General features: G+C 69.5%; 119 protein-coding genes, 4 tRNA genes, 1 pseudogene and 2 riboswitches (1 of these 126 only partly in view). Of the genes and pseudogenes, 64 read left to right on the top strand and 60 right to left on the bottom strand.

Annotated elements, in window-relative coordinates; all coding sequences use genetic code 11:
• Positions 1–433, top strand: the final stretch of a protein-coding gene (locus tag AB0L65_RS52990) for a LuxR C-terminal-related transcriptional regulator (RefSeq protein ID WP_364263310.1). Its footprint begins 2144 nt before the window's first position; only the last 433 of its 2577 coding nucleotides appear in the window; the start codon falls outside the window, past its left edge; it ends in the stop codon at positions 431–433.
• Here AB0L65_RS52990 and AB0L65_RS52985 read toward each other — a convergent pair.
• Positions 430–1149, bottom strand: a complete 720-nt coding sequence (locus AB0L65_RS52985; RefSeq protein ID WP_364263307.1) for a hypothetical protein — start codon at positions 1147–1149, stop codon at positions 430–432. The two genes, AB0L65_RS52990 and AB0L65_RS52985, sit on opposite strands and share 4 nt — an antisense overlap.
• Positions 1150–1160: 11 nt before the next feature.
• On the opposite strand from AB0L65_RS52985, the gene AB0L65_RS52980 reads away from it, so the two are divergent.
• Positions 1161–1583, top strand: a complete 423-nt coding sequence (locus tag AB0L65_RS52980) for a hypothetical protein (protein WP_364263304.1) — start codon at positions 1161–1163, stop codon at positions 1581–1583.
• A 75-nt stretch (positions 1584–1658) separates the two neighbouring features.
• Here AB0L65_RS52980 and AB0L65_RS52975 read toward each other — a convergent pair whose 3' ends face one another.
• On the bottom strand, positions 1659–2528 hold the full coding sequence (locus tag AB0L65_RS52975; RefSeq protein ID WP_364263302.1) for a hypothetical protein: 870 nt from the start codon (positions 2526–2528) through the stop codon (positions 1659–1661).
• A 196-nt stretch (positions 2529–2724) separates the two neighbouring features.
• On the opposite strand from AB0L65_RS52975, the gene AB0L65_RS52970 reads away from it, so the two are divergent.
• Both AB0L65_RS52970 and AB0L65_RS52965 read left to right on the top strand, forming a co-directional pair.
• Positions 2725–3309, top strand: coding sequence for a cadmium resistance transporter (locus tag AB0L65_RS52970; RefSeq protein WP_364263299.1), 585 nt, complete (start codon positions 2725–2727; stop codon positions 3307–3309).
• Positions 3310–3387: 78 nt separating this feature from the next.
• A complete protein-coding gene (locus AB0L65_RS52965; protein WP_363977534.1) occupies positions 3388–3822 on the top strand; it encodes a protein phosphatase in 435 nt (144 codons plus the stop codon).
• Here AB0L65_RS52965 and AB0L65_RS52960 read toward each other — a convergent pair.
• From AB0L65_RS52960 to AB0L65_RS52940, 5 genes are all read right to left on the bottom strand, one after another.
• Positions 3805–4071 carry a hypothetical protein gene (locus AB0L65_RS52960; protein WP_350732337.1) on the bottom strand — a complete coding sequence of 89 codons (267 nt, stop codon included), beginning with the start codon at positions 4069–4071 and terminating at the stop codon, positions 3805–3807. The genes AB0L65_RS52965 and AB0L65_RS52960 overlap by 18 nt on opposite strands.
• Positions 4071–4421 (bottom strand): winged helix-turn-helix domain-containing protein, encoded by a 351-nt coding sequence (locus tag AB0L65_RS52955; RefSeq protein ID WP_350732339.1) that lies wholly within the window; start codon positions 4419–4421, stop codon positions 4071–4073. Before AB0L65_RS52955 ends, AB0L65_RS52960 begins: the two co-directional genes overlap by 1 nt.
• A 46-nt stretch (positions 4422–4467) precedes the next feature.
• Positions 4468–5811: a hypothetical protein gene (locus AB0L65_RS52950; RefSeq protein ID WP_364263295.1), complete on the bottom strand. Its 1344-nt coding sequence runs from the start codon at positions 5809–5811 to the stop codon at positions 4468–4470.
• A 73-nt stretch (positions 5812–5884) separates the two neighbouring features.
• On the bottom strand, positions 5885–6280 hold the full coding sequence (locus AB0L65_RS52945) for a hypothetical protein (protein WP_350732342.1): 396 nt from the start codon (positions 6278–6280) through the stop codon (positions 5885–5887).
• Between the two features lie 2 nt (positions 6281–6282).
• On the bottom strand, positions 6283–6675 hold the full coding sequence (locus AB0L65_RS52940; RefSeq protein WP_355203230.1) for a hypothetical protein: 393 nt from the start codon (positions 6673–6675) through the stop codon (positions 6283–6285).
• Between the two features lie 83 nt (positions 6676–6758).
• On the opposite strand from AB0L65_RS52940, the gene AB0L65_RS52935 reads away from it, so the two are divergent.
• The 8 genes from AB0L65_RS52935 to AB0L65_RS52900 all read left to right on the top strand — a co-directional run bounded on the left by AB0L65_RS52935 (position 6759) and on the right by AB0L65_RS52900 (position 12567).
• Positions 6759–7526 carry an alpha/beta hydrolase gene (locus AB0L65_RS52935; protein ID WP_364263291.1) on the top strand — a complete coding sequence of 256 codons (768 nt, stop codon included), beginning with the start codon at positions 6759–6761 and terminating at the stop codon, positions 7524–7526.
• Positions 7527–7573: 47 nt separating this feature from the next.
• Positions 7574–8719, top strand: coding sequence for a histidine kinase (locus AB0L65_RS52930; RefSeq protein WP_364263288.1), 1146 nt, complete (start codon positions 7574–7576; stop codon positions 8717–8719).
• Positions 8710–9348 carry a response regulator transcription factor gene (locus AB0L65_RS52925; protein WP_364263285.1) on the top strand — a complete coding sequence of 213 codons (639 nt, stop codon included), beginning with the start codon at positions 8710–8712 and terminating at the stop codon, positions 9346–9348. The genes AB0L65_RS52930 and AB0L65_RS52925 overlap by 10 nt, the downstream gene beginning before the upstream one ends.
• Positions 9349–9375: 27 nt before the next feature.
• Positions 9376–10170 carry an MBL fold metallo-hydrolase gene (locus tag AB0L65_RS52920; protein WP_364263282.1) on the top strand — a complete coding sequence of 265 codons (795 nt, stop codon included), beginning with the start codon at positions 9376–9378 and terminating at the stop codon, positions 10168–10170.
• Between the two features lie 35 nt (positions 10171–10205).
• On the top strand, positions 10206–10778 hold the full coding sequence (locus tag AB0L65_RS52915; RefSeq protein ID WP_364263279.1) for a PadR family transcriptional regulator: 573 nt from the start codon (positions 10206–10208) through the stop codon (positions 10776–10778).
• Positions 10779–10890: 112 nt separating this feature from the next.
• Entirely contained in the window at positions 10891–11268 is a 378-nt protein-coding gene (locus AB0L65_RS52910; RefSeq protein ID WP_364263276.1) for an SgcJ/EcaC family oxidoreductase, read from the top strand.
• Positions 11265–11600: a hypothetical protein gene (locus AB0L65_RS52905; RefSeq protein WP_364263273.1), complete on the top strand. Its 336-nt coding sequence runs from the start codon at positions 11265–11267 to the stop codon at positions 11598–11600. Before AB0L65_RS52910 ends, AB0L65_RS52905 begins: the two co-directional genes overlap by 4 nt.
• 10 nt (positions 11601–11610) lie before the next feature.
• On the top strand, positions 11611–12567 hold the full coding sequence (locus AB0L65_RS52900; protein WP_364263270.1) for a GNAT family N-acetyltransferase: 957 nt from the start codon (positions 11611–11613) through the stop codon (positions 12565–12567).
• On the opposite strand, the gene AB0L65_RS52895 is transcribed toward AB0L65_RS52900, so the two are convergent.
• The 3 genes from AB0L65_RS52895 to AB0L65_RS52885 are packed head-to-tail and all read right to left on the bottom strand — an operon-like array spanning position 12554 to position 15034.
• A complete protein-coding gene (locus AB0L65_RS52895) occupies positions 12554–12937 on the bottom strand; it encodes a Rieske (2Fe-2S) protein (RefSeq protein ID WP_364263267.1) in 384 nt (127 codons plus the stop codon). The two genes, AB0L65_RS52900 and AB0L65_RS52895, sit on opposite strands and share 14 nt — an antisense overlap.
• A gap of 37 nt (positions 12938–12974) precedes the next feature.
• Positions 12975–14366, bottom strand: coding sequence for an ATP-binding protein (locus AB0L65_RS52890; RefSeq protein ID WP_364263264.1), 1392 nt, complete (start codon positions 14364–14366; stop codon positions 12975–12977).
• Entirely contained in the window at positions 14363–15034 is a 672-nt protein-coding gene (locus tag AB0L65_RS52885; protein WP_364263261.1) for a response regulator transcription factor, read from the bottom strand. Before AB0L65_RS52885 ends, AB0L65_RS52890 begins: the two co-directional genes overlap by 4 nt.
• Before the next feature lie 124 nt (positions 15035–15158).
• On the opposite strand from AB0L65_RS52885, the gene AB0L65_RS52880 reads away from it, so the two are divergent.
• On the top strand, positions 15159–15680 hold the full coding sequence (locus tag AB0L65_RS52880) for a hypothetical protein (protein ID WP_364263258.1): 522 nt from the start codon (positions 15159–15161) through the stop codon (positions 15678–15680).
• A 1-nt stretch (position 15681) separates the two neighbouring features.
• Here the strand turns inward: AB0L65_RS52880 and AB0L65_RS52875 are convergent, their stop codons facing one another.
• Positions 15682–16758 (bottom strand): hypothetical protein, encoded by a 1077-nt coding sequence (locus AB0L65_RS52875; protein ID WP_364263255.1) that lies wholly within the window; start codon positions 16756–16758, stop codon positions 15682–15684.
• A gap of 106 nt (positions 16759–16864) precedes the next feature.
• Complete coding sequence (locus AB0L65_RS52870) at positions 16865–17287, bottom strand: YtxH domain-containing protein (protein WP_364263252.1); 423 nt, start codon at positions 17285–17287, stop codon at positions 16865–16867.
• A gap of 235 nt (positions 17288–17522) precedes the next feature.
• Between AB0L65_RS52870 and AB0L65_RS52865 the strand changes: the two genes are divergently transcribed.
• Together AB0L65_RS52865 and AB0L65_RS52860 are read left to right on the top strand one after the other, a co-directional pair.
• Complete coding sequence (locus AB0L65_RS52865; protein ID WP_364263249.1) at positions 17523–18059, top strand: peptidylprolyl isomerase; 537 nt, start codon at positions 17523–17525, stop codon at positions 18057–18059.
• Positions 18060–18596: 537 nt separating this feature from the next.
• Positions 18597–19481, top strand: a complete 885-nt coding sequence (locus AB0L65_RS52860; RefSeq protein WP_364263246.1) for a rhomboid family intramembrane serine protease — start codon at positions 18597–18599, stop codon at positions 19479–19481.
• 34 nt (positions 19482–19515) lie between these two features.
• Here AB0L65_RS52860 and AB0L65_RS52855 read toward each other — a convergent pair whose 3' ends face one another.
• A complete protein-coding gene (locus AB0L65_RS52855) occupies positions 19516–19761 on the bottom strand; it encodes a cell division protein CrgA (RefSeq protein WP_080047363.1) in 246 nt (81 codons plus the stop codon).
• Positions 19762–19904: 143 nt separating this feature from the next.
• Between AB0L65_RS52855 and AB0L65_RS52850 the strand changes: the two genes are divergently transcribed.
• The 3 genes from AB0L65_RS52850 to AB0L65_RS52840 are packed head-to-tail and all read left to right on the top strand — an operon-like array spanning position 19905 to position 21236.
• On the top strand, positions 19905–20507 hold the full coding sequence (locus tag AB0L65_RS52850) for a class E sortase (RefSeq protein ID WP_364263243.1): 603 nt from the start codon (positions 19905–19907) through the stop codon (positions 20505–20507).
• A 1-nt stretch (position 20508) separates the two neighbouring features.
• Positions 20509–20667: a hypothetical protein gene (locus AB0L65_RS52845; RefSeq protein ID WP_364263240.1), complete on the top strand. Its 159-nt coding sequence runs from the start codon at positions 20509–20511 to the stop codon at positions 20665–20667.
• A complete protein-coding gene (locus AB0L65_RS52840) occupies positions 20664–21236 on the top strand; it encodes a gamma-glutamyl-gamma-aminobutyrate hydrolase family protein (protein WP_364263238.1) in 573 nt (190 codons plus the stop codon). Before AB0L65_RS52845 ends, AB0L65_RS52840 begins: the two co-directional genes overlap by 4 nt.
• A gap of 128 nt (positions 21237–21364) precedes the next feature.
• On the opposite strand, the gene pknB is transcribed toward AB0L65_RS52840, so the two are convergent.
• From pknB to AB0L65_RS52805, 7 genes are all read right to left on the bottom strand, one after another.
• Entirely contained in the window at positions 21365–23239 is a 1875-nt protein-coding gene (gene pknB, locus AB0L65_RS52835) for a Stk1 family PASTA domain-containing Ser/Thr kinase (protein ID WP_364263235.1), read from the bottom strand.
• An 83-nt stretch (positions 23240–23322) separates the two neighbouring features.
• Positions 23323–24672 (bottom strand): serine/threonine-protein kinase, encoded by a 1350-nt coding sequence (locus AB0L65_RS52830; RefSeq protein WP_364263232.1) that lies wholly within the window; start codon positions 24670–24672, stop codon positions 23323–23325.
• Positions 24673–24693: 21 nt separating this feature from the next.
• Entirely contained in the window at positions 24694–26154 is a 1461-nt protein-coding gene (locus AB0L65_RS52825) for a penicillin-binding protein 2 (RefSeq protein WP_364263229.1), read from the bottom strand.
• Positions 26151–27569, bottom strand: coding sequence for an FtsW/RodA/SpoVE family cell cycle protein (locus tag AB0L65_RS52820; protein WP_364263226.1), 1419 nt, complete (start codon positions 27567–27569; stop codon positions 26151–26153). The genes AB0L65_RS52825 and AB0L65_RS52820 overlap by 4 nt, the downstream gene beginning before the upstream one ends.
• Positions 27570–28868: a Stp1/IreP family PP2C-type Ser/Thr phosphatase gene (locus tag AB0L65_RS52815; protein ID WP_364263223.1), complete on the bottom strand. Its 1299-nt coding sequence runs from the start codon at positions 28866–28868 to the stop codon at positions 27570–27572. It lies immediately after the preceding gene.
• A complete protein-coding gene (locus tag AB0L65_RS52810) occupies positions 28865–29335 on the bottom strand; it encodes an FHA domain-containing protein (protein WP_364263220.1) in 471 nt (156 codons plus the stop codon). The genes AB0L65_RS52815 and AB0L65_RS52810 overlap by 4 nt, the downstream gene beginning before the upstream one ends.
• Before the next feature lie 17 nt (positions 29336–29352).
• A complete protein-coding gene (locus AB0L65_RS52805; protein WP_091081864.1) occupies positions 29353–30093 on the bottom strand; it encodes a DUF3662 and FHA domain-containing protein in 741 nt (246 codons plus the stop codon).
• 199 nt (positions 30094–30292) lie between these two features.
• Between AB0L65_RS52805 and AB0L65_RS52800 the strand changes: the two genes are divergently transcribed.
• A tRNA-Leu gene (locus AB0L65_RS52800) sits at positions 30293–30375 on the top strand.
• A gap of 327 nt (positions 30376–30702) precedes the next feature.
• Here AB0L65_RS52800 and AB0L65_RS52795 read toward each other — a convergent pair.
• Both AB0L65_RS52795 and AB0L65_RS52790 read right to left on the bottom strand, forming a co-directional pair.
• Entirely contained in the window at positions 30703–31725 is a 1023-nt protein-coding gene (locus AB0L65_RS52795; RefSeq protein ID WP_364263217.1) for a hemolysin family protein, read from the bottom strand.
• Positions 31722–33071, bottom strand: a complete 1350-nt coding sequence (locus tag AB0L65_RS52790; RefSeq protein ID WP_364263214.1) for a hemolysin family protein — start codon at positions 33069–33071, stop codon at positions 31722–31724. The genes AB0L65_RS52795 and AB0L65_RS52790 overlap by 4 nt, the downstream gene beginning before the upstream one ends.
• 241 nt (positions 33072–33312) lie before the next feature.
• Between AB0L65_RS52790 and AB0L65_RS52785 the strand changes: the two genes are divergently transcribed.
• Positions 33313–34605, top strand: coding sequence for an LCP family protein (locus AB0L65_RS52785; RefSeq protein WP_364263211.1), 1293 nt, complete (start codon positions 33313–33315; stop codon positions 34603–34605).
• A gap of 6 nt (positions 34606–34611) precedes the next feature.
• Here the strand turns inward: AB0L65_RS52785 and AB0L65_RS52780 are convergent, their stop codons facing one another.
• The gene (locus AB0L65_RS52780) at positions 34612–35268 is read right to left on the bottom strand and encodes a GPP34 family phosphoprotein (RefSeq protein ID WP_364263208.1); all 657 of its coding nucleotides are present in this window, start codon (positions 35266–35268) and stop codon (positions 34612–34614) included.
• 23 nt (positions 35269–35291) lie between these two features.
• Between AB0L65_RS52780 and AB0L65_RS52775 the strand changes: the two genes are divergently transcribed.
• From AB0L65_RS52775 to AB0L65_RS52755, 5 genes are all read left to right on the top strand, one after another.
• Positions 35292–35897: a TenA family protein gene (locus AB0L65_RS52775; protein ID WP_364263205.1), complete on the top strand. Its 606-nt coding sequence runs from the start codon at positions 35292–35294 to the stop codon at positions 35895–35897.
• Positions 35898–35943: 46 nt separating this feature from the next.
• On the top strand, positions 35944–36822 hold the full coding sequence (locus AB0L65_RS52770; RefSeq protein WP_364263202.1) for a DNA-formamidopyrimidine glycosylase family protein: 879 nt from the start codon (positions 35944–35946) through the stop codon (positions 36820–36822).
• 20 nt (positions 36823–36842) lie between these two features.
• Entirely contained in the window at positions 36843–37238 is a 396-nt protein-coding gene (locus AB0L65_RS52765; RefSeq protein WP_350732399.1) for a helix-turn-helix domain-containing protein, read from the top strand.
• Positions 37235–37558 carry a rhodanese-like domain-containing protein gene (locus AB0L65_RS52760; RefSeq protein WP_350732401.1) on the top strand — a complete coding sequence of 108 codons (324 nt, stop codon included), beginning with the start codon at positions 37235–37237 and terminating at the stop codon, positions 37556–37558. The genes AB0L65_RS52765 and AB0L65_RS52760 overlap by 4 nt, the downstream gene beginning before the upstream one ends.
• A 55-nt stretch (positions 37559–37613) precedes the next feature.
• A riboswitch (TPP riboswitch) is annotated at positions 37614–37729 on the top strand.
• Positions 37720–39051, top strand: coding sequence for a cytosine permease (locus tag AB0L65_RS52755; protein ID WP_364263199.1), 1332 nt, complete (start codon positions 37720–37722; stop codon positions 39049–39051). It overlaps the preceding riboswitch by 10 nt.
• On the opposite strand, the gene AB0L65_RS52750 is transcribed toward AB0L65_RS52755, so the two are convergent.
• Positions 39020–39589 (bottom strand): methylated-DNA--[protein]-cysteine S-methyltransferase, encoded by a 570-nt coding sequence (locus AB0L65_RS52750; protein ID WP_350732404.1) that lies wholly within the window; start codon positions 39587–39589, stop codon positions 39020–39022. The two genes, AB0L65_RS52755 and AB0L65_RS52750, sit on opposite strands and share 32 nt — an antisense overlap.
• A gap of 93 nt (positions 39590–39682) precedes the next feature.
• Here AB0L65_RS52750 and AB0L65_RS52745 point away from each other — a divergent pair, with 93 nt between their 5' ends.
• Together AB0L65_RS52745 and AB0L65_RS52740 are read left to right on the top strand one after the other, a co-directional pair.
• On the top strand, positions 39683–41527 hold the full coding sequence (locus AB0L65_RS52745) for a PAS domain-containing sensor histidine kinase (protein ID WP_364263196.1): 1845 nt from the start codon (positions 39683–39685) through the stop codon (positions 41525–41527).
• A 176-nt stretch (positions 41528–41703) separates the two neighbouring features.
• Entirely contained in the window at positions 41704–42135 is a 432-nt protein-coding gene (locus tag AB0L65_RS52740) for an ATP-binding protein (RefSeq protein ID WP_350732408.1), read from the top strand.
• Here the strand turns inward: AB0L65_RS52740 and yidC are convergent.
• The 3 genes from yidC to AB0L65_RS52725 form a co-directional block, all read right to left on the bottom strand.
• Positions 42119–42760, bottom strand: a complete 642-nt coding sequence (gene yidC / locus AB0L65_RS52735) for a membrane protein insertase YidC (protein WP_364263193.1) — start codon at positions 42758–42760, stop codon at positions 42119–42121. The genes AB0L65_RS52740 and yidC overlap by 17 nt on opposite strands.
• 77 nt (positions 42761–42837) lie before the next feature.
• Complete coding sequence (locus tag AB0L65_RS52730; RefSeq protein WP_350732412.1) at positions 42838–43038, bottom strand: DUF6412 domain-containing protein; 201 nt, start codon at positions 43036–43038, stop codon at positions 42838–42840.
• Positions 43035–43208, bottom strand: a complete 174-nt coding sequence (locus AB0L65_RS52725; protein ID WP_364263190.1) for a hypothetical protein — start codon at positions 43206–43208, stop codon at positions 43035–43037. The genes AB0L65_RS52730 and AB0L65_RS52725 overlap by 4 nt, the downstream gene beginning before the upstream one ends.
• 95 nt (positions 43209–43303) lie before the next feature.
• On the opposite strand from AB0L65_RS52725, the gene AB0L65_RS52720 reads away from it, so the two are divergent.
• Both AB0L65_RS52720 and AB0L65_RS52715 read left to right on the top strand, forming a co-directional pair.
• On the top strand, positions 43304–44002 hold the full coding sequence (locus AB0L65_RS52720) for a response regulator transcription factor (RefSeq protein ID WP_357751989.1): 699 nt from the start codon (positions 43304–43306) through the stop codon (positions 44000–44002).
• A complete protein-coding gene (locus AB0L65_RS52715; protein WP_364263187.1) occupies positions 44002–45105 on the top strand; it encodes a HAMP domain-containing sensor histidine kinase in 1104 nt (367 codons plus the stop codon). Before AB0L65_RS52720 ends, AB0L65_RS52715 begins: the two co-directional genes overlap by 1 nt.
• A 189-nt stretch (positions 45106–45294) precedes the next feature.
• Here the strand turns inward: AB0L65_RS52715 and AB0L65_RS52710 are convergent, their stop codons facing one another.
• On the bottom strand, positions 45295–45774 hold the full coding sequence (locus AB0L65_RS52710) for a hypothetical protein (RefSeq protein ID WP_364263184.1): 480 nt from the start codon (positions 45772–45774) through the stop codon (positions 45295–45297).
• A gap of 118 nt (positions 45775–45892) precedes the next feature.
• Here AB0L65_RS52710 and AB0L65_RS52705 point away from each other — a divergent pair, with 118 nt between their 5' ends.
• The 3 genes from AB0L65_RS52705 (at position 45893) to mptB (ending at position 50093) form a co-directional block, all read left to right on the top strand.
• Positions 45893–46240: an STAS domain-containing protein gene (locus tag AB0L65_RS52705; RefSeq protein WP_185069723.1), complete on the top strand. Its 348-nt coding sequence runs from the start codon at positions 45893–45895 to the stop codon at positions 46238–46240.
• A 769-nt stretch (positions 46241–47009) separates the two neighbouring features.
• Entirely contained in the window at positions 47010–47744 is a 735-nt protein-coding gene (locus AB0L65_RS52700) for a glycosyltransferase (RefSeq protein WP_364263181.1), read from the top strand.
• Between the two features lie 273 nt (positions 47745–48017).
• On the top strand, positions 48018–50093 hold the full coding sequence (gene mptB / locus AB0L65_RS52695; RefSeq protein ID WP_364263336.1) for a polyprenol phosphomannose-dependent alpha 1,6 mannosyltransferase MptB: 2076 nt from the start codon (positions 48018–48020) through the stop codon (positions 50091–50093).
• A 590-nt stretch (positions 50094–50683) separates the two neighbouring features.
• Here the strand turns inward: mptB and AB0L65_RS52690 are convergent.
• Entirely contained in the window at positions 50684–53392 is a 2709-nt protein-coding gene (locus AB0L65_RS52690; RefSeq protein WP_364263178.1) for a hypothetical protein, read from the bottom strand.
• Between the two features lie 57 nt (positions 53393–53449).
• Here AB0L65_RS52690 and AB0L65_RS52685 point away from each other — a divergent pair, with 57 nt between their 5' ends.
• From AB0L65_RS52685 to serS, 4 genes are all read left to right on the top strand, one after another.
• Positions 53450–54640 (top strand): glycosyltransferase 87 family protein, encoded by a 1191-nt coding sequence (locus AB0L65_RS52685; RefSeq protein WP_364263176.1) that lies wholly within the window; start codon positions 53450–53452, stop codon positions 54638–54640.
• 22 nt (positions 54641–54662) lie between these two features.
• Complete coding sequence (locus tag AB0L65_RS52680; protein ID WP_364263173.1) at positions 54663–55082, top strand: DUF4446 family protein; 420 nt, start codon at positions 54663–54665, stop codon at positions 55080–55082.
• 61 nt (positions 55083–55143) lie between these two features.
• Entirely contained in the window at positions 55144–56064 is a 921-nt protein-coding gene (pheA, locus tag AB0L65_RS52675; protein ID WP_350732429.1) for a prephenate dehydratase, read from the top strand.
• Between the two features lie 166 nt (positions 56065–56230).
• Entirely contained in the window at positions 56231–57493 is a 1263-nt protein-coding gene (serS, locus tag AB0L65_RS52670; RefSeq protein WP_364263170.1) for a serine--tRNA ligase, read from the top strand.
• Here serS and AB0L65_RS52665 read toward each other — a convergent pair.
• Together AB0L65_RS52665 and AB0L65_RS52660 are read right to left on the bottom strand one after the other, a co-directional pair.
• Positions 57457–58809, bottom strand: a complete 1353-nt coding sequence (locus tag AB0L65_RS52665) for a hypothetical protein (RefSeq protein WP_364263167.1) — start codon at positions 58807–58809, stop codon at positions 57457–57459. The two genes, serS and AB0L65_RS52665, sit on opposite strands and share 37 nt — an antisense overlap.
• A gap of 140 nt (positions 58810–58949) precedes the next feature.
• Positions 58950–59153, bottom strand: coding sequence for a cold-shock protein (locus AB0L65_RS52660; RefSeq protein ID WP_093173019.1), 204 nt, complete (start codon positions 59151–59153; stop codon positions 58950–58952).
• Positions 59154–59376: 223 nt separating this feature from the next.
• Here AB0L65_RS52660 and AB0L65_RS52655 point away from each other — a divergent pair, with 223 nt between their 5' ends.
• Positions 59377–60174: an HAD family hydrolase gene (locus AB0L65_RS52655; protein WP_364263164.1), complete on the top strand. Its 798-nt coding sequence runs from the start codon at positions 59377–59379 to the stop codon at positions 60172–60174.
• Positions 60175–60207: 33 nt separating this feature from the next.
• Here AB0L65_RS52655 and AB0L65_RS52650 read toward each other — a convergent pair whose 3' ends face one another.
• Together AB0L65_RS52650 and AB0L65_RS52645 are read right to left on the bottom strand one after the other, a co-directional pair.
• Complete coding sequence (locus AB0L65_RS52650) at positions 60208–60723, bottom strand: bacterial proteasome activator family protein (RefSeq protein WP_192789222.1); 516 nt, start codon at positions 60721–60723, stop codon at positions 60208–60210.
• Between the two features lie 5 nt (positions 60724–60728).
• On the bottom strand, positions 60729–61685 hold the full coding sequence (locus tag AB0L65_RS52645) for an NAD(P)H-quinone oxidoreductase (protein WP_355203109.1): 957 nt from the start codon (positions 61683–61685) through the stop codon (positions 60729–60731).
• A gap of 114 nt (positions 61686–61799) precedes the next feature.
• On the opposite strand from AB0L65_RS52645, the gene AB0L65_RS52640 reads away from it, so the two are divergent.
• Positions 61800–63935 (top strand): AAA family ATPase, encoded by a 2136-nt coding sequence (locus AB0L65_RS52640; protein ID WP_364263161.1) that lies wholly within the window; start codon positions 61800–61802, stop codon positions 63933–63935.
• 1 nt (position 63936) lies between these two features.
• Here the strand turns inward: AB0L65_RS52640 and AB0L65_RS52635 are convergent.
• A tRNA-Ser gene (locus AB0L65_RS52635) sits at positions 63937–64023 on the bottom strand.
• A gap of 51 nt (positions 64024–64074) precedes the next feature.
• On the opposite strand from AB0L65_RS52635, the gene AB0L65_RS52630 reads away from it, so the two are divergent.
• A complete protein-coding gene (locus AB0L65_RS52630) occupies positions 64075–64401 on the top strand; it encodes an STAS domain-containing protein (RefSeq protein WP_364263158.1) in 327 nt (108 codons plus the stop codon).
• A 22-nt stretch (positions 64402–64423) separates the two neighbouring features.
• On the opposite strand, the gene AB0L65_RS52625 is transcribed toward AB0L65_RS52630, so the two are convergent.
• The 6 genes from AB0L65_RS52625 to AB0L65_RS52600 are packed head-to-tail and all read right to left on the bottom strand — an operon-like array spanning position 64424 to position 68924.
• The gene (locus tag AB0L65_RS52625) at positions 64424–65269 is read right to left on the bottom strand and encodes an NUDIX domain-containing protein (protein ID WP_364263155.1); all 846 of its coding nucleotides are present in this window, start codon (positions 65267–65269) and stop codon (positions 64424–64426) included.
• 12 nt (positions 65270–65281) lie between these two features.
• Entirely contained in the window at positions 65282–66022 is a 741-nt protein-coding gene (locus tag AB0L65_RS52620; RefSeq protein ID WP_364263152.1) for a M15 family metallopeptidase, read from the bottom strand.
• Positions 66023–66051: 29 nt separating this feature from the next.
• The gene (locus AB0L65_RS52615) at positions 66052–66528 is read right to left on the bottom strand and encodes a universal stress protein (RefSeq protein ID WP_355203098.1); all 477 of its coding nucleotides are present in this window, start codon (positions 66526–66528) and stop codon (positions 66052–66054) included.
• A gap of 13 nt (positions 66529–66541) precedes the next feature.
• Complete coding sequence (locus tag AB0L65_RS52610; protein WP_364263149.1) at positions 66542–66778, bottom strand: hypothetical protein; 237 nt, start codon at positions 66776–66778, stop codon at positions 66542–66544.
• Entirely contained in the window at positions 66775–67188 is a 414-nt protein-coding gene (locus AB0L65_RS52605; protein WP_350732449.1) for a hypothetical protein, read from the bottom strand. The genes AB0L65_RS52610 and AB0L65_RS52605 overlap by 4 nt, the downstream gene beginning before the upstream one ends.
• Entirely contained in the window at positions 67185–68924 is a 1740-nt protein-coding gene (locus tag AB0L65_RS52600) for an MDR family MFS transporter (protein ID WP_364263146.1), read from the bottom strand. The genes AB0L65_RS52605 and AB0L65_RS52600 overlap by 4 nt, the downstream gene beginning before the upstream one ends.
• A gap of 179 nt (positions 68925–69103) precedes the next feature.
• Here AB0L65_RS52600 and AB0L65_RS52595 point away from each other — a divergent pair, with 179 nt between their 5' ends.
• The 3 genes from AB0L65_RS52595 to AB0L65_RS52585 all read left to right on the top strand — a co-directional run bounded on the left by AB0L65_RS52595 (position 69104) and on the right by AB0L65_RS52585 (position 72217).
• Positions 69104–69649: a TetR family transcriptional regulator gene (locus AB0L65_RS52595; protein ID WP_363977382.1), complete on the top strand. Its 546-nt coding sequence runs from the start codon at positions 69104–69106 to the stop codon at positions 69647–69649.
• Positions 69650–69788: 139 nt separating this feature from the next.
• Positions 69789–71129, top strand: a complete 1341-nt coding sequence (locus AB0L65_RS52590; RefSeq protein WP_364263143.1) for a glycoside hydrolase family 6 protein — start codon at positions 69789–69791, stop codon at positions 71127–71129.
• A 107-nt stretch (positions 71130–71236) separates the two neighbouring features.
• Positions 71237–72217 (top strand): LLM class flavin-dependent oxidoreductase, encoded by a 981-nt coding sequence (locus tag AB0L65_RS52585; protein WP_364263140.1) that lies wholly within the window; start codon positions 71237–71239, stop codon positions 72215–72217.
• Positions 72218–72308: 91 nt separating this feature from the next.
• Here AB0L65_RS52585 and AB0L65_RS52580 read toward each other — a convergent pair whose 3' ends face one another.
• Positions 72309–72710 (bottom strand): hypothetical protein, encoded by a 402-nt coding sequence (locus AB0L65_RS52580; RefSeq protein ID WP_350732458.1) that lies wholly within the window; start codon positions 72708–72710, stop codon positions 72309–72311.
• A 40-nt stretch (positions 72711–72750) separates the two neighbouring features.
• The gene (locus AB0L65_RS52575) at positions 72751–73494 is read right to left on the bottom strand and encodes a PAS domain S-box protein (protein WP_364263137.1); all 744 of its coding nucleotides are present in this window, start codon (positions 73492–73494) and stop codon (positions 72751–72753) included.
• A gap of 77 nt (positions 73495–73571) precedes the next feature.
• Between AB0L65_RS52575 and AB0L65_RS52570 the strand changes: the two genes are divergently transcribed.
• The gene (locus AB0L65_RS52570) at positions 73572–73850 is read left to right on the top strand and encodes a hypothetical protein (protein WP_364263134.1); all 279 of its coding nucleotides are present in this window, start codon (positions 73572–73574) and stop codon (positions 73848–73850) included.
• A 3-nt stretch (positions 73851–73853) separates the two neighbouring features.
• On the opposite strand, the gene AB0L65_RS52565 is transcribed toward AB0L65_RS52570, so the two are convergent.
• Together AB0L65_RS52565 and AB0L65_RS52560 are read right to left on the bottom strand one after the other, a co-directional pair.
• Complete coding sequence (locus AB0L65_RS52565) at positions 73854–76082, bottom strand: alpha/beta fold hydrolase (RefSeq protein ID WP_364263131.1); 2229 nt, start codon at positions 76080–76082, stop codon at positions 73854–73856.
• Positions 76079–76984, bottom strand: a complete 906-nt coding sequence (locus AB0L65_RS52560; protein ID WP_364263128.1) for an ATP-binding cassette domain-containing protein — start codon at positions 76982–76984, stop codon at positions 76079–76081. The genes AB0L65_RS52565 and AB0L65_RS52560 overlap by 4 nt, the downstream gene beginning before the upstream one ends.
• A gap of 134 nt (positions 76985–77118) precedes the next feature.
• On the opposite strand from AB0L65_RS52560, the gene AB0L65_RS52555 reads away from it, so the two are divergent.
• The 4 genes from AB0L65_RS52555 (at position 77119) to AB0L65_RS52540 (ending at position 80848) form a co-directional block, all read left to right on the top strand.
• A complete protein-coding gene (locus AB0L65_RS52555; RefSeq protein ID WP_364263125.1) occupies positions 77119–78252 on the top strand; it encodes a histidine kinase in 1134 nt (377 codons plus the stop codon).
• Positions 78237–78887, top strand: a complete 651-nt coding sequence (locus AB0L65_RS52550; protein WP_364263122.1) for a response regulator transcription factor — start codon at positions 78237–78239, stop codon at positions 78885–78887. The genes AB0L65_RS52555 and AB0L65_RS52550 overlap by 16 nt, the downstream gene beginning before the upstream one ends.
• A 92-nt stretch (positions 78888–78979) precedes the next feature.
• Positions 78980–80011, top strand: a complete 1032-nt coding sequence (locus AB0L65_RS52545) for an aldo/keto reductase (RefSeq protein WP_364263119.1) — start codon at positions 78980–78982, stop codon at positions 80009–80011.
• A gap of 51 nt (positions 80012–80062) precedes the next feature.
• Complete coding sequence (locus AB0L65_RS52540) at positions 80063–80848, top strand: MerR family transcriptional regulator (RefSeq protein ID WP_364263116.1); 786 nt, start codon at positions 80063–80065, stop codon at positions 80846–80848.
• A 13-nt stretch (positions 80849–80861) separates the two neighbouring features.
• Here AB0L65_RS52540 and AB0L65_RS52535 read toward each other — a convergent pair whose 3' ends face one another.
• Entirely contained in the window at positions 80862–81533 is a 672-nt protein-coding gene (locus AB0L65_RS52535) for a macro domain-containing protein (RefSeq protein ID WP_364263113.1), read from the bottom strand.
• 205 nt (positions 81534–81738) lie between these two features.
• Between AB0L65_RS52535 and AB0L65_RS52530 the strand changes: the two genes are divergently transcribed.
• Positions 81739–83379 (top strand): ADP-ribosyltransferase domain-containing protein, encoded by a 1641-nt coding sequence (locus tag AB0L65_RS52530; RefSeq protein ID WP_364263111.1) that lies wholly within the window; start codon positions 81739–81741, stop codon positions 83377–83379.
• 93 nt (positions 83380–83472) lie between these two features.
• Here AB0L65_RS52530 and AB0L65_RS52525 read toward each other — a convergent pair whose 3' ends face one another.
• The 3 genes from AB0L65_RS52525 to AB0L65_RS52515 all read right to left on the bottom strand — a co-directional run bounded on the left by AB0L65_RS52525 (position 83473) and on the right by AB0L65_RS52515 (position 86140).
• Positions 83473–83865 carry a hypothetical protein gene (locus AB0L65_RS52525; RefSeq protein ID WP_364263108.1) on the bottom strand — a complete coding sequence of 131 codons (393 nt, stop codon included), beginning with the start codon at positions 83863–83865 and terminating at the stop codon, positions 83473–83475.
• A 151-nt stretch (positions 83866–84016) separates the two neighbouring features.
• Positions 84017–84736, bottom strand: coding sequence for a helix-turn-helix domain-containing protein (locus tag AB0L65_RS52520; protein WP_364263105.1), 720 nt, complete (start codon positions 84734–84736; stop codon positions 84017–84019).
• Positions 84737–85234: 498 nt separating this feature from the next.
• Entirely contained in the window at positions 85235–86140 is a 906-nt protein-coding gene (locus tag AB0L65_RS52515) for an aminoglycoside phosphotransferase family protein (protein ID WP_364263333.1), read from the bottom strand.
• A gap of 206 nt (positions 86141–86346) precedes the next feature.
• On the opposite strand from AB0L65_RS52515, the gene AB0L65_RS52510 reads away from it, so the two are divergent.
• The gene (locus AB0L65_RS52510; RefSeq protein ID WP_364263102.1) at positions 86347–87285 is read left to right on the top strand and encodes an ATP-binding cassette domain-containing protein; all 939 of its coding nucleotides are present in this window, start codon (positions 86347–86349) and stop codon (positions 87283–87285) included.
• Complete coding sequence (locus tag AB0L65_RS52505) at positions 87282–88031, top strand: ABC transporter permease (protein WP_364263099.1); 750 nt, start codon at positions 87282–87284, stop codon at positions 88029–88031. Before AB0L65_RS52510 ends, AB0L65_RS52505 begins: the two co-directional genes overlap by 4 nt.
• Here the strand turns inward: AB0L65_RS52505 and AB0L65_RS52500 are convergent.
• Entirely contained in the window at positions 88015–91155 is a 3141-nt protein-coding gene (locus tag AB0L65_RS52500; RefSeq protein WP_364263096.1) for a BTAD domain-containing putative transcriptional regulator, read from the bottom strand. The genes AB0L65_RS52505 and AB0L65_RS52500 overlap by 17 nt on opposite strands.
• A 208-nt stretch (positions 91156–91363) precedes the next feature.
• Entirely contained in the window at positions 91364–91528 is a 165-nt protein-coding gene (locus tag AB0L65_RS52495; protein ID WP_364263093.1) for a hypothetical protein, read from the bottom strand.
• An 84-nt stretch (positions 91529–91612) separates the two neighbouring features.
• On the opposite strand from AB0L65_RS52495, the gene AB0L65_RS52490 reads away from it, so the two are divergent.
• Positions 91613–92629 (top strand): LysR family transcriptional regulator, encoded by a 1017-nt coding sequence (locus AB0L65_RS52490; RefSeq protein ID WP_364263090.1) that lies wholly within the window; start codon positions 91613–91615, stop codon positions 92627–92629.
• Between the two features lie 120 nt (positions 92630–92749).
• On the opposite strand, the gene AB0L65_RS52485 is transcribed toward AB0L65_RS52490, so the two are convergent.
• Positions 92750–92822 (bottom strand) — tRNA-Arg (locus tag AB0L65_RS52485).
• 229 nt (positions 92823–93051) lie between these two features.
• Here AB0L65_RS52485 and AB0L65_RS52480 point away from each other — a divergent pair.
• The 5 genes from AB0L65_RS52480 to AB0L65_RS52460 all read left to right on the top strand — a co-directional run bounded on the left by AB0L65_RS52480 (position 93052) and on the right by AB0L65_RS52460 (position 97703).
• Complete coding sequence (locus AB0L65_RS52480; RefSeq protein WP_364263087.1) at positions 93052–94215, top strand: histidine kinase; 1164 nt, start codon at positions 93052–93054, stop codon at positions 94213–94215.
• Entirely contained in the window at positions 94212–94844 is a 633-nt protein-coding gene (locus AB0L65_RS52475; RefSeq protein WP_364263084.1) for a response regulator transcription factor, read from the top strand. Before AB0L65_RS52480 ends, AB0L65_RS52475 begins: the two co-directional genes overlap by 4 nt.
• A gap of 279 nt (positions 94845–95123) precedes the next feature.
• Positions 95124–95417, top strand: coding sequence for a hypothetical protein (locus tag AB0L65_RS52470; RefSeq protein WP_350732493.1), 294 nt, complete (start codon positions 95124–95126; stop codon positions 95415–95417).
• A 1-nt stretch (position 95418) separates the two neighbouring features.
• Positions 95419–96150 carry a prolipoprotein diacylglyceryl transferase family protein gene (locus AB0L65_RS52465; RefSeq protein ID WP_364263081.1) on the top strand — a complete coding sequence of 244 codons (732 nt, stop codon included), beginning with the start codon at positions 95419–95421 and terminating at the stop codon, positions 96148–96150.
• Positions 96147–97703 (top strand): radical SAM protein, encoded by a 1557-nt coding sequence (locus tag AB0L65_RS52460; protein ID WP_364263078.1) that lies wholly within the window; start codon positions 96147–96149, stop codon positions 97701–97703. Before AB0L65_RS52465 ends, AB0L65_RS52460 begins: the two co-directional genes overlap by 4 nt.
• Before the next feature lie 257 nt (positions 97704–97960).
• Here AB0L65_RS52460 and AB0L65_RS52455 read toward each other — a convergent pair.
• Positions 97961–98062, bottom strand: a pseudogene (locus tag AB0L65_RS52455) (sigma factor); the annotation flags it as partial.
• Positions 98063–98161: 99 nt separating this feature from the next.
• On the bottom strand, positions 98162–98620 hold the full coding sequence (locus tag AB0L65_RS52450; protein WP_350732503.1) for a MaoC family dehydratase: 459 nt from the start codon (positions 98618–98620) through the stop codon (positions 98162–98164).
• 263 nt (positions 98621–98883) lie between these two features.
• Between AB0L65_RS52450 and AB0L65_RS52445 the strand changes: the two genes are divergently transcribed.
• Positions 98884–100065, top strand: coding sequence for an ATP-binding protein (locus AB0L65_RS52445; protein ID WP_350732505.1), 1182 nt, complete (start codon positions 98884–98886; stop codon positions 100063–100065).
• A 103-nt stretch (positions 100066–100168) separates the two neighbouring features.
• Here AB0L65_RS52445 and AB0L65_RS52440 read toward each other — a convergent pair whose 3' ends face one another.
• Both AB0L65_RS52440 and AB0L65_RS52435 read right to left on the bottom strand, forming a co-directional pair.
• Entirely contained in the window at positions 100169–100960 is a 792-nt protein-coding gene (locus AB0L65_RS52440; protein WP_364263075.1) for a MauE/DoxX family redox-associated membrane protein, read from the bottom strand.
• Positions 100961–100967: 7 nt separating this feature from the next.
• On the bottom strand, positions 100968–101912 hold the full coding sequence (locus AB0L65_RS52435; RefSeq protein WP_364263072.1) for a hypothetical protein: 945 nt from the start codon (positions 101910–101912) through the stop codon (positions 100968–100970).
• Between the two features lie 216 nt (positions 101913–102128).
• Between AB0L65_RS52435 and AB0L65_RS52430 the strand changes: the two genes are divergently transcribed.
• Positions 102129–102638 carry a SigE family RNA polymerase sigma factor gene (locus tag AB0L65_RS52430; RefSeq protein WP_350732510.1) on the top strand — a complete coding sequence of 170 codons (510 nt, stop codon included), beginning with the start codon at positions 102129–102131 and terminating at the stop codon, positions 102636–102638.
• Positions 102639–102660: 22 nt separating this feature from the next.
• Here the strand turns inward: AB0L65_RS52430 and AB0L65_RS52425 are convergent, their stop codons facing one another.
• Entirely contained in the window at positions 102661–103224 is a 564-nt protein-coding gene (locus tag AB0L65_RS52425) for a MarR family transcriptional regulator (protein ID WP_364263330.1), read from the bottom strand.
• Positions 103225–103333: 109 nt separating this feature from the next.
• Between AB0L65_RS52425 and AB0L65_RS52420 the strand changes: the two genes are divergently transcribed.
• Together AB0L65_RS52420 and AB0L65_RS52415 are read left to right on the top strand one after the other, a co-directional pair.
• Positions 103334–103900, top strand: coding sequence for a YceI family protein (locus AB0L65_RS52420; RefSeq protein WP_363977288.1), 567 nt, complete (start codon positions 103334–103336; stop codon positions 103898–103900).
• 162 nt (positions 103901–104062) lie between these two features.
• Positions 104063–104152, top strand: a tRNA-Ser gene (locus AB0L65_RS52415).
• A 199-nt stretch (positions 104153–104351) separates the two neighbouring features.
• On the opposite strand, the gene AB0L65_RS52410 is transcribed toward AB0L65_RS52415, so the two are convergent.
• Both AB0L65_RS52410 and AB0L65_RS52405 read right to left on the bottom strand, forming a co-directional pair.
• The gene (locus AB0L65_RS52410; protein WP_364263069.1) at positions 104352–104699 is read right to left on the bottom strand and encodes a hypothetical protein; all 348 of its coding nucleotides are present in this window, start codon (positions 104697–104699) and stop codon (positions 104352–104354) included.
• Between the two features lie 24 nt (positions 104700–104723).
• The gene (locus AB0L65_RS52405) at positions 104724–104888 is read right to left on the bottom strand and encodes a hypothetical protein (RefSeq protein WP_364263066.1); all 165 of its coding nucleotides are present in this window, start codon (positions 104886–104888) and stop codon (positions 104724–104726) included.
• A 361-nt stretch (positions 104889–105249) separates the two neighbouring features.
• Here AB0L65_RS52405 and AB0L65_RS52400 point away from each other — a divergent pair, with 361 nt between their 5' ends.
• Complete coding sequence (locus tag AB0L65_RS52400) at positions 105250–105438, top strand: hypothetical protein (RefSeq protein WP_364263063.1); 189 nt, start codon at positions 105250–105252, stop codon at positions 105436–105438.
• A gap of 183 nt (positions 105439–105621) precedes the next feature.
• Here AB0L65_RS52400 and AB0L65_RS52395 read toward each other — a convergent pair whose 3' ends face one another.
• Positions 105622–105954, bottom strand: a complete 333-nt coding sequence (locus AB0L65_RS52395) for a DUF2716 domain-containing protein (protein ID WP_364263327.1) — start codon at positions 105952–105954, stop codon at positions 105622–105624.
• A gap of 304 nt (positions 105955–106258) precedes the next feature.
• On the opposite strand from AB0L65_RS52395, the gene AB0L65_RS52390 reads away from it, so the two are divergent.
• From AB0L65_RS52390 to AB0L65_RS52380, 3 genes are all read left to right on the top strand, one after another.
• Complete coding sequence (locus AB0L65_RS52390; RefSeq protein ID WP_364263060.1) at positions 106259–106717, top strand: hypothetical protein; 459 nt, start codon at positions 106259–106261, stop codon at positions 106715–106717.
• A 578-nt stretch (positions 106718–107295) separates the two neighbouring features.
• A complete protein-coding gene (locus AB0L65_RS52385) occupies positions 107296–107439 on the top strand; it encodes a hypothetical protein (protein WP_364263057.1) in 144 nt (47 codons plus the stop codon).
• Positions 107440–107932: 493 nt separating this feature from the next.
• Positions 107933–108337: a hypothetical protein gene (locus AB0L65_RS52380; protein WP_364263054.1), complete on the top strand. Its 405-nt coding sequence runs from the start codon at positions 107933–107935 to the stop codon at positions 108335–108337.
• A 173-nt stretch (positions 108338–108510) separates the two neighbouring features.
• A riboswitch (SAM riboswitch) is annotated at positions 108511–108610 on the bottom strand.
• Positions 108611–108678: 68 nt separating this feature from the next.
• Here AB0L65_RS52380 and AB0L65_RS52375 read toward each other — a convergent pair.
• Positions 108679–109275: L,D-transpeptidase (locus tag AB0L65_RS52375; RefSeq protein ID WP_364263051.1), on the bottom strand; the 597-nt coding region annotated here is incomplete at its 5' end.

The following is a 109275-nucleotide window of genomic DNA, read 5'->3' as shown; positions in this document are numbered from 1 at the left end:
CGGTCTCCTGGCCGTGCTCCTTGCCAGGCACGCCCGCGCGATCGGCGACCCGGTCGAGCTCCGGGCGGTGGCCGGGGAGTTCGAACGGCTCGGGATGCTCCTGTACGCGGCCGAGGCCACGGCCCAGGAGGCGGCGGCGTACCGGGACGCGGGCCGCGGCACGCTGGCCAAGGGCGCGCAGACCAGGGCGTGGGCGCTGGCCAGGCGCTGCCCGGGCGTGTCGACCCCGGCGCTGGTGGAGCTGGCCACGCCCGAGCTGACACCGCGCCAGCGGGAGATCCTCCAGCTCGCGGCCGCCGGGCTGACGAACCGGCAGATCGCCGACAGGCTCACGCTGTCCACGCGTACGGCCGCCAATCACCTTCAGGCGGCCTACGAGAAGCTCGGCGTGAACGACCGCACCCAGGTGGGCCGCCTGCTGGCGGCGCTTTAGATCAGTTTCAGCAGGCCGTCGTACAGCGCCCGCCGCTCGTCCTCGGCCAGCGCCTGGTACGGCCGCGCGGCCCACAGGTTGGTCTCCGCCTCGATCCGCGCACGGATGGGCCCGTCCCGCAGGCCGACGATCTCGGCCGCGGACAGGCCCTCCGCCTGCCAGGCGTGGGCGTGGGCGTCGGCGCGGTGGTAACGGAGGACGGCGAGCCGGTTGAACAGGAGCAGGCCCGGCCCGCTCCCCTCGGGCTCGTAGGGAGGTGCGACGAGTTCGAGCGCGCCGCCCGGCAGCCGCTCGGCCCCGTCGAGTACCCTGCCGGTCAGGTGGGCCAGCCGGGGCAGGTCCTGTCCTGCCCAGCTCCGGCCGGCGGCGGCGCTGTGCGCCTCGTACAGCTCCCGGATGAACGCCAGCCCCGAGGCCGTCGCCCTCAGCGCCCCGTCGTGGTCCTCGGCGAGGGTGCCCTCGCTCAGGTGCTCCCGGATCCCGGCCTCTCGCTCGGCCGCGTCGCGGTAGCGGTAGACGGCGCTCAGGCCGGCTCGGGTCAGCGGGCGCAGCGGCAGCACGAATCTGAGGTCGTACAGCAGCCCTGTGCTCACGCCGGTGGTCTCGGCCAGTGCGGTGATCGCTCTGCGGGCGGAAGCGTGCACGTTGACCTGGGCCGCGTCGATGACGGGCGCGATCGCCGCCGCATACTCAGATATTTCCCGAATTTCCGGCATTGTCCGCCATTATGCCCGCGTTCGTGGAGGTGCAGAATGATCGCGTGACCGAGGCTATTCAGGCCGTGCCCATGCCGGCCGCCGTGCGGGCCGCCAGGTTGATCATGATCCTCGACGTGGCCCTCGGCCTGTTGGGGATCGTCATCATGATTGACTTCGGGGCCGTCATCTTCAGCCCTACGTACGTACTGCAGCTTCTGTATGCCGTCTTGACCACCGCGCTCATGGTCTGGCTGGTCTTCCGCTGGTCGTCGCGGAGGAAGGCGGTGCGCTGGGGCGCCGTCGCCCTCGAGGGGGTCCTCGGCGGCGGCAGTTTGATCTTCAGAGCGGCCGACGGCGACCTCACGTGGACCACACTGGCCGGGCTTCTCATCCCGCTGGCAGTGGTCGTCCTGCTGCTGCGCCCGGCGGCGGGCCGCTGGTTCGACCGCTGAGCCCGGTGTCGCGCGTTCCGGCGATCAGACGGGTGTGTTCGCTGATCGCCGGTGCACGGCACCACGATCCGGGTCTTAGCCCTTGCTCCAGATCGCCGCGATGGTGCTGCCCTCGGTGTCCAGGACCTCGGGACGGTAGCCCAGCGCCTTCAGCTCGGTGGCCTTGAGCGTGTAGGTCAGCTTGGACAGGTTCAGGTACTCCTTCAGGCCGGTCGCGCTGCCCTTGCTCCACACGGTGGTGTAGAGCTTGCCGGGCTCGACGGCCATGAGGACGGGACGCAGCCCTTCCTTGGTCTTGGCAAGGAGCTCCTGGCCGCGCTGCGTGACCGTCTGGCCGGTGGTCACCTGCACGGCGCCGGTCGCGGCCCCGGCGACCCAGACGGCCGCGTAGAGCGGCTTCTCGACCGTGCCGTAGACGTCCAGCGAGGCGACGCTGAAGCCGGCGGCGGCGAGCTTGGCGTTGGCGGACGCGAAGACGTCCTTGGTCATGCCGAGCTTGGACTGGACCTTCTCGGTCGTCTTCTCGAAGACCGCCGCGAAGATGGCGCTGGGGCCCGTGCCCGTGCCGGTGATCATGGACGGCACGAAGCCGCTCTTCGCCTGCTCGGCGATACGCGCCGGCAGGTCGGTCGCCGACAGGCCCTGCAGGACGCTCACCTTGCGGGTGGTGTCCTTGATCCAGACGGACGTGTACTGCGGGTTGGCGGCGTTGGTCACGCTCAACGCCTCGGGGACGTAACCGGTGCCGAGCAGCTCCTTGACCTTCTTGAGCTGCTCGGTCGGGTTGAGGCTATCGAGGGAGAGCCAGTCCAGCAGCGGCAAGCTCTGGACGCTCTTGGTGGTCTCGGTGGACTGCTGGGCGCTCGCCGGGGTCGCGATGGCCAGCAGGGGAGCGACTGTCGCCGCCACAGCCGCAGTGATGGCGACGGTCCTCGGGGTCCTCATGATCCTCCTCGGGTAAAGGGTGTCCGTTTCTGGACAGTGAGTGACCATAACAAAGGATGAGCGAGAGTTCACCGGATGTGACCACATACGCCGCAATCTGCGTCAGAAAGCTGGGGGCCCAGGTGTCAGGATGACTGTCAACCCGGGGACGGCAGGGATCGTTCCAACGTCGTGAGGGTCCGGTACGGTTCCAGGCGTGAATGCGGGCATCATCGGGCAAGCCGCCGGCCTGTTCGCCGTGACCAATATCGACGACATCGTCATCCTGGCGCTCTTCTTCGCCCAGGGGGCCGGGCACCTGCGGATCGTCCTCGGGCAGTACATCGGCTTCGCCGGGATCCTCGTGGTCGCCGTCGCGGCCGCCTTCGGGGCCACGTTCCTGCCCGAGCCCGCCGTCCCGTACCTCGGCCTGCTCCCCCTCGCCCTGGGCCTCAAGGCGGCCTGGCAGGTGTGGCGCGACCGCGCCGGCGACGACGACGACCCGCCCGTGCGGGGCGGCGGGCCGAAGGCGCTGGAGGTCGCCGCGGTCACCTTCGCCAACGGCGGCGACAACATCGGGGTCTACGTCCCCGTCTTCGCCACGTCCGGCACCTCGGGCATGACCGTGTACGTGGTCGTCTTCCTGATCCTGGTCGCCGTCTGGTGCCTGGCCGGGAGGTTCTTCGCCACCCGCCCGCTGATCGCCGGGGCGCTCAGCCGATGGGGGCACATCCTGCTGCCCCTCGTCCTGATCGGGCTCGGTGTGGTCATCCTCGTGCAGGGTGGTGCTTTCGGCCTCTGAAGTCCGCTGAAGTCCGCTGAAGTCCGCCGAGAGCTGAAGATCGCGTACCCTGGCAGCCCCCGCGGCTACGCTCGCACCATGACAGCCACCTGGGAGCCCACGGCGGCGGGAGTGCTGCGGCTGCCCTCGGGCCGGCTCGTCCGCGGCCGGGGGCTGCGCCGTCCGCTCCCCGAGGGGCCGCTTCCCACGTTCGCTCTCTACCTGCTGGGCCGCCGGCCTCCGGCCGTCGACTGGGAGCACCGGTGGGTGCGCTGGCCCGACTTCTGGCTCCCGTCCGACCGGGGCGCGGCGGCCGGCGCGTTCCGCGAGGCGTGGGCCCGCGCCGAGTCGGAGCGGGTCGAGGTCGCGTGCGGCGGCGGCCGTGGCCGCACCGGCACGGCCCTGGCCTGCCTGGCGGTGCTCGACGGGGTGCCCGGCGACCGGGCCGTCGCCTACGTACGCGAGCACTACGACTCGCACGCCGTCGAGACCCCCTGGCAACGCCGCTACGTCGCGCTATTCGACGGTTCTTAGGATCTGCTCGATCGAGGTGGTGCGGGCGCGCAGCTCGGCCAGGTCGGCGGCCATCCGCTGCTGGGCGTCCATGGTGTTCTCGGCGAGCTGCTCGAACCGGCGCACGAGCTGCCGCAGGTCGTCCGCCTGATGGGCGTCGAGCTTGGCCTTGCGCATCTCGAACATCCCCACGGCGAAAAGGGCGATCAGGAAGCCGACCACGAGCAGCACCCCTAACGAGAAGATCGCCGCGGGCCAAGAATCGATCATCAGGAGTGCTCCTTGGGTCCTGGACCCTTCCCCGGGTCCGGCCTGGTGAGGGTCTTGGCCGCCTCGGCCAGCGCCGACGCGGTCAGGTGCAGGCTGAAGTCCGCGACTTCGTAGTACTTCATGGCCTTGCCGTCGTCGGACAGCTCCAGGGTGCCGACGATCAGCCCGGCCGCCTCGAGCCGTTGCAGGTGCATGTGGAGGAGCGGGCGGCTCACCCCGATCTCGCGGGCCAGGTGGCTGACGTAGTCGCGCCCGTCGGCCAGCACCGCCATGATGCGCAGCCGCAGCGGGTTGGCCAGCGCCGCGAAGATCTCGACCAGGTCGTCACCCGTCGGTCCCGGCACTGTCATGGCTTCCCGTCACGTGTAATAATTTCCTTACATGTGACCCTAGCACTCAGGTGGCGGTCCGGGAAAGCTCAGGGCTGGGGGTCCCCGCGCGTTCCTGCGGGGACGGCGACCGGGTGCCGAGGGCCAGTCCCAGGGCCAGGCAGACCAGCGGGATCGCCGGGATCACGTACCGCACGTCGAAGGCCGCCAGGAACGGCGGCGAGCAGACCAGCGCGAGCGCCGTGACCCCGGGCAGCAGCGCGTCCCACCGCCGCCGCACCAGCGCCGTCGCCAGCGCGCCGACCAGGGCCAGCATGAGCAGCGGGAACGGCACGTACCCGAACCGCTGGTACGCCCGCAGCCACCCCGCGAACGGCTCCACGACCCGGGTGGCGGCCGGCCCGGCCTCGTACGACTCGGCGATGCCGCGTACCGACTCGCTCAGCGGCCGCTCCGCGGAGGGGAACTTGTACGGCGTCTTCTCGTCCACGGCCGTGCGCTCCCAGCGCAGCAGCTGCGTGAGGTCGGTCGCGACCGCCGCGGCGTAATCGACGGGCTGGGCGAGGATGGCCGCCCTGGCGAACTCCCCGGCGAGCTGGTTGCGATTGGCCGTCCCCGGCACCTTGAGCAGGGGGGAGAAGCTCTCCCACAGCCAGTACGGCGGGTACGGGCGCTGCTCCACCGGCATGTTCGGACAGAGCACGGCCAGCCGCTCCGGAGGCTTGATCACCGAGCAGTCGGCGAAGCTCATGGTCCTGGACCACAGGAAGTTCCCGTCCGCCTCGGTCAGCGCGAACTTCCCCTTCTCCACCTTCGCCCAGGTGGCGTACGCGCCCAGCGGGATCGCGCCCGCCACCACCAGCGCGACGAGCGGGCGCCAGCCGTACCGCCTGATCAGCAGGTAGGCGGCCGTGAGGATCAGCAGCGGCAGGCCGACCGTCCTGGTGATCCCGGCCAGGCCGAGCAGCAGGCCGCCGACGGCCGCCGTGGTGGGGGTGACCCGCCAGACCACGAGCAGGATCGCGACCGTGACCAGCACGACGAAGACCGCGTCCGCCATGATCATGTGTTCGAGCAGCACCAGGAACTCGTCGTACAGCAGCGGGGTGACCAGCAGGGCGGCGCCCCAGCCCGGCAGGCCGCGCCGCCTCAGCAGCGCGTACACCGCCACGGCCAGCGCCAGCATCAGCAGGTGCTGCAGGACCGTCACCAGCGTGAGGCTGTGCGTGGGGCGCAGCAGCGCCAGCAGCAGCGAGTAGCCGGAGGGCCTGGTGGTGCCGGGGGTCAACTCCTCGCGCAGGAAGGCGAACGAGTCGCCGTAGAAGAGGATCGACGGAGGGTATCCGAGCACGGCGAGCACCCGCAGCGCGATCGCGGGCAGCAGGGCGATGACCAGGGCGCGATGTGCCAAGGTGGATCCGCTTCCTCGTGTGTCCGGGCCCCCACAATAGTGGGTGAACCGGGCATCAGCCTGGCCTGATAGGTCAGTTCTGCTCAGGCAGGGGATCGACGAGGATCGCCGGGTCCAGATTTCGCAGGATGCCGGGGCGGTCGGTGAGGATCGGCCACTGGGTGGCCCGCGCGCATAAGATCACGTGGCCCGCGGTGATGTCGCTCGATCCGTCGAGGATCTCGGCGATGTCGGGCACCTTTCCCGCGGTGAGGTCGTCGACCTGGACGGCGGAGCTACTGATCAGATCGAAGAGTTCGACTTTCGTGGCGAGCGGGACGATCGAATAGACGAGGGTGAGTGCGGTCGTGGGAATGCACAGTCCGCCGCCCCGATAAAGACACAGCGCCGCGATGCTGCGCGAATGATTCGTTTTGGCGACCGCGATGTCGACGAGCGCTCCCACATCGAGAACGCGCCCAGGAAGCATGGTCAATCCTCTTGATTCCGATGCAGGCCGAGCCTGAGCATCACGTCGTCCGAAATCCGGTCCACCTTGAGGGCGTCGGCCGCTCTGTCGAGGTCGTCGCACTGCAGGTTCCAGCGTTGGATCAAGATGGTCGCGTGCGTCATGTTGCCCACTTCGCGCTCCACCGCGGCGCGAATCACATCGGAAATCATACGGCCATCGGACCGCGCTTTTTGATGAACCGCATCAAGTGTCGCCTTGTCTAAATTTACGATGATTGATGCTGTTTCCCCGGATTGTGCCCTGGGCTCGGCGGAAAGGCGGGGAGCCGACATAGGCCAGGACGGTGCGGCGGGGGTGTCAGGGGCCTTGTCGTTGTCCGCGGAATTCCGCCGTGATGGAATGGGGATCGCCATGCGCACGACGGTAGTCCCATAACGCCGCCGCCGATAGTCACCCATCGAGATCGGGTGGTCACAAGGGCCTCCGGAGGAGTCACATGTACCGCGTCACGGCGAAAGACGGCACGTCCATCGCGTTCGACCGGCTGGGCGTCGGCCCCGCGATCGTCCTGGTCGGCGGCGCCGCGGTCGATCGCTCGGCCAACGCGCAGCTGGCGCACGAGCTGGCGGAGCGGTTCACCGTCTACAACTACGACCGGCGCGGCCGGGGCGAGAGCGAGGACACCCTCCCGTACGAGGTCGACCGCGAGATCGAGGACATCGCCGCGCTCATCGCCGAGGCGGGTGGGGCGGCGCACCTGTTCGGGATCTCGTCGGGCGGCGCGCTCGCGCTCGAAGCCGCCGCCACGGGGCTGCCGATCGCGAGACTGGCCGTGTACGAGGTGCCCTACGACGTGGCGCCGGACGGGCCGCGGCGCTCGCGGGAGTACACCGACCGGCTCCGCGCGTTGCTGGCCGAGGGCCGCCGCGGCGAGGCGTTCGCGCTGTTCATGGTGACGGCGGGCGCCACCGAGGAGATGGTGGAGCAGGCCCGCGAGTCGCCGATGTGGCCGGGCCTGGAAGCCATCGCGCCCACGCTCGCGTACGACGCCGCCTGCCTGGGCGACGGCCACCCGCCCGCCGACCGCCTGCCCGGCATCGCCTGCCCCACGCTGGTGGCCACGGGCGGCGACTTCTTCGCCCGCGCCGCCGACGCGATCGCGGAGCTCGTCCCGGGCGCCGTGCGCGAGACCATCGAGGGCCAGACGCACATGGTGGACCCGAAGGCGCTGGCCCCGGTGCTCACCCGCTTCCTCGGACAGTAGACCCAGCACTACTGCCTGGCCCGCCAACCTGCGGATACCGTCAGAAAGTGCTCAACCGGACCGCGCTGGAGGCGCTCACGCAGCGGCCGCTGCCTTTCCTGGGCTCCGCGTGGCCCTGGCGGTGCGCGGCGTACCTGCTGGCCAGCGCCGTCCCCGGCGTGGCCGTCGGGGCCGCGGTGTTCGCCACGATCCCGCTCGGCGTGGTCGCGGCCCCGGTCGTGCTGGCGCTGTGCCTGCCGCTTGTCGCCTGGTTCGAGCGGCGCAGGCTGCGGCTGGTGGACGGCGTGCCGCTGCCCGAGGTGCCCGGCGGGCGCGGGCGGGAGGCCGGGCTGGCCGTCATCACGGTGCTCGCGCTGTGGTGGATCGATCTGATCATGCTGGGGTTCACGGTGGGCGGGCCGGTGGTCCTGATGCTCTCGCCGGTCGTGCAGCCCGAGGCGGAGCCCGGGGTCGCCGTCGTGGGCTCCGTGGCGGGCGTGCTGCTGCTGCCCGTCGCCGCGTACACGATCACCGCCTGGGGCGGCGCCCGGGGGGCGATGGTACGCGCGATGCTCGCGCCGCAGGGCTCCGAGCTCAACGAGGTGCTGCGGTCACGGGCGCGGCTGGTGGACGCGTTCGAGACGGAGCGCCGCAGGATCGAGCGGGACCTGCACGACGGCGCGCAGCAGCGGCTGGTCTCCCTGTCGATGGCGCTCGGCATGGCCCGGCTGGACCTGCCGGACGACTCGCCCGCGGGGCGGATGGTCGGGCAGGCCCACGAGGAGGCCAAGCGGGCGCTCGCCGAGCTGCGCGAGCTGATCAGGGGCGTGCACTCGCAGGTGCTCACCGACCGCGGGCTGGGCGCGGCGGTACGCGACGTGGCCGGGCGCTCGCCCGTGCCCGTGGACGTGGAGGTGGAGCTGGCCGGCCGGCTGCCCGCGCCCGTGGAGGTGACCGCGTACTACGTGGTCAGCGAGGCCCTCGCGAACCTGGCCAAGCACAGCCGGGCCACCAGGGGCGCCGTCACCGGGCGGGTCGAGGGCGGCACGCTGGTCGTGGAGGTGCGCGACGACGGCGTGGGCGGCGCCGACCCGGCCAGGGGCACGGGGCTGACCGGGCTGGCCGACCGGCTGGCCGTGGTGGACGGGAGGCTGTCCCTGTCGAGCCCGATCGGCGGTCCGACCCTGATGAGAGCGGAGATACCGTGCGCGTAGTGATCGCCGAGGACGCCGTCCTGCTGCGGGAGGGCCTGGTCGGGCTGCTCGAACGCTTCGGCCACACCGTGGCCGCCGCCGTCGGCGACGCGCCCGCCCTGCTCGACGCCGTCGCCGAGCACCGCCCCGACGCCGTGGTGACCGACGTGCGCATGCCGCCCGGCTTCGCCGACGAGGGGCTGCGGGCGGCGCTGGAGCTGCGCCAGCGGCATCCGGACCTGGCCGTCCTGGTGCTCAGCCAGTACGTCGAGCAGACCTACGCCGCCGAGCTCCTGGAGCCGGGCGCCGGCGCAGGGGTCGGCTACCTGCTGAAGGAGCGCATCGGCGACGTACGCGAGTTCGTCGACGCGCTCGACCGGGTGGCCGCCGGGGGCACGGTCGTGGACCCGGAGGTGGTCCGCCAGCTGCTCAGGCGGCGCCGCGACCCGCTGGCCCGGCTCACCCCGCGCGAGCAGGAGGTGCTCGGCCTGATCGCCGAGGGGCGGACGAACGCGTCGATCGCCAAGGAGCTGTTCGTCACCGAGGCGGCCGTGGCCAAGCACATCGCGAACATCTTCGCCAAGCTCGACCTCCCGCCCGCCGCGGACGGGCACAGAAGGGTGCTTGCAGTGCTCGAATACCTCAAATGACGCGGCTTGAAAGTAGGGTTCGTTGGCATGAACGAGCAATGGCAGGAGGTCGGCGACCGGGTCTATGTCCGGCGCCACAAGTCGTACGACATGAACGTGGGTCTGGTCGTGGGCGACGGGCACTGCCTGGTCCTCGACACGCGCGCCTCACACAGGGAGGCCGGTGACCTGGTCGAGGCGGTCAGGAGGATCACCGCCAGCCCGTGGACGGTCGTCAACAGCCATTCCCACTTCGACCACTACTTCGGCAACGCGATCTTCCGCCCCGCCGAGATCTGGGGCCACGTCAGGTGCGCCGAGGAGATCGAGCAGTACGGCGAGGAGCAGCGCGCCGTAATGATCAAGGGGCGGCCCGAGCAGCGTGAGGAGTTCGAGGAGGTCACGATCGTGCCGCCGGACCACACGTTCACGAGCGCGGCCAGCCTCGACATCGGCGGCCGGATCGTGCATCTGCAGCATTTCGGGCTCGGGCACAGCAGCAACGACGTGGTCGTGCACGTGCCGGACGCGGGCGTGGTGTTCGCGGGCGACCTGGTGGAGGAGGGGGCGCCGCCGGCGTTCAGCGACTCGTACCCGCTCGACTGGCCGCTCACCACGGCGGCGATGCTGGACGAGCTGCCCGACCAGGTGATCGTGCCGGGGCACGGCGCGGTCGTGGACCGGGCGTACGCGCAGGCGCAGCAGGCCGAGCTGGCCCTCGTGGCCGAGCTGGCCAGGCGGGCCCACGTGGAGGGCCTGCGTGACCTGATCAAGCTCTTCCCCTATCCGGAGGACGTGGCCAGGCAGGCGATCGAGCGGACCTTCCTGCAGCTGGATGTCTGAGTTATATTGCAAAGTGCAATATGGAGGGAGGCATCATGGCGCAACGCCACAGCTTGGTCGGCCTGACCGTGCTGGCCCTGCTCACCGTGCGCCCGAGCCACCCGTACGAGCTGCACCGGTTCATCATCGACACGCACAAGGACTACATCACCGGCCTTCCGCGCAGCCTCTACCACGCGGTGGAGCGGCTGGCCAAGGACGAGCTGATCGTCCCCTCGAAGACCGACCGCGAGGGCCGCAGGCCGGAGCGCACGGTCTACGAGATCACCGACGAGGGCCGCAAGGAGCTGGTCACCCGGCTGCGGCAGCTCCTGGAGAAACCCGATCCCGACCGGCGTGCCTTCGTCGCGGCCGTCTCGCTCATCGGCTGCCTGCCGCTCGCCGAGGCGCAGCGGGCGCTGCGCGGGCGCGCGGCCACGATCGAGGGCGTCCTCGCCGGGATGGATGCCCACCTGCGAGCCATGGCCGACAGCGGCCTGCCCGCGATCCTCATGCTGGAGGTGGAGTGCGAGCAGGCGCTCTACACCGCCGAGCTCGGCTGGATCAGGGGGCTGCTCGACCGGCTCGACAAGGGAGAGCTCGACTGGGACACCACGGCCGAGATGTGAGAAGGGCCGCCGAGGTGCGCCAACACCCCGGCGGCCGGAAATCCGAACAAGGCGCCTGCCCTGCCCGAACTCGCATTCACAGGATAGGCGCCGCGACACAGGGAGCAGTGCCATGTCCACAGAGATCGTTCGGCTGCTCGCGCGGATCGCGGAGACCTGGAACTCCGGGGACGCCGAGGGTTACGCCGGGCTCTTCACCGAGGACGCCGACTACATCACGTTCTTCGGTCAGCACCTGGAGGGCCGGCAGGCCATCGAGGAGGCCCACCGCGAGCTGTTCAAGCTCGACATCAAGCTCGAAGGGGGCGGCGGCGAGCCGCTGATCAAGCCGCTCACCGACGACGTCGCGCTGGTGATCACGGGCGGCGGCTCGTCCGTGAACGGCGCGGCCGACCCGGGCCGCCGGTCCGTCATCACGATGACCGCCGTCCGCACGGCCGAGGGCTGGCGCTTCGCCTCCTTCCAGAACACGCGGGTGAGCGCGCCGTGAGCAGGCGGCTCATCGTCGAGGTCGCCGGAGTGATCGAGGCTCCGGTCGAGCGGGTGTGGCCGGAGATCGTACGGGCCATACCGAGGACGGAGCTGGGCGAGCACGTCCTGGCCTACCAGGGCGGCTGGTGGTACCGCGGCGAGTGGTCGGTCACCCCCGACCACGGGGGCACGCGCCTGGTCCACCGCGTGTACAACGTGGCCGGCCACCACTGGGCCGTCGCCCTGGCGAACCGGCTGTTCATCGGGTTCCGCGAACGTACGCGCCGGTCGTTCGCCGAGGGCCTGACCCACATCGGAACCCGGTTGGGGTGCGCCACCAGGCTCGCCTAGGCTGCCGGTCATGGAATGGGGACCGCTGACGGCGGACGACGCCGAGGCTCTGGCCGAGCTCTGGGCCGCCATGGAGGCCGAGGACAGGACCGGCGAGGTCCACGACGTCGACGACGTGGCTGAGCAGGTCTCCAGCCACCTCATCGATCTGGACACGGGCACGCTCGCGGCCAGGGACGGCGACCGGATCGTGGCCTTCGGCTACCTCCCCGTCAGGCAGACTGCCGACGACCTGCACATGATGCGCCTTTCGGGCGGCGTGCACCCCGCCTACCGCGGGCAGGGGCTCGGCAGGCACATCATCGACTGGAGCATCCGGACGGCGCCGGGGGTGAGCGAGCGGGCTCACCCCGGCGTCCCTCTGGAGCTCCACGTCGACGTCCCCGACGGCCGGTCCGACCTCGCCGCGCTGGTGGAGGGGGCCGGACTCACGGCAGTACGGTGGTTCGCCCGGATGGAGCGGAGCCTGCCGGGCGACCTGCCCGCGGTGCGGCCGCCGGACGGCGTCTCCATCGTCGCCTGGTCGCCCGAACTCGACGAAGGCGCCCGCCTCGTGCGCAACGAGTCGTTCCTCGACCATTGGGGCAGCGTGCGGCACACGTCCGAGAGCTGGCGCGCCATGATGACCGGCTCCAGGAACTTCCGCCCCGAGTCGTCCTTCGTGGCCCTGGCCGGCGGCCGCGCGGTCGGGGTGCTGATCACGCACTTCTTCGAGGCCGCCGCCCGGCGCGGCGAGCGCCAGGCGTGGATCCAGATCATCGGCACGCTGCGGGAGTGGCGCGGCAAGGGCGTGGCGAGCACGCTGATCGGGCACGCCCTTGCCGCGTTCGGAGATCAGGGCTACGAGAGTGCCGGGCTCGGGGTGGACGCCGACAACCCCACGGGGGCCGTGAACGTGTACGCCCGCGCCGGCTTCGAGATCACCAAGCGCAGCACCACCTACGCGTTGCCGATCAAGCCAGCCTGATCTTCCCCTTCGAGACCTTGATCTTCTTGCCGGGGAGCGGCTTCCTGGCGGGGCCGTCCACCCGCTCGCCCGTCGAGATCTTGAACTTGCTGCCGTGGCACGGGCAGTTGATCGTGCCGCGGCTGACGCTCGCCACCGTGCAGCCCTGGTGGGTGCACTTGGCGCTGAAGCACTTGTAGACGCCCTTCGTCGGCTGGGTGATCACGTACTTGCCCTGGACGATCTTCCCACCCCCTACTGGGATGCTCTTGGTGGTGGCGAGGACGGGCTTGGCCGCCTCCGCTTCCGCCTCTGCCGGGCGCGGCCACAGGAACACGACTCCTGCGCCCGCGGCGCTGCCTCTGGTGATCAATGCGCGGCGTGTGAGCATTGTTGCCTCCTTCAACCACTCACACGTTTGCAGATCTTCAGTGGTTCAGGGGAAATTTGGCGATAAATCCGGAATCTGCGTACACGAGCGTGCCGCCGTGCAGGTGCGCGATGTCCCGCGCGATCGGCAGCCCCAGCCCCGCGCCGCCCGCGTCCCTGGCGCGCGCCTCGTCCAGCCTGGTGAACCGGGCGAACACCGCCTCCCGCTGCTCCGGCGGGATCCCGGGCCCGTCGTCCCGCACCTCCAGCACGGCCTGGTCCTCCTCGGCGCGTACGAGCACCCGAACGGTGGAGGCGGCGTGCCGGACCGCGTTGTCGGCCAGGTTCGTCATCAGGCGGTCGAGGTGGGCGCGGGAGCCCTTCATGACCACGTCCGGCTCGATGTCCAGCTCCAGGCGCACCTCGGGCCGCCGACTGGCGCGTACCGACTCCTCGGCGGCCACCTGGCCGAGGTCCAGCTCGGCCGCGCGCAGCGGCTCACCCGCGTCCAGCTTGGCCAGGATGAGCAGGTCGGCGGCCAGGAACTGCAGGCGTTCGACGTCGGCCAGCGCCTCCCTGGTCAGCTCGCTGGGCTCGGCCAGCTCCAGGCGGGCACGCAGGGTGGCGATGGGGCTGCGCAGCTCGTGCGCCGCGTCCGCGACGAACCGCTTGTGCGTGTCCACGGCCGTCTCCAGGCGGTCGAGGGTGCCGTTCACGGTGGTGGCCAGTGAGGCGATCTCGTCCTTCGAGCCGGGTACGGGCACGCGCTGGTGCAGGTCGCGGGCCGTGATGTCGGCGACCTTGGCCCGGATGGCGGCCACCGGGGCCAGCGCGCGGCCCACCGAGATCCACGTCATCCCGGCCACCACGAGCAGCACGGCGGGCACGCCGGGCAGCAGCGCGCCGTAGAGCGTCTGCAGCGCCTTCTCGGCGCCCTCCAGGGGGACGCGCGACCAGAGCATGGCGGGGCCGCCCACGGTGGCCACCTTGACGCCGGCGACGGCGTACTTCTGCGGTGCCGCCCACTCGGTGGCCGAGGCGCTCTTGTCGTCGGTCAGCAGGACGTCGGGGTCGGCGATCGTGGCCGTCGTGCCGTCGCGCAGCTGGACGGTGCCGCTCTTCCCGACGATCGCGAGCGGCTCGGCCTTGCCCTGCTTGGGCACGTCTTTGGTGATGGCGATCGAGCTCTCGTCGAGAGTGTCCGCGGGCGCCGTGACGCCGGGCGAGAGCGGAGTGGCGCGCACGAAGTCCAGCGTCTGCGCGTACGGCGCCGCCGCCACGGCCTTCCTGGTGGCCTCGGCGTCGGCGTTGTTCTCCAGCGTGCCGCGCAGCACCGCCACCAGCGCCAGCGCGGCCAGGCCCAGGGCGAGGGCCACCACCAGGGTCGCGGCGGCGGTCGCCCGCAGCCGCACGGACGAGAGCGCGGCCGACGCCTTGCGCAGTGGGCTCATGCCGCCTCCAGCCGGTAGCCCGCGCCGCGGACCGTCATGAGCGTCGTCCGCCCGAAAGGCGTGTCGATCTTGCGGCGCAGGGCGCTGATGTAGACCTCGACGATGTTCGGGTCGCCGTCGTAGGAGAAGTCCCAGGCCTGGGCCAGCAACTCGCCCTTGGACACGACCTCGCCGGACCGGCGGGCCAGCGCGTGCAGCACCGCGAACTCCTTGGGCGTCAATCCGATCTCCACCTCGCCCCTGCGGCACTTCAGCGCCGCCGGGTCCACCACCAGGTCGCCCACGGTGATCGACACGGGCCGCTCCCGCCCGCCCCGCCGCACCAGCGCCCGTAACCTGGCCAGCAGCACCACGTACGAGAACGGCTTGGCCAGGTAGTCGTCGGCCCCGTTGTCGAGCGCCTCGGCCTCGTCGTAGATGCCGTCCTTGGCCGTGAGCATCATGATCGGCGTCCAGTCGCCCGCCTCGCGCAGCTTGGCGCAGACGGCGTAGCCGTTCATCCTGGGCAGCATCACGTCCAGGACGATCACGTCGTACGTGTTCTCGGTGGCCATCCACAGGCCGTCACGCCCGTCGTGGGCCACGTCCACGGCGAAGCCCTCGCCCGCCAGGCCGCCCTTCACCAGGTCGGCCAGCCGCTCCTCGTCCTCCACCAGTAGCACTCGCACACCGACCAGAGTGCCTCAGGCCACCTAAAGCCAACCTGAAGATCATTTAGGGCCTCTTCAGGATCACTTCAGGTACGCCGGGCCAGTCTCGGAGGCGTTCGACCGATCTCAGTGAGGAGAACCCATGTTCAAGCGTCGTCTCGCGCTGCTCGGCGCGGTCGCCGTACTCGCCATCACCGGCCTGACCGGCTCCGCCATGGCCGACGAGACCCCGGGCGCCGCCGGCGCGAAGGTGACCTGCAAGACGGCCGACGGCAAGACCGTCCAGGTGGCCGAGTTCGCGCGGACGGCCCCGGCGGGCAAGATCGTCGGTCCTGACGGCAAGGTGCGCGAGTTCAAGCCCAGCGACACGGTGAAGGTAGACGCCCTTCCCGACGGCGAGGCGCCGCCGCTGGCTGGGGCCACGGGGGGACCCGTCACGCAGGAGGGCGAGGGGCTGGCGGTGACGAAGGCCGTGCCCGTCCCGGAGGACGGCGAGATGCTGGAGGTGACCAAGACCGTGCCCCTCCCGGAGGACGGCAAGCTGCCCGACGGCGTGCAGGCCGGGACCGCCCAGCCCGCCCAGCCGGCTCAGCCCGGCGAGAAGCTGGACGCGCCGTCGGTCGCCATCAAGGCAGTGAAGATCATCTGCGAGAAGACCGACTAGGTCATTCCGGGAAGGACGGGTGCGGTCCGAGCGCCCAGTACTCGTAGAGGCCGTGGCCGACGAGCCCGTCGTACTCGAAGCGCCCGACGGCGTCCACCATGCCCCACATTCTGGCGGCGTCGTCGGGCAGCCGGTACGTCACGCCCTGCACGACCGGCCCCTCGCCCTGGTACATGCCGTGCTTCCAGTCCGGCTCCAGACCGTACCCGGTGCCGACCATGAGGTGCACCGGCAGGATCGGGGTGCAGCGCACGTCGAACGGCTTGCCGCCGGGAGGCGAGAAGGTGATCGTGGCCTCCACGACGTCGCGGGTGCCGGGGGCGTAGACCGGGCGGTAGTCCGGTCTGCCGAGGTATTCCTCCTCGCGGCCGTCGGGCCAGACGCGTACGGCCTCCTCCAGCATCCGGCGGCCGCGCTCGTCCTCCTGGATGATGCAGAGGATGGCGTGGTCGTCGAACTGCATGGGCGTGTAGAGCCAGTAGAACGTGCCCGCGTTCTTGGTCTGGATGCCGGGCGGCTCGGGCTCGCCGACCGGTCTGATGCCCCAGGAGCGGTCCCTGGTGCCCTGCCAGCGGTCGGGCGTGACCGGTATGTCCTTCTCGCCGATCCTGATATTTCCGGACCAGCGCCCCGTCTGCGCCAGGCGTACCGAGTCGAACATGACCCGCTCCTGCCACCGCAGGAAGTGCCGCGGCTCCAGCGTCGCCGGGATCGTGCCCTCCCAGAGCAGGTCGAAGGACAGGCCGTGCTCATTTGGCTCCAGGACCACCCTGAGCCGCTTGAGCCCTTCGAGCACCTCGACGCGGAAGGGGCCGATCTGGGTGTTCATCCGGTCGGTTCCCAGCTCGCGGGAGGCCCGTACGACGCGGTGCAGGTCTCCGTGGCGTACGCAGGCGAAGGCGTCGGTGACGCCCAGGTTGGGGTACTGGCCGAGGCCGACGATCAGCATGAGCTCGTCGGTGCCGGGGTGGCAGTTGAAGTAGTAGCGGTCGTAGAAGTTGCGGTCGGAGGTGGCGACGTGCCGCATGACCTGGGCGGCCTGGTGGACGGGGTAGTCGTCTAAAGGAGACAGCGCCATGCCGGGTTTTTAGCAAGCGCTTGGTGGTTCGTCAACGGGGGCCCGGAAACGGGAAGCGCGCCCTCGGGATCAACCGAGGACGCGCTTCCCTTCCGGCAGCACCGGATCAGGACATCTTGCGAGATGCCTCATCTGCCTTGTCGGACACACGGCCCGCCATCCGGTCCGCAGACTCGGCGGTCCTGTCGGCCTTCTCACTGGCCCAACGTGACGCATCGGAGGCGGAGTCCTTCATGTGCTCGGTCCACTGCTGGGCGTTGCGGCGGTAGAACATGTAACCGATCGCCCCCACCGCGAGGCCGGTCAGCAGAACGAGCGTCGGCCATCGCCGCGACCGCGTGGGCGTGGGGTCGATCTTCCTGGCCGCCGTGATCAGCATGGAGCTGACCCTGGGAGCGACCTGATCCTCGAACCCGTGCGCCGCGGAGTGAATCCGTGGCGCCGCCCAATAGCGGGCGTCCTCGAAGCGCTGGGCGGCGGCCATCTTGGCCTGGTCCGCCACGGGCGCCATCAGGTGGCCGGTTCGCACGGCCCGGGCCTTCATTCGGCCCGTCCACGTGGCGGGTACCTCTATGACCACGCGGCGTCTTTTCATTGTCAGGGACACGACAACCTCCCCTGTCGTTGGGGCCCCGAGCCTGACCTTCCCTGGACAAGGCGGCTCAATCATGGCGAGCCGTGGGAGGATGGCTCTGGAGGCCTTACGGCCATAGTCCTCAAAACATCACAGAACTAACCCTGTACATAGAGGGGGCGGCTGTCTCGTGGCTGAGAAGCTGATCGCAAACCTGCAGACCAATCGTGGAAAAATCAAGGTGGAGCTCTTCCCCAACAGAGCCCCGAAAACGGTGCGCAACTTCGTCGAGCTCGCAGAAGGCTCGCGAGAGTGGACGCACCCGGGCACCGGGGAGAAGAGCACCGCGCGCTACTACGACGGGACGATCTTCCATCGGGTGATCTCCGGATTCATGATCCAGGGCGGCGACCCGCTCGGCCAGGGCACCGGCGGCCCGGGCTACGAGTTCGACGACGAGATCCACCCGGAGCTGTACTTCAACCGCCCGTACCTGCTGGCCATGGCCAACGCGGGCGTCCGCTTCGGCAAGGGGACGAACGGGTCCCAGTTCTTCATCACGGTCGTGCCGACGCCGCACCTGAACGGCAGGCACACGATCTTCGGTGAGGTGATCGAGGGCCAGGACGTCGTGGACGCCATCGCCAAGACCCAGACCGACCGCCGGGACCGCCCGGCCGAGGACGTCGTCATCGAGTCCGTCACCATCGACCGCGTCCCCGCCTGACCCACCACCCACCCCCGCCCCACCCACCAGGCCGTGGGGCGGCCCCACCCATGCCCCCACCGGCCACTCCTCGGCCGGCCCGGGGCTACATCCCGCCGGGCGCTTACCCGTCCGGCCCGGGGCCACATCCCCACCGGGCGCTCCTCGGGCCGGCTTTGGGGCCATGTCCCCCCATCAGGCGCTTATCGGGCGCCTCGGGGTCGCGGTGGCGGCGTTCTCTGGATGGGACGGCCCGGTCGCGTTCCGGCCCGGCCGTCCTCCCTCCCGGCCGTCCCCCACAGGAGGCACTCCGCCCGCCCTGCCCGCCCAGGAGCGGCGGACATCGGCACCCCAGCCCAACCCGGGCACCACACGCCCACACGGCCGACGTGGCTCCATGAACGGGTCGACGCACTGGCCGCCGCACGATGGCGACGGGCCTTGGGGCCACCGTCCGCCGTCCGCCAGTCGCTGGCCGCGTTCCGCTGGTCGGTGGCGGGGTTAGGGGTGAGGGGTGGGGACACGCGGGTACGGCGTGTAAGCCATAGGCTTTCGGTCATGACCAGCCAGCCGCCCAGCCCGCCCCCGCAGCCCGAGCAGCCCGCTGAGGCAGTGCCCACGTGCTACCGGCACCCCGAGAAGGAGACCTGGGTCCGGTGCCAGCGGTGCGAGCGCCCCATCTGCCCCGACTGCATGCGCGACGCCGCCGTGGGCTTCCAGTGCCCTGAGTGCGTGGCCGAGGGCAACAAGGGCATCCGCCAGGCGAAGTCCACCTTCGGCGGCAGCGTCGTACGCACGCCGATCGTGACGTACACGATCCTGGCGCTCACCGTCCTGGTCTTCGGCGCCCAGTACCTCACCGACAACGCAGTCGGCGAGGCGCTGGCGATGTGGCCGCCGGCAGTCGCGGAAGGCCAGTACTACCGGCTGATCACCGTCGCCTTCGTGCACAGCACCGGCAGCTTTCTCCACATCCTGTTCAACGGCTGGGCCATCTTCGTGATCGGCCCATATCTCGAACGAGCCTTCGGGCATCTCCGTTTCGCGGCCGTCTACCTGCTCAGCGCGCTGGGCGGTTCGGTGCTCGGCCTCTGGCTCGACCCGCTGCCCACGGCCACGGTCGGCGCCTCGGGAGCCGTCTTCGGGATGTTCGGCGCCATGTTCGTCGTGGGCCGCAAGCTGAAGCTGGACGTGCGAGGCATCACCTTGGTGATCGGGCTCAACCTGCTCATCACCTTCGTCATGCCTGCGATCTCCGGTCTCCGCATCAGCTGGACCGGCCACGTCGGCGGCCTGATCGTCGGGACGTTGCTCGCGGCGGCGCTGGCCTACGCTCCCAAGAACAGCAGGCCTCTGTGGCAGGTGCTGGCGATCGTGGGAGCGCTGGCCGTGCTGGCCGTGCTCGTGATGGTCAGGGTGTCGGCCATCATGAGCGCGGTGTGACTTCCCCAGGCTGTGGAAAAGGCTGTGGAAAGAACTAACGCCAGCGGGTGGAAAGCACCACCCCGAAGATGATGAAAACAAACCCGATCAGCAGGTTCCAGTTCTGGAGGTCGCTGAAGAAGGGCGCCCGTGGTGCGACGTAGTAGATCGCGATCCACAGGATGCCGATGATCCACGCCGCGACCATCGTGGGTGCCAGCCAGCGGGGGCTGACCTTGACCTGCTGTGATCTCTGCGGCGGGGTGTAGACCGCCTTCTTGCGAGCCTTGGACTTGGGCACTGGTAACTCCTGCTGAGGGCCTGGGCTTCCGGATCGTCCACAGGCTCTTCGGTAAGCCTAATTGAAGTGTGGTCAAGGATAGCCGCCACGCGCGGGACATGGCGATCCCCGGTTGCGGCTTCTGACCCGAATACGCTGATCGTATGCGGGCCACGCTGCGGGCCGTGGGAGAGACGAGCATCACCGCGGGCCTGATCATGATGCTGTTCTGCGCGTACCTGCTCTGGGGCACCGGCGCGTACACCCAGAGCCAGCAGCGGTTGCTCCAGCGCCAGTTGGCGACGCGGAAGGCGGTCAAGCCCGAACCGGGCAAGCCGATGGCGCTGCTGCGCATCCCCAAGCTGGGCCGCGACTACGAGTACGCCGTGGTCGAGGGTGTGGACACCGAGAACCTGAAGAAGGGCCCGGGACATTACCCGGACAGCGCCATGCCGGGCCAGGTCGGCAACTTCGTGGTGTCGGGGCACCGCACCACGTACGCGGCGCCGTTCAACGAGATCGACGAGCTCGAACGCGACGACGAGATCGTCGTGGAGGCCGGCGGCACCACGTACACGTACCGGGTGACCTCTCAGGACATCGTGAAGCCCGACGAGGTCGACGTTTTCGCCCCCGTGCCCGGCAAGCCCGACATCCGCCCGATCCGGGCCTTCATCACGCTGTCCACCTGCCACCCCGAATACTCGGCCGCCGAGCGCCTGATCGTCTACGGGGTGCTCAAGGACGCGTCCGAGGACGAGGAGTGACATGTACGCCTGGCTCTGGCGCAAGCTGCCCGGCACCGCGCGGACCAAGGTGCTGACGGCCGCCGTGATGGTCGCCGCCGCGGGGGTCGTACTCTGGTATGTCGTGTTTCCGCTACTCGAGCCCATGGTGACGCTCGACGAGGTGAGCGTGAGGAAATGAGCCGCGTGCTGGTCGTGGACAACCACGACAGCTTCGTCCACACCATCGTGCAGTACCTTCGCGGGCTGGGCGCCGACTGCGACGTACGGCCGCGCGACGAGGTACGCGTGAGCGACGCCGACGGCTTCGACGGCGTCCTGATAAGCCCGGGCCCGGGCACCCCCGAGGCGGCCGGCGTGAGCGTGCCCCTGGTCCACCACGCGGCCGAGAGCCGCCGCCCGCTGCTCGGCGTCTGCCTCGGCCACCAGGCCATCGCCGTCGCGTACGGCGCCACCGTGTCCCGCGCGCCCGAGCTCGTCCACGGCATGACCAGCCCCGTCACCCACGACGGCAAGGGCGTGTTCGAGACGCTGCCCTCGCCCGTGCGGATGACCCGCTACCACTCGCTCGCCGTGCTGCCCGAGACCGTCCCCGACGTGCTCGACGTGACCGCCCGCACCGGCGACGGCGTCATCATGGGCCTGCGCCACCGTGAGGCGCCCATCGAGGGCATCCAGTTCCACCCCGAGTCCGTGCTGTCGGAGCACGGCCATCGGCTGCTCCAGAATTGGCTGCGAGGAATCTTGTAACAAATGTCCCCCGGCGAGCGACTACCAAGTGAACGTCCCCGCCGTTGCCCCCGAGCGGCGGGGGCGTTCTTGTGTCAGCGACGACATGAAGAAGGGCCGCCCGGGAACGGGCGGCCCTTCTTCATGTCTCAGTTGCCGGTGCCTCCGAGGCCGTCGTCGCCGATCGGGTTGTCGTCGGTCGGCTGGTCGCCGTCGGACGGGAAGTCCGTCTGGTCGTCCGTGGGCGTGTCCGTAGGCACTTCCGTGGTGGGCTGCGGGTTGTTCGTGTCCAGGCCGGGACCTGTGGACACCACGATCGTGATGGTCGTGCCCGGTGCCTGCTTGGCGCCCTCACCCGGGTTCTGCTGGATGACGGTGCCCTCGGGCTGCTCGTTCGGCTGCTCGACGACCCTGGGCTTGAAGCCGGCGGCCTTGATCTGGGCCGAGGCGTCCTTCACGGTGAGCCCGATCACGCTGGGCACCTCGCCGAGCTCCTTGGGCACGTAGAGGGTGACCGCGCCGCCCTTCTCTATCGACTCGCCCGCCTTGGGGTCGGTCTCGATGACCGTGCCCTGCGACTTACTGGAGATCTTGGTCTTGACCGTGCCGCGCAGGCCCGCGTCCTCCAGCGCCTTCATGGCGTCTTCCTGCGACTGGCCGACGAGGCCGTCGGGCACCTTGACCTTCTCCGGGCCCTTCGAGATCACCAGCTTGACGGTGGAGTTCTTGGGGACCTTGGTGTTCTCGGCGGGGTCGGTCTTGATGACGCTGCCCTTGTCGATGTCGTCGCTGTTCTCCTGGACCACCTGGACGGTGAGCCCGAGGTTCTTGAGCTGCTCTTCCGCGTACGCGCGCTCCTGGCTGGCCAGCGACGGGATCGTGATCTGCGTGGCGGTGGGAGTGCCCTTCGACCCGAACACCGAGTAGCCGACCCCGATGAACGCGGCGATGATCGCCAGCGGGACGATGATCCACAGCGCGGTCTTGACGGCGTTGTTCCCGCCGCCGCTCGCCCTGCGCCGCCCGCCACGGCCGCCGCCGCCACTGCCGCCCTCGTCGTACTCGTAGGGTGGGACCGCGGTGGTGCGCTGCGTGGCCGGGCCCTGCCCCGCCTGGGTCGCGGTCATCATCCGCGTGCCCTGGTTGAAGTTGCCCGTCATGGCCATCGTCTGGGCGTCGGTCGGCATCCCGGACATCGCCCGCTGGATGTCGGCCCGCATCTCGCCCGCGCTCTGGTAGCGGTGGGCGGGGTCCTTGGCCATAGCCTTGAGCACGATCGCGTCGGCCCACGGGGGGATCTCGCGGTCGATCTGCGACGGCGGGATCGGCTCCTCGCGCACGTGCTGGTAGGCGATCGCGACGGGAGAGTCGCCGGTGAACGGCGGCTGCCCGGTCAGCAGCTCGTAGAGCAGGCAACCGGTGGAGTAGATGTCGCTGCGCGCGTCGACCCGCTCGCCGCGCGCCTGCTCGGGAGACAGGTACTGGGCGGTGCCGATCACCTGCGCCGTCTGCGTCATCGTGGCCGCGGAGTCGGCCATCGCGCGCGCGATGCCGAAGTCCATCACCTTGACGTCGCCGGCGCGCGTGATCATCACGTTGGCCGGCTTGATGTCGCGGTGCACGATGCCGCCGCGGTGGCTGTAGTCGAGCGCCCGCAGGATGCCGTCGACCAGCTCGACCGCGCGCTCCGGCAGCAACCGCCGGTCCTGGCGCAGCAGGTCGCGCAGCGTCCGGCCGTCGACGTACTCCATCACGATGTACGGCACGGGGGTGCCTTCGGTACCGTCTTCGCCGGTGTCGTAGACCGCGACGACGGCCGGGTGGTTCAGAGAGGCGGCCGATTGTGCCTCGCGGCGGAAGCGGGCCTGGAAGGTGTGATCGCGCGCCAGGTCGGACCGGAGGGTTTTGATCGCGACTATGCGGTCCAGCCGGATGTCTCGGGCACGATACACCTCGGCCATGCCGCCGCGCCCGACGACACCGTCGAGCTCGTAGCGACCTCCGAGTAGCCGAGGCTGAGTCATTTCCTGCACTGTCCCTTACCGTTCATCTTGGGTACCGGCCTGCTCGGGGGGCCGCCGGTGTCCATCATCGACCCCAAAGCGCATCACGTCTCCTCCTTGGGCGGGTTTGTATCACCCGGGTCCGGCGAGGCGGTGGGTGTCGGAGTTTTGGGTGTAGTGGTGGGCGTTGGGGTCGGTGTGGGCGTAGGGGTACGGGTGGTCGGGGTCGGTTTCGGTGTCGGCTTCTTGGTAGGTGTTGCCGACTTGCTTACCGTAGCTGACCGCGAGGGTATAGGCCTCGGTGACTTCACCGGAACCACGGAAGGCCGCTTGGTGCGTCTCTTCGTGGGCGAGGGTGTCGCCCGGTCCGGCGGCGCCACCGCCGATTTGGTCGGCTCGGCCACGTCCGGCGTCGGCTGCGTCGGCTGCCGGTCGGCGAACGTGATGGCGCTGAGCCCCACCGCGGCCGCGCAGCCCGCGGTGGCCACCAGGGCCAGCGTCCTCCTGTGGCGCTTTCCCACAGCCGGCTCCTGCGGCGTGGTGGCCGAATGGAGGTGGTCCGTCTCCTGCTCGTCCTCCGGAGCCGGCTCGCGTACCCGGAAGCCTCCCGGGTCGGTGAGCATGCTGAGGTCGGCGCCCTGCTCGGCGCTGGCCAGCGACTCGCGCAGCAGGTAGGCCCGGTCGGCCACCTCCAGCGCCGAGGCCGGGCGCCGCGTGGGGTCCTTCGACAGCAGTGACATGACCAGCTCGCGCACCGGCGCGGGCACGTCCACCCCGAGGGGCGGCGGGTGCTCGTTGAGGTGCTGCAGCGCGATCGCCACCTGGCTGTCGCCGCGGAACGGCGTGCGCCCGGCCAGACACTCGTAGGCCACCACGCCCAGTGAGTAGAGGTCGGTCGCGGGAGTGAGCGGGAACCCCTGGGCCTGCTCGGGGCTGACGTACTGGGCCGTGCCCAGCACCGTGCCCGTCTGCGTGACCGGAGCCGCCTCCAGGGCCCGCGCGATGCCGAAGTCCGTGACCTTGATGGTCCCCTCTGAGGTGACCAGCAGGTTTCCCGGCTTGATGTCGCGGTGGATGATCCCGGAGGTGTGCGCGGCGTGCAGCGCCTTGGCCGTCTGGCCCACCACGTCGAGCGTCACTTCGGGCCCGATGGAGCGGTTGCGCGCCAGGATCGCCGACAGCGGCTCGCCGTGCACCAGCTCCATCACCAGGTAGGCCAGGTCGCTCTGCTCGCCGTAGTCGAAGATCTGCGCCACTCCCGGGTCGGCCAGGGCCGCGGTGATGCGCGCCTCGTTCCTGAACCGCTCACGGAAAGTGGGGTCGGCGTAGATGTGGCTGCGCAGGATCTTCACCGCCACCTCGCGCCCGAGCAACTCGTCACGGGCGCGCCAGACCTCCCCCATACCGCCTGTGGCGATGCGGGAGATCAGGAGATAGCGGTTACGGAGCCGCATGACCTTGCAGGTTACCGTCACTCACTTGTTCAGCACCGCCTCCAGCACGGCCTTTGCGATCGGCGCGGCGGTGTGGCCGCCGGTCGCCTCCGCACCGACGTTGGCAGCACCGGACTCGACGATGACCGCCAGGGCCACCTTCGGATCCTCGGCAGGCGCGAAGGAGATGAACCAGGCGTGCGGTGGCTGGCCATCGGCCGTCTCCGCGGTGCCCGTCTTACCCGCTACTTGGACGCCTGGGACCTGCGCCAGGTTTGCGGTGCCGTTCTGGACGACGCTGACCATCATCTCACGCAGCTTGCCCGCCGTCTCGGAGCTGACCGCTTCCGACAGCTCCTCGGGGTCGGCCTGCTTGATCGTGTCGCCCTTGGCGTCGGTGATCTTGTTGACCAGGTACGGCTTCATCACCTTGCCGTCATTGGCAATGCCCGCGGCGATCATGGCCATCTGCATCGGGGTCATGCGGTTGCTGCGCTGCCCGATCGAGGCCATGGCCAGGGCCGCCTTGTCCTCTTCCTTGCCGAAGTCGCTGGCGGTGACCGACATCGGCACGGCGACCGGCTGGCCCATGCCGAACTTCTCGGTCTGCTCCTTCATCTTGTCGTAGCCCAGCTCCATGCCGATCTTGCCGAACGGCGTGTTGCAGGACTTCTCCAGCGCGTACGTCAGCGTGACCGAGCCGGAGCCGCAGGCCGCGCCGCCGTAGTTGGGCAGGCTGAGGTTCGTGTTGGGCAGCGGCAGCCGCTGCGGCGCGTCCACGGTGGTCTGCGGCCCGCGCGAGGAGTCGTCCTCGAGGTAGGCCGCCATGGTCACGACCTTGAACGTCGAGCCGGGCGGGTAGGTCTGCGCGATCGTACGGTTGAGCAGCGGCTGGTCCTTTTGTTTGGCCAGCTGGTCGAAGCGGGGGAAGACCTTGCCCTTGTCGGTGCCGGACAGCTCGGTCGGGTCGTAGGTGGGCAGCGAGACCATCGCCAGGATCCCGCCCGTCTTCGGGTCGAGCGCCACGAGCGCGCCGCGCTTGCCGCTCTGCCGCAGCGCGTCGTAGGCCGCCTTCTGCGCCTTGGGGTTGATCGTGAGATCGACGTTGGCGCCCCTGGTCGGCTCGCCGGTGAACAGGTCGATGCTCCGCCGCAGCAGCAGGTCGGCGCTGGAGCCGTTGAGCAGCTGGTTCTCGGACCTCTCGACGGCGCTCTCGCTCTCCGGCGAGAAGAAGCCGGTGACGTGGGCGTAGAGCCTGGCCTCGGGGTATTGCCTGAGGAACCTGAACCGGGGGTCCTTGGTCTCGACGGACTGCGCGAGCACCTTGCCGCCCGCCGTGATGCGGCCGCGCTCGATGGCGTAGCGCTCGTAGAAGTTGCGGGTGTTGCGGGCGTCGCCGCGCAGGCCCTCCGCTTTCACCGCCTGCAGGTAGTTCACGTTGATCATCAGGAGCGCGAACATGGCCAGGCAGGCCACCGCCACGCGCTTCAGAGGGCTGTTCATCGCTGGAACACCTGCGTCAGTCCTTCGTTCTGGATCGCCTGGGGCGGAGGCCGCCGGGCCGCATCTGACATGCGTACCAATAGCGCGATAAGGATCCAGTTAGCCAGCAACGCCGAGCCACCCTGGGACATGAACGGGGTGACCAGGCCGGTCAGGGGGATGAGATTCGTCACACCGCCGACGATGATGAAGACCTGCCAGGCCAGGATGAACGACAGGCCGCCCGCCAGGAGCTTGGAGAACGGGTCGCGGGCCGCCAGCGAGGTGCGCAGGCCGCGCTCGACCAGCAGGGCGTACATCATGAGCAGCGCCATCAGGCCGGTCAGGCCCAGCTCCTCGCCGGTCGCGGCGAAGATGAAGTCGGAGAACGACAGCGGGATCAGCTGGGGGTTGCCCTCGCCGAGCCCCGTGCCCAGGATGCCGCCCGCGCCGAACCCGAACAGGCCCTGCATGATCTGGAAGCTCTTGCTGCACATCGGGTCGCCCGGCGGATCCTTCAGGCAGACGGGGTCGTTGCCGTAGTAGATCGGGTTGCTCGGATCGAGCCAGGCGTCGAAGCGGGCGCCGACGTGGTCGAAGACCTGCCCGGCGAGGAAGGCGCCGCCGACGAAGAGGAGCACGCCGATCAGCACCCACGAGGTGCGCTGGGTCGCGATGTAGAGCATCGCGATGAACGTCCCGAACAGCAGCAGCGAGGTGCCCAGGTCCTTCTCGAAGACCAGGACGAGCAGGCTGAGCCCCCAGGTGATGAGGACGGGGCCGAGGTCCCTGGCCCTGGGCAGGTCGATGAAGAGCAGCCGCCGCCCGGCCAGCGCCAGCACGTCGCGCTTGGCCACCAGATAGCCGGCGAAGAAGACGACCAGCGCCAGCTTGGCGAACTCGCCCGGCTGGATGGAGAAGCCGCCGATGCGGATCCAGATCTTGGCGCCCTGCACCTCGCTGAGGCTGCCCGGCAGCAGCGCGGGGATGGCGAGCAGGACCAGGCCGACGGCGCCCGCGGTGTAGGTCATGCGCTGGAGCATGCGGTGGTCACGCAGCACGATCAGGGTGATCGAGAACATGACGACGCCGAGACCCGTCCACATGATCTGGTTGGTGGTGGACGCGCCGCCCATCTTGGCGGCCTCCAGCCGGTAGATCATCACCAGGCCGAGACCGTTGATGAGGGTCACCAGCGGCAGGATCAGGGGGTCGGCCCAGGGGGCGAACTTCGCCAGCACGAGGTAGGCGGCCAGCATCAGGCCGCCCAGACCCAGCCCGTACGCCAGCATGCCCGCGGGGACCTTGCCGTCCACCGCCAGGCCCACGTTGGCGTAGGCCCCCATGACGATCAGCACCGCCAGAGCGAGCATGACGAGCTGGGCCATGCGGCGCTTGGCCGGCATCGGGATGGGGGAATCTGCGACTTCGCTCATTTACCGTTGCTTCGTCTTGGTCGCGCTCACGGTCGGCGTGGGCGACGAACTGGCGGTCGTGGCGGGGGTGTCGCTGCTGTCCTTGTCGTCCTCCTGGGCGAACTTCAAAGCGTTGATCTTCGTGATGCCCTCGTCGACATTGGTGACCGGAATGCCGCCCTTGATCAGCGCCTGGTCGGCATCGGACAGCTTGGAGAGCTGCCGGCCCGTGGCCTTGGAGACCTTGAAGAGCTGGAAGGGGCCCAGCTCTCTCTGGACCCCCTGGAACACGACCACCTCGTCGCCCCTAGCACCGACGAAGAACTGGTCCTGGGTCCACTGATATCCAAAATAACCGCCGACGCCGACGGCGACGACGCCTATGCCGAACACGGTGACCAGCACGGGCCACACACGACGACGCCTGCGCCGGGGCGCCTCGGCGACCGGCTCATCGAAGTCGTCGTCGGTGAGGACCGGCTGGGGCGCGGTCACCGCGCTGGCTCGCCCCGGATGGGTCTCCTGGGGGTTGCCATGCAGCCGGGTCATGCCGGCGGCGCCGACGATGGCGGCCTCGGTGGGCACCTGCTGCCCGTCGGTGATCTCCACCACGTCGGCCAGCACGCACGTGATGTTGTCGGGCCCGCCACCTCGGTTCGCCAGATCGATGAGCTGGCGCACGACCTCTTCAGGATCGTCGATGTTGGTGAGCGTGGCGTGCAACGTCTCCGCGCTCACCACGCCCGACAGGCCGTCGGAACACAGCAGGTAGCGGTCGCCGATCTGCGCCTCGCGGAGGGTCAGGTCGGGATCGACCTCACCACTGCCGTCGAGCGCGCGCAGCAGGATCGAGCGCTGCGGATGCGTGGCCGCCTCTTCCGGCGTGATGCGCCCGTCGTCGACGAGCTGCTGCACCAGCGTGTGGTCATGGGTGATCTGGTAGAGCTCCCCGCGCCTGAGCAGGTAGGCGCGCGAGTCGCCGACGTGCACCAGAGCGACCTGGGTGCCGTGCCAGAGCATGGCCGTCAGAGTCGTGCCCATGCCTTTGAGGCTGGGATCCCGCCCCACCATCTCGTGCAGCTTGCGATTGGCGTCGCGTACCGCTGCCTCGATGGCGTTGAGCAGGTCACCCCCCTGTTGGGCCTCTTCCAGAGAGGCCATGGCGGCGATGGCGACTGAGCTCGCCACCTCGCCGTGTGCGTGCCCGCCCATACCGTCTGCGACGGCGAGCAGGCGGCCGCTAGCGTACGCCGAGTCCTCGTTTCCTTCGCGGAGGAGGCCGACGTCCGAGCGGGCGGCGTAGCGGAGTGCGATGGTCATTTGCGCAATTCAATGACTGTCTTGCCGACGCGGATCGGAACACCGAGCGGCACCGGGGTCGGGCGGGTGACTTTCGAGCGGTCGAGATACGTGCCGTTGGTGGACCCAAGATCTTCCACGATCCATTGACCGTCCTGGGGAAAGAGCCGGGCATGCCGGCTGGAAGCGTAGTCGTCGGTGACTACCAGCGTGGCGTCATTGGCCCGGCCAATGGTGATGGGCGTCTCCGTGAGGTTAATGGTGGTGCCCTGCAAGGGGCCACCGGTAACAATGAGCTGGCGTGGCTCGCCCTTTTTGTTCTTGGGCTTCGCCGCCGGTTTGGTGGGTTTCACGCCTTTGCGTGGACCCACAGGAGCCGTGCGTGAACCGAACAAGTCAGTCCGGATCACGCCGACTGCGGCAATGACGAAGAACCACAGCACCGCCAGGAAGGCGAGCCGGATCAGCAGCAGCGTGAGCTCGGACATGGACCGCTTGTCTACCCCTAATCGCGCCGGAACACCAGAGTCGTGCGCCCCAACGTCACTCGCGTGCCGTTCTGGAGCTCGATCCTGCGTACCGGCTGGCCGTTGACGAAAGTGCCGTTGGTGGACCCGAGATCGACGAGGGCCACCGTCTGGCCCTCGACCCGCAACTCCGCATGGTGTCGCGATACTCCCGGATCGACCAGACGAAGATCGCAGTCGGTGCCCCTGCCGAGCAAGGTCACCGGAGTGGTGAGCTCGTAGGAACGGTCGCCCTGCGGGTCGTCCTGAGTGGAGACGAGCAGCCTCGGCCGCCCGTTGAAGGCGTTCGGCCTCGACGGAGGCAGGTCGCTCGCCGGCTGGCGAATCTCGTCCTGCTCGACCGTCGCGCCGCGGATGACGCCGGACCTGATGCGGAACAGCCCCACAGCCAGATCGCCGGCGGTCTCGAAGCGGACCCGGACCGGTCCCACAAAGGAGTAGCCCTGTTCCTTGGCGTACTCCCTGGCAAGGTTGGCCAGCTCGTGACTGATGCTGTCGGCGTAGACCTCAAGCCGTTCGCTGTCGGTCGTGGACAGTTCAACCACGAAGTCGTTGGGCACAAGCGTGCGACCCTGAGCGACGATCGCCGCACGCTCATCCATCTCCCGCTGAACCGCGCTGGCGACCTCGACCGGCTGAAGGTCAGATTTGAACGCCCGCGCAAAGGCCCCCTCAACCAAGCCTTCGAGCCTTCGCTCGAAGCGCTGAAGGACTCCCACCGGGTACCTCCCTTCCTCCGTGCATATGATCGCGGCCCCCAGACGCGTCCGGCGCCCGGTTCCCGCTCGTTCCACGTCACGGCATCCCTGGCGCTCGTCGGCTGTCGCGCCCAGCTCCTCCGCTCCCGTGTCTTATGCGATCGTATCCGGGTTCAGTACCAGTGACTGTTCCGTGCTAGTGTTCTTTCCGCACCCACAAGGGCGGGTGGCGGAACGGCAGACGCGCACGGTTCAGGTCCGTGTGTCCGAAAGGACGTGAGGGTTCAAATCCCTCCTCGCCCACTCGGTGACTGGGGACTCTTGGTCGCAAGCCTTTGGCTTGCTCCCTCGGGTCCCCTCGTCATTTCTTCCGGGGGATAACCCCCGGACCCCCAGCGTTTTTTCGGGGGAGGTCCCCCGGACCCCCCTGTCTGGGAGAGATCTCCCAGACCCTCCGTCGCCGCCGGCGCTTCTGTCTTCTGTCATGGCAGACCCACACTGGCGAAGTGTTTGATGGATCGCAAGAGGGGGCGTCTCTCTTTTCAAGAACCTGTTGGTAACGGGCGTGCCGTGTTTTGACGGTACGCCCGTTTGGTTGCAACCTGCTTTCGGGTGACTTGTCAGTGTGTTTTACGTCACAGTGGCGAGGGTTCTGGTGTCCAGGAGTTCGCCGAGGAGGTCTGTGAGGCTCACCATGCCGATGACGTCGCCAGGTTGAGCCGTCACCAGGGCCAGGTGGGCTCTTGCCTCCTGCAGGGCCGTCACCGCCTCAGGGACCTGGGTCACGCAGGGGAGCTTCGGTAGCGGGCGGCAGAGGTCTTCTGCCTTGCTTGCCGGCTGCAGGAGGGCGTCTCTTGCGTGGAGGGCGCCTCTTACGTTGCCTGGCGTGCCTACCAGGAGTCTGAGGTGGCCGCTCTTTGCCGCCGCTTCCTTGATCTCCTTTGCGTTTGCCTGGGGCGGGACCATGACCGCTTGGCCTATGGGGATCATCAGGCGTTCTATGCCCTCGTCGTCCAGGCGGAGGGCTCGGGTCAGGAGGTCGTGTTCGTCGCGGTCCAGGAGGCCCATGCGGCCTGACTCGCCCACCAGCATGGCCAGCTGGCGGGGGGTCCTGGTCGTGACCAGCTCGTTCCTGGGCTGGACGCCGAACAGGCGCAGGATGAGGTTGGTCAGGCCGTTCAGGGTCGACAGGAGCGGGCGCATCACCCAGGTGAAGGCGCGGAAGGGGACGGTCAGCAGCAGGGCCGAGCGTTCCGGGTGGGTCAGGGCCCACGACTTCGGCGCCATCTCGCCCACCACCATGTGGACGAAGGTCACCAGGGCCAGGGCGATCGTCAGAGCGATGGGCATGCGCAGGCCCTCCGGAACGCCGAGGGCGGCGAAGACCGGCTCCAGGGTGTGCTCGATCGCGGGCTCCGTCACCTGGCCGAGGCCCAGGGTGCACAGCGTGATGCCCAGCTGGGCGCCCGCCAGCATGAGGGAGAGCTGCTTGGTGCCCCCGACCGCCGACCTGGCCGCCAGCCTGATCAGGCGGTTGTTGCGGGAGGCGATCTCCTCCAGGCGGTGGCGCCTGGCGGAGACGAAGGCGAACTCCGCGGCCACGAACAGCGCGTTGAAGGCCAGCAGCGCGAGGCTGACGACGAGCATGGTCATCGGGCCACCTCCGCGTGCTGGACGGGGGCCACGCGGACCCACTCGGGCACTCTGCGGTTGAGAGATATCACTGTCAGCTCTGCCAGGTGTTCCTGCTCGTCCTCTGCGAAGGGGTCGGTGTCGTGTTCGATCGGCACCGTCACCGTGTCGCCCTCGTCGGGCATCCTGCCGAGCTTGGCCAGGACGAGGCCCGCGAGGGTGTCGTAGTCGTCGCTCTCCGGGAGCGCGACGCCCGTGGCGCGCTCGACCTCGTCGAGCCGCAGCCTGCCCGGGACCTCCCAGATGCCGCCCGGGTGCTCGACCACGCCGGCCGGCTCCGGGTCGTTCTCGTCGACCAGCTCGCCGACCAGCTCCTCGGCCAGGTCCTCGACCGTGATCACGCCGGCCAGGCCGCCGTACTCGTCGATGACGCAGGCGATGTCGTCCTTGGCCACGCGCATCCGGTCGAGCACGGCGGGGAGCGGGACCGAGTCCGGGACCAGCAGGGCCGGGCGGGTGATGCTCGCCATCTCGCCCTCCTGCAGGCCCGACGAGAGGAGCTCGCGTACGCCCGTCACGCCGATGACGTCGCCGTCCTCGTTGATGACCGGGTAGCGGGAGTGGCCGCAGCTGCGCATGATCTCGATCAGGTCCGAGATGGGCTGTTCGGAGCGCAGCACGACGACGCGCGGGCGGGGGACCATGATCTCCTCCGCCGTGCGGTCGCCGAACTCCAGCGCCCGTTCCAGCAAATCGGAGAGTCTCGGGGGGAGTTCGCCCGCCATGGTCGACTCCTCGATGATGCGGGAGAGCTCCTCCGGCGTCGCGCCGTGCTCCACCTCCTCCACCGGCTCGATGCCCACGCGCCTGAGCAGGCCCGTCGCGGCCGAGTCGAACAGCTTGACCACCGGGCCCACCACGGCCAGGTAGACCAGCGTCGAGCTCGCCAGGAACTTGGCCACCGGCTCCGGTCTGGCGATGCCCAGGTTCTTGGGCGCGAGCTCGCCCACGACCATCTGGACCACGGTCGCCACGAAGACCCCGATGGCGACCGAGAGTCCGGTGATCACGGTGTCGGACAGTCCGGTGTCCGCCAGCCATGGTCGTACGATCGTGGCGATCGCGGGCTCGGCCAGGAAGCCGACCAGCAGTGCGGTAACGGTGATGCCGAGCTGTGCGCCGGAGAGCATGAAGGAGAGGCGGGACGTGACCTGGAGCGCCTTTTCGGCGGCCTGGTCACCCGCCGCCGCCTGCTCGCGGAGCAGGGCGCGGTCGGCGGCCACGAAGGCGAACTCCTGAGCGACGAAGTAGCCGGTCGCCGCCGTGAGGAGGATGAGGGCCAGCAGGCCCAGATAGGCGCTCACCATGGTGAGCTCTCAGAGGAACCCGTGCTGGCGCACGGGCAAAGACTCCACGGGTCCGGAGCGGACACGATCTTCCCTTCGATAGAGGTCGTCCATAACCGTAACGATGCTGGTGGCATCTATGTTTCCGTGGTGACTCTTCCCTGGTTCTGCGTACTTTTCCATGGGAAAACCTTGGCCGAGTGTCTTCACTGGTAAGGGGTTCGACGTAGCGTTTATGACAAACCGAAGGGAAGAAGGCGAAGTGTCTGAGGACGACCGTACGCGGGCCATGCGCTCACCAGGCGACGGCCGCCCGCTGCCGCCGAGGCCAGGTGACGGCCTGCGCGCCGGGGGCGCGCCGGCCCACCAGGTCCCGTCCGCGCCCCCTGGCGGGCCGGGCGCGGCCACGCACAAGCTGCCTACGGCCCCGCAGTACCCCGAGCCGGGGTCAGGCGCCGCCTCTCCCGGCTCCGCCCCGGACGAGCCGCCCCAGGGTCGTTCGCGCGTGTACGGCCGGGCCCGCTCCGGCAACAGCCCGGCCCAGCCGCTGCGGTCGAGGCGCGGCCCCTCGGACCCGTCGAAGCCCCGCAGGCGGGTGTCCGGAAAGACGATCCTGAAGATCGTCGCCGGGCTCCTGGTCGTGCTGCTGGTGGCGGGCGTGGGCATGCTCTTCTGGATCAACTCCAGGATCGCCGGCATCGACGGCGTGCTCGACAACTATCCGGGCCGTCCCGCCGACACCCCCGGCACCAACTGGCTGCTCGTCGGCTCCGACAGCCGCAAGGGCCTGTCGGCCGCCGAGCGCAAGAAGCTCGCCACGGGCCGGGCGACCGGCGGGAACCGTACGGACTCGATGATGCTGCTGCACATCCCCGAGGGCGGCGACAAGCCGACGCTGGTCAGCCTCCCGCGCGACCTGGCCGTCGACGTCCCGGGCAAGAGGCGCGACAAGCTCAACGCCGCCTACAACGGCGGGCCGCAGCTGCTGGTCCGCACCGTGGAGTCGGTCACGGGCGTGTACATCGACCACTACATGGAGATCGGGTTTGCCGGGTTCGTCGGCATCGTGGACGCCATCGGAGGCGTCGAGATCAACGTACGGGCCGCCGTGGACGACCCGAAGGCCGGCCTCAAGCTGAAGAAGGGCACGCAGGTGCTCAACGGCGCCCAGGCCCTGGGGTACGTACGGACCCGCAAGGGCGGCGCGCTGCCCGACTTCGAGCGGACCAAGCGGCAGCGGCAGTTCCTGGGCGCGGTCGTGAAGAAGGCGGCCAGCCCCGGAGTGCTGATCAACCCGTTCACGTCGATCCCGCTGGCGATGAGCGCCACCGACGCGGTCTCGGTCGACGGCGACACGGGCGCCTTCGACCTGCTGTCGCTGGGGCTGGCGATGGGCGACAGCCCGGTGACGACGGTGGTCCCGTTCGGCGGCACCGAGCGGCTCGCGGACGGCGGCGAGGCGATCAAGTCGGACCGGCCCAAGGCGCTGGCCCTCTTCAACGCCCTGAAGGAGGACAAGCCGGTGCCGAAGGACGTCATCGACACCGGCAACTAGCGCGGCTCACCCGGAGGTGGAGGTCGTCGCGGCGACGGTCGCCGCGGTGATCGTCGTGATCATGACCGCGTTGATGGCGGCGATGGTCTGGGCGACCGCGTCGGCCGTCCAGGCGCCCTCCGCGATCTCCTTGACGCGCTGCCTGCTCGCCCCGGGGAAGGCCTTGCGGTCGAGCTTGGCCGCGTGCGCGATGGCGATCAGGACGGCCGTGCGGGCGTCGGGGTCGGCGCCCGCCAGCGCACTGGTCACCCGGTCCCTGACCGCGGCCTCCACATCGGGGTCGGCTTCAGGCCAGCGCGTCGTGGGGAAGATGCCCAGCACCTTGCCGCGCTGCTCGGTCAGCACGCCCGACTCCGCCAGCCTGGTGAGCAGGCGCCCGCGCAGCCTGGCCGACTGCAGCCGCTGGACCCACCAGGCGGGCTTGCGCTCCTTGCCCTCCTCGGCGATGCGGGCCAGCGTGGCGTCCAGCTCGGAGTCGCCGAGCGGGGACGGGTCCATGACCGTCACCTTCTTGTCCGACAGCTCCAGCCGGCCGTTGACGGCCAGCTCGGCGAGGAGCGCGCCGGCGAGGGCCGGGTCGAGCTGGGTCCCGGCGACGAGCGGCGTGCCCTTCTCGTCGTTGTAGGCGATCAGGAGGAGCTCTTCGGCGATCGTCACAGTCATGCTTCGACACTAACCTCCCAGCCATGACTATCTCGGAGACGTTGCACGCCGTCGGCCGCCCGCTGCTCCGGGCTCAGCTCGAGCACCCGACCGTGGCCGGCATCGCGCGTGGCGACCTGCCCGAGGCGGTGTTCAGGTCGTGGCTGGAGCAGGACTACCTGTTCCTGCTCGACTACGTACGGGTGTTCGCGCGGCTGGCCTGGCAGGCGCCCGACGGGCATCTGGGTGATCTGGTGGACCTGGCGCACACCACGTACCACGACGAGTTGAGCCTGCACAGGTCGTTGTCGGCCGAGTTCGGCGCGGATCTGGAGGGGGCGGTGAAGGGGCCGGCGTGCGCGGCGTACACGGCGTTCCTGCTGGAGTCGGCGGCGTCGTACGGGGAGGGGCTGGCGGCGCTATATCCGTGTATGTGGGGATATTCGAGTCTCGGGCAGATATTGGCGGAAATTTCCCCTGCTGAGTCGAGATATCGGGCGTGGGTGGACACGTACGCGGATCCGGCGTTCGCGGCGCTCACCGCGCGGATCGCGCAGATGATCGACGAGGCCGCGCCGGACCCGGCGCGGGCCGAGGAGCTGTTCGCCGAGGGGATGGCGCACGAGCTGGCCTTCTGGAGCGTGCCGTAGCCGTCCACAGGCTGTGGACGGCCGGACGCGCACGTACCCTGGGGACATGCCGGAACTTCCCGAAGTGGAGTCGCTCACCCATTTCCTGCGCGAACGGGCCGTGGGCCGCACGGTCCTGGGGATCGACGTGGTGGCCTTCCAGGCGCTCAAGACGTTCGACCCGCCGGCGACCGCGCTCGGCGGGCTGACCATCACCGGGGTGTCGAGGCACGGCAAGTTCCTCGACCTCGACTGCGACGGCCTCCACCTGGTCATCCACCTGGCCCGGGCGGGGTGGCTGCGCTGGCGCGACGACCTGTCGGGCGCGAAGCCCGTACGTCCCGGCAAGGGCCCGCTCGCGGTACGGGTCCGGCTGGCGCCCGACGAGGAGGGGCTGGCGCCCGGGTTCGAGCTGACGGAGGCCGGGACGCAGAAGCGCTTGGCCGTCTACGTCACCAAGAACCCGGACGGCGTCCCCGGCATCGCCGCACTCGGCCCCGACCCCCTCGACGGGTCCTTCACCGTCGAGGCGCTCAAGCGCATCGTGGGCGGCAACCGCACCCAGATCAAGGGGCTGCTGCGCGACCAGAAGATCATCGCCGGCATCGGGAACGCCTACTCGGACGAGGTGCTGCACGCGGCCAAGATGTCCCCGTTCAAGATCGCGGCCACGCTGACGGACGCGCAGATCGCCGACCTGCACGAGGCCATCATCACCACCCTGGGGGAGGCGGTGGAGCGGGCGCACGGGCTGGCGGCCAAGGACCTCAAGGCGGAGAAGAAGTCGGGACTGCGGGTCCACAACCGGACCGGGCAGCCGTGCGACGTCTGCGGCGACACGATCCGCGAGGTGTCCTTCGCGGACTCCTCGCTGCAGTACTGCCCCACCTGCCAGACCGGCGGCAAGCCCCTGGCCGACCGCCGGCTGTCCCGCCTTCTCAAGTGAGCTCGACGGAAGAAGGCACTGTGGAACCGCTCGACGACTACGACGTGCGCCAGTGGGACACGCGCGAGGACTGCGAGGTGCGTCAGATCCTCGACCGCATCGCCGACAAGTGGTCGCTGCTCGTGATCGCCCTGCTCGACTGCCAGAGCCTGCGCTTCACCCAGCTCCGCCGCGAGATCGACGGCGTCAGCCAGCGCATGCTCAGCGTGACCCTGCGCCAGCTGGAGCGCGACGGCCTGGTCAGCCGCACGGTCCATCCCGTCGTGCCGCCCAGGGTGGACTACGCGCTCACGCCGCTCGGCCGTACGCTGCACGAGACCATCAAGTCGCTGGTCACCTGGACGGAGACGCACCAGGAGGAGATCGCCGCGGCGCGTGCGGCCTACGACGCCAGGCGCGAGATGATGGAGTCATGACCGTTCCTGAGATCGAGGCCAGTGCCGTTCCGGCAGACGCTTACCTGCTCGACGTCCGTGAGCAGGACGAATGGGTCGCGGGGCACGCCCCGGAGGCCGTGCACATCCCCATGACCCAGATTCAGGGGCGGGTCGACGAGGTGCCCGGCGACCGCACGGTCTACGTCGTCTGCCGGGTGGGCGGCCGGTCCCTGCAGGTCGCGGCCTGGCTCAACCAGCTCGGGCGCGACGCCGTCAACGTCGGCGGCGGCATGCAGTCGTGGGAGTTCGCGAGCCGCCCGATGGTCAGCGAGACCGGGCAGCAGCCGTTCGTGGCGTAAAAAGGCCCCACTGTGGCGGTTTCGTCGTTGCTGAGGCATGATGAGGGCGCCAACTGCAGATTGTCGCGGGAGCTCGGGGTGCGCCGGGCTGAGAGGGCAGCCATAGATCCGCTGCCGACCGCCTGAACCTGTCCGGGTAATGCCGGCGTAGGGAGTGTGCGATGACGCATGTCGTCGACGAAGTTCCGCTGACTCTTGAAGGCAGGCCGCCGAAGACCCTGGGCGTGCTCGATCAGGGCGCGCTCTGGGCGAATCTCGGAGTCAGCCTCCTGGGCTTCTCCGGCGCGTTGCTCCTGCTCAACCCCCTGTCCGACGCTCCCCTCAGCCTGACCGCCGCGCTCCTGGCGACCGTGGTCGGCAGCCTGATCGGCACCGCCATGGTGGGCCTGTCCGCCGTCCCCGGCACCCAGACGGGGCAGCCCGCGATGGTGCTGCTGCGGGGCCTGTTCGGGGCGCGGATCTCGTACGTCCCCACGGTGCTGAACATCGTCCAGATGCTCGGCTGGGCCGCGTTCGAGCTGTGGGTGATCGCCAAGGCGGCCAGCGCGATCTTCGGCGCCGTGCCGTACCAGGTGTGGGTGATCGCGGCGGGGTTGCTGACCACCGCGCTCACGATCTGGCCGCTCGGGTCCGTCAGGCTGCTGCGGCGGTACGTCACCATCGGCGTGATCGTGTCGATGGTGTGGTTCGCCTGGTTCTTCCTCACCAGGGCGCCCGCGCACACCGGCGGGTCCTGGACGGCCTTCGCACCCGCCGTGGACTACGTGATCGCGCTGTCGGTGTCGTGGGTGCCGATGGCGGCCGACTTCGCCCGGCACTCCAGGTCGAGCAGGGCCGCGTTCACCGGCGTCGTCGGCGGCTATACGCTGGCTCAGGTCGCCTGCCTGGGCCTGGGCGTGTTCGCGGTGGCCATGGCGGGGGCCGACAAGGTGGCGGCCGACGGGACGTCGGTGTTCGGCGCGTTCGTGGCGGTGCCGCTGGGCGCGCTGTTCTTCGCGATCCTGGTGCTGCGGGAGACCGACCAGTCGTTCGCCAACGTCTACTCCACCACGGTCTCGCTGCAGAACCTCATGCCGCGGGTGGACCGGCGCGTCTTCTCCATCGCCATCGGCGTGCTGAGCGTCGCGATCGCCCTGGTCGTGGACGTCAACTCGTACGGGGCGTTCCTCGGGGTGATCGGGGCGGTGTTCGTGCCGATGTTCGCGGTGCTGGCCGTGGACTACTTCGTGCTCGGCGGCTCGCGGAGCTGGAACACCGCGGAGAACGCGCCCTCGCGCTGGTCGAGGCTGGTGCCGTGGGCGCTTGGCTTCGTGGCGTACTGGCTGACGACCTCCGCGCCCACGCTCGAGCCATGGGACGGCTTCTGGCAGGGGGTCCGCGACGCCATCGGCTTCACCCGGCAGCCGTGGATGAACGGGGCGCTCGGCGCGGCCGTGGTCGCCGTGCTGGTCACCCTGCTGATCAGCTGGTCGACACGCGCCTTTCGACGTTGAGCAGGTGTTGCTTGGCGGCCGCGCCGCCCGCGTAGTCGCCGAGCGCGCCGTCCTCACGCACCACCCGGTGGCACGGCACGATCACGCACACGGGGTTGGAGGCCAGCGCGTTGCCGATCGCCCGCAGCGCGCGCGGCCTGCCGATGCTCGCGCCGATCTCCTCCAGCGTCGTGGTGGTGCCGTATCGGACCGCCATCGTCTTCTGCAGCACCGTGCGGGCGAAGGACGTCGCCAGCGCCAGGTCGACGGGCGTGGTGAACGCGCGCAGGCGGCCGGAGAAGTAGGCGTCCAGCTCCCTGCGCACCGGGTCGAGCCGGCGCGGATCCGGCCCGATGAACCTGCCCACGTGCCTCGTGAGCAGCTCGTACACGGCGTTTTCCGGCTCGAAGCTGCACGCCGCGATGCCCTTGCCGGTGACCGCGAGCATCAGCCTGCCGACGGCCCCGTCATAGGGGCCGAACGCGATGTCGGGAGGCGCATCACCTCGATAGGTGCTGGAGGTCACGCGCAACAGGGCATCGAGATCGTTGCTCGACATGCCGCCAGCCTCCCGCCGCCGAGAATCACCGTGACCGCAGCGTATCGGACGGATCGCCCGACGCACTCACCACGCCACGTGCACTATGGAGGAGTGGGGGACGAATGGGCCGGTAGTGACGACGAAATAGCTCGCGCTGCCCTCGCCGGTTCGCCCAACGCCGTCGTGGTCGTCGACCGTGATCAGAGCGTACTGGTCTGGAACGAGGCGGCCGAACGGCTGTTCGGGTGGACGGCGGAGGAGATGCTCGGGCGCCGGGCGCCGATCGTGCCGGGCGAGCTGACCGCCGAGCACAACGCCGTGCTCGAACGCGTACGCACCGGCGGCCAGGTCTCGGTCCGCACCAAGCGCCTACGCGACGACGGGACCGTGCTCGACGTGCGCGTCGACATCAGCGCGCTGCGCCTGGGCAGCTCCGTGGCCGGGTACGTCTGCGTGCACCACCTCGCGCGGGCCGACCAGGTGGCCAAGGACCGCATGGCGCGCCGGGCCAGGCTGGTGCGCCGGCTCACCGACGTGGTCGGCGACATCAACTCCGAGCTGGAGCTGTCGGCCGTGCTCGACCGGATCTCGGCCAGCCTCACGGAGCTCACCGGGGCGGACGCGGGCGGGTTCGTGCTGATCGAGGGTGAACGGTTACGGCTGGTCAGCACGTACCAGCTGCCGGAGGCCATCAGGGGCACCACCACGGACCTGCGCACGAGCCTCGTCGACAAGCTCTTACGCACCGGCAAGACCGTCATGCTGGAGTCGAACGGGCTCCAGGACCTGGTCTGGGCCCGGCTGAAGGGGCTGCACACGATCGCACTGGGCCTTGCCGCCGTCGGAGGGCGCCCGTACGGGGCCTTGTACGCGCTGTTCGCCCAGAGCACACCCGGACACCTCGAACTGGAGCTGCTGGAGCTCCTGGCCGGTCACGCGGGCATCGCCGTCGGCAACGCGGTGGCCTACCAGGAGGCGGTGCGGCAGCGGGCGCACGAGCAGGCCGTCTTCGACGCCAGCGCCGACGGCATCGCCGTGCTCGACGGATCGGGACGGGTCGTCCGGTGGAACCCGGCCGCCGCCGAGCTCACCGCGTTCCCGGCCGAGGCCGTCATCGGCGGGCCGCCGCCGTTCCCGCTGCCCAAGCCGGGCGAGAAGGTCACGTTCCAGATGGAGACCGGGCGGTGGCTGGACGTGGTGAGCGCGCAGATCGAGGAGACCGGCGAGGTGGTCATCGACTTCCGCGACGTGACCACGGCCAAGGAGCTCGAGGAGGCCAAGGACCTGTTCCTGGCCACGACCAGCCACGAGCTGCGTACGCCGATCACGATCGTGCGCGGGTTCGCCAGCACGCTCGACCGGCGCTGGGACAAGATGAGCGACCCCGAACGCCGCTCGGCCGTGCACACGATCTCCGAGCGGGCCAGGTCGCTGGGCGAGCTCATGGACCACCTGCTGCTCGGGGCCAGGGCGGGGGCCGACGAGCTCAAGGTGCGGATCGAGGAGTTCGACCTGGCCGAGCGGATCGACGCGGCCACGCTCGGGCTGCCCGCGCTGTCGGACAAGCACCGGGTCGAGGTGGTCATCCAGGACGGGCTGCCGAACGTGCTGGGGGACGCCCTGGCCACGGACATCGTGCTGGGGCAGCTGCTGGAGAACGCGTTCAAGTACTCGCCCAAGGGCGGGCTGATCAGCGTGGAGGCCTGGGCCGAGGCCGACAACGTGGTCGTGGTCGTGGACGATGAAGGGGTCGGTATCGCCCCTACTGACCGAGAGAGGATCTTTGAGAGGTTCGTCCAGGTGGACAGCGGCGACCGGAGACGGTTTGGTGGAGTGGGGCTGGGTCTCTACATAGTCCGCAGCCTCGCCAGGGCCCAAGGCGGAGACGTGAGCGCGCACCCGAGACCCGGAGGCGGCACCCGGATGCGTCTCGAACTGCGAGCGTCGGGGGCCTAGTTTCACTATCGGATCCGACACACCGAGGCGGTAACGAGGTGGTCACAGTTGAGCTGATCTATCGTCCAATGTGTACAAGCTGTGATCGAGATGCGGTTTCTGGGATCGAGTAACGGGGCATTTCGGTCGTACCGGGGAGTGTTCCCGCGGGGGGCACAGGGAACGGGGAGGTGGGTGTGTCAAGCGTGGTGCTGCTGCCGTACGCGCCGTCCAGCGTCGCCGTCGCCCGCCAGCGCCTGAGCACTGAGCTGCAGGACAGCGGGGTTTTTTCGACGGCGATCGATGACGCGGTGCTCGTGGTGAGCGAGCTGCTGAGCAACGCGCTGAGGCACGCGCATCCCCTTCCGTCGGGGATGGTGAGAGTGGCGTGGCTTCGGAGTGACGATCACATCGAAGTGGCGGTGAGCGACGGGGGTGCGGCGACCGAGCCGCGCGCGGGCCGCCCGACCCTGTCGTCGCTCGGGGGCCGGGGGCTCGGCATCGTGGAATACGTGGCGGAGAGCTGGGGGGTCCGGCACGACGGTGACACGACCACGGTGTGGGCCATCCTGCCCGCTCCTCGCGGATCGATGAACGGGCAGGTCACAGCCCTCAGAGAGGCCGGCTAGCCAGCACCGCCCGCTCGGTCGTGGCCCATGCCATGGACACGAGCAGGTAGAGCCCAGCCGCGAGCGGCAGCACCAGCGCGGCGAGCACTGAGCCGTACGGCATCCATGGCAGGAGTCGCTTCAGCCAGTCCGGCTGGTCCTCGGTCACCTTGATGTTCCTGGCGGAGAACCATGCCACCACCGCGACCAGCGCGATGACCAATACAAAGACCAAAACCGGCGCACTGACCAGACCGAAATTGGCCACCGCCCCGGCGACCTGCTGACCCAGCGGAGCGCCGAAAAGGGTATGTCCGGCCAGCGCGGTCGGATGCGTGGCCACCCGGTACATCAGCCACATGAACGGAAACTGCCCCAGCATCGGCAAGAATCCGGCGAACGGCGAAGTGCCTTCCTTGGCGAACAGCGCCGAGGTCTCCTTGGCCAGCCGCTCGGGGTTGCGCGCGTGGCGCTTCTGGAGCTCGCGCAGCTTGGGGGCGAGCCGCTGGCGGAGCTTCATGGTCCGGGACTGGCGGACGTTCAGGGGGAGCAGCAGGAGCCGTACGGCCAGGGTGAACAGCACGATGCCCAGCGCGGCACTGCCCCCGGACATGCTGATGACGAACGTGACAAGAGAATCGATCATGAGCCCTACTTGGAGTGAGATGGGGAAAAGGGCTCACTCGTACGAGTAGCCCCGCTTGACGATGAAGCGGGGCGTGCCTAAGGGGCTCGTGGACGCGAGCGACCGGCCGCGTCAGGGTCGCGCTGCCGCTGGAAGGCCGTACGGCGCGCGTAACTCAGCGGAAAGCTCGGCGGCCCCCCACTGAGGATGGGCAGGAACGTGGCTGCCCACGTGGCCAGCAGCAGGATCGCCAGCATGGTGATCCCGACCAGCCACGGGTCGAACAGGAAGAACGTCAATGCGATCGGGAGGACTTGCCCACCACGGTGACCGCGACGAAGACGAGCAGAGCGATCACCCCGATGATCAAAGCGATCTTGATCAGGCCTACCAGCATCGGCAGCAGGAAATTGAACAGCACGAAGAGACCCAGCAGGGTCCCCAGCACAAGCATCACGACTCTACCCATGACAGCAACCGTACGTCGTCCGGACATGATCCGCGAGGCTTACGAAGCAATGACGTCCCTGACACTTACCTGTTCCCCGGCCGTACCGTGAAGTCGTGAACACGCGCATCCTGGTGGTCGATGATGATCCGACCGTTTCCGAGGTCGTCGCGCGCTATCTGGAGCGCGACGGTCACGAGGTCGAATGCGTCGGCGACGGGGTGGAGGCGCTGCGCAGGGCGCTGGCCCATCCGCCCGACCTCATGGTGCTGGACCTGATGCTGCCCAAGCTCGACGGGCTGCAGGTGTGCAGGAAGCTCAGGGAGCGCTGGCCCGTACCGGTGATCATGCTGACCGCGCTCGGAGAGGAGATCGACCGGGTGGTCGGGCTGGAGACGGGGGCCGACGACTACGTGACCAAGCCGTTCAGCCCGCGGGAGCTCGCGCTGCGCGTGCAGTCGGTGCTGCGGCGGGCGCGGGGGGCGTCCGTCACCGGCGGCACCGGGGTGCTGCGCGACGGGGATCTGGTGGTGGACGTGGGGGCGCACGAGGTTCGGCTGAGGGGGGACGAGGTGATGCTGACGGCGCGGGAGTTCGATCTGCTGGCGCATCTCATGCGCAATCCGCGGCAGGCATTCAGTCGCTCCGCGCTGCTGAACCAGGTGTGGGGGTGGTCGTTCGGCGACTCCTCCACCGTGACCGTGCACGTCAGGCGGCTGCGGGAGAAGATCGAGCCGGATCCGACCGAGCCGCGGAGGATCGTCACGGTGTGGGGGGTCGGATACCGGTATGAGCCGATGGAGGGCGGTTCCTGATGCCGCAGCCCGGTGACCTGCCCATGGTCGTCGCGGTGGCGGCCGGGCTCGGGCTCGTGGCCGCGCTGCTGGGCATCGGGGTGATGTGGCGGCTGCGTACCAGGTCCATCGGGGTGATGATGGCCGTGGTCGTGGTGGTCGCCGTGGCGGCCACGCTGGCCGGGGTCGTGGCGATCATCATGAAGATGATCATCGAGGGTCCCGTCAAGGACTTCGTGCTGAGTGTGGTGGCCGTCGGCGGGCTGGTGGGGCTCGGGGTGGCGTTCGTGCTGGCCAGGCGGGTGGTCGCGGAGAGCCGTCGGCTGGTGGCCGCCGTACGCGACGTGCCGTTCACCGCGCCCCGGGGGCTGCCGGCCGAGCTCCAGACCATCGCGAACACCCTGGAGGAGGCGTACGCGCGGGAACGGGCCCTCGAAGGGGCACGGCGGGAGCTCGTCGCGTGGGTGAGCCACGATCTTCGTACGCCGCTGGCCGGGATGCGGGCCATGGTTGAGGCCCTGGAGGACGGGGTGGTGTCCGACCCGCTCACGGTCGCGCGCTACCACGCCCAGATCAAGCTGGAGGTGGAACGGCTCTCGGGGATGGTGGACGACCTGTTCGAGCTGTCGCGGATCCACGCGGGGGCGCTGCGGCTGTCGCGTTCGCGCATCGGGCTGGCCGACCTCGTGGCCGACACCGTCGCCGGGGCCGAGCCGCTGGCCAGGGCCAAGGGGGTGGTCCTGACGGCCGAGGCGTCGGCGTCCCTGCCGGTGGAGGCCGACGCGGGGGCGTTGGGGCGGGCCCTGCGGAACCTCGTGATCAACGCCATCCGGCACACGCCGTCGGACCGGACTGTGGTGCTGCGGGCCGGGCTGGATGAGGAGGGGATGGCTTGTCTGTCGGTGGCGGACTGTTGCGGGGGGATTCCTGAGGAGGACCTGCCCCGGGTGTTCGAGGTCGCTTTCCGGGGGGAGGCCGCTCGTACGCCTACGGCCGACGGCGGGGCGGGGCTGGGGCTCGCCATCGCGCAGGGGATCGTGGAGGCGCACGACGGGGTGATCGGGGTGGTCAACGACGGGCCGGGGTGCCGGTTCGAGATCCGGCTCCCCCTGGTCGCCGGCTGACCGGCCCCCTCGTTCCTGACCCTGGCTCCTCGGCTGCCTCCTGCTGCACGGTGGCTCGGGCTGCTGCACGGTGGCTCGGGCTGCTGTACGGCGGCTCGGGCGCCCCTGCCACCAGCTTCCTGCCACCTGACGTCAGCCTCCTGACGGCGAGCGCTGGGCGCTCTTGGTACCGGCCTCCTGGTGCGGCCCTCAGGCGCTCTCCGGGAGCTCAGGATCGGCCGGATCCCTCGAGGCGCCGAACGACTCCGACATCGCTCGAAATGTCGGGCAGGGCCAGCGCCACATGCAGCTCCGGCACCGCAGGATCGGATGGGCGGCGTCGCTGGTGATGCCTCCCGCGTCCCTCGGCTGGTGAAGCTCGAGCAACCTCAGCCCGAGCTCCAAGAACCTGAGCAGATCAGCCCGGGCACCGCCCAGGAAGTCAAGGTCCTCGATCGCGAGCCGGGTGCGGATGGGGACGTAGCCTTCGCGGTTCACCAGGCTGCGGAGGCGCTCTGCTTCGTCATGCCATGAGGTGGCCTTCTCCGTGCGGATGAGGATGTTCTCCAGGCGCTCTCGGAGCCCTTGACGCTGAGGGTCTTCAGGTTTTTCTGCTTTCATCGTCGCGGGACCCGTCTGTCGTGCCCCTGCCCCTCCTTCGCCGTGAAGTCGTGCCGTGTCCGGTGTCACGCTGTCAAGCTTCGCGTACTCTCCGTTTCCATGGAGCCCAAACGGAGGACAAAAACCTGTGGTTGCCCTATCGGCGTGACAACGTGACCGGAAGCCTCCGCGCCGCTAGCCTGCCCATGTGGAGCTCAAGGTCTCGACTCGATCACATGCCGGGTGCGCACTGGTTGCCATCACCGGGGAAATCGACCTCTATACGGCGCCTCACCTGCAGTCCGAGTTCACTCGGCTGCTGCAGGAAGGGCCCAGCCGAGTGGTCATCGACATGTCCGCCGTGGATTTCTGCGACTCCACGGGGATGAACGTCCTGCTGTCCGCGCTCAAGCGGATGAAGGAGCAGGGAGGGGCGCTCGACGTGGCCGCCCCACGTCCTGCGGTCCGCAAGATCCTGCAGGTCACCGGGCTCGACTCGGTGTTCACCGTGTACGACGAGGTGCCGCAGGAGTTCCTCATAACCGAGGGCTCATGACGGGATCCGTGCTCGGATCCGAGGACGTACAGAGCGGGGTCGCCTCGACCCTGGCCGCAGGGGCGGCGCGCTGGACAGCGGCGCCGCTGCTCGCGCATGCGTCACACCGGGCACCTGCGGCGCGCTCTGAGGACGTGTCGCGCAGGACTCGGGCACCTCGACCTGGGGACACGCCGCGCAGGACCTCGGCAGCGCGTCCTGAGGGCGCGTCGCCGTCGCGCGGGACCTTAGCACCGCGACCTGCCGAGACGTCCTGCGTGACGGCACCGCCCCAACCCGCACATGGGGCATGCAGGACAGCAGCGCCCCGGCCTGCGCATGGGATGTGCAGGGCAGCAGTGCCTCAGCCTGCGCATGGGACGTCAAGCGTGGCAGCACTCCCGCCTCTGCACGAGGCCCTGCCTGAGGTCGCGCACGCGCTCCGGCACGAGGCCCTGCATGGGGTCGTGAACGTGGCCCTGTACGAGGTCATGCATGCGCTCCGGCAGACGGCCCTGCACGCGGCCTTGCAAACAGCCGCCCTGCACGAGATGGCGACTGTGACGGTGAATGCCACCATGCGCGGCACGTTGCAACCGCCTCACAACGTGCCGTACCGCCGCTGCCGTACCGACCGTGGCTGGAACGTCGGCTACGGTGGCAATAACGGCCCGAGTCGGGTCGCGAGTCACGGCCCGGGTCGAGTCGCCGGCCACGGCCCGGACGTCGTTCCCGGCCCCGGCGCTCGGCTGAGGAGAAACGGAAGCGTCGTGTGCGGAGGTGGCGCTCGGTGAGCAGCAGCGGCGACACAGCGGTCATCATCCCGGCCGCCAACGAAGCCGACCGCATCGCGGCCACCGTCACGGCTGCCGCGGCCCTGCCAGGCGTGGACCTGGTCGTGGTCGTGGACGACGGCTCGCGGGACCAGACCGGCAGGGTGGCCCGCGCGGCCGGCGCCAGGGTGGTGCGCCACAGCCGCAACAGGGGCAAGGCCGCCGCGATGGAGACCGGCGCGGAGGCCGTCCGTCTCCTCGACGAGGATGCCACCCCCCGCCACCTGCTCTTCCTCGACGCCGACCTGGGCGAGACGGCTCACGCCGCCGCACCCCTCATCGAGCCAGTACGCGCGGGCAAGGCCGACATGACCATCGCGGTCTTCACGACCAGGGTGAAGCTGGGCGGCCACGGCCTGGTCGTACGCCTGTCGAAGGAAGGCATCCGCCGGGCCACCGGCTTCGCACCCGCCCAGCCGCTCAACGGCCAGCGCTGCCTCACCAGAGCCGCTTTCGAGGCGGCCCGTCCACTGGCGCACGGGTTCGGGGTGGAGACGGCGCTGACGATCGACCTGCTCCACAAGGGGTACCGGATCGAGGAGGTCGAGGTCGACATGGCCCACCGTGCCACGGGGACGGACTGGCGAGCCCAGCTCCATCGAGCGATCCAACTCCGGGACGTGGCCCTTGCGCTAGCCACGCGAGAGCCGCTAATCGCCCAAAACCTCAACAAAATCCGCCCCAATCGCTGACCATCTCCACACCTGGGGACGACCACAAAGCCGTTTTCCCTCCTCGGGCCAGGACGGCGGCCTTCCCCTCCACAGGGACCCACAGCCTGATCCCGCTTATCCACAGGAACGTCCCGTCCGGCCGAAGCCCCCTCGCGAGTGTGCTGGAATTTGCCGGTGACTTCGGAGAAGCGGCACGAAAAGGCACGGGGCCGGCTCGCAGGGCTGGCCACGGCGGCGATCGGCGCCTCGATCCTGCTGACGATCACCATAGGCCTCCTCGGCCCATCCCCGATGGTGCCCGCGCTGACCGGCCCCAGCTGGCAACCGCCGTACTCTCTCGACGTCCACCCCAACCCTTACCTGGTGATCGCCTTCGCCGCCGCCGCGATCACCCTGGGCGGCCTCGGCCTCCTGACCGCCCTCACCCTGACCCGCCCCCCAAAGCTCCCCCACCCACCCACACCCACCCCCAACACCCCACCCACAGCCAGCTCCGACACTCCACCCGCGGCCAGCTCCGACACCCCACCCGCAGCCACTCCACCGCCCACCAGCCCGGACCACACCACCTCCCCACAGCCAACTCCGACGCAACCCGATGAGCACCAGTCACCTGCGCCGGGGGCAGCCGGTCCTCGGACCGACGTGACGGGGACCGACGTGCCGCAACCCCTTGCGCCGGGGACAGCCGGGCCCGGGACCGACGCGACGGGGACAAATGCACCGCGTGGGGCACTGTCGGGCAAGCTTTGGAGGCTGCCGAACGCCCGCCTCCTCGTCCTAATCGGCTGCACAGCCGCCGCAATCCTGGCGTTCCTACCGCCATCCGGCTCCGGCGACCACCTCAACTACGCCGCCTACGGCCGCATGGTGACACTGGGCCTCAGCCCGTACACCCATGGAGCGGTGGACCTGCCGGGCGACCCCATCGCGGACGCGGTCGAGGAGCCCTGGCGCGAAGAGCCGAGCGTGTACGGCCCGGTGGCCACGGCCGTACAAGCGGTGGCGAGCTGGATCGGCGGCGACTCCCTCCGCCTGACGATATTCGTGCTGGCCCTGGTCAACGCCGCCGCGTTCATAGCGACGGGCCTGCTCATCGACCGTTTCACCAGAGACGACCCGACCAGACGCCTGCGCGCCGCACTCCTGTGGACGGCCAACCCCCTCCTGCTCTACCAACTGGTGGCCGGAATGCACGTGGACACCCTCGCCATCGCCTGCATGGTCGCCGCCCTCCTGGCCAGAAGCCGCCCCACAGGATCCGGGTTCCTGCTCGGGCTGGGAGTGGCGATCAAGGTCAATGCCGGCCTCGTGGCCCTCGGACCCGCCTGGGAGCTAAGACGCCGCCCCGCCCGCCTGGCCCTCATGGCGGCCTGCGCACTCGTCGTAGTGGTCATCGGGTACGCGATCGTCGGCCCGGAAGCGATCGCCCCGATGACGCGCACCAGCAAGTCGATCTCCCACGCCTCGTTCTGGAAACTCGTCCAGGGCTGGCTCCAGTCCATCGTGGGCACAGGCAGCGCCTATCGAGGAGAGATCCAGATCGGCTCACTCCTCGTGCTCGCACTCCTCGCCTGGACCCTGCTCCGCCTGGCCTCCCGCTCCCGCCAACCCGGCCTCCCTCCAGCACCCACCCCGAGCAACGGGGCAACCCCCATTCCATCGAACGGGCCTGGCCACCCCACGACCACCACAACGAGCTACCAGGCAGCAAGCGAGCCAAGCAGCGCCACCTCGAGCACAGTGACCCACCCACCGGTTGGTGGACCAGGCAATGCCACCTCGAGCGGAGTGAGCCACCAAGCTACGAGCCGGGTGAGTAACGCCCCATGGGGCGGACCGACTAACGACCCAGGAAGTGGGACAGGTAACGACGAAGGAAGTAGACCGAGTACCGACCCAGGAAGTGGACCGAGTACCGACCCAGGAACTGGGACAAGTACCGACCCAGGAAGTGGGACGAGTAACGGCGCAGGTCGCTGGTCGAACCGCTGGACAGCGCCGCACGGCAACGGCGGACTTGAAGCACCGGTCGTGGCGGCCGGGCTGATGGTCGCCTACGTATTCGCCACGCCGTACATCCTGCCCTGGTACGACGGACTGGCCCTCGGATTGCTGGCGCTGGTGGTGGCCTCCACGGTGGACGGGTTCGTGGTCGCCCACCTGCTGGTCCTGTCGTTGGCATACCTCCCGGCCAGAGTGAACGGGCAGCCAGAGGATCTCGATTGGCTCAGGGAGGTGGTCCGGCCTCAACTCGCGTGGGTGCTGCTGGCCCTGACAGTGGCATTGGTCCTATGGGCGTGGCGAACTGCCAGACGCGAACGCCTCCCATCGGCGTCGGCTCAGGCGCGGCGCGTCACAGGGTGAGCGCCGATCGTTGGCGTCGGCCGGATGGGGCTGGGGTGCTGGTGGCTGGCGTCTGCTGGACACCGTTGCCTACCGGTTGATCCTCGTTGCCGGCGCGTGTTGGGTGGGCGGATCGTAAGGCTGGCGCTGGTGCTGTAGCCGCCGTGGTGATCAACATACGCGCCCAAAGGCACCCGATCCGGCGACGGACGGCACCGCCCCTGCTCACCGGGAGCGATGGCGGGGGCATCGGGCCGTCCAGGCCGGACCGGACGCCTGCGGGAGTGAGGGACCCGACCCCGCTTCCCCGGACCCCGGACCCCGGACCCCGGACCCCGGACCCCGGACCCCGGACCCCGGACCCCGGACCCCGCACCCTGGACCCCGGGCCTTGGATCACGGGCCTCGGATCACGGGCCCCCGGACCTCGGCCCCCGGATCACGGGCCCCGGATCATGGGCCTCGGGCCACGGGCCTCGGGCCACGGGGCACGGGCCACGGGGCACGGGCCACGGGGCACGGACGCGATCTGTGCTGGCGCGGTGCTTATGGGGGCGACCAGAACGCTCAGCACCGTTCGGAGCGTTCGGCTGAGCGTGTGCCACTCATGCTCACTCCATAGGAACGGTGGTGAGTTGGAGGGCGCGGACGCAGGCGGCCAGGGTCAGCGGGACGGCCACCGTCAGGGCCATGGCGGGGATGGCGATGCCGGAGTCGTTCATGAGGAAGCCGACGAAGGCGCACGTGAGGGCGCCGAACAGGCCGGCTCGGAGGGTGGGGGTCAGGCGGTAGGCCTGGCCGAGGGCGGAGGCGCCCCATCGCGAGGGGCGGTCGAGTATCAGGAACAAGAAGGCCAGCGCGACCAGCGAGAGGAGGGTCAGTGACCAGTTCCCGACGGTTACGCCGATCATGGCGCTGAACTTGCGCCCGACGACGGTCCACGCCTGGCCGTCGATGATCTGCTGGACGAAGTTGCCCAGGTGGGTGCGCTGGGAGTCGGGGCGCAGCCAGTCGAACACCGAGAGGGCGCCCACGAACGCGGCCCCCACGAGGCCGACGAGCAGGAGTCTCAACAGCGATACGCGTTTGCCGGAAAGCAGAATGAGGAAGACCGCCAAGCCGATCACGAACGCCGGTACACCGCCGAAGTCAGCTCCCCACGAAGGCCACCCGTCCGCGAAGACCGCGAGTCCCCCGTACAGGGCGCACGCTGCCACGACCACGACCCTGGACACCCCTCTGCCGAGCAACCACTGGGCCACGCCTGCGAGTCCGAGGATGGTGCCTGTGGCGTAGACGGCGAAGGCGATGTTGCTGAAGCCGTAGAAGCGGCCTCCGGTCACGGGCTCGTAGCCGGTTACTGCGTTCACCTGGAGCTTGGAGCCGGTCATGACGTCGATGAGGAGCGCGAGGGAGGTGACGGCGGCGACCACGGTGAGCGGGCCCAGCACGTGCGCCCGCCACGGACCGGCGAAGGCCAGGGCGGTGATCAGTCCGGCGATGGCCACGATCGTCACGATCACCGACAGCATCGGTACGGGCAGGGTCCACCAGGGCACCAGTTGGGCCAGGAACGTGGAGACGGGGATGGCTCCGCTGATCACCGCGACGATCTGGACGGATTTGAGGAGCTTGGAGCTGCTCGCGAAATCGCCGCCTGGGGTGCCGAGGGGTGAGGTGCCTTCCTGCGCAGTGGGCGAGGGCTTGATGGATGGGTGTTCGGCGGACGAGGGCCCGATGGGCGGGAGGTTGGTGGTGGAGGGTGACGTGGATGGGTGTTCGGCGGCGGATGGGGATTCCGCGGATGGAGGTTCGGTGGCTGAGGGGTCGGTGATTGAGGAGGCGCTGGGCGAGGGTTCGGTGGGTGGGGGGTTGGTGGAGGGGGGCCTGGTGCCGGGAGGAGTGGGGGAAGTGGGGTCTCGGCGGCGGCGGAGGGCCAGGGCGGCGAAGGCGTAGAAGAGGAGCTGGACCGTCACGAGGACGGCGAAGAACGGGCCGCGTACCTCCCGGAGCACCTGGCTCGCCAGGTCCCCGTCCGACAGTTCCGCCACTGTTTCGGCCGGTGTGGCGGCGGTCGGGCCGTTGGGTTGCCAGGGACGGCCGACCACTTGGCGTGGGGCGGGGAGGCCCAGGAGTTGGATGGCGGTGGCGGTGAGGTCGGTGATGGTGACCAGGGCGTCCTGGCGGGTGGAGGTGGCCGTGAGGTAGCCGTGGTCGTACGGCCGGCCGTTCGGCGACGGGCCCTTGGCGATCGCCACGTGGAGGTGGGCGATGGGGGACACGTCCGAGATGCCGGCCACGAGGGTGGTGGTGTTGGGGGGCAGTTTGGCGATCAGGGCGCCGATCTGCTGGTCCGCCTTGGTCGCGGCCGCCTGGCGGGCTGCGGCCGGTAGCGGGGTGGGGACGCCGTACTCGTCCAGTGGCTGCGCGGTCCAGGCGGTTGCCAGGTCGGCGGCTTCCATGATGATCAGGTTGTACGGGGTCAGGTCGCCGGCGGCGTCGAGGGTGGGGGCATATTTGGCGATATTTCCGGACTTGTCGGCTCCGGCGAGTGCGGCGCCTGGGCCGATGGCGGCGACCTTGCCTCCGTTGTCCGTTACCAGCTGGCCCAGCGTGCCGAGTTGGGCGTCGAACCCGGTTTCGGACTGGTACGCGGCCAGGGTGGGCCAGTTCGGGATCTTGGCCGCCTCCCCGGTGGGCTGCGGGGTGGGGGGTTGGAGGCAGCCCTTGCCTGCCGTACCGGCTCGCTGGCCTGCTGAGATGGTCAGCCAGCCCGCTGTGGGGCAGGTGATGCCGCGGTCCGGGGGTGGTACGGCTCGCGTGGAGAGGGAGGCGGAGGCACCCTGACTGAGGAGGGACCACAGGTTGGGGGTCCGGGATGGGTTGAGGTCGCTCCATTCGAGGCCGGGCACGCCGATGAGGGCTACGTGGGCTTGATCGAGCCCTTGGGTGGACTGCTGATGGTGCCGTGCAGCGGTGGTGGATGGGTTTGCGGACGTGCCGGGGGATGTCGCGGCGGCGGCGGAGGCCGGGGATGGGGGCAGGGAGAGGCACGTTGCAGTGGCCAGGCCGAGGGTGAGGGCGAGGGTGCCGAGAGTGCGCTTGGGTGCTCTTGCCTTGGAGGTGGGCTGGAGCATCGACCTGGCGGAGACGTGCGCGGGCGTGAGCCTGGTGACAGCGTAGGTGGCCGGGGTGGCGGTGGGGGGTTCTGATCTGGGCCGGGGGGCGGTGGCATCGGCTGTGCGCGTGGGCGTCAGCCCGGTGGTGCTTGGGGCGAGGGTGGGGTGGGCGCCGTCCCGGTTGGGCGTGGCGTGCGGCATGTACGGACCCCCATTGTTTGCCCTCGATCAACAACAGCCACGGTAACGTGCCACATCGTGACAAGTGGCGAGGTGCGAGTGGTACGGCGGCAGTGGTGGGCGTGGGCGGTCGTGGTGCTCGTGGTCGCGGCGGCCGCGGCGCCCCTGGTGGTCGTGTGGCTCACCAATCCGGATGACCAGCGGCTGGTCGACCTGGACGTTTACCGTACCGGGGGCCAGATGCTGCTCGAGGGCCGGCCGGTGTACGACTATGTCACACCCGCCCCGCAGCTGTTGCCGTTCACGTACCCGCCCGTAGCGGCGATGCTGGCGGTGGCGCTGGCCGAGATGTCGTGGGGGACGGCCCAGTGGGTCTGGACGGCCGGGATATTCGCGGCGCTGGCCGTGACCGTGTGGCTGTCGTTCAGGCAGGCGCTCACGAAGTACGTGCCCTGGGTGTTCGCGCTGCTCATGGTGGCCTGCACGTACCTGATGCCGATCAGGGACCAGGTGCGGTTCGGGCAGGTGGACATTCTGCTGGTCGCGTTGTGCCTGGCCGACTGCGTGGTCAAGCGGCCCTGGTGGCCGCGGGGGTTCCTGATCGGACTGGCCACGGCCGTGAAGCTCACGCCGGGCGTCTTCCTGATCTACCTGCTGGTCACGCGGCAGTGGCGGACGTTCTTCATGGCGGCGTTCACGACGGCGGTGCTCACGCTGCTGCCGTTCGCGGTGATCCCGCGGGACGCGTCGCAGTTCTGGTTCTCGGCACTGCTCGATCCCGAGCGCCTTGGCTCGAACAGGGGCACCACCAACCAGTCGATCCGCGGCATGCTGCTCCGGCTCTACCTGCCCGAGACGGCGACGTACGCGATCTGGCTGGTGATCGTGGCCGTGGTCGGATGGTACGGGTTCCGCGGCGCGCGGGCGGCGTACCGGGCGAATGACCAGCTCACCGCGGTCGCCCTCGTCGGGCTCATGGCCGTGCTGCTCTCGCCCGTCGCCTGGATCCACCACCTCGCTTGGGTGGTCGTGGTGCTCGGCGCGATCGTGGGCGACGGGCGCGATCCGGTCAGGCTGCGGGTGGCGGCGGGCGTGTGGCTCTACTACGTGCTGCCGATCCCCTGGTGGGGCGTCTCGCTGAAGGCGGCCAACATCCCGGGGGTCAGCCTGGTGCTGGGGAAGATCGTTCAGAACGGGTTCGGGCTGGGCGCGCTGGTCCTCGTGTGGTTGTTGGTGTCCTGGTTGCCGAAACGGCGTCAGATCGCATGACCGAGCCATTACCCTCTGTGCCGTGCTCGTTACCACATGGGTCATCGTGGGCGTCGTCGCCGGGGTCAGCGGCGTATTCGTCGGGTATCTGTCGCTCCGGCAGGCCAGAGCGACGGTGGAGGACTGCCAGCGGATGCTCGCCCGGCAGACCAGCGAGGGCATGGGCGATCTCAGGGCCATCAGGGACGTGGCCGTCTGCCGGTACGACGCGCTCTCCGAGATGACCGGGCGGCTGTCGTTCTCGGTGGCGATGATCAACGGGCTGGGTGACGGCATCGTGCTGACCTCGATCAACGGGCGCAGCGAGACCCGTACGTACGTGCGGCCCGTGGTCGGCGGGAAAGGGCGGGAGCCGCTGTCGCCCGAAGAGGAGGAGGCGGTGCGGGCGGCCAGGCTGGGGCTCGGGCCGATGATCCTGTCCCGGGCGTCGGGCCCGCTGTAGGCGGGCAGTTCCCTGGGCGAAAGAGGCGCGCGGCGCGTCCACCTGCGGATACTCTGGATGCATGCCCAGACTCGCCTATCTCGGACCGGAAGGCACCTTCACCGAAGAGGCCCTGCGGCTCCTCGACCCCACGGCCGAGCGCCTGCCCTGCGCCAACGTGCCCGCCGCGCTCAACGCCGCCCGCAGCGGCGAGGCCGACGGCGCCGTCGTGCCGCTGGAGAACTCCATCGAGGGCGCGATCACCACGACGCTCGACGAGTTCGCGTGGGGCGAGCCGTTGCTGATCACGGCCGAGCTGCTGCTGCCGGTGCAGTTCTCGCTGCTGGCCCGGCCCGGCACCGAGATCCCCCACATCAAGCGGGTCTACACGCATCCCGCGGCCATCACCCAGTGCCGCGCCTTCATCGCGCGCGAGCTGCCCGACGCCGTCGTGGTGGCCGCGCCGTCGACCGCGGCGGCGGCCCAGGAGGTCTCGCTGCCCGGCTCGCCGTACGACGCCGCCATCGCCGCCCGCATCGCAGGCGAGCACTACGGGCTGGTGGAGCTGGCCACGGACATCGGCGACAGGTCCGACACCGTGACCAGGTTCGTGCGGGTGGCCCGGCCCGGTCAGCTGCCCGAGCCGACCGGCTCCGACCGCACCACGCTGGTGGTCTTCCTCGCCGACGACCACCCGGGCGCGCTGCTGGAGATGCTGACGGAGTTCTCCGTACGCGGGGTCAACCTGACGCGCATCGAGTCGCGGCCGACCGGTGACGGCATCGGGCGCTACTTCTTCCACTTCGACTTCGAGGGACACGTGGCCGACGCCCGGGTCGGGGAGGCCCTCGCCGGGCTCCACCGCATCTGCGGCGAGGTGCGTTTCCTCGGCAGCTACCCGCGCGCCGACGGCATCGCGCCGCAGATCAAGCGGGGCACGTCGGATCCCGAGTTCGCCGAGGCGGGCGGCTGGCTCGCCCGGGTCCGCGCGGGTCAGGTCTGAGGCCACGGCGGGCCGAGTCGGCGTGTAAGCGCGGGTCAGGTCTGAGGTGATGGTGGGTCTGGTCCGCGTGTACACGGGGTCAGGTCTGAGGGGACGACCGATCGAGTCCGCGTGTACGCGGTAATACTGGGGCGGGCTGCTGCCCAGCGCCGGTAGCCTTTGGCTTGTGATTGACCTGCGTACCCTTCGTGAGGATCCCGACCGGCTACGGGCGTCGCAGCGTGCCCGCGGTGAGGACGACTCCGTCGTCGACACGCTGCTCGAGCTGGACGAGCGCCGCCGATCCGCGCTGACCTCGTTCGAGTCTCTGCGCGCCGAGCAGAAGAGCATGGGCAAGTCGGTCTCCAAGGCGCAGGGCGAGGAGAAGGCCGCGCTGCTCCAGCGGGCCAAGGACCTCGCGAGCCAGGTCAAGGCCGCCGAGGCCGAGGCGGAGAAGCTGACGGGCGAGCTCGACGAGCTCGTCCAGGCGGTGCCCAACATCGTCGAGGAGGGCGCGCCTGAGGGCGGCGAGGACGACTACGTGGTCCTCGAGACCCATGGCGAGCCGCGCCAGTTCGACTTCGAGCCCAAGGACCATCTGGAGCTCGGCGAGGCGCTCGGCGCCATCGACATGGAGCGGGGCGCCAAGGTGTCCGGCTCGCGGTTCTTCTTCCTCAAGGGCGTCGGCGCCCGCCTGCAGCTCGGCCTGCTCAACATGGCCATGCAGCAGGCCATCGAGGCCGGGTTCACCCCGATGATCACGCCGGTGCTCGTCAAGCCGGAGACCATGCAGGGCACCGGCTTCCACGTGGCCCACGACAAGGAGATCTACCGCCTCCCCGAGGACGACCTCTACCTGGTCGGCACCTCGGAGGTCGCGCTGGCCGGTTACCACGCCCAGGAGATCCTCGACGGCGGCGACCTGCCGCTGCGCTACGCGGGCTGGTCGTCGTGCTTCCGCCGCGAGGCCGGCTCGTACGGCAAGGACACCAGGGGCATCATCCGCGTCCACCAGTTCGACAAGGTCGAGATGTTCTCGTACGTGCGCCCTGAGGACGCCCACGAGGAGCACCTTCGCCTGCTCGCCTGGGAGAAGGAGATGATGGCCAAGATCGAGGTTCCGTACCGGATCATCGACACGGCGGCGGGGGACCTCGGCATGTCGGCGGCCCGCAAGTTCGACTGCGAGGCGTGGATCCCGACCCAGGGCCGTTACCGCGAGCTGACCTCGACCTCCAATTGCACGGAGTTCCAGGCCCGCCGGCTCGCCGTCCGCTACCGCGACAAGGACGGCAAGCCGCAGCACCTGGCCACGCTCAACGGCACGCTGGCCACGACCCGGTGGATCGTGGCCATCCTGGAGAACCACCAGCAGGCCGACGGCTCCGTGGTGGTTCCCGAGGCGCTGCGGCCCTACGTGGGCCTCGACGTGCTGGAGCCGTCCAAGTAGGCGCGGCGGGCGTCGTTCCTGATGAGGACGGCGCCCCCGAGCACGACCAGGCCGGTCAGCAGCACGGCCAGGGAGACGGCGACCCAGTACGGGCCCGGGGTGCCCTCCGACCAGCCGTAGAAGGGCGTGTAGACGGTCAGGAACACGAGCGGGGCCGCCAGCACCCCTACGGCCGCGGGAGTGGGCCGGGCCCGGCCGGCGCCCGCCAGCACGAGGCACACCACCGGGCCAACCAGGGTCGCGAGCAAGCCGAACAGGGCCACAGCCGTGTCCATGCCCGTCTTGCCGACAGAGAGCGGCGCGGGGCCGCTGAGCACGGCGAAGAGACCGAGGCTGGCGGCCGCGGCGAATCCGATGTAAACGCGCTGGTAGCGCTGCAACCCGGCTGCGGCGCCGCCGAACAGCATGCACACCGCCAGGAAGATCGCCACGTTGCGCTCCGGCGACAGGTCGACCGCGGTGGATTCCGGCGAGCCGGGCAAGCCGACGCGCCGCCACTCGCCGGACACGTCGCGGACCAGGATCCCGTCCAGGCCGTTCGCGACGACCACGACGTGCCCGCCCGGACGGGCCTGCACGGCCAGCGCCATCGAGTGTCGGCCGGCCCAGGACGGGTAGCGCCGGGCGAGCCGCTCGCGGTCGTCCGCGGTGAGCGCCCATGAGGGGCCCCAGGTCTTGCCGCCGTCGTCGGACTGCTCGACGGCCACCCGGTCGGGTACCACCTGGTAGCACCGCGTCGGCTGCCGGGGCACGCAGGCGGCACTCTGGAGCGGCCTGCTCTCCCACGCACCGCCGTCCTCCTCCCAGGTGACCCCGCCGTCGTCGGAGATCTGGGTGAGGCCGTCCCGCATGTGGACGACGATCGAGTCCCCGTCCACATTGACAGAGCTGGCGCGGGGCATCGGTGCGGCCGATGTGGCCGTCACCGCCAGTACGGCCAGCGGCATCGTGACGATCACGCGCCAGCGCGCGGAGTACGACTCCAGGCTGCGGCGGCGTACCCACCAGGCCAGGGCGAGCGCGGGCAGGGCGAGGAGGTCCGTGGGATCGGCCAGGACGCGCGATGGGCCCGCCACAAGGGTCCAGGCATGGGAAGCCAGCTCAGCGCCCGTCTCCGTGGTTTTCACGAGCGTGAAGAGCACCCCGGTCAGCACGGTGGCCGCCAGATCGGCCCGCCGCCAGAAGAGCAGGGCCACCAGCGCGGGGGCGACGACCAGCCCCGCCACGTCGCTGAGCTTGCCCGTGAGCGGCCCGGGCCAGGCCTGCTTGAGCAGGTGATCGTTGATGAAGAGCACGAACACCCCGGCAACGGTCACGGGGTGACATAACCAGGCGTACCTCATGTAGGGGTGGATGGCCGCGAAGCCCAGAAGGTTCGCGGCCGTGACCAACCCGGAACAAGCAAAAGACCGAGGCCCGCTGGAAGCGAACCCCGGCCTGTCTCGCTGCTACAAGGTCAGATGGCGCGGACCTGGGAGGCCTGCGGCCCCTTCTGGCCCTGCGTGATCTCGAACTCGACCCGCTGACCGTCTTCAAGGCTGCGGTAGCCACTGCCTTGAATCTCGGAGAAGTGCACGAACACGTCCGGCGCACCGCCGTCCGGGGCGATGAAGCCGAAGCCCTTCTCGGCGTTGAACCACTTGACGGTTCCCTGAGCCATAAAAGCTCTCCCTCAGGATGTGAATCTATGGGACCCACACCTCGTGGGTCCCGGTGTGTCGTACAGCAAGCACCCGGGGTGGCTCAGACAAAGTCATGCTGGTTTTCACTACGGGATCAGCTAATACAACGCCATCACATCTAACACCATTCTGGCGCGTTGGTGTTCCCGTACCAACGAAGATTTCTGTCAGGCGGCATCACCCGGCAAACTGGAACCTGTTATGCAGAGCCTTCCCGCGCCCCGTCTTGTGGCCACCGACCTCGATGGCACCGCGTTGCGTACTGACGGAACCGTGTCTCCCCGCACCGTGGCAGCCTTCGGCAAAGTCGAGGAATCCGGTGCTGTGCTCGTGTTCGTGACGGGGCGTCCGCCCCGGTGGATGGGCGGGGTCGCGGGTGCCGTACGTCACCGTGGGCTCGCAATCTGTGCGAACGGGGCACTGATCTACGATCTCCATACCGAACAGATAGTGGAATCTCACCTGATCACGGTCGACGTACTCGAGGAAGTCGTGGCTCAGCTAAGAGCGAACGTGTCCGATCTCGTATTTTCGGTCGAGTATGAAGCGGGTTTTGCGCATGAGTCAGAATTCCTCCTGGGCGGCCTGGACAGGGGGGCCCTAACGGCACGGGTCGACTCGATAACGGCGCGTCCGTGCGCCAAGCTGCTGGCCCTGCACCCCGGAATGGACGCGGACGAGCTGCAGGCCGCCGTGGAGGGGTTGGTGGGGCATCTGGTGACCGCGACCCACTCCAGCCGCAGGGGCCTGATCGAGATGAGCGCCCAGGGTGTGACGAAGGCCACGGCGCTGGCGGCGCTCGCCGGGCAGCACGAGATCAAGCCCTCGGAGGTGATCGCGTTCGGTGACATGCCGAACGACCTGCCCATGCTGGGCTGGGCAGGCACGTCGTACGCGGTCGCGAACGCACATCCGGACGTGCTCGCGGCCGTCGACCACGTGACCGCGGCCAACGACGACGACGGCGTCGCCCAGGTGATCGAGCGGCTCTACGGATAGCCGGCGGCTGCCCGGAGCAGGCGCCCGCGCCCGTTACAGGTAGGGGCCGGAGCCGCCGGGCGGGCGGTGCTGGTCGTCCCCCTGCGGCACGCCGGGCAGCGCCCTGCGCATCTGCTCCAGCTGGGCACGCGCGGCCATCTGCTGCGCGAACAGCGTGGTCTGGATGCCGTGGAACAACCCTTCGAGCCAGCCGACCAACTGGGCGTGCGCGATGCGCAGCTCCGCCTCGCTCGGCGGCGCGCCGTTCTCCTCCGTGAACGGAAGGGACAGCCGCTCCAACTCGTCGACCAGCTCAGGAGCCAGGCCGTCCTCGAGCTCCTTGATCGAGGACGCGTGGATGTCCTTCAGCCGCTTGCGGCTGGCCTCGTCGAGGGGCGCGGCCCGGACCTCGTCGAGGAGCTGCCGGATCATGCTGCCGATGCGCATCACCTTGGCGGGCTGCTCGACCAGGTTGGTGACCGATCGATCCTCTTCGCCGCTATCGCCCTGACCTTGGAAGTCAGGGCCCACCACCACGATGTGAGGGGTGTTGTTGTCCTCAGCATTCATAACACTCACCGTACTAGCAGGATCTTGCCGACGTGCTCCCCCGAATCCAACAATCGGTGGGCTTCGGCGGCCTCGGACATCGGTAGTTTCGCGTGCACCACAGGACGCACGGCCCCGGCGCTGACCAGGGGCCAGACGTTGTCCACAACACTACGGACGATTGCCCCCTTCTCGTCCACCGGACGTGAGCGGAGCGCGGTCGCGTGCACGGAGGCGCGCTTGGCGAGCAGGGCCCCCAGGTCGATCTCGCCCTTGAGGCCGCCCTGCAGCCCGATGATCACCAGCCGGCCGCCGGTGCGGAGCGCCCGGACGTTTCCGGCAAGGTATTTGGCGCCCATGATGTCGAGGATGACGTCCGCGCGTACTTTGTCGGCGAAGTCTTCCTCGCGGTAGTTGATGACCTCGTCCGCGCCCAGTTCCCTGACCCGCTCGCCCTTGGCGGCCGAGCCGACCGTCGCGACGACCTGCGAGCCGAGCGCCTTGGCGAGCTGCACGGCGAACGTGCCGATCCCGCTGGCCCCGCCGTGCACCAGCAGCGTCTCGCCCCTGCGCAGCCGCCCGACCATGAAGACGTTGGACCACACCGTGCACGCCACCTCCGGCAGCCCGGCGGCCTCCACCAGCGGCACGCCGTCCGGCACCGGCATGACCTGCTCCCACGGAACGGCTACGCGCTCAGCGTAACCGCCGCCCGCGAGCAGCGCGCACACCTGGTCACCAGGCTTGAACTGCTCGACGTCCGCGCCGACCTCGGCCACCACACCGGAGACCTCCAGCCCCGGGTACGGCGACGCGCCGGGCGGAGGCGCGTAGAACCCCTGGCGCTGCAGGACATCGGCCCGATTGACCGCCGAAGCGGTCACGTCGATGAGGACCTCTCCCCGCTCGACCCGGGGATCCGGCACCTCACGCCACTGAAGTACCTCTGGTCCGCCCGGCTCGGCGATCTCAATGGCTCGCATGCGAACTACGGTAGCCGGGCAAAGAAGTTGTGGGTTGCCGAGCTGTGTGGTTGCCCATGGCGTTAATCTGCAAGGTATTTGCTGCCCCTTTAGACCCACCCGAGGGGGAACACGGTGGCAAGACACGATCGAGAGGAATCGCTCGAGGAGCAGCTGGCGTGGCTCGACGCGATCAAGGAGACGGAGGAGGCCCCCGTCTCTGTGAGCGCCTCGACCGCGGCTGCCGACGAGTCGGTCGCCTCGCCGTACCCCCAGGACCCGTGGCGGATGGTCCCCACGCAGCCCGACACGCCGACGCCGCCGCTGTTCCGCGCGGCCGTCGACTCCGTGTACGGCGCCGCGGCGGCCGAGGACCTGCCCGACGGTGAGATGGAGGCCGCGGAGTGGCTCGGCACGGCCAGCGCGGCCACGAAGGAGCCCCCGGCCGCCCCACCGAGCGCCCCGCGCGAAGAGGATCCGTTCCACGCTCCGTTGAAGCCGCTGCCGCGGCCCGACGACACCGACACGTACGCGCTGTCGTTCACCCCGCCCGAGCCGCCGGGGCCGCCGGAGCCGTCGGATCAGGAGACGCAGGACACGTCCTGGTCGTCCGTGCCCGAGTGGGCCCGGGCGCCGGAGCCGCCCCGCGAGGAGCCGGAGAAGGAGACCGCCCGAGCGGAGGCCGAGCCTGCCGCGAAGAAGGACGACGAGTCCGCCTCCGGGGAAACCTCTCCGAAGACCGAGCGCCCGCAGTGGTCTGAGCCGTTCGACACCCTCCCGACGATCCAGCCTCCCAAGTGGTCGGAGCCGGCCGCCACGCAGGAAGCCGAGCCCCAGGAGCGGCCGGCGGACGAGCGCTCCGAGCCCGCGTGGCCGAAGGACGAGCCCGCGGAGCCGTCGTGGCCCAAGGGCGAGCACACGGAGCCGCCGTGGGTGAAGAACGCGGAGCCGTCGTGGTCGACGGACGCCGAGCTGTCATGGCCGAAAGACGCGGAGCCGTCGTGGCCGAAGGCCGAGCCCGCGGAGCCTGAGGAGCGGCGTGAGGAGCGGCCTTCGTGGTCGGAGCCGACTCCGCAGGAACGGTCCTCGTGGTCGGAGCCGACCTCGCCGGAACGGTCCTCGTGGTCCGAGCCGACCTCGCCGGAACGGTCCTCGTGGTCCGAGCCGACCTCGCCGGAACGGTCCGAGCCGGCTCAGCAGGAGGAGCCCCCGCAGTGGACCGAGCAGCACGAGTGGCGCCCCGCGGAGCGCGAGATCCCGCCGCCCGCGGAGCGGCGGCGCCGCCCTGCCCCGATCCCCGTGTTCACCGCATCGCCCAGGCCGCCGATCACCGGCCGTCCGACCGCCGACAGCCTCGACCCGGAGTCCCTGCTACGCGGACGGCGTAACGCCCCCTCCAAGGGCTGGCGCCGCCTGATCTACAAGGCGTCGGGAGGCTGGATCAAGCCGGGCGAACCCCCGGAGGTCCGTCGTCGCCGCCAGCTGGTGAGCAGGGCCCGCACCCCGGTCACCGCCGGCCACCACCGCGTGGCCGTGCTGAGCCTGAAGGGCGGCGTGGGCAAGACCACGACCACGGTCGGCCTCGGCGCCACCCTGGCCCAGGTCCGCGGCGACCGGGTCATCGCCGTGGACGCCAACCCCGACCGCGGCACCCTGTCCGACAAGCTCGTCCTGGAGACCTCGGCCACCGTGCGCGACCTGCTCAACGAGCGTGACCAGGTCAAGCGCTACGTGGACATCAGGGCGTTCACGTCGCAGGCGCCCTCACGGCTGGAGGTGCTCGCCTCCGACCGCGACCCGTCGGTGTCCGAGGCGTTCAGCGGCGCCGACTACCAGGCCGTCTCCCAGGTGCTGGAGAACTTCTACTCGATCTGCATCACCGACTGCGGCACCGGCCTGCTCCATTCCGCGATGGGCGGCGTGCTCGGGCTGGCCGACCAGATCGTGCTGGTCAGCTCCCCGTCCGTGGACGGCGCCAGGGCGGCCTCCGCGACGCTCGACTGGCTGGAGGCCCACCACTACGGCGACCTGGTGAAGAACGCGACCGTGGTGCTGTGCAGCGTGCGGCCGCGCTCGAAGTCGGCGGTGGACATCAAGAAGCTGGAGGCCCACTTCGCCGCCAGGTGTCGCGCGGTGGTCCGGGTGCCGTACGACCCGCATCTGGAGGAGGGCGCGGAGATCGACCTCGACCGGCTGCAGGAGCCGACCAGGGACGCCTACCTGCAGCTCGCCGCCTGCGTGGGCGACGGATTCGCGGGCATCCGCGAGTGAGCGGAGGGTGTGGGATTCGAACCCACGAGGCCATCGCTGACCTGGCCGCTTTCAAGGCGGCTGCACTCGTCCACTATGCGAACCCTCCTGTGCGGAAACCACGATAGCGGCTGCGGTGACAGGGGTGTACGTTCAGGAGGTGGCGGATCTCAACGTCGAGGTGGAGCGCGGTCGATCGGCAGCGCTCGTCCGCCTCGACGGAGATCTGGACAAGCTCACCGCGCCGCAGCTCAAGGAGTGTCTGGGCAAGCTGCTCGCCGAAGGGCTCGTGCGGGTCGACATCGACGCGAAGGCGCTGGAGTTCTGCGACTCCAGCGGCCTGTGGGTGCTCGTGGAGCACCAGCGCCGGGTCACCGCCCAAGCCGGCACGTTACGCCTGGTCGGAGTGCACGGCGTGCTTCAGCGCGTGCTCGACGTGACGGGCCTGAAAGCCGCCTTCGACGCCGTGCTGGCCGCGGAACGCTGAGAACAGGTCGGCTGAGGACAGGTCAGTCGGCCAGCTGCGAGAGCAGCCACTTCGGGCCCACGGTCTCGGCGCCCAGCTCGTGCACGCGTTCCTTCAGCCCCCGGTCCGCGGTGACGACGAGCACCCGTTCCCACGGCTTGGCCAGGCGCACCACGTCGACGATCGCGTCGTCGCCGCTCCCGGTGGCCGCGACCACCTGAACCCCCGGCAGCTCCGGCGCGCTCCTGGCGGCGCCCTCCACGACCGCCACGACGCGCGGATACCACTGCGCCAGCACCGGATGCGTGAGCCTGAGCCGCGACACGGCCTCCAGCAGCCGGGTCGCCGCGCCGAGCCGGTCGCGCCACCAGCCGTGCTCGGCCCGCGCGCCCACGATGTTGGCCACGTCGAGCACGAGGGTCTCCGGCCTGATCTCCCCCTGGATCTCGTCCCAGGTGGCGGCGAAGCCGGGATGCAGCTTCCGGTCGGTCACCTTCGGCAGCGGGAGCCAGCGCATCTCGCTGCTCTCCGCGTTGGCGGGCGCGGCGGCCAGCAGCTCGGACGACGCGGCGATCACCGTCTCGAACGCCCACCCGCCGTGATCGTCGCGGTAGACGCCCTGCACCCGCAGCCCGTCGCCGGCGAGCGCCGCCTCCTCGCGGGCCTCCCGCAGCGCGGAGGCGACGGCGTCCTCATGGCTGTCGCGGGCCCCGCCCGGCAGCCCCCAGGTGCCGCCGTGGTGGCTCCACCAGGAGCGTTTCTGCATGAGCACGTACGGCGTGCCGAGCTCGTCATGGTGGACGACGAGCAGCCCCGAGGCGCCGTGCAGCCCCCAGTGCCTGTGGCCTTGGGAGCATTCGATCCAGCCGTCGCCGTCCTTAGCCGCCATGGGGGGATTCTCTCAGCCTCCGCCCTTGCTGAAATGCTGCAGGTCCTTGGCTCCTGACCAGTAACCGCCCCACTCCCAACCAACCTGGTCAAAGGCCTTAACTACCTTGTCACCGGGATTTATTACACCCTTTCCCTTCATGGGGCGTTTTGTGAACTTTTTGGATGCTTGGTGCGCTGTGCTACCACTTGAGGTGACATATGGGTTCTGGATGGGATTGACGTCTATCGCTTGCCCGTAGGCGTGCTTGGACCAATGAGTGGACCCGGTCGCTTGGCGGCAATTGAAGGCCGAGGTGTTGTTGGCCTCGATCGAGTCGAAGTCGTCGCCCTTGTACGCGTCCACCAGCTTCATCCGCTCGATCGGCCAGCGCCAGCCGTACAGCTTCTTGAAGACCGTCACGATGTCGTCGGTGACCGCCTTGTTCACCACCAGCTGCCCGGTGTGCGGCTTGTCGTCGAAGCCCCAGTACGTCATCGTGACCAGCCGCAGGTCGCGGTAGTGGACCGGGCAGCCGGGCCGCCACGAGTACGGGAGCTGCTCGCGGGAGAGCCGCGAGATCTTGGCGCTGAAGGCTGGCGGGGCGGTAGAGCCGGGCGCGCCCGTGGTGGGCGACGGCGAGGGCGTGGGCGAGTCGAGGCTCTCGAATGCGGGAGCGGTCTCCTGAGGGACGGAACCGGTGGCGGCAGGCTTGCTCGTCCCGCACGAAACGGACGCGAGCACCACGAACGCCATGGCGGCAGCACGTTTCATCTCGCCACCATATGCGACGTCCCACCAGCTCAGGGCACTATCAGCACAGTACGGCGAGCCCGTTTCGCCAGCCCGACCGCCACCGAGCCGTGCCAGGAGGAACGCGAGCGCCCCACCACGATGGCGTCGGCCATATATGAGCTGGCCAGCGTCTCCAGCTCGCGCGCCGCGTCACCGCGCATGCTGACGAACTGCCACGGAACGCCCGCGCCTCTCAACTCGTCCCGCAGATCCTCGGTCAGGTCGGCCGCCGCGTCGGGAATGATCGGCGACCCGGCGAAGAACCACAGCGCGGCGCTGTTGAGGGATTCCACGAAGGCGATGAGCAGCGCCGCGTTGTCCCGCCGGGCGAGCCCGGCCGCGTACGCGAGCGCGTTGCGGCTCGGGCCCGATCCGTCGAAGCCCACCACGAGCAGGCCGGCACCGTCCTTGCCGATCTCGAACTGCCCGGCCGGGAGCCTGCCGGTCAGTGGCTCCCGTCCGGGGTCTGTGTCACCGCCGAACACGGCACGTCTCGCGTTATGAGTCGGCGTGCTTGCCGCGGAGGGCCAGCTCGCGCAGGGCGTCGGCCGCGTAGATCACCAGGGCCACGAACGAGACCGCGGCGATCGACCCCCCGAGCCACAGATCGTTGACCGTCGCGTCGACGTAGGCCGCGCCCCTGCCCTGGTAGCCGACCGCGAACGGCGCGGCGACCAGCCACAGGCCACCGAGGAACAGCAGGACGAGGGCGGAGACGCCCAGCTTGGCCTTCATCGGTTGTCCTCCACTCCGACCAGGGAAGCCTTGCCGTTACGGCGGTGCTCACCCGAGTTGTTCATGTCCTCGCGCAGCGCCTCGACGAGGGGGGCCAGCAGGCTCGCCAGCTCGGCGGACGACGCCTGGGGCGCGACCGGCACGGGCTCCGGCTCCGGCTCGGGCTGCCGCTGCCGGACGGCCACGAGGCCCCGCACCACGAGCTCCTCGTGGATGGCCAGCACGAAGCAGATCGCGCCGATGAGCCCCACGACGGCCACGCCGAGGCCGGTGAAGAACTCCGACTGGGTGGTGTTCGTCCAGTCGGCGTCCTCCGGCTGGGAGCCCAGGGCGAAGGGGGCGATCATCAGCCACAACCCGGCCAGGACGGCCAGGGCGGCCGCGACGGCGCCCACGAACTTGCGAATCACTGTGAGATTCCTCCTGATACGAGGTCTTTCTGCGGGGGTGCGGCCTGCGCGATGAGGGCTCGCGAGGTCGGCCGCAGCACGTTCTTGGCGACGGACCGGGCCCGCTCGCGTTCCGGGCGGTCGTCCGGTGGCGCCATCTTGGCGACCGCGGTGAGCAGGGCGGACGGTTGGCCGTTGGCCCGCTCGACGCGCTGGGCGATCAGCTCGAGCAGCAGCCCGGCCAGGACCAGGTCGTCTTTGTTCAGCGGCGTCGGCGCCGGGGCGGCCGGCGTCGAGGAGCCGCGCAGCGGCAGCTCCTTGAGGAAGATCGTCGCCACGAACCCGAGCAGTGCGATGGGCACGCCCACCATGAACACCGTCTCCAGACCCCTGGTGAACGCCTCCAGCACGATGTTCTTGATCGGCGTGGGCAACTGCTGGATGGCGCTCGGGCTGCCGAGCTTGACGTTCGAGCCGCCGGGCGGCGCGATGTGCGCGGCCCTGAGCATGTCGGCTATCTCGTCCTTGAGGCGGTTCGTCAGGATCGCGCCGAAGGCTGCCACGCCGACGGCGCCGCCCAGCGAGCGGAAGAACGACACACCGGACGTGGTGGAGGCCATGTCACGCAGTTCGGAGCCGTTCTGGGCGGCCAGGATGAGCATCTGCATGGACAGGCCGAGCCCGGTGCCCAGCACCGCCACGTCGAAGCCGATGAGCCATTCGCTGGAGTCCACGTGCAGCCGGGACAGCAGGAACAGCCCGACCGCCACGACCAGCAGGCCCACGACCGGGAAGATCTTCCACCGGCCGGTCTGGGTGACGATCTTCCCGGAGATCACGCCGGCCAGGAACAGCGCCACCACCATGGGCAGCGTCATCAGGCCGGACTCGGTCGGGCTGAGGCCCTTGACGATCTGCAGGTACTGCGGCAGGTAGATCATCGCGCCGAACATCGCCATGCCGACGAACAGCGAGGCGAGGCCGGTGAGCACGAACGTGCGGTTGCGGAACAGTCGCGGCGGCAGGATCGGGTTGCGCGCGGTCCGCTCCGACAGCACCGCCAGGGCCAGCATCAGCAGGCTGAGCGCCGCCAGGAGGTACGTCCAGACCGAGTTCCACTCGAACTCGACGCCGCCCAGCGTCAGCAGCAGCATGAGCGCGCTCGCGCTGGCCGTGATCGTCGTCGCGCCCCAGATGTCGATCGAGGTGCTCCGCTTGATCTTCGGCAGCTTCAGCACCTTCTGGATCACGATGAAGGACACCAGGGCGAACGGCACCACGACGTAGAAGCACCAGCGCCAGCCGAGCCAGTCGGTGTCCACCAGGAACCCGCCGAGCAGCGGCCCCGCGACTGTGGAGATCCCGAAGACCGCCCCCATGTAGCCGGAGTAGCGGCCACGCTCGCGGGGGGACACGATGTCGCCCAGGATCACCTGCGCGAGTGCCGACAGACCACCCACACCAAGGCCCTGTACGGCCCGCGCCGCGATGAGCTGCCCCATGTTCTGCGACAGACCGGCCACCAGCGAGGCTGCGACGAACAGCCCGAGCGCGGTCTGGAAGAGCAACTTCCGCCCGAACACGTCGGACAGCTTGCCCCACAACGGCGTGGACACCGTCATGGTCAGCATGGTCGCGGAGGCGACCCATGAGTACTGGTCCTGACCGCCCAGCTCACCCACGATCGTCGGCAGCGCCGTGCCCACCACCGAGGTCGAGATCATCGAGGTGAGCATGGCGAGCATCAGCCCGGACATGACCTCGAGGATTTCGCGGTGGGTGTACTGCCGCCTCGCGGGGGCTGCGGCCTGAGCATGCGCCACCAAGGCTTCATCATCCCCTTACTACAGTTTTGCGAACTTGAGTATACGCCCGTTTACTAGCCGCGCGGCAAGTGGGGGGTGCGTTCAGTAGAGTTCGGGGTGTGGATGCTCAGGTGTCTGAGGCGAGGCCCCGCGACCGCGAGGCCACTCGCGAGCGGATCCTCCGTGCGGCCCGCACGCTCTTCGGCGAGCAGGGGTACGAACGCGTGACCGTTCGCATGATCGCCGCTGCCGCGGACGCCAACATCGCCCTGGTCGGCCGCTACTTCGGCTCCAAGGCCGGCCTCTTCGGCGCGGTCCTGGACGGGGAGCCGACCATAAGGGACCTGTTCGGCGGCGACCGCGGGAGCCTGCCGCGCCGCCTGGCGGAATACGCGGCCGAGCGCATGGAGCATCCGCCGGAGAGCCCGATCCTGCGCACCCTCGAACGCTCCGCCGGTGATCCGGATATCCAGGCCGTCGCCCGCGAGCGCCTGATCACGGCGCTGCTCGACCCGCTCGAGGAGCAACTGGGCGGCCCGGACGCCCACGCCAGGGCCCGCATGGCCACGGCGGTCTTCCTCGGCATCGGCGCCATGCGCCGCCGCCTCGGCCCCGAGGCGCCCAGCCCGGCCGACGTCGACCGCCTGACCGCGGTCTTCGAGGCCTGTCTGCGCTGAAAGTTTCACCCCCCGTCAAGGGCCTGGCCTGGGAAGACGTGGATGGCAGCGATCGGATGTCTTTGAGCGGACACTGACGGTTACCTACGATCCGGGGAGCTGGTGGGAGCGCTCCCACATGACGGACGGAGTGAATTTCATGTCTCGCAGAAGGCCCGTCCTGGCGGTGCTCCTCTCGGCGGCCGCCATGGCCGCGGCGGGGGCGATCGTCCTGTCCTCGTCCACCGCCGAGGCCGCCGACTCCGCTTTCTACGTGGATCCGCAGACGAACGCGGCGAAATGGGTCGCCGCGAACCCCAACGACAGCCGCACCCAGGTGATCAGGGACCGGATCGCCGCCGTGCCCCAGGGCCGGTGGTTCGCCACGTACAACCCCGCCACTGTGCGCAGCCAGGTCGACGCGTACGTCGGCGCCGCCGCCTCGGCGGGCAAGATCCCGATCATGGTCGTGTACGACATGCCGAACCGCGACTGCGGCGGCGCGAGCGCGGGCGGCGCGCCGGACCACGCGTCGTACCGGGCCTGGATCGACCAGATCGCGGCCGGTCTCGGCGGCCGGCCCGCCACGATCGTGCTGGAGCCGGACGCGCTGGCGATCATGACGAACTGCATGAACGCCTCGCAGCAGGCCGAGGTCAAGGCGTCCATGGCGTACGCCGGGAAGAAGTTCAAGGGGACGTCGTCGCAGGTCAAGGTCTATTTCGACATCGGACACGACGCCTGGCTGGCCGCCTCGGAGGCCGCGTCCAGGCTGACCGGCGCGGACGTGGCCAACAGCGCCGACGGCATCGCCGTCAACACCTCCAACTACCGCGCCACCTCGGGCCTGGTGTCGTACGCGAAGAGCATCATCGCGGCGACCGGCGTGTTCAGGCTGAAGGCGGTCGTCGACACCAGCCGCAACGGCAACGGGCCGCAGGGCAGCGAGTGGTGCGACCCCGCGGGCCGCGCCACCGGCATCTGGAGCACCACGAACACGGGTGACTCGGCCGTCGACGCCTACCTCTGGGTCAAGCCGCCCGGCGAGGCGGACGGGTGCATCGCGAGCGCGGGACAGTTCGTGCCGCAGCGGGCCTACGACCTGGCCGTCGCCGCCCCGCCGCCCACCGTCGGCCCGACCGTCACCCCGACCGTGACGCCCACGGTCACCCCCACCGTGACGCCGACCAGCGGTCCCGCGGGTTGCGCGGCGACGTACAAGGTGACGAGCCAGTGGCAGGGCAGCTTCCAGGGTGAGGTCACCGTGAAGAACACGGGCTCGGCCGCCATCGCCGGCTGGAAGGTCGGCTGGACGTTCCCGAACGGGCAGACGATCACGCAGCTCTGGAACGGCAACCTCTCGGGCAGCGGCACCGTCACCGTGACGAACCTCAACTGGAACGGCACCCTCGGAGCCGGAGCGAGCACCACGTTCGGCTTCGTCGCCAACTGGAACGGCCAGAACGGCGTCCCGTCACCGGTGACCTGTACGGCCTCATGAGACTCGATGGGCCCCTGAGCCCGCCAGGGGCCCATCGGTGAAATAACGGCGCCTTCCCGGCTGTTGTCCACAGCCAGGTCGAACCGCTCTGCGAAAGGCGCGTACTCATGACTCTGCCGCTGTCCATCCTTGATCTGGCGATCATCGGCGAGGGCGAGACGGCGGCGGACAGCTTCGCCGCCAGCGTGGCCCTGGCCCGGCGGGCCGAGGACCTGGGCTACCGGCGGATCTGGTACGCCGAGCACCACAACATGGCCAGCATCGCCTCCTCGGCGACCAGCGTCCTCATCGCCCACGTCGCCGCCCACACCCGGACGATCCGCCTCGGGGCGGGCGGCGTCATGCTCCCGAACCACGCTCCGCTGACCATCGCCGAGCAGTTCGGCACCCTCGAAACCCTGCATCCGGGACGCATCGACCTGGGCCTCGGCCGGGCGCCGGGCAGTGACCAGCAGACCATGCGTGCCCTGCGCCGCAGCCCGTCGGCCGCCGACACGTTCCCGCAGGACGTCCTGGAGTTGCAGGGTTACCTCTCGGGTGAGTCCCGGATCCCGGGCGTGGACGCCACGCCGGGCAAGGGCACGAACGTGCCGCTCTACCTCCTCGGCTCCTCGCTGTTCGGGGCTCAGCTCGCCGCCGCGCTGGGGCTCCCGTACGCGTTCGCCTCGCACTTCGCCCCGACCGCCCTGGAGGAGGCCGTGGCGCTCTACCGGCGTGACTTCCAGCCGTCGGCGCAGCTCGACCGGCCCCATGTCATCGCCGCGCTCAACGTGATCGCGGCGGACACGTCGGAGGAGGCACAGGAGGAGTTCCTGGCCTCGAAGCGGCTGAGGGTGAGCAGGTTCCTGGGGCGGGGGCGCACGTTCACGACCGAGGAGGCGGACATGATCCTCGAGTCGCCGGCCGGGCAGCAGATCGTGCAGATGGCCAAGTATTCGGCGGTCGGGGACGCGGCGGAGGTCAAGGAGTATGTCGACCGGTTCGCCAAGCTCGCCGACGCCGATGAGCTGATCGTCGCCTTCTCGGCCGCCGACAGGAAGGTCTGGCTGCGCTCGGCGGAACTGCTGGCCGAGGCACACGGGCTCTGAGCAACGGGGCTGGCGGAGGAAGCGGGCGGGCGGGGGGAGCCCGATCGTTCGGCCCTGAGATGGTCGGCGGTCAGCGCCGAGGGCCGGTCTTCTATCCTTCGCCGAGCAGGCGTCTGCGCAAGTAGGGGCCGGTGGCCTCGGACGTGGGCACGGGAGCCATCCCCGCGGCGATGAGCTGGGCGCGCAGCGCGACGACGGTGCGTTCGAGCGCGCGGATCTGGGCCTGGAGCTGGCCGATCTGGTCGCGCATCGCCGTGGTCGTGCTCTGCTCGCCGATCAGGTCGGTGCTGAGCTGGGAGGCTTGATTCTGCACCCTGCTCAGCTGTTTCTCCATCTGGCTGAGCGCGTCCTCGTAGATCGTCTTCGCTCTGAGGAAGGCCTCGGCGTCCACCTTGGAGCGTTCTAACTCGGCTTGACGCTCGGCCTGGAGGATGGCGGTCTGCTGGGTCTTCTTGTTGGCGTCGGTGGCGGAGCGGAAGGCCAGGTATGCCACGCCGAGCGGGACGATCCCGACGGCGACCTGGATGAGGATGTCAGTCAGCGTGGCCTCCTTCCACTGGGCGTATCACGCCGGTGTACGTGATCCCGTCGTCGCTGTGCCAGGCGTTGACGGTCAGCGCGATGGCGAACTCCGTGCCGTCGCGGCGCAGGCCGACCAGCGGAATGATCCGACCGGCCAGCTCGGAGTGGCCGTTGACGCGGACCTTGGTCAGCCCCATGTCGTGCCTGTCGCGGAAACGCGCCGGCATGAGCATCGTCAACGGCCGCCCGACCGCCTCGTCGGTGCTCCAGCCGAACATGGTGGCGGCCTGCGGATTCCAGGACTGGATGATCCCGGCGGCGTTGGCGACGATCACCGCCGAGCCGGAGCCCGGGAGCCGGTCGAGCGTGACGGCCTCCGGCCAGGTCGCGATCAGCGTGATCCAGCCGCCGAACGCCAGCCACACCGCACCCCCGACCCAGCCTCGCGGATTGTCTCCGGTGAACGTCGAGGCCAGGAACACCAGCCCGTACAGGAGGACCAGCGCGGTGGCGGCGGCGAAGGCCATCCGGTCGGAGCGCAGGAACATCTGCACCAGGCACAGCATGCCGGTGGCGAGCCAGAGCACCGCCCAGACGTCAAGCGGCGCGATGGAGGCCAGCACGGCATAGGAGGGGGTGGCACGCTGGCTCGCCGGCGCGAAGGCCAGCGAGGCGGCGATGGCCAGAGATAACAGGCCGACGAACGCCAGGGACGCGCCGCGCCGCCCGATCCGCCGGAGGACTCTGTTACTCACGGTGGCAAGACTAGTGCAGAGGGTTAAACATTCGCGGGATTGTCAGCCCAGAGCCGAAGCGCAGGCACAATGAGGCCATGCCAGGCTTCGAGAGGCTCACCGTCGAGGAAGCACGCACCCTCACCCGCGCCGAGCTCCTGCCGCGGATCGAGGAGGAGCAGAAGTACTGGTACGAGCGCATTCACCGCTGCCAGATGAAGCCGGGTGACGACGAGGCGTTCCGGACCTTCAACCGGATCCTGCACGTCACCGCCGACCTCGGCCGCATCCACGACGACACCGAGGCCCTCCTCCAGAGCAGGTCCCTCGACGAGGACTATTGGCGCAAACCCCTCGGCGAGCTGGGCCTGCTCTGAGGCTCACACCGGGGGCCGGCAGACGGTGCCCCGCGTGGGCAGGCGCAGGCTGGTCAGATAGCGGTTGACGTGGGCGATGATGCAGGAATCGCCGCTGTTGTACAGGCCGTGGCCGTGCCCCTCGTAGCGGATCGCGGCCGAGCCGGGCACCCGCCGTACGATGTCCGCGACCCCGTCGAAGTCCGTCCAGGAGCCGACACCCAGGAAGGGCGGTAACCCCTTGGCGGGCAGCGGCGCGGGCGGGTTGGTGACCGGGGCCGGCCAGCCGACGCAGGCGAGCGGATGCCACAGCTCGATCCCGGCGAGGTTCGGCAGCAGACGCTCACCCTCGCGGCGCTTCTTGCGGTACTCCTCGTAGTCGCGGAATCCCAGGCCGTCGAGGCAGTGGGTCATGTTCATCCCGGTGAACGAGGGGACCTTCAGGCTCTTCGTGCTCTGCCGGACGTAGTCGGCGAACCCGGAGGCGTCCCCGCCGGCGGCCCGCTTGATCGCCTCGGCGAGCTCCTTCCATCGAGGGAACTCGGGCGCCGGACCCGGCGCGATGATGCTGGGCGCGGCGGCTTCCTTGATGTCGAACCCGATGTAGGACACCCGCTCTCCCTCGACCGGCACAGGGGAGCGGTCGGCCCGGACCACCAGCGCCCGCCAGACCTCGCCGACGTCCCGACCGTGCAGCGCGCAGGTGGTGGTTGCCGCGCACCAGGCGGCGAAGCGGGTGAAGGACTCCTCATGGGGGAGCCGGCCCGGCGCGAAGTCCACATAGGGGTTGACCGTGCCGTCGAACACCATCGCGCGCACCCGGCCGGGGAACAGCCGGGAGTAGGCGATCCCGGGTATGCCGCCGTAGGAGTTGGCGATGAAGCTCAGCTGCTCCTCTCCCAGCGCGACGCGGATGGCCTCCATGTCCCGCGCCACGGAGGCCGAATCCATGTGGTCGAAGAACTCGGGATCGGCGGCGCGGCATCGCTCCGCCGCCGCCCGGTTGCGCCTGCCCAGCTCGGCGTACTCGGCGGGGGTGTCGGGCAGGGCGATCCACGGACCGGAGACGAGGCAGTCGTACGGCAGCACGCCCTTGTCGATGGTGTTGCGGGGCTCGACGCTGACCACGTCGAAACGGTTCCGCAGCTCGGCGAAGCTGCCCGCGGCAGCGCTCAGGTCCTTGACGCCCGAGCCGCCCGGCCCGCCGGGGATCGCGAACACCGTGCCGATCTGGCGTTCGGCGCCGGTCGCGGGCAGCATGCCGACGGTCAGCCGGATCTTCCGCCCGGACGGCCTGGCCCAGTCCACCGGCACCTCGATCGAGGCACACCGCATGTCCTTGGAGACGTCCTTACAGGCCGCCCAGGCCAGCGACGACGGGCCGGAGCCCGGCGAACCGGCCGCGGCTGTGGGAACCGCCGACACCAGGACGGCGGCGGCCGTTCCCACCGCCAGCACCTTGATCCGGCGCCCCTTCAACGCGATCGTCACCGCGCCCGCCGTCAGCGCGGCGACCACGTACGCGACCAGCAGCCCCGCCGCCGCGGCAGGCGGCAGGATCCCGCCGCCGACCCCCGCGATCTGGAGCGGCAGATTCTCGATCATGAACGAGCCGGCCTGGGCGCGCAGCGGCATGGGCAGCGTCTTCGCCACCACCGGCAGGACCACGATGATCACGATCAGCGCGACCAGGGCGCCGGGGGTGGAACGGACGGCGGCCCCGACCCCGAGCCCGATCAGCGCGACCGCGGCCATCGACAGCCCGGCGAGCACCACCGAGGCGAGCACGCCCGGCTCCGACAGCGACGTGCCCAGCGTCTGCCCGTCGCGGAGCAGCTGCCCGGCCCGGTCGCCGAGCACCGCCATGGCCGCCGCGTGCATGCCGAACGCCAGGACCTGCCCCGCCACCAGCGCGACCGCGGCCAGCCCCGGGACCTTGGCGAGCAGCAGCGCCTGGCGGCGCGGCACGGCCACCAGGCTCGTCTGGATCATCCCGGTGCTGTACTCCGAGGTGATCGCGAGCGCGCCCAGCGTCGCGAACACGAAGTAGGCGACCGCCATCCCGTTGCCGAGGCCGTCCCCATTGCCGGTGAAGCCCATCCGCTCGTGGAGCGACAGGTTGTCGAACCCGCGCCCGATCATGAACGCCACCCCGGCGCAGGCCAGGACGGCCGCCACCGAGCAGGCCAGCAGGTAGAGGTTCGAGCGGAGCGACCGGAGCTTCTGCCACTCCGAAGCGATCACGTCGATCATCGGCCGCCCGCCTTGTACTCGGCACTGTCCTCGGTGAGCCGCACGAACGCCTCCTCCAGGGACGCGCCACGCGGCGTCAGCTCGGCGAGCGCGATCCCCTCGGAGAGCGCGAGCACGCCGATCCGGGCCGCGTCCAGGTCCCGCACCGACAGGGCGCCGTCGTCCTCGAAGGTCACCGCCGCCCCGTGCGCGCGCAGGACGCCGGCGAGCCGCTCCGGGTGCGGCGTACGCACCAGCACGTCGCGCTGGAAGTGCCCGGCCAGGGCCTCCATGTCGGTGTCGGCGATCAGCCGTCCCCGCCCGATGACGACGACGTGGTCGGCGGTGAGCGCCATCTCGTTCATCAGGTGGCTGGACAGCAGCACGGTGCGGCCCTCGGCCGCCAGGGAGCGCAGCAGGTCGCGGAGCCAGCGGATGCCCTCCGGGTCCAGCCCGTTCAGCGGCTCGTCGAGCATCAGCACCCCCGGGTCCCCGAGGAGCGCCGTGCCGATGCCCAGGCGCTGCCGCATGCCGAGCGAGAAGCCGCTGATCCGCTTGCCGGCGACGGCGTTCAGGCCGACCTGGTCGAGGACGGCGCTCACCCGGCGGCGGCCGATGCCGTTGCTGCGGGCCAGGCAGGCGAGGTGCGCGTACGCGCTGCGGCCCCCGTGCACCGCCCCGGCGTCGAGCAGCGCCCCCATCGAGTGCATGGGCCGGCGCAGCGACGCGTACGGGTGGCCGTTCACCAGCGCCTTGCCGGCGGTGGGGACCTCCAGGCCGAGGACGGCGCGCATGGTGGTGGACTTGCCCGCGCCGTTCGGGCCGAGGAAGCCGGTCACCAGCCCCGGTTTCACGGTGAACGTCAGGTCGTCGACGGCGACCTTGTCCCCGTATCTCATAGTCAGTCCGCTCACTTCGATCATGGTCTCCCCCCGGTCGTCCGGCTGTGGGCCGCCAGCCTGCCGGTCCGGCGGGCGGATCTCGATGGGGGTGCGCCCACCACGGAGGTAGGTCTGGGCCTACCGCCTGCGCGCCGCGCGTCGGGCAGACTGCAGGCGTGACCGGGATCCGCCGAGCGTTCGCCGCCGGTGGCGGGCTGCTGCTGAACGCCGCCACGGGCGTGGCCGCGCTGGCGCTGATCGCCATGCTGCTGGTGAGCGTCGTGCTGGTCCCGGTGGCCGGGCTCGGCGTGCCGCTGCGGGTCCGCGTGCTCGCGCTCGTCCGTTCCCTGGCCGGGGTGCAGCGGGCCTGGGCGGTACGCGTGCTCGACCCGGGTCCGCGGCCCGCTCCGCACGAGGGCGGAACCTGGCAGGAGCTGGCCTGGCTGGGCGTGCACGCCGCCACGTGGCCGATCCCCCCACTCGTCTTCTGGGGGCTGCTCGCCGCCTTCGACTACATGTTCTTCCGGGTACGCGGGATCGAGACGAGCAGGCTGAACACGTTCTCCCTCAGCGTCTCCATCGCGGCCATCGCGGCAGTCATCCTGATGGCCCTGCCCCTGCTCGTCACCGGACAGGCGCGGCTGTCGGCGCTGCTGCTCCTCCCGGAGGCGACGGCGACGGCGCGGATCAGGCAGCTGACCGAGTCGCGGGCCGTGGTGGTCGACGCGCAGGCGGCCGAGCTGCGCCGGATCGAACGCGACCTGCACGACGGCGCGCAGGCCAAGCTGATCGCGATCCGGATGAACCTGGGGCTGGCCCGCGACCTCCGCGATCCGGCCCAGGTCCGGATGATGATCGACGAGGCCAGGGAGGTCGCCGGCCAGGCCCTGACCGACCTGCGCGACCTGGTGCGCGGCGTCCACCCTCCGGTGCTGGCCGACCGCGGCCTGGCCGGCGCGGTCGAGGCCGCCGCGCTGCTGTGCCCGGTGCCGGTCGAGGTCGAGATCGACCTGCCGGGCCGCCTGGACGCGCCGGTCGAGTCCGCGGTCTACTTCGCCACCGCCGAGGCGCTGACCAACGTAGCCAAGCACAGCGGCGCGTCCCGCGCGTGGCTGCGGGTGTCCCACACGGGCGGCCTGCTCCGGGTGGCGGTACGCGACGACGGGCGCGGCGGGGCCGACCGGGCCGCCGGCACCGGCCTGCGCGGCATCGACAGACGCCTGTCCGCCTTCGACGGCCGGCTCGTCCTGCGCAGCCCGTCCGGCGGCCCGACCGAACTCACCATGGAGCTCCCGTGCGCGTTGTCATAGCCGAAGACCTCGCCCTCCTCCGCGACGGCCTGATCCGCCTGCTCACGGCGAACGGCTTCGAGGTGGCCGCGGCGGTCGACAACGGCCCGATGCTGCTGGACGCGCTGACCGGCGGCCGCCCGGACGTGGCCGTGGTCGACGTACGGCTGCCGCCCGGCTACTCCGACGAGGGGCTGCGCACCGCGCTGGAGGCCCGCCGCCTGGTGCCGGGGCTGCCGGTGCTGATCCTCTCCCAGTACGTGGAGCAGCTGTACGCCCGCGAGCTGCTCTCCGACCGGTCCGGCGGCGTGGGCTACCTGCTCAAGGACCGGGTCGGCGACGTCGACCGGTTCGTGGACGCGGTACGCCAGGTCGCCGCGGGCGGCACCGTCATGGACCCCGAGGTGGTCTCGCAACTGCTGACCCGCCGCAGCCGGGACGAGCCGCTGGGCGGCCTCACACCGCGGGAACGGGAGGTGCTGGCCCTGATGGCGGAGGGCCTGTCCAACCTCGCGATCGCGGCCCGTTTCCAGGTCACGGACAAGGCGGTCGGCAAGCACACGAACAACATCTTCGCCAAGCTGGGCCTCCCGCCGGACGACGACCACAACCGCCGGGTGATGGCGGTCCTCACCTACCTGCAGCATGTGACGTAATGGGGGCCCTGCCACACCCCGGAACAGCTCGCCCTCCCATGCGGCGTCCGGCGACGGCACAGTGAGTGTCGACGACCGGAAAGGAGCCATTCATGCAGTACCGACGTCTGGGACGCACCGGCGTCTCGGTCAGCAAGCTGTGCCTCGGGGCCATGATGTTCGGCGACTGGGGCACCAAGGATCACGACGAGAGCATCCGGATCATCCACCGTGCCCTGGATGCCGGGATCAACTTCATCGACACCGCCGACATCTACTCCGACGGCGAGTCCGAGATCATCGTGGGCAAGGCCCTCGCCGGCGGCCGGCGCGACGACGTCGTGCTCGCGAGCAAGGCCCACATGCCCATGGGGGAGGACCCCAACCAGCGCGGCAACTCCCGCCGCTGGATCGTCCGCGAGGTCGAGAACTCGCTGCGGCGGCTGGGCACCGACTGGATCGACCTGTACCAGATCCACCGCTACGACACCGAGACGGACATCGACGAGACCCTCGGGGCGCTCACCGACCTGGTCCGGGCCGGCAAGGTCCGCTACGTCGGCCACTCGACCTGGCCGGTCTCGGCGATCGTGGAGGCCCAGTGGACCGCACGCGAGCGCGGCCGGGAGCGGTTCGTGTGCGAGCAGCCGCCGTACTCGATCCTGACCCGCGGGATCGAGGCCGACACGCTGCCGACGCTCGCGCGCTACGGCATGGGCGTGCTTTCGTACAGCCCGCTGGCCGGCGGCTGGCTGACCGGCCGCTACCGCGCCGGCGCGGAGGCGGAGGCGCCGTTCTCCGCGGCTCGCCGGCGCCTGGCCAACCGGTTCGACCTGTCGCTGCCGGAGAACCAGCGCAAGCTGCAGGCCGCCGAACAGCTCGCCGAGCTGGCCGACAAGGCGGGGATGACGCTGGTGGAGCTGGCGATCGCGTTCGTCCTGCGCCATCCGGCCATCACCTCGGCGATCATCGGTCCCCGGACGATGGAGCACCTCGAGTCCCAGTTGCCGGCCGCCGACATCGAGCTGCCCGACGACGTGCTGGACCGCATCGACGAGATCGTGGCGCCCGGGGTGACCATCAACCCCGCCGACAACGGATGGGTCAGCCCGGCGCTCCTGCCCGCGGCGCGGCGCCGGCCCTGATCCGGCGCCGGCGCGCGTCGAGGCCCAGGCGGGGTGAGCGATACTGAGCTGATGGCCATCCTCACCGTTGGCCGGGCGGCCGCGCTCGTCGGGGTCAGCGTGAAGACGCTGCACCACTGGGACACGATCGGCCTCGTACGCCCGAGCGGGCGCACCTGGGCCGGATACCGGGTTTACTCCGACGACGACGTCGCCCGGATCCACAGAGTCCTCGTCTACCGGGAGCTGGGATTCCCGCTCGCCGAGATCGGCCGGGTCCTCGACGATCCGGACGCCGACGCGCGCGACCACCTGCGCCGGCAGCGGTCAGAGCTCGTGGAGCGCATCACCCGGCTGCAGAAGATGGTCAGCGCGGTCGACCGCATGCTGGAGGCGTCGAAGAAGGGGATCCGGTTGACCCCGGAGCAGCAGGTGGAGATCTTCGGCGACGACTGGCAGCCCGCCTGGGTCGAGGAGGCGGAGGACCGCTGGGGTGACACCGTGCAGTGGGCGCAGTACGCCGAGCGGGCCGCCGCGATGACACCGGAGGACTGGAGGGGCATCGCGGCCACGACCGAAGCTCTGAACGCCGACCTCGCCGCCGCGATGCGCGCCGGCGTCGTGCCCGGCTCCGACGACGCCGACGCCCTGGCCGAGCGCCACCGCGCGCTGATCTCGACGTACTTCGACTGCACGCACTCGATGCAGGCGTGCATAGGGCGGATGTACGCCGCCGATCCCGGGTTCGCGGAGCACTTCGACGCGGTCGCGCCGGGCCTGGCCGCCTGGCTGCGCGACGTGATCTTCGCGAACGCGAAGGCGCACGGCGTCGACCCGGAGTCCGCGGTCTGGGAGTGACCTCGCCGCGGCGTCAGCCGCGGGGGCTGTCGGTGGGCGGCTTGATCCGGACCCGCTCCTCGGGGCGGCTGTCGATGTCGTCGAGCTGCTCGCGGATCGTCCTGCGCAGGTCGTCGTAGTCCTCGAAGCGGTAGTCGTTGAACAGCGTGTAGCCGGTCCACATCAGGTTGGCGCACACCTTCGGCGGCACCTGGCCCGTCGCCGCGCCCATGCCGACCAGCGCGACCGACGTGATGCTGCCCGGCTCCTTCTCGTTCTGCATGTGGATGGCCTGGAACGCGGCGGCGCACGCCATGGCCACGTTCAGCGTCTCGCTCACGTCCTGCGCCGACTGCACCATCGTCGGCGTCGAGATCAGGAATTTCGGGTTGGTCGCCCCGGACGGCACGCACACGGCACTGCCCACCGGCAGCGACCCGTCGAACCGGTCGCGGATCGCCCGCTGGACGCGTAGCTGGATCCCGGCCCCGAGATGCCGCTTGATGACCGCGTCCACTCCGCCGTCCATCCGCCCGCGGGAGTTGGTCGGGCTGACCCAGGCGTCGGCCAGCTCCGAGACGATCGAGCCCTTGTGGATCTCGACCTCAGGGGTGTCGGCGAACGCGGCCAGCCACTCTTGCACCACCTTCGCGTTGACGTCCACCAGGACCACCTTGAGCGGCGGCTGCACGGGATCGACGGTCATGGCTCACTCCAGGCGAGGGGGAGGGACGTTTCCAGCGGACACGAACATACAGCTCCACAACGACAAAACCGGATCTTGCCTGAGATGTGTGAATGATCTCCGCGTATGCGAACGCATCACATTCGGGATCTTCACGCGGCACAATGCCTCCACCTCAGTCCCCTGTGCCGCCACCGGCACGCCTCGCCGACCCGGGAGCCCATTGATGCGCGACGCCGACACCCCCACGTCACCTGACGCCAACCCCACGTCGCCCGGACCGGATGACGCGCTGGCCTTGGCCGACCTCTTCAAGGGCGGTGGCGAGCCGTGGCTACCGCTCTTGAAGCCGGTCATCGAGGCACAACCGGCCGCCGCCACCTTCATCGGCCCGAACCGCAGCCCCCAGGTCGTACCCGTCCGCGAACTCACCTTCCAGGCGCTCAAGCCCAACCCGCCGCACAAGTGGAAGGTCGTCGTCTTCGGCCAGAACCCGTACCCGCGGGCCGAGAGCGCCACCGGCATCGCGATGTTCGACAACACCTTCCACGACTGGGCCGACAGCCAGTTCGGCAAGGTCATCACCATCCGCTGCATCATCAAGGCGGCGGCGATGTGGAAGCACGGGATCCCCAAGAAGACGCCGATCGCCAACATCCGCGCGCTGCTGAAGCAGCATGACACCGTGCAGCCGCCCGAGTGGTTCCAGGCGATGCTCACGCAGGGCGTGCTGCTGCTGAACGCGGCGCTCACCGCCAGCGGCGACGGGGCCATGGGGACCGACCAGCACACCGCGTTCTGGCGGCCGGTCGTCGAGAAGCTCGTCGAGGAGATTCTCAGGGCCAAGCAGAACGCCGACGAGGCGGACCGGGGCGTGGTGTTCGCGTGGTGGGGGGCGCACGCGCGCAGCCTGAAGGAGGTCGTACTCCGGCTCCAGAAGAAGTACCCCGAGGTCGAGGTCCGGCACATCGACCACCCCAACCCCGCGGCACAGGGCGACATCTTCTGCGACGGTAACCACTTCGCCGACGTGAACGCGGCACTCGCGGCGCTCGGCGCCGACGAGATCGACTGGCTGCCCAGCAAGGGGTGGAACAAGCTCGCCGCGCAGGGCGGCGGCGGGGCGAACGCGGACACCGCCGACCGGATGGGGGCGTTCATCGCCTCCACGATGGAGCTGCACAAGCTCTATCTGGAACGGCTCGCCAGCGTCAAGGACGAGGGCCTGGAGCTGCCGGCGATCACCGGCGTGTTCGACACCCCGCTCATGGACTTCCGCGAGGCCGTCTCCCCGGTGGTCAAGCTGCTGTCGGGGCTGGACTGGCACACGGAGCAGTCGTACCGGTTCGGCGAGAAGCAGTCGGCCGGTGCTGTGGACGGCCTGTCGGCCGACGAGATCGCGGCCCTCTACCTCTACACCTGCGAGTCGGCGTTCTACCGGCAGATCAACGCCACCCTGCGCAATCCGGACCGGACCCGCATCGTTCCGTACCTCCCTTACCTGCGGCTCCTGTTCTCGGCCGTGTCGCGCCTCCCGGCCCGCAAGGAACCGCTGTGGCGCGGGGTGTCGCTGGACCTGCGGGCGCAGTACCCGCTCGGCCGGACCGTGACGTGGTGGGGCGTGTCCTCGTGCACGTCGGAACTCGGCGTGGCCCAGGCGTTCCTCGGCCGCCGCGGCAAGCGCACCCTCTTCGAGGTGCACCCCGCCCGGGCCGTCGGCATCCGCGGCTTCTCCGCGTTCACCGGCGAGGAGGAGTTCATCCTGGCGCCGGGCACCCAGCTCAAGGTGACCGACGTCAAGGCGGAGCGCGGCGGCCTGTGCACCGTGACGCTCACCGAACTGGCCGAGCAGCACCTGGTGGCCTGAGCGACTCCGACCATCGAGCGCCCGGCACTTCAGCTTTTACGTATGAGAGAGCCACCCGGTGGTCCCGGGTGGCTCGGGGAGCGGATGGACCGGTCAGAACACCGTTTCGGCGTTGGCGGAGCGTACGGTCCACGGCGGCCCGCAGGTGCCGCGTCCGGTGAACCGGTTCCCGGCGAAGATGATCGGGCTGGCGAACTGGTAACCGTCGGAGCAGGTCACCAGGATCCTGATCGCCCCGGTGAACACCGAGCAGTCGATGTCGATGTAGTACGCCGGGATCGGGACGCTCCGGGAGCACGAGTAGGTGGCGGTCAGCGCGGCCCCGCCGTCCTTGCCCTGGGCGTCCTTGAGCGTCGTGGTCGACTGGTCGGTGAACCCGCGTTCGGGCGCCGCGGCGGCCGAACCCGTGTGAAGCGCGACAGAGAACAGCAGCGCCGTGATCGCGGCCAGCACGCCGACGAGCGTTCTTCTCGCATGTACTGCCATGTGATCGAACCTTTCGCTGGATTTCCCTTTCGGCCCGGCCGAGCCTTACCAGTGATACTTTCGCCAAGCCAGGAGCGCCGGTCATCGTCACTTCGGGAGAACCTCCGCCATGGCGCCGGGCCGGCGGTTATCACTAATGTCAAAATGGCGGTCAGATAAAGCCGTGCTCGTTCCACGCGCCGGCCAGCAGCCGGGTGACGGTGGTGCTCAGCACCCGGACGCCGTGCGTCGAGCCCGGCTCGATCCCGACCAGCTCCCGCACCCGCCGCAGCCGATAGTCGAGCGTGCGTGGATGGATGTGCAGCGACTCGGCCGTACGCAGCCGGTTCATGTCGTTGCGGTAGTAGGCGTCCAGCGTGGGCACCAGGTCGGGCCCGTCGCCGAGCCGCCGCGCCGTCTCCCGCAGCCACTGGTCCACCTGCGGCGTCTCCACCGCCCCCAGCTCCGCGAACACGTCGGCCACCCCGTACGGCCGGCGCGGCACCCGCTCGATCGGCGCCACCCGGCTGACCTTCCGCGCCAGCGCGGCCGCCGGGACCAGCGCGCGGCGCCGCCCGTGGGCGGTGCCGACCGAGCACGGCCGCCCCACGACCTCGGCGACCGCCCGTGCCAGCGCCAGCCCGGAGCCCTCGGCCGCCGCCCGGTGCTCCGGCCGCGTCCCGTGGTACGGCACCAGCGCCACGAACTCGTCCGGTTCCTGCCACCCGAACGGCATGCGGTGCCGCTGCAACAGGGTGCCCACGACCTCCTCCCGGCACTGCTCCGGCGGCTCCGTGGCCACCCGCACCACCGTGACCAGATAGTGCTCGGTCACCGGCACTCCGAGGCTCCCGGCCAGCTCGCCGGCCATCGGGTCGTCGTGCAGCACCATGGTGGCCAGCAGATGGACGCGCGAGGCCGTCGGCAGGAACCGCTCGTACCCCCGGAAGTAGCCGCGGGTGTAGACCGCCTGCGCCGCCGCGCTGCTCGCCGACCGACTCGATGAAGGCCAGGTCGCTTTCCAGCAGCGGCTCGCCGGAGGCGGCCAGTTCGGCCGTCCGACGCCGTACGACGACCGCGAACTCCATCATCGACGCCCGCGATCCGGACTCGATCGCCTGGAAACCGGCGATCTCGCCGGCGCAGGCGTCCACCACTCTCCTCGCGTTGTCGTCGGCCCTGCGTTTGAGCATGCCGAAGAGGTCCCCCATGTCGAATTCTCCCCGTGACGTCCGTCTCTTCTGGAACGCGCAGTGCGATATTCGTCGGCGGGGTTGTTTCGTATCAGTGGGCTTTTCCGGCGTTTTCGGTCACCCAGCAGAAACGGGGGTGTGGCCAGGTATGAAAGGAGCATTCCTGGATTTCGGACCGCCGAGGTCGGGTGAAAGTTTCATGGCGACGGCCAGCGGGATCCGGAGCTCAGGATGCGGTCCAGAGTGCGTCGGCCCATCCGGCTCATGGGCGGGTTGGTCTTGAGGTAGTACCAGACGACGCCCATCGCCTGCTGGAAGGCCCATGCTTTGCCTCGCTCCCATTCCAGGTCGTCGCACCCGAGGCCCAGGCGGAGCACCTGCCGCGGCCCGGCCTCGAGCAGATGCCAGGCACTCACAAGGTCCAGAGCGGGGTCGGCCGGTCCGAAGCCGCCGACGTCGAGCACCCCGGCCAGCCGACCGGCGGACACGAGCACGTTGCCCGGAATGAGATCACTGTGGGTCATCACGTCGGCGTCCTTGCGCGGCAGGCTCCGAAGGTCCTGCCACAGCCGGCGAAGCCGGGGGACGTCGAGGAGTTGTTCGCTCTGCTCGAAACAGGTCTCCATCCAGCCGTCATGGGCTTGAAGGTCGCCTCCCCGGCCCTGGCCGGCGAACGTGCGGCCACGCGTGTCGATCGCGCGCAGGTCATTGATGAGATCGGCCAGGTCGTGGGCGAACGCGACCGATTCGCCCGGGTCCTCATGGGTGGCCACGTCGCCGGGCAGCCAGGTCTGCACCGACCACGGGAGGGGGTATCCCGCGCCGGGCTCACCGAGCGCGACGGGCTCGGGCGTGGGAAACCGCGTGCGACCTGCCAGCTCCCGGGCGGCTTCCGCTTCGGACTCCAGCCAGCCTCGAATCGCGTCGACGTGCCCGTCCTGCAGAGGGAACCGAGCCGCGAAGCGGTCGCCGATGCGAAAGATGGCGTTGACCGTCCCGTGGGCCGCGATGCCGGTGATCGGCAGGCTCCGCCACTCGGGGAACTGCTCATCCACCAAGGCGCGTACTGTCTCCGGTGACACCGTCAGCTGGTTGGCGTGCATATCCACGCCGGAAGCGTTCCGCGTCGCGGCCCTCGCCCGCAACGGTTTTTCGGCCGCCACGGGTGGGCGAACGCGTCGTACGAACTGGGCATGGAGACGGAGGGTGGCCTGGTCGGACTACTGAGCGGTAGGCGCGGTGTTCGTGTCAGTGGCCGCGTCAGCACAGCAACGGCCCGGTATCAGGCCGGTCGGCGATGGTAAATGCCATGAACGGTTCAGCCATTACGGCCTCGGGGCTGCGAAAGGCGTACAAAGACAAGGTCGTGCTCGACGGCGTCGACCTGAATGTCCGCAGCGGCACGATCTTCGCCCTGCTCGGACCCAACGGTGCCGGGAAGACCACGACGGTGAACGTGCTGACCACGCTGCTGACCCCCGACGCCGGCAAGGTGGTCGTCGCCGGGCACGACGTGGTCACGGAGACCAAGGCGGTGCGGGCGGCGATCGGGGTCACCGGGCAGTTCGCCTCGGTGGACGACCTGCTCACCGGCGAGGAGAACCTGCTGCTGATGGCGGACCTCCTGCACCTGCCCAAGGGAAAACGAATCGCCGGCCGGCTGCTCGACCGGTTCGACCTGGTCGAAGCGGCGAGCAAGCCGGCGGCGTCCTACTCCGGCGGCATGCGCCGCAAGCTGGACCTCGCCATGACGCTGGTCGGCAACCCGCAGATCATCTTCCTGGACGAGCCCACGACGGGACTCGATCCGCGCAGCCGCCGCACCATGTGGGAGATCATCCAGGAACTGGTCGCCGACGGCACGACCATCTTCCTCACCACCCAGTACCTCGAGGAGGCCGATCAGCTCGCCGACCGTATCGCCGTACTCGACAAGGGTCGGCTGGTCGCCGAGGGCACCGCCGACGAGCTCAAGCGCCAGGTGCCCGGCAGCCATGTCCGGCTGCGGTTCACCGGCCGGCACGCGCTCGACGCCGCGGCGCAGGTCCTGCACGCGTCCACAAGGGACGACGAAGAGCTGACCTTGCGGGTACCCGGCGACGGCGGGGTGAGGTCATTGCGCGCGCTGCTCGATCGGCTCGACGCGCATTCCATAGAAGTCGAGGAATTGTCGGTGCATACCCCGGACCTGGACGACGTCTTCCTCGCCCTCACCGGTCACGGGAACAAGGAGGCCAGCGCACGATGAACGTCATCTCGGATTCCGCGACCATGCTGCGGCGCAACTTCCGCCACACGATCAGAAATCCCCTGACGCTGTTCAACGGCATCGTCATGCCGATCGTTCTGATGTTCCTGATGGTCTACGTGCTCGGCGACGGGTTCAGCGTCGGCGTCAACTATGCCGATTACGCGACGCCGGGGTTGATCCTGACGACCATCTGCTACGGCATCAGCCCCACCGCGATCGCGGTGAGTTCCGATATGACGAGCGGATTCATCAACCGGCTCCGTGTGATGAGCGTGTCCCGGGCCGCGGTGCTGAACGCGCACGTGATCGGGACCATGCTACGGAGCCTGTTGGCCATCGCGCTGGTCACCGGGGTCGCGTTGCTGATGGGATTCCGGCCGTCGGCGAGTTTCTCGCAGTGGCTCGGCGTGATCGGCATCGTCGTGCTGACGGTACTGGCGATCGGCTGGTTGACCGTCGCGTGCGGTCTCGCCGCGAAGTCGCCGGAAAGCGCGGGCCTCGCCGGCGTCCCACTGATGATCCTTCCCTTCTTGAGCAGCGCATTCGTGCCGGCCGACAAGATGGGGCCGGGGGCACGGCAATTCGCCGAGTACCAGCCGTTCACCTCGATCATCGAAACCCTGCGCGGGCTGCTGACCGGCGCGCCGTCGACGGGCTCGGCCATCACGGCGATCGCCTGGTGCGTGGGGATCATGTTGATCGGCTACTTCTGGGCGCGCGCGTCGTTCACGAAGCGAGCGTGATCTCGGCCAGCTCGCGCCAGTCCCTCCGCGCACCGTCATGGGTCGCCTCGGTGAACAGGGTTTCGCCGAGGCGATTCCGCGTGTCCGCGGCGATCCTGGCAGCGTCCGGCAACGAACGATCCGGCGTACCGCGCACGCTGTCGCTCGCCCCGAGCAGTCGCGCGGCCTGCTCGTACTGTCCCTGGCGCAGCGCGAGATCCGCGATCCCGATCAACACCTCGGCGACCGCCGGGAGATACGCATGCTCCACAGTCTTGCGGAACGCGTCGGTCCGATGCGCGCGGGCCGTCTCGAGATCCTCGGTGAGGTAGCCGTACAGGTCCATGGTCTTGGCAAGGATGGAGCCGACCCTGTCCGAGTCGCCCAGCACCGCCCGCACCGTGGCCAGGTGCTCGCGTGCCTGTTCCGGCTCGCCGCGCCAGCGCGCCAGCACCGCCTTCGACAGCGCCAGCTCGGCAAGCGCGTCCGGCCACGCGATCCCGCCCGCGCACCGCTGCGCTTCTGCCATGGCGGACGTGCTGGATCGCTCATCGCCGAGCAGCCAGTACAGCTGAGCCTGCCGTGCCCGCAGGCCGATCACGTCCTCGGTCGCGCCTATCTCGGTCATCGCCACGGCCGCCTCTTCGTAGTGCTCACACGCGCGCGTGAACTCGCCGCGCATGGCGAGCCGTTCGGCCAGGAAGGTCAGCGCCAACGAGATCCCCCACCGGTCACCCAGCGTGCGGAACTCGGCAAGGGCGATCTTGGCGTCCACGTCCACGTCGGTCTCGTCGCCGCCGAGCGTGAGCCGGAACCGGCCACGCGTGAGCCTGGCCTGCGCGCGCACCCATGGATCATCGTCGGTGATGAGCGGCTCCAACGCGGGCAGGAAGTCCGTCGGACCCTCCAGAATCCGCTCCAGCAGCCCGACGAACCCGAGCAGCGGGTGGTGATACCCGCTGCGCTGGGACAACCGGTACGCCTCCTGGATCCACTCCTGCGCCTTGTACTGATCGCCGCCGACCCCGGAGCTCACGAAGATGGTCACGATCAGGCACGCCAACGCCCGCACCTCATCGGACACCTCACCGGGCAGCGAGACCGCCGCGATGCTCAACTCGGCGCCCTCGACCCGGTGCCTGCTGAAGTAGTACCAGCCCGCGGCCCCGACCAGCCGCGTCGCCTCCTTGGCCCATCCCTCGGCGATCGCTCCGCGCAGGGCCGCGCTGATGTTGTCGTGCTCGGGCTCGAGCGTGGACAGCCATTCCAGTTGCTCGGCCCGGCGCAGGTGCTGATCGGCCGTCTCGGTCAGCTCGGTGAAGTACGCAAGGTGCGCCCGGCGCGCCTGCTCGGTCTCCCCGGCTTCGGCGAGCCGGTGCGCCGCGTACTCCCTGATGGTGTTGAGCATCCGGTAGCGCGGCGTGTCCTCGCCGTCGGCGAGCAGCAGCGACTTCTCCATCAACGCGGTGAGCACGTCGAACACCTGCTCCCCGGCGGACGCCTCGCCCCCGCACACCCGTTCGGCCGCCTCCAGGCTCGCCCCGCCGGAGAACACCGACAGTCGCCGCAGCACGCCACGTTCGGCCTCGGTCAACAGGTCCCAGCTGTAGTCCACGACCGCGCGCAGCGTCTTGTGCCGGGAAAGCGCCGTACGGCTGCCGCCGGTCAACAGACGAAAACGGTCGTCGAGCCCGCGTGCCAGCTGATCGACGGACATGGTGCGCAGCCGTGCCGCGGCCAGCTCGATCGCCAGCGGCATCCCGTCGAGCGCCCGGCAGATCCGCGCCATGGTCGCCAAGGTGTGCGCGTCGGAGCCGACGTCCTTGCGCACCAGACCCGCGCGGTCCCGCAGCAGCCGCACCGCGGACGAGGACGCGACCTCGGAGGGGTCGGCTCCCTCGGCGGGCAGCGCGAGTGGCTCGACCCCCCACAGCACTTCCCCGAAGATACCGAGCGGTTCCCTGCTCGTGGCCAGGATCCGCAGCCTGCGGCACTCTCCCAGGAGCCGATCCGCGAAGGCCGCGGCCGCCTCGATCACGTGCTCGCAGTTGTCCAGGATCAGCAGGATCGTGCGCTCCCGGACCGCGGTGATGAGCCGATCCATCGGGTCCCCGGCCCGCGCGCCGCCGAGCAATGCCTGGTCACGCAGGCCGATCGCGGTGAGAACGGCCTGCGCCAGCTCACCGCCTGCCCCCACCGAGGCCAGTTCGACCAGCCACGCCCCGTCCGGCAGCTCGGCGAGCATCGTTCGCGCGGTCTCCGTGGCCAGCCTGGTCTTGCCCGAGCCGCCCGCCCCCGTCAAGGTGACCAGCCGGTGCTTGACGGCCAGTTCGGCGACCGCGGAGATGTCGTCATCCTTGTCGACGAAGCTCGTCAGCTCGGCGCGCAGGTTCGTCCTGTGGTTCTCCGTCCGCCGGCCCAGCTCGCCACGGAGCAACGCGGTGTGCAGCGCGGAGAGCTCGGCCGACGGATCGGCGCCCAGCTCCTCGGCGAGCCGCTCGCGCGTCCGCTGGTACAGGGTCAACGCCTCGTTCTCACGTCCCGCCTCGGCGAGCGCTCGCATCAAGGCCGCCACGAACCCCTCCCGCAGCGGGTACGTGGCAACCAGGTCGGTCAGCTCGGAGACCAACTCCGAGCCGTGGCCGAGGCGGATGTCGGCATCCACCCGATCCCCGAGCGCGGCGACGTAGAGCTCGTTCAGACGCGCGACCGCGGAGTCGAACGCGTCGCTGCCTTGCAGCGCGATGTCCGCCATGGCCGTACCACGCCACAATGCCAAGGCCGGGCGCAGCAGATCCGCCCGCGCCGCAGGCTCGGCGGCACGGGCCTGACCGACCAACTGCTCGAACCGGGACACGTCCACGGCATCAGCAGCCAGGGCCAGCCGGTACCCGCCGGAATCCGCCTCGATCACACCGGCCGGCAACACCCTGCGCAGCCTGGACACCAGCGCCTGCAAGGCGTTCACTTCGTCCGCGGGCGGCTCTTCCCCCCAGATCCAGTCCACCAGCCTCGCCCGTGTGACGATCCGGCCGGGTTCGAGGGCGAGCGCCGCCAGCAGTGCGCGCAGCCGAATCCCGGGAACCTCTACTACGGCCCCGTCATGGTTCCGGACCTCGAACGGTCCGAGCAATCCGACTCGCATATCGGTAATTGTGCCGAACCGTGGCGACGACTACCGCCACCGCATGCAATCCAAAGGCGTTGTCGCAGGTCAGGCGAACGTATTGGGTCTTCGGCGGTCCCTGCGGCAGCGGCGGATGATGGCGGCCTGAGCCGCCGGCAGCCAAGACCGGCCCTGAGCCTGCCTGCCGGAGTGGGCCGGCCAACAGGTCAAACCCGCTGCCGCGGCACTACGTCGTGCCCGTGCTGGACCTCCTGTGCTTCGGCCTCTTCGTGGGCCACCCGTTTGTGACGTTCTGAGCCGTCAGCCCCGGCGGGTGGACGAGGCTCAGGAGGACGCCGATCTGGGCGGGCGACAGGGGCATGCCGCTGAGCAGCTCTTTCATGGGGATCATGGATCCAGCCTGACGGAGATCGCGACGCCGGGTCCAACACCGGAAAGGCCGGGATCAACGCGGATCTGTTGTTAATGTTGCCGCGTGGACCTGCATCCCCGGCTGCTCAGGGTGTTCGTGACCGTCGCCGAGGAGCTGCACTTCGGCCGTGCCGCCGCCCGACTGTACGTGGCCCAGCAGGCGCTCAGCCGTGACGTGCGGCGGCTGGAGGAGCAGCTCGGGCAGGCGCTGTTCACCAGGTCCACCCGACGGGTGGAGCTGACCCCGGCGGGAGCGCGGCTGCTGTCCGGGGCCAGGCGGCTGCTCGCGCTGCATGACGAGCTGATCGCGGAAGTCTCCAGCGCGCGGGGACCGCTGCTCGTGGACGTCAACATGCAGGGGCACGAGCCGCCGCGGCCGCTGGTCAGGGCCAGGGAACTGGCGCCGGGAGTGGAGATCCTCGCCCGCTTCCACGGCGGGCTGGCCTCCGGGGCCGCCGCCATGCGTGAGGGGCGTCTCGACGTGTCGTTCGGCCGGTTCGCCGGACTGCCCGCTTCCGTGCGCAAGGGGCTGGCCCAGGTGCCCGTACGGCTGGACCCGCTCGCCGTGCTGGTGTCCGAGGACCATCCCCTGGCCGCGCTGGAGGAGGTGCCACTCGGCGTGCTGGCCGATTTCCCGCTGGACGCCATGGCGGGCAACCCCGCGACCACCGAGTGGACCGACCTGGGCGAGCGCCTGGCGGAGGACTTCGGGCTCACCCTGGCCACGCCACACGCGCCGCCGGTCGGATCCCACGAGATGGGCCTCTACCTGCAACGGCACCGAGAGCCCGTGCTGGCCACGTCGAAGGTCGGCGGGATCCCCGGCGCCGTGGTGCGGCCGCTGGTCGATCCCGTACCGCTCGCCCTGGAGAACCTCGTCTTCCCTGAGGGCCTGCGGCATCCGGGTCTGGACGCGCTGCTCCAGGCCGTGACGGAGATCCGAGGCGTGGAACGCCGGCTGCACCGGCCGCCGCACTCCTGGCTGCCCGAGGCCGACGAGACGCTGCTGAAGCGGTCGAGACATGGTCGCGGGGATGGCGTCTCCGAGGCGGGCCCGGGTTCGGGACGGCGGTCGGCATGACCGAGGCGACCCGCAACGACATGGACGGGCACGCCCGTCGATCACGTCCCCGCGAAGATCGTCCTGACAAGCACGAAGGCCCGCTCCAGGATGTCCCTGGTGGCGGGCCTTTCGACTGTGCGCGGCCGACAGGAGTCGAACCCGTAACCTTCTGATCCGTAGTCAGATGCTCTATCCATTGAGCTACGGCCGCTCGCTGCGTAAGCAAGCATAGCGGGTTCTGCGGAGTACCTCGAACCAGATATGGCAACCGTGGGGCCCGCTCCCTCCATCTTGCCCGTGATCTCGCTGGTTGGCCGGGGGTGGCGGTACATCGAAGGGTGTATCCACAGGCGGGTCCCGCGCAGGAGGGAACAGGGCGTGTGGGGTGGTGAGATGAGGACATGAAACGGGAGGCGTTGGGGGCCGGGGTGGCCTTTGCGATGGGGGTGGTTCTCATCGCGGGTGGGGCCGCGCTCCAGCGGGGCGTGCCCGTATGGCTGCTGTGCGTGCCGCTGGCGATCACCTGTGCCGGGGTGCTGGTGCGCGAGCGGGCGCCCCTCGCCTCGCTGGGGCTGGGGGTCGTCGCGATCACGATCGACGCGTTCGTGGGGCCTTCGCTGGCGACGGTGCTGATCTTCACTGACAACCTCTATGCCGCGGCGCTTTACGGGCCGGCTCGGTTCGCTCGGTGGCTGCTCGGGATCACCGCCGTGCTGGCAGTCGCGGCCGGGGCCGTGGCCGGGTTCCTCGCCGCGGACTGGCGGATGCTCGCTGTCATGGGGGTGCAGGCGGGGCTGGTGCTGGTGACGCCCGTCACCACGGCGCTGGTGTTGCGGGAGCATCGGGATCGGGCGGCGGCGGAGCGGGAGCGGGCCGAGCAGGTGGCTCATTTGGCCGAGCTCGACCGGCAGGCGGCCGTCGCGGCGGAGCGTACGCGGATGGCGCGCGAGCTGCACGACATGATCGCGAACCATTTCAGCGCCATCGCCATCCAGTCCACCGCCGCGCTTTCGCGTAAGGATCTCGATCGGGCGACCGTGCGGAAGGTCATGGAGTCCGTACGGGAGAACAGCGTGAAGGGGCTGGCCGAGATGCGGACGATGATCGGGCTGCTGCGGCAGGAGGGTGACGACCCCGCTGAGGCCATGCGGCCTCGGCTGGCCGATGCGGAGACGTTGGTGGAGCGGGTCACGCGGGCCGGGCTGATCGCCGAGTTGCGGGTCGAGGGGGAGTCGCGGGAGTTGCCCGCGCCCGTTGACCTCGCCGGATACCGGATCCTGCAGGAGGCGCTCACCAACGCGCTCAAGCATGGGGACCCGCCCGTCCGGGTCGTCATCGCGTACGAGGCGGGGCGGGTTCTGATGAGTGTCGAGAACGCGGTCGGCGGGCGCGGGGCGCGGCTGCCTGGGGCCGGGGCAGGGCTGATCGGGATGCGGGAGCGGGTCTTGTTGGTCGGTGGTTCTTTCGAGGCCGGGGCCTCGGGGGACGGTGATCTGTGGCGGGTGTCGGCCGAGTTGCCCACCGGTGATGAGCAGCCGGTGCCGTACGCGGCCGTCCTGGGCCTTGGTTCGCGGGAAAGGGAGTCGGGGGTCGAGGCGCGGTGACGATCAAGGTGCTGGTGGCCGACGATCACGCGGCGGTCCGGGCGGGGATCGTGCTGATTCTGGACGGGGCCGAGGACATCGAGGTCGTCGGCGAGGCGGCGGACGGGGAGCAGGCCGTGGCCATGGCCCGGGAGGTGCGCCCGGACGTGGTGCTGATGGACGTGCGGATGCCGCGGCTCGACGGCATCTCGGCCACGCGGGAGCTGGCGGGGGTCAGCGATGTGCTGATCCTGACCACGTTCGATCTCGACGAGTACGTCTTCGGGGCGCTGCGGGCGGGGGCCGCCGGGTTCCTGCTGAAGAACACCGATGCCGAATCGCTGGTCGAGGCCGTACGGCTGGTGGCGCGGGGGGATGGGCTGATCTCGCCGGGGGTCACGCGGAAGCTGATCGCGGCGTTCGCCGGGCAGGCGCCGCGGAGAGAGCCGGTGGCCGACCCGGGGAGTTTGACGCCTCGGGAGCGGGAGGTGCTGGCCTGCATCGGGCGAGGGCTGTCGAACGCCGAAATCGCCAGAGAGCTGGACATGGCGGAGGCGACGACGAAGACGCATGTCAGCCGGGTGCTGAACAAGCTGGGGCTGAAGAGCCGGGTGCAGGCGGCGATTTACTACTCGGGAGAAGGGATGTAGAGGCTTAATCTGGGCGTTGTGAGCACGCCACCGCCACCGCCCCCGGAGCAGCCCGGAGAGCCCACCCCGCCTCCGGGGGAAGGGTCATCCGAGGGGCAGGCCGGTTGGGTCCCCCCGTCTCCGGGGTACGGATCCGGGCAACCGCCGTACGGGCCGCCGCCTCCGTACCCGAGCGGTCCCGGTCAGCCGCCTCACGGGCAGCCTCCATACGGTCAGCCCCCGTATGGGCAGCCGCCCTATCCTCAGGGGGCGCCGGCGGCTGGGCGTACGTCTACGGGGGTGTTCGTCGCGTTGGCGTTCGCCGGCGTGGCCATCTACAGCGTTTTCAACATCGTCATCGGGCTGCTCGTCTTCGTCGCCGCGTTCGGCACATCCGACAGCGCCACCACCCCATACCTGGCGGTCGGCGCGATCTTGCTCGCCCTCATCGGCCTGGGCGCCGGCGCGGGGCTGCAGTTCGTCCGCAAGCCGTGGACCAAAGGCATAGGCCTCGGCCTCATGATCGGATGGGCGCTCTGGTCCATCGTGACCGCCGGCTTCTGCACGGGCCTCAACCCCGGCCTGTACACCTGACATGCCCTACCACGAGATATTCGTCGGCCTGGGCGTGCTCGTGGCCTCGGTCGTCTTCGTACGGGAGGCGCGGCGGAGGGGCGCGCTCAACGAGCAGTCGCTGACCGCCGTCGCCGGCGCGCTGGTCGGGGGAGCCATCGGGATGCGGCTGGCGGGCTGGCTGGAGACGCTGGATCTCAAGGACCTCTGGCTGTACGGCTCCCGCAGCATCCTCGGCGGCCTGACCGGCGCGTACGTGGGCGTGCTGCTGGCCAAGAAGATCATCGGCTACAAGGAGCGGACGGGAGATCTGTTCGCCCCGGCCGTCGCGCTGGGCATGGCGGTCGGCAGGATCGGATGCCATCTGACCGAGGCGCCGGGCAGGCCGACCGAGCTGCCATGGGGAGTGCACGCGCCCCCGACCACTCCCGAGTGCCCCGGGTGTCTCACCGGGCAGGCCATGCACCCGTCGTTCATCTACGAGATCATCTTCCAGCTCGCCGCCTTCGCCGCGCTCCAATGGGCGCGCAAGCGGCTCACCCAGCCGGGCGAGCTGTTCACGCTCTACGTCGCCGCGTACGCCGTCTTCCGCTTCCTCGTCGAGTTCACCAGGGCGAACGAGACGGTCTGGCTCGACCTGACCAGGCCCCAGTGGTTCCTCGTCCCGAGCGTGCTGCTGCTCGCCCTCAGGCTCGGGTACGGCTGGCGGCGCGGCTACTACGATCCCCTGTTCGAGCGAAAGGTCATGGCATGAGTGCAGGCATGGGTTCGCGGGGCGACCGCATCCACAGGTACGTCAACGCGTTCTGCCCCCACTGCCACGGCCAGGACCTCGACAAGGTCGAGCGGCTGAGCGGCTATCTGGCTGAACGCGACGGCAGGATCTGGCTGGAGCGCGGCTGCCGCGAACACGGCCTAATCAAGACGTTGTATGACGAAGACCCAGAAATCCTGAAATATCTCGAAGAGTGGACCGCTCCGACCAAGCAGCACGTACCCGATGTTTCCGGGAACTTCCTCCCCATCCCTTCCGCCTACCTCCACGGCCTCCCCGAAATGCAGACCCAGCACACCTGCATTCTCCTTGAGGACATCGCCGAAGCCTGCAACCTCCGCTGCCCCACCTGCTTCGCCGACAGCTCCCCCGACCTGACCGGCATCGTCCCCGTCCAGGACATCCTCGCGAACGTCGACCAGCGCCTCGAAAGGGAGAACGGCAAGCTCGACGTCCTCATGCTGAGCGGCGGCGAGCCCACGCTCCACCCCGAGCTCAAGACCCTCCTCACCGAGCTCGAACAGCGTCCCGTCACCCGCATCCTGATCAACACCAACGGCGTCCTCGTCGCCAGGGACGACTCCCTCCTCGACCTGCTCACCGAGCACAAGGAGCGGGTGGAGGTCTACCTCCAGTACGACGGCCCGTCGGCGGAGTCCTCGAAGCACCACCGGGGCGGCGACCTGACGCGCATCAAGGCCCAGGCCGTGAGCAGGCTGTCCGAGCGGGAGATCTTCACGACCCTCGTCATGACCGTCGCGCTGGGCGTCAACGACGGTGAGATCGGCGACGTCGTACGCCTCGCCCTCGACACGCCGTACGTGGGAGGCGTGTCGATCCAGCCCCAGTTCGGGTCCGGCAGGTCGGGCGCCATCGACCCCATGGACCGGCTCACCCACACCGGCGTGCTCAAGCGCCTCGGCCCGCAGACCGACGGCCTCGTGACCTGGCGCGACCTGACCGCCCTGCCCTGCTCCCACCCCCATTGCTGCTCGGTCGGCTACCTCCTGCGCGACGACTCGAGAAGGTGGCGCTCGCTCGCCGCGCTGATCGGCCACGACCGCCTCAAGCAGAACCTGGGCCTGGTCTCCAACCGCATCGCCGACACCGAGCTGCCGCGCGAGCTGCGCCTGGCCGTACAGGAGTCGCTGCTCGGCCTGCTGTCGGAGCAGTCGTCACTGTCGCACCCGCAGATCGGCGACCTGTGGCGGACCATCAGCGAGAACTGCGATCTGGGCATCTCCACGCTGCTCGCCCTGACCGTCAGGCGGAAGAAGCTGCGCAGGATGCTGGGGGAGCGGGTGGTCCGGATCACGATCAAGCCGTTCATGGACATCTCGACCATGATCGAGGAACGGCTCGCGCAGTGCTGCGTGCACGTGGGGACGCGGGCCGAGCAGGACCAGTGCGCGCCGTTCTGCGCCGTGCAGGCCTGGCCCCAGCTCTCGCGGCAGCGCCTGTCGGCGGTGGCGGCGCGGCCGCGCGCGCCCTTCGAGCCGGTGCTCATCGAGCAGCCAGGTTCACCACGGTGAACTCTTGTCCGCCTCCGCCGGGCATGGTGTTGTAGGGGGTTGTGCCGGTGTCCCAGAAGGGCGTGTCGGAGGGCGAAGAGGATCTTCCCGGACCTTTCGCCCAGGGACCGAGCCGGCCCATTGTCCCGGTGGACAGGTCGTAGAGCACGACGGTGTCCGTTCCGCCGCGCAGCACGAAAAGGGCGTACCGGTTCCTCCCGGCGCCGCCGGCGCCATGACCTGATGTGGAGCCTGACCATGGTCGTGCGGACGTACCCCTCGGGGTCGTGCTTCTTGCGCACGCGGGGCCAGGCGTCACCCAGCCGGGCCAGGGCCTCCTGTACGAGATCGGCCGCGTCCTCGGAATTTCCGGCCAGCACGAAGCCGTACCGGAGCAGCGCGTCGCCCCGGGCTCGGACGAACTCGTCGAAATCCTCCACGAACCCAGGGATCACACGGGACGCGCTTCTGTTGCAAACCTACTCGGCGGGAACGTACAGGCTCAGCGTCTCGGCGATGCAGGCGGGCCGCTTCTCGCCCTCGATCTCGATCGTCATCTTCAGGTTGGACAGGTAGCCGGCGGGGGTGCCCTTCACGTCCGTCAGCTCGCCCACGGCCCTGATCCGGGCGCCGACCAGGATCGGCCGGGGGAAGCGGACCTTGTTGAGGCCGTAGTTGACGCCCATGGCGATGCCCTCGACCTTGACCATCGAGAACATGAACGACGGCAGCAGCGACAGGCTCAGGTAGCCGTGGGCGATCGTGGCCCCGAACGGCCCCTCCTTGGCCCGCTCCACGTCGACGTGGATCCACTGGTGGTCGTCGGTGGCGTCGGCGAAGAGGTTGACCTGGTCCTGGGTGACGGTGCGCCACTCGGTCGGGCCGAACTTCTCGCCGACGGCCGCCTTGAGCTCCTGAACATTCGCGAAGGTCCGCATGGATCCGAACGCTATTGCGCAGGCGGGACGGGTGCCAAGTTCGGCGCCGCCGCGACCTGTTGCGAAGATCTTTACTCGAAACCATCGCATAGGTGTTCGAGTCCGCGCTACAGTTCTGTGTACCGCAATCGAACAAGGGTTCGGCCTGGTGAGAGGGGGTGTGTCCGATGACGGTGCTCGCGACCGCCCCTGCTCGGACACGCCGTAGCACTTTCTTCCCAAATCTAAGACGGCCGCTATATCCGGCAATAAAGTCCGAGAGCGTGGACCCTGTGCGAAACCCCTACGCCCCCGGAGCCGGCCAGCGTCCGCCGGAGCTCGCCGGGCGCGACCGAGAGCTGCAGCAGTTCGAGGTCGTGCTGGAGCGGGTGGCCCGCGGCCGTCCCGAGCGCAGCATGGTCGTCACCGGCCTGCGAGGGGTCGGTAAGACCGTCCTGCTCAACACGTTCAAGTCCATGGCCATGCAGCGGCTGTGGGGCACGGGCAAGATCGAGGCCCGGCCCGACCAGTCGATCCGGCGCCCCGTGGCGGCCGCGCTGCACATGGCCATCCGGGAGCTGGCGCCGCGCCACCGCGCCCCCGAGCGCATCGAGGAGTTCCTCGGCGTGCTCAAGGCGTTCGCGATGCGCGATCCGGCGGCGGCCAAGGGCACCTCGCACTGGTCGCCCGGCATCGAGGTGCCTGCCAGCCGCGGGCGCGCCGACTCCGGCGACCTGGAGATCGACCTCACCGAGCTGTTCGTCGACGCCGCGAGCGTGGCCACCGACCTGGCCGTGGGCATCGCGCTCTTCATCGACGAGATGCAGGACGTCCCGGCCGCCGACGTCTCCGCGCTCTGCGCCGCCTGCCACGAGCTGTCCCAGACGGGCGGGCCGCTGATCGTGGTGGGGGCCGGGCTGCCGCACCTGCCGAGCGTGCTGTCGGCCAGCAAGAGCTACTCCGAGCGGCTCTTCCGCTACGCGCGCATCGACAAGCTCGACCGCGAGGCGGCCGACATGGCACTGATCCTGCCGGCGCGGGAGGAAGAGGTGGAGTTCACCCAGGAGGCCCTCGACGCCCTCTACGAGGCGGCCGACGGCTACCCCTACTTCGTGCAGGCGTACGGCAAGGTCGCCTGGGACCTGGCGCCGCGCAGCCCGATCACCATCGAAGACGTCAAGGTCTCCGCGCCGGAGGCCGAGGAGGAGCTCGCGGTCGGGTTCTTCGGCAGCCGCTACGAGCGGGCCACCCCGGCCGAACGCGACTACATGCACGCCATGGCGCAGATCGGCGACGAGCCGGTCGCCACCGCGGAGGTGGCCGACGCCCTCGGGCGAAAGCCGTCCAGCCTCTCGCCCGCCCGTGACAGCCTCATCAAGAAAGGGCTCATCTACAGCGCCGAGCGCGGTCTGATCGCGTTCACGGTGCCGCACTTCGGGAAGTTCCTGCGCGCTCAGCCGATCTGAGCGACGCCCCTAGACCTCTATTGGGCTGTCTAGTGGGGAAGCTAGACAGCCCAATAGAGCTATATCGCCATGCCTGTCGAGCGGAATCTAACGCTTTCTAGCGTCAGGCCGATACTGGCGTATATTCCGGCAGAGTCCCGTTGCCCGCCGCGCTGACCACGGCCATCCGCACCGCCGGGCGCCGACCGCTGAGGTAGACGGCGAAGACCACGTCGTCCGCTTCGTGGTTGCGGAAGGCGTAGAAGCGCCAGCACAGCTCGCGCCAGCTGTCGTATGGCTCGGCCGAGGTCAGCTCGCCCGCGTGGGCCCGCCAGGTGCCGCTCGACCTGAGCCTGGCCAGCGTGACCGACTCGGCGGGGCCGCGGCGCTGCTCGCAGGGGGCGCGGAACCGTACGCGGTCGATCAGCTCCTCGATCTCCGGGGAGAGGAGCGCGAGCACGGCCACGCCCGCGACCGTCAGCCACTGCGGGTGGACCACGGCCACCCACCCCGGCACCGGCGCCCACACCGACAACCCGGCCATCCCGGTCAGCGCGACCGTCCGGCCGACCGAACGCAGTCCGACCGGCGCCGAGCTCACCTCGCCGAAGCAGCCGCAGCCCGCGTCCGGCCGGCGTCTGCGCAGCTCCAGCAGTACATACGTGGACAGGGCGAAGAACGCGACCGTACCCCACCGGAAGAACGGATGCGTCGTGACCAGCAGCCCCACGGCCAGGAACAGCTCACCCGCCGCGCAGACCAGCAGCGCGACGGCCTGCATCCGCCCCGGCACCAGGACCGCGGGCCCCAGCCTGGACAGCGAGCCGGGTTCGCCTCCCGTGCGCACGGTGATCATCTTGGCCACCATGCCCAAGAGGAGCAGCGCGATCAGAAGCGGCAGCTGCGATTCGAACACGTGCCCGTCACCCCAATCCGATCTGAGCGTTGAAACAGCCTTTGACCAGGTCGCCGCCGAGCTCCACGTAGGAGAACGGCGACAGCTCCACGACCCGTCCGCGCGGCGACGTGTCGCACTCGACGCAGCGGTCGCAGAAGCGCCCCGCCACGCACCCGCACGCCACCACGGGAACGTTGGCGTTCCGCTGCGAGCACAGGTTCCTGACCTGGAGCAGCGACCCGACGGCGAGGAACGGCAGCCCGGTGCACGACACGCCGGCGTCGGGACAGCCGGTGTCGGAGCGCTCCAGCATCGGGTACGCGGCGCCGCGCTCTTCCTCGTCGAACGTGTCCGACCAGGTGGCGGGGCCCGAGATGCGGGACTGCAGCCCGGCGTACGCGGGCGGCGGGGTGGGCACCGCGCGGGCCGGGTAAGGGGGCTGCGAGGTCGCGGGCAACATGGCCAGGCTCGTCCCGTTCTGCCTGATCCCGATCGCGTCGAACAGGTAACCGGGCTCGAACTTGGGATGCCGCACCTGCAGCCGCCCCGACGCCCGGTAGGGGATGACGACCGTACGGTGGCCCCGGTGCGGGCCGCAGTCGAGCTCGACCGTCAGGTCCCTGCGCCCGCTGATCGACAGGATCGTCCCGGTGATGCGGGTGGTGTCCGCCCAGATGCGCTCCACCACGCGTCCGTCACGCGTACGCATGACGACCATGGAACCCGCGGGGAGGTCGGCGGGAGCGGCGTCCTTCCCGTGCCAGGCGGTGGCCCAGGGGGCGATCACGAGCCGTTCCTCGGCGCCCTCGGGGGTCTCGATGATGATCAGATGCGGGCTGACGTCCTTGATCTCGCCGGCGACAGCGCGTAAAGGCTCCCCATTGTCCGGGTCAGGACCGGGAACGCCGGATTCGCGACCGAGCGCGGCCGCGGCGAGCACCCGGCGGCGCTCAACGCTCGGATACCCCATCGGCCCCTCCCTCGTCGGTACTAGATTCACACGACTTGGGCGTAGCTCACACCGTAGCGGCGCAGACGGGATCAAAATACGCATCCCCGGGGAAGTGAGATGACACCCGGCGTCGAACAAACCGCCACCGACCTTGACCTACCTTTATCGTCGGCGGGCCGAAACCTGAATTCTGGTTCAGGCTCAATAGAGCATCAGGCTGCGATTCTGGCCACGATGCAGACCACCGGTTGGGAAGACGAGTTCCGCGAGTACGTGAGGGCGCGCGGTCCTGCTCTGCTGCGCGCGGCCCACCAGCTCACCGGACACCCGCTGGACGCGGAGGATCTGCTGCAGAACGCGCTGACCAAGACGTACCTGGCCTGGGACCGCATCGAAGACCGGGGGGCGCTCGACGGGTACGTGCGGCGGGCCATGGTGAACATCAACATCTCGCAGTGGCGGCGGCGCAGGCTGGAGGAGTATCCCTCGGACGATCTGCCCGAGGTGTGCTGCACCTCCGAGGAGCCGCACGGGGACGTGCACGAGCAGCTGGAACAGGCTCTGGAGGAGCTGCCGGAGCGGATGCGGGCGGCGATCGTGCTGCGGTATTACGAGGACATGACCGAGCCGGAGATCGCCAGGACGCTGGGGATCAGTGTGGGCACGGTAAAGAGCACGGTGTCGCGCGCGATGGCCAAGCTCAGGAACGCGCTGGGCCTTCCATCGCACGGGCACGGCTCATGACCTTCGATCTACGACCTCGGCCTCATGGGGCTTCGGCTTGCACGCTCATGGCGGCTCGCCCCTGGGCTGCGGCTTCTTCCGGCTGCTGTGCGGCCATCTCCGCGCACGCTGCCGCGGCCTGAGCCCCACTTGCCCCTGCGGTGGCGCAGGGCCGTACCACGTCCCTGATCTTCCGCAGCGTGGCCAGGAACGTCTCCAGCTCCTCCGCGCCCAGCAGCCCGGTGAACCAGTCGTCGATGTCCTGCACGTGCTGCGGCAGCACGGACTCCAGCCGCGCCCGCCCGGTCTCGGTGAGTACGGCGTAGGAGGCCCTGCGGTCGCTGGGACACGCCTGCCGGGTCACCAGCCCTTCCCGCTCCAGCCGGTCGACGACCCTGGTCACCCCACTCGTCGACAGCTCGGTCTGCGCGGCCAGATCGCTCATCCGCAGCCGCTGTCCTGGGGAGCGGCCCAGCCGGAGTACGGTCTCGAAATCGATCTCCGACAACCCCGCGCCGCCGAGCACAGGCTGAAGTCTGGCCAGCAGCCCCCCATGCACCTCCGTCAGAAGTCCAACGGCCGTCAGCCGGTGGTCGTCAAAGTTCATCACCCTCATAGCGTAACCGACGATAGTTGACGTGCGGAATATTCCTCGTGTAGAAATTTGTTGCCGCAGACATCCGCACAGCAACGAACCCCAACCGAGGAGAACCCCGATGACCACCACCCGCACCTGGGAGTCCCTGACCATCCCCGCCGCCGGCACCTACAACTTGGACGTGGCTCACACCCGCATCGGTTTCGTGGTCAAGCACATGATGGTCAGCAAGGTCCGTGGCCACTTCGGCTCCTTCAGCGGCTCGGTCACGATCGCCGAGAACCCGCTCGAGTCGACCGCCGAGCTCACGATCCAGGCCGACAGCATCGACACCGGGGTCGCCGACCGCGACGGCCACCTCCGCAGTGACGACTTCCTGGCCACGGAGAAGTTCCCGGCGATCACCTTCAGGAGCACCCGCGTGGTCGGCCACTCGGGCGACGAGTTCACCGTCGCCGGTGACCTGACCGTGCGTGATGTCACCAAGGAGGTCGAGCTCACGGTCGAGTACGGCGGCGCCGGCACCAACCCGTGGGGCGCTCCGGTCTGGGGCTTCTCGATCACCACGGAGTTCGACCGCGAGGAGTTCGGCCTGACCTGGAACCAGGCCCTGGAGACCGGCGGCGTCCTGGTGGGCAAGAAGGTAAAGATTGAGATCGAGGGCGAGGCCAACCCGGCCGCGTAACCCGGTTATCCACAGCCCCGAAGCCCGTCCACGCTCTGGGCGGGCTTCATCCACAGGCAGTTACCCACAGGCTGTTGATAACTCTTGGCGAAGGACGGGGATCAATCACTTTGCTGCCTCGCCAGAAGGCCGGTACGCTGTCCTGAGCCGCGAAGGCTTCCAGGAGGATTCGCCTAGTCAGGTCTATGGCGCCGCACTGCTAATGCGGTTTGGGTTTACCGCCCATCCGGGGTTCAAATCCCCGATCCTCCGCAGGCGGAAGGCCCTCTCCCCGAGTACGGGGAGAGGGCCTTTTGATCTCTGTGGGCGTCAGGGTTGCAGTTTGGGTTACAGCTGCCCGTCAGGGCGTGCCCCAGAGGGCCTGGTCCATGCGGTTGCTGGCGTCCTTCACCTGGAGAGTCGCCACATGGGTGTAGCGCTCTGTGGTCGTCACCCGGGTGTGGCCGAGGATCTATGACCAGCGGAGTCCGAGAGCTTCGCCTTGCCGGATGCCGAGCGCCAGAGCGACGGACCAGCGAGCGCCGTTCCTCCTGGTCGTGGCGACGTCGAGGATGCGCCGCGCCTCTTCTCCTGTCAGGGGTTCGATCTTCGTTGTGGCGGCGGAAGGCGCGTCCACCAACGTGGCTACGTTTCGTGCGACGCGTCTCCGCCGTACTGCGATCGTGAGGGCACGAGACAGGATGCGGTGGACCTTGAGAACGCTGCTGGAGGAGAGGCCCTCTTCGAGCATCGCGGTATAGGCGGTGTCCAGGTGCTCAGGGGCGAGCCGATCGAGGCGACGCTTGCCGAGGAGCGGCACGATCCAATTCCTCGTCTTGGATCGTTAGTCCGTCAGCGTGCGCGGCGCCATTTTCTCCGAGAGGACCAGGCGCTCGCAGATCACATAGAGGAACTCCGCCATCCATTCGGCGACGGTCGGAGCACGGCCCGCCTTGCTCACACGCCCTGACTCTCGCTGGTATTCCAGCTCGCGGACCTTGCGCGTCACCTCCGCCTCTGTCTTGCCCCTACGGTGGCGGCGATCAGGTGACCCGTCCGGCTAGATGCCGACTCCCCGGCCCTCCGCCCGCCCGCCGTCCGGGCGTGCGGCCTGGGGGCCGGTCCCGGACGGCGCGGGACGCCGGGCCGGGCACCGCACGCCGCCCCCGCCGTACCGACCGGACGCACCGGCCGGGGTTGTCACACCGCCGCACCCAAGCAGCTCTTACGATCGCCGCGGCATGGCTGTTCGCCGTACACGGTAGGGGGCGATCGACGATCCAGGGTTCGTTCCTTACCCTGGCTCACCGAGTAACGTGGCCGATCGCCGAGCTTGACCCCAGAACCGGCGGATTGCAGGGTGACGAGCTATGGGCAGGAGGCGCTACGTTGCCAGAGGCGTTCCCGGCGGCTACCGGATCTGGGACAACAAGGTGCGACGCTGGTGGGGCGACCTCTACGAGTCATGCCCCGACGATTTGCTCGACGAGTTGAACGGCGCGCGTGACTACGACAAAATCACGGCGCTCCTCAAACGTTATCGAGCTATGAAGCGGTAGGAGGTGCTCCTCTCCAGGCGAAGGTTTTGCCAGGCGATGCCCGATATGCCATCCCATGGCTTCCAGCCGTGCCAAAGGACCAGTGGGGTGTCTGTAGCCGTCCGTGTGCCAGTCGGAACGGATCATCGGGTAACCGCCAGCGGCCAGTCGGTGGTACGGCTGACGTGCCGACATGGCATGTCGTCAGGGACCAAAGCTCCAGACGTTGCCAACGGGGCGCCCGCCGCGCCGCAGCACGGTGCCAAGAAGGCCAGTGAGGTCATCGTCTACGTGGGCGAGAAGTTCGTCACCGAAGACACATAAGGATGTTTCCCGCCAGTTGCCGAACGTGCCCATCCGGAGGTCCTCGGTGACTTGGATGACGTGTTCATCGATGAGGTAGGCGTAACTCGTCCACGGGGGCTGCCCTGGCCCGCCGACGCGGGTTGGGTCGAGGCGAGAGCCGCTGACGTACCACTTGAGGCGGTAGAGCCGGTCGCCGGGCCGAGCGCTGGCACGTAATCCGCGCGCGACGATCTCCTCTACCTCTGGCCTCTAGCGTGGTGTCGAGGCTAAGCACGGTTCGGGTGAAGGGAATCACTTCGACACCGAGTACCGACGCGCGGGGCGCGCTAGTCGTGCCCTTCAGATGCCGGCGGCGCCGTACTGCACCCCGAGGTTGGCACCCCGGCGTGTGCGTTGTGCCGTCGTGAGCTTGTGGCTCGAGGTGCGCCATCAGCCGCGATCGAGACGGCTACCCGATATGTCCGCTGAGAAAGCGCACGTCAACCGGCACGCATGCGTGCTCGCTCACGCTTCCATCACCCGAGAAGGAGAACCCATGCGTACCCTTACCGTCCTGCCTGGCGCCCTGATCGCCGGCCTGCTGCTGGCAGGCTGTGCCCCTACTGCCAAAGGACTGCTGTCCGCCCCCGCCTCCACGAGTGGCACACCCTCGGCAGCCGCGACCACCTCCGCCAGCCCGGCCTCGTTCACGCACACGCCTGACCTTGAGGAATTCAGCCTCCGCGTGAAGGTCCTAGAAAAGAAGTGCTACGGCAGTGCCGGCTGCAACGTCACCTACAGCATCCGCGTCAGCTACTCCGGACCGGCTCTGAACCCGGACCAGGAGTACCAGGTCACCTATGAGGTGACCGGCCTCGAGGACGGCCCGGCCGTCAACACGTTCACGATTCAGGGGGATGAGGTGAGCTACCAGGAGGAGGAGTTCGCCTCGACTCCGTCCTCGTCCAGGACGCTCAAAGCGAAGGCGACGGAGGTGGAACGCCTCGGCCTGTAGATGGCGCTATATGGCTGCCGCGCCCGCCTGGCGGTGGACCATGCCGGACCTTTGCCGGACCGTTAGGCCCGGCAATCATCGGTCTTGCCGGTCGTCATCAGTAGGGAGACGAGTGGGTTGACCGGGGGTTTCGGTACTCATCGATCACGACCGGCTCTAGGCGATCACAGCGGACAGAGGACTGCTAGTGCGGTTGGGTTTACCGCCCATCCGGGGTTCAAATCCCCGATCCTCCACAGGCGGAGGTCCCTCTCCCGTAGTTGGGAGAGGACCCTTTTTTTGATCTTCTATGGGCAGCGGGTTGCAGACACTCGGCGAGATGTGGCGCAGCTTCGTCTCGCTGCTCTCCGGCTCGGGCACGCCTCATAGGTCATCTCGGTCTGGTCGGCCGCAGCAACACCACCGTCACCGAGAGCTGCTCCGCCCCGGTGCTCTTGGAAGGGCCCATGCATTGGATATTTCCTGAGCGGTGATGCATGGACCATCATCTGTAGCCTCACCCAACCGACGGATGGTCGTGGAAGCGCAGCAGCGGAACTCGCCGTAGTGGTGTTCGTAGTCTCGTCCTTCTTGGCTGGTTGTTCCTCGTTGTGGCCGGCTGGGTCGTTCTCACCGGAACAGGGGGCGATGCGACCACAGCGGTCATCGCGCTGGTGGGCGTGGGGCTGGGGTTTCTCATCACAGCCGTCGTGCTGGCGATCGAGGACCTTAACCGTCACTGACCAGGGAGACCCCAGAGGGCGTCTTTCATCTGGAGGGTTGCTACGTGGGGGTGGCGCGCCCGGTGGTGGTCACACAGGTGTGGCCGAGGATTTCCTGAACGCCTTGTTCGATGAGAAGGGCTGGGCGTCCCGTACGACGGCCTGCTTGAGGATGGACTTCCGCTGCTTCCAGTCCTCCGTGCGCTCGATCGGGGCCGCCAAGCTTCGTGGTGAAGGCCAGATCATGATCGGTCCACCTGTTCCCAGCCTTGAGGCGTTCCGCGGTCTGGGCCTTCTTGCGCCCGTAGGAGGGTCAGGAGCGCGGCAGGCGGTGTCCCGCGGGCGATCGGGTCGGATGCTGTGTCGGTGTCAGCCGTCGTGTCAGCACGCCAACCGCCCGGTATCAGAGCGGTCGGCGACAGTGAATGCACAGAGCGCGAACCGGGGCACGCCCAGCTCGCCCCCGCCTCTCGTGGAAGCCCATTTCATAACAGAGCCAAGGGAGTACGCCACCATGTCCATCACCCTTTCCGACCAGGACAAGCTCACCCTGCGGACCGCCGCGTGGGGTGCCGTCTCCCTGATGTCCGCCGCCGGCGCCGCCGGCTCGTCCCACAAGGTCGCCACCGAAGGCTCCATCGCCCTGACCTCCGCGACCGGCGTGGTCGGGCATGTGCTCACCAAGGCGCCCAAGGGCGTGAAGTACGGCAAGTCCGTCGCCGACCTCGCCGACCTGGTGCTGCCGGCCCTGACCGCATCCATGAGCCTGCTCAAGCAGCAGGACCCGGCTGAGGCCGACAACTTCCGCAGCACCGTCAGCGTCGCCCTCGAAGCAGCCGCCCGTACCCACCAGGGCCGGCCCAGCCCCACCCTGGCCGAGATGACCCGCAAGATCACCGCAGCGCTCGACGCTGCTTGATGGGATGTCAACCTCGTGTCGCGGGGTCCGCTCCGGACCCCGCGACAAGGCGGCGTGATGGGTCAGGCACGGGTCGAGCCTCGCCACCGGGTGGCCAGGCTGGTTACTGACAGGTCGTGTTCAGGTGCTCAGGGGCGCCTCACCGCAGCCATCTCAGAGGGCCGGCGAACGGGAGCTCACGTTCCTGGCATTGGCACCTTTCCCGCGGATTCCCCGCCGGGGAGGTTGCCGGACCGTCACAGGGCCAGGTCCCTCAGATCCTCTGGATGAACTACCGAGTCGAGATCATGCCCGCACAGGTGGACACCGTCAATTCGCAAGCGGGTCCGCCCAACCAAACCCTAGGCGTTGATCGACTTGCCTAGCGCGCTGCCCGCGAGCCAGTCATCCCATGACTTCGCCCACGGCGTCGGCCCGTTGCCGAACTCGAGCTTCCGCGACGTCCCCGTGACCTCGATGATGTCTCCCCGCTGCGTGAAGTTGTAGAACCAGCGGGCGTTGGCCATGCTGGCGTTCACGCAGCCATGGCTGACGTTGCTGTTGCCCTGCGCGCCGGTCGACCAGGGCGCGGCATGGAAGAACATGCCGCTGTAGGTCATCCGGACATTCCACTTGGTATGGGCGTAGTACTCGCCGGGCCTGCCGATGGTGGCCGAGTCCATGAGGGTCGACGCGGCCTTCTCCTGGGCGATCATGACGCCGGACCAGCTCTCGTCGCCCTTCTTGCCCAGGCTGACCGGGATGGCCTTGACGACCTCGCCGTTCTCCCGCACGACCGCCCGGTGGGTGGCATTGCGGATCTTGGTGATGTGCTCGTCGCCGACGGTGAACGTCAGGCTGCGGTCCCTGGTGCCCCACAGGTCCCGGCCCGCCCGCAGCCCGGCCAGGTGCGCGACCACCGTGACCTTCTCGCCGACCGGCCAGTACTCGCGCGGCCT

The organism is Nonomuraea sp. NPDC052116, assembly GCF_040680035.1.
Lineage (GTDB): Bacteria > Actinomycetota > Actinomycetes > Streptosporangiales > Streptosporangiaceae > Nonomuraea > Nonomuraea angiospora_A.
This window is presented reverse-complemented; position numbering and strand designations above follow the sequence as displayed.

Bases quoted from the DNA above. Each gene is read 5' to 3' on its own strand.
- AB0L65_RS52985 (WP_364263307.1), bottom strand. From the start codon at position 1,149: ATGCCGGAAATTCGGGAAATATCTGAGTATGCGGCGGCGATCGCGCCC.
- AB0L65_RS52980 (WP_364263304.1), top strand. From the start codon at position 1,161: ATGCCCGCGTTCGTGGAGGTGCAGAATGATCGCGTGACCGAGGCTATT.
- AB0L65_RS52975 (WP_364263302.1), bottom strand. From the start codon at position 2,528: ATGAGGACCCCGAGGACCGTCGCCATCACTGCGGCTGTGGCGGCGACA.
- AB0L65_RS52965 (WP_363977534.1), top strand. From the start codon at position 3,388: ATGACAGCCACCTGGGAGCCCACGGCGGCGGGAGTGCTGCGGCTGCCC.
- AB0L65_RS52960 (WP_350732337.1), bottom strand. From the start codon at position 4,071: ATGATCGATTCTTGGCCCGCGGCGATCTTCTCGTTAGGGGTGCTGCTC.
- AB0L65_RS52955 (WP_350732339.1), bottom strand. From the start codon at position 4,421: ATGACAGTGCCGGGACCGACGGGTGACGACCTGGTCGAGATCTTCGCG.
- AB0L65_RS52945 (WP_350732342.1), bottom strand. From the start codon at position 6,280: ATGCTTCCTGGGCGCGTTCTCGATGTGGGAGCGCTCGTCGACATCGCG.
- AB0L65_RS52940 (WP_355203230.1), bottom strand. From the start codon at position 6,675: ATGGCGATCCCCATTCCATCACGGCGGAATTCCGCGGACAACGACAAG.
- AB0L65_RS52935 (WP_364263291.1), top strand. From the start codon at position 6,759: ATGTACCGCGTCACGGCGAAAGACGGCACGTCCATCGCGTTCGACCGG.
- AB0L65_RS52920 (WP_364263282.1), top strand. From the start codon at position 9,376: ATGAACGAGCAATGGCAGGAGGTCGGCGACCGGGTCTATGTCCGGCGC.
- AB0L65_RS52915 (WP_364263279.1), top strand. From the start codon at position 10,206: ATGGCGCAACGCCACAGCTTGGTCGGCCTGACCGTGCTGGCCCTGCTC.
- AB0L65_RS52910 (WP_364263276.1), top strand. From the start codon at position 10,891: ATGTCCACAGAGATCGTTCGGCTGCTCGCGCGGATCGCGGAGACCTGG.
- AB0L65_RS52900 (WP_364263270.1), top strand. From the start codon at position 11,611: ATGGAATGGGGACCGCTGACGGCGGACGACGCCGAGGCTCTGGCCGAG.
- AB0L65_RS52895 (WP_364263267.1), bottom strand. From the start codon at position 12,937: ATGCTCACACGCCGCGCATTGATCACCAGAGGCAGCGCCGCGGGCGCA.
- AB0L65_RS52890 (WP_364263264.1), bottom strand. From the start codon at position 14,366: ATGAGCCCACTGCGCAAGGCGTCGGCCGCGCTCTCGTCCGTGCGGCTG.
- AB0L65_RS52880 (WP_364263258.1), top strand. From the start codon at position 15,159: ATGTTCAAGCGTCGTCTCGCGCTGCTCGGCGCGGTCGCCGTACTCGCC.
- AB0L65_RS52875 (WP_364263255.1), bottom strand. From the start codon at position 16,758: ATGGCGCTGTCTCCTTTAGACGACTACCCCGTCCACCAGGCCGCCCAG.
- AB0L65_RS52860 (WP_364263246.1), top strand. From the start codon at position 18,597: ATGACCAGCCAGCCGCCCAGCCCGCCCCCGCAGCCCGAGCAGCCCGCT.
- AB0L65_RS52850 (WP_364263243.1), top strand. From the start codon at position 19,905: ATGCGGGCCACGCTGCGGGCCGTGGGAGAGACGAGCATCACCGCGGGC.
- AB0L65_RS52845 (WP_364263240.1), top strand. From the start codon at position 20,509: ATGTACGCCTGGCTCTGGCGCAAGCTGCCCGGCACCGCGCGGACCAAG.
- AB0L65_RS52840 (WP_364263238.1), top strand. From the start codon at position 20,664: ATGAGCCGCGTGCTGGTCGTGGACAACCACGACAGCTTCGTCCACACC.
- pknB (WP_364263235.1), bottom strand. From the start codon at position 23,239: ATGACTCAGCCTCGGCTACTCGGAGGTCGCTACGAGCTCGACGGTGTC.
- AB0L65_RS52830 (WP_364263232.1), bottom strand. From the start codon at position 24,672: ATGCGGCTCCGTAACCGCTATCTCCTGATCTCCCGCATCGCCACAGGC.
- AB0L65_RS52825 (WP_364263229.1), bottom strand. From the start codon at position 26,154: ATGAACAGCCCTCTGAAGCGCGTGGCGGTGGCCTGCCTGGCCATGTTC.
- AB0L65_RS52820 (WP_364263226.1), bottom strand. From the start codon at position 27,569: ATGAGCGAAGTCGCAGATTCCCCCATCCCGATGCCGGCCAAGCGCCGC.
- AB0L65_RS52815 (WP_364263223.1), bottom strand. From the start codon at position 28,868: ATGACCATCGCACTCCGCTACGCCGCCCGCTCGGACGTCGGCCTCCTC.
- AB0L65_RS52810 (WP_364263220.1), bottom strand. From the start codon at position 29,335: ATGTCCGAGCTCACGCTGCTGCTGATCCGGCTCGCCTTCCTGGCGGTG.
- AB0L65_RS52795 (WP_364263217.1), bottom strand. From the start codon at position 31,725: ATGACCATGCTCGTCGTCAGCCTCGCGCTGCTGGCCTTCAACGCGCTG.
- AB0L65_RS52790 (WP_364263214.1), bottom strand. From the start codon at position 33,071: ATGGTGAGCGCCTATCTGGGCCTGCTGGCCCTCATCCTCCTCACGGCG.
- AB0L65_RS52780 (WP_364263208.1), bottom strand. From the start codon at position 35,268: ATGACTGTGACGATCGCCGAAGAGCTCCTCCTGATCGCCTACAACGAC.
- AB0L65_RS52775 (WP_364263205.1), top strand. From the start codon at position 35,292: ATGACTATCTCGGAGACGTTGCACGCCGTCGGCCGCCCGCTGCTCCGG.
- AB0L65_RS52770 (WP_364263202.1), top strand. From the start codon at position 35,944: ATGCCGGAACTTCCCGAAGTGGAGTCGCTCACCCATTTCCTGCGCGAA.
- AB0L65_RS52760 (WP_350732401.1), top strand. From the start codon at position 37,235: ATGACCGTTCCTGAGATCGAGGCCAGTGCCGTTCCGGCAGACGCTTAC.
- AB0L65_RS52755 (WP_364263199.1), top strand. From the start codon at position 37,720: ATGACGCATGTCGTCGACGAAGTTCCGCTGACTCTTGAAGGCAGGCCG.
- AB0L65_RS52750 (WP_350732404.1), bottom strand. From the start codon at position 39,589: ATGTCGAGCAACGATCTCGATGCCCTGTTGCGCGTGACCTCCAGCACC.
- yidC (WP_364263193.1), bottom strand. From the start codon at position 42,760: ATGATCGATTCTCTTGTCACGTTCGTCATCAGCATGTCCGGGGGCAGT.
- AB0L65_RS52725 (WP_364263190.1), bottom strand. From the start codon at position 43,208: ATGGGTAGAGTCGTGATGCTTGTGCTGGGGACCCTGCTGGGTCTCTTC.
- AB0L65_RS52715 (WP_364263187.1), top strand. From the start codon at position 44,002: ATGCCGCAGCCCGGTGACCTGCCCATGGTCGTCGCGGTGGCGGCCGGG.
- mptB (WP_364263336.1), top strand. From the start codon at position 48,018: ATGGTGCCCGCGCTGACCGGCCCCAGCTGGCAACCGCCGTACTCTCTC.
- AB0L65_RS52690 (WP_364263178.1), bottom strand. From the start codon at position 53,392: ATGCCGCACGCCACGCCCAACCGGGACGGCGCCCACCCCACCCTCGCC.
- pheA (WP_350732429.1), top strand. From the start codon at position 55,144: ATGCCCAGACTCGCCTATCTCGGACCGGAAGGCACCTTCACCGAAGAG.
- AB0L65_RS52660 (WP_093173019.1), bottom strand. From the start codon at position 59,153: ATGGCTCAGGGAACCGTCAAGTGGTTCAACGCCGAGAAGGGCTTCGGC.
- AB0L65_RS52655 (WP_364263164.1), top strand. From the start codon at position 59,377: ATGCAGAGCCTTCCCGCGCCCCGTCTTGTGGCCACCGACCTCGATGGC.
- AB0L65_RS52650 (WP_192789222.1), bottom strand. From the start codon at position 60,723: ATGAATGCTGAGGACAACAACACCCCTCACATCGTGGTGGTGGGCCCT.
- AB0L65_RS52645 (WP_355203109.1), bottom strand. From the start codon at position 61,685: ATGCGAGCCATTGAGATCGCCGAGCCGGGCGGACCAGAGGTACTTCAG.
- AB0L65_RS52625 (WP_364263155.1), bottom strand. From the start codon at position 65,269: ATGGCGGCTAAGGACGGCGACGGCTGGATCGAATGCTCCCAAGGCCAC.
- AB0L65_RS52620 (WP_364263152.1), bottom strand. From the start codon at position 66,022: ATGAAACGTGCTGCCGCCATGGCGTTCGTGGTGCTCGCGTCCGTTTCG.
- AB0L65_RS52610 (WP_364263149.1), bottom strand. From the start codon at position 66,778: ATGAAGGCCAAGCTGGGCGTCTCCGCCCTCGTCCTGCTGTTCCTCGGT.
- AB0L65_RS52600 (WP_364263146.1), bottom strand. From the start codon at position 68,924: ATGTCCGGGCTGATGCTCGCCATGCTCACCTCGATGATCTCGACCTCG.
- AB0L65_RS52590 (WP_364263143.1), top strand. From the start codon at position 69,789: ATGTCTCGCAGAAGGCCCGTCCTGGCGGTGCTCCTCTCGGCGGCCGCC.
- AB0L65_RS52585 (WP_364263140.1), top strand. From the start codon at position 71,237: ATGACTCTGCCGCTGTCCATCCTTGATCTGGCGATCATCGGCGAGGGC.
- AB0L65_RS52570 (WP_364263134.1), top strand. From the start codon at position 73,572: ATGCCAGGCTTCGAGAGGCTCACCGTCGAGGAAGCACGCACCCTCACC.
- AB0L65_RS52565 (WP_364263131.1), bottom strand. From the start codon at position 76,082: ATGATCGACGTGATCGCTTCGGAGTGGCAGAAGCTCCGGTCGCTCCGC.
- AB0L65_RS52560 (WP_364263128.1), bottom strand. From the start codon at position 76,984: ATGATCGAAGTGAGCGGACTGACTATGAGATACGGGGACAAGGTCGCC.
- AB0L65_RS52545 (WP_364263119.1), top strand. From the start codon at position 78,980: ATGCAGTACCGACGTCTGGGACGCACCGGCGTCTCGGTCAGCAAGCTG.
- AB0L65_RS52540 (WP_364263116.1), top strand. From the start codon at position 80,063: ATGGCCATCCTCACCGTTGGCCGGGCGGCCGCGCTCGTCGGGGTCAGC.
- AB0L65_RS52535 (WP_364263113.1), bottom strand. From the start codon at position 81,533: ATGACCGTCGATCCCGTGCAGCCGCCGCTCAAGGTGGTCCTGGTGGAC.
- AB0L65_RS52530 (WP_364263111.1), top strand. From the start codon at position 81,739: ATGCGCGACGCCGACACCCCCACGTCACCTGACGCCAACCCCACGTCG.
- AB0L65_RS52525 (WP_364263108.1), bottom strand. From the start codon at position 83,865: ATGGCAGTACATGCGAGAAGAACGCTCGTCGGCGTGCTGGCCGCGATC.
- AB0L65_RS52520 (WP_364263105.1), bottom strand. From the start codon at position 84,736: ATGGTGCTGCACGACGACCCGATGGCCGGCGAGCTGGCCGGGAGCCTC.
- AB0L65_RS52515 (WP_364263333.1), bottom strand. From the start codon at position 86,140: ATGCACGCCAACCAGCTGACGGTGTCACCGGAGACAGTACGCGCCTTG.
- AB0L65_RS52510 (WP_364263102.1), top strand. From the start codon at position 86,347: ATGAACGGTTCAGCCATTACGGCCTCGGGGCTGCGAAAGGCGTACAAA.
- AB0L65_RS52505 (WP_364263099.1), top strand. From the start codon at position 87,282: ATGAACGTCATCTCGGATTCCGCGACCATGCTGCGGCGCAACTTCCGC.
- AB0L65_RS52500 (WP_364263096.1), bottom strand. From the start codon at position 91,155: ATGCGAGTCGGATTGCTCGGACCGTTCGAGGTCCGGAACCATGACGGG.
- AB0L65_RS52495 (WP_364263093.1), bottom strand. From the start codon at position 91,528: ATGATCCCCATGAAAGAGCTGCTCAGCGGCATGCCCCTGTCGCCCGCC.
- AB0L65_RS52480 (WP_364263087.1), top strand. From the start codon at position 93,052: ATGGGGGTGGTTCTCATCGCGGGTGGGGCCGCGCTCCAGCGGGGCGTG.
- AB0L65_RS52465 (WP_364263081.1), top strand. From the start codon at position 95,419: ATGCCCTACCACGAGATATTCGTCGGCCTGGGCGTGCTCGTGGCCTCG.
- AB0L65_RS52460 (WP_364263078.1), top strand. From the start codon at position 96,147: ATGAGTGCAGGCATGGGTTCGCGGGGCGACCGCATCCACAGGTACGTC.
- AB0L65_RS52450 (WP_350732503.1), bottom strand. From the start codon at position 98,620: ATGCGGACCTTCGCGAATGTTCAGGAGCTCAAGGCGGCCGTCGGCGAG.
- AB0L65_RS52435 (WP_364263072.1), bottom strand. From the start codon at position 101,912: ATGGGGTATCCGAGCGTTGAGCGCCGCCGGGTGCTCGCCGCGGCCGCG.
- AB0L65_RS52430 (WP_350732510.1), top strand. From the start codon at position 102,129: ATGCAGACCACCGGTTGGGAAGACGAGTTCCGCGAGTACGTGAGGGCG.
- AB0L65_RS52425 (WP_364263330.1), bottom strand. From the start codon at position 103,224: ATGAACTTTGACGACCACCGGCTGACGGCCGTTGGACTTCTGACGGAG.
- AB0L65_RS52420 (WP_363977288.1), top strand. From the start codon at position 103,334: ATGACCACCACCCGCACCTGGGAGTCCCTGACCATCCCCGCCGCCGGC.
- AB0L65_RS52400 (WP_364263063.1), top strand. From the start codon at position 105,250: ATGGGCAGGAGGCGCTACGTTGCCAGAGGCGTTCCCGGCGGCTACCGG.
- AB0L65_RS52390 (WP_364263060.1), top strand. From the start codon at position 106,259: ATGCGTACCCTTACCGTCCTGCCTGGCGCCCTGATCGCCGGCCTGCTG.
- AB0L65_RS52380 (WP_364263054.1), top strand. From the start codon at position 107,933: ATGTCCATCACCCTTTCCGACCAGGACAAGCTCACCCTGCGGACCGCC.